The organism is Caproicibacterium amylolyticum (assembly GCF_014467055.1).
Classification (GTDB): Bacteria; Bacillota; Clostridia; order Oscillospirales; family Acutalibacteraceae; genus Caproicibacterium; species Caproicibacterium amylolyticum.
Genome location: NZ_CP060696.1, coordinates 115,343 through 230,685 on the forward strand (window position 1 = coordinate 115,343; position 115,343 = coordinate 230,685).

A 115,343-nucleotide genomic window follows, 5' to 3' on the forward strand; every position below is an offset into this window, starting at 1 on the left:
TTGCCACCTGCGACTTTGTTTCCAAAAACGACGGCATGAAAGAAATGAAGCAGATGGTCGGCGAGCAGAATGCCGGCCTGCTGGACGGCTTGGAGGGCGATAACAACTGGCTGCCCGATGCTTTCCGTATTTCTATGAAGGACCTTTCCAAGTACAAGGAAACCGCCTCAAAAATCACATCTATTGAAGGTGTGGACAAGATTTATGATTATCAGGAACTGGCGGACAAGCTGACGCACATTGACAGTATCGTCACCAATGTGGGTCTGGTTGTGGTGGTTGCGCTCAGTTTGGTTTCGCTGTTCATTATAGCGAACACCATTCGTGTTGCTATGTACTCCCGCCGCCTGGAAATCAGCATTATGAAGTCGGTTGGTGCTACTAACGGATTTATCCGCGTGCCGTTTTTGGTGGAAGGCATGGTAATTGGTCTTGCGGCGGGCGGCATTGCGGCAGGGCTGCTGCATCTGCTGTATTACCGCATTGTCAGTTCCATGGGTATCAGTGCACTGTTTAATGTCGTGGATCTGAACCGCATGATGGGGCCGCTTGTGGCGGTGTTTATGCTGATGGGTGCGCTGTTCGGCGCAGTCGGCGGTATTATATCCATTGGACGCTACCTGAAAAAAGAAGGAGGTTCTATCGTTGGCTGGTAAAGAGCACAAAGCAAAAAAAATCCTTAGCAGCATTGCTTCGCTGTGTATTGCGGCGGCAGTGGTGCTGTCCCCTGCCGTATCTACCGTATATGCGGCGGATGATGTAGCAACCTTAAAGCAGAAACAGGCTGAATACGCACAGCAGAAAAAGGATAATGATGCAAAGCTCAGCCAGCTGCGGCAGGACAAAAGTCAGAAAGAGGCCTATAAGGAAACACTGGTCAGTCAGATTTCGACACTGCAGAACCAGATTGATACATACAACACGCAGATTCAGGAATTGGATGCCAATATTCTGAAGACCCAGCAGGAAATAGCAGGCAAGCAAAAAGATATTGCTGCTAATACGGAAAAGCTGAAACAGCGTTTGTGTGCGTTATATATGTCCGGCGGTGCCAGCAATCTGGAAATTCTGCTTTCTGCGGAAAGTGTGATGGATTTGGCGGACAAAACAGAAGCTCTGCAGATGGTGACTGAACATGACACTGCGCTGATTGACACCTTGAAAGCGGACATGGCGGCTGTCAAAAAGCAGAAAGATGCCATCGAGCAGAACCGGCAGGATGCTTCCACAGCAAAGACCGCGGTTTCCGAAAAGCAGAACGAGCTTTCCGGCCTTGTCAGCGAAGCTCAGAGTGTGATTGATGACATGGCCTCTACAGAAAGCAATCTGCAGTCCGTCAGCGATTCCTTGGCGCAGAAAGAGGAAGAAGCCGGCAAGGCAGTTGACCAGTGGTACAAAGAATACGAAGCAAGCGAACAGAAAAAGAAAGTGGAAGCAGCCCAGCAGGCCGCACAGAATCAGTCCGGCAGCAACGATGGAGGAAGTGGCGGTGGATCCGCCTCTACAGGCGGCGGCAGCGCCATTGGCAGCGGTTCCATGATGTGGCCGGTGCCAAGCTGCACCACCATTACCTCTCCATTCGGTTATCGTGACAGTCCTGGCGGCATTGGAAGCACAAACCATAAGGGCGTGGATATCGGTGCAAGCTACGGTGCACAGATCGTCGCCGCCGACAGCGGCGTAGTTGTGCAGGCAGGCGACAACGGTTGGGGCTACGGCAATCTGGTCATTATTGACCATGGAAATGGTTTGACTACCTACTATGGCCACATGAGCAGCGTCGCGGTCAGCAGCGGTCAGACAGTCGCAAAGGGCCAGCTGATTGGTTACGTTGGCAGTACCGGCAACAGTACCGGCCCGCACTGTCACTTTGAAGTGCGTAGCAACGGCACAGCGGTAGACCCAATGGGATACGTTTAAAAGTAAAAGAAGATTTATAAAGGCAGCAACCACATGGCTTAATTGTGGTTGCTGCCTGTTTTACAAGCCATAATCAGCATACAGGAAAGGCATGACAATGCATAAGATTTTTGAGTCAGGAACGCAGCCCTTCACGATTTTTAATGAATATCGGCAGGATTTTCCGATTGTGGTCAGCCTGCCGCACAGTGGCGTCTGCATTACCAGAGAAATGAATGAACAATTAATTGATGGTGTGGTGTTGCCCAACACCGATTGGTACTTGCCCGAGTTGTATACATTCCTCAAAGAAATGGGCATTACAGGTATTGTCAATCACATGAGCCGCTATGTCATTGACCCCAATCGTGCTCTGGATGCAAGCGAGGCAAAGTCTTATAAAACGAACCTGATTTACAAGCGAACCACACAAGGATATGCCATGTACCGGTCAAAACTGCAAAAACAGGAGGTTCAGAGCCGCATCCGTGATTTCTATGAGCCGTACCATCAGGCAGTGCGGTGCTTATTGGAGGAAAAGGAAAAACGCTTTGGCCGGGTGTATTTATTTGACTTGCACAGTTTTGGCTTGGATATGGGTGCAGATATCGTTTTGGGCAACCGAAACGGTGGAACCACCTCGACGGAGCTTATGCAGTTTGTCAGGGCGTCTTTGGAACAGCAGGGCCTTACTGTGCAGGAGAATCAACCGTTTTCCGGCGGCTATATTACCCGATGGTACGGCGCAGCGGAAGACTGTGAAGCGCTGCAAATGGAGCTTTGGTATCAGACATACATTGACCGCCGTGACTTCGGCAATGAGGAATTGCCAGCCATTGACCGCACACTTTATAGCGGCACGCAGCAGAAACTACAGGCTGTCTTTCAGTCACTGTGCCAGCGACTGGGCTGATGCTTGGTTGGTTTCAAAAGGTAATACTGGAATCAAAAAATCCGGTGAAAGTGAGGAATCGAAATGACACAGAAAAATGTCATTATGGACTTTTCACGCGTTTATGAGCAGGAGAATTTTTACCGCCACACACACTTTGACTGGATTGACTGTACCGATATTGCGGGAACCAGCTGCTACTGTACTGCGCAGGCCGCCGCGGAGATTCGGCGGCGCATACAGGCGTATCCGGTGCAGGGCATTCATTTTCTGGATTCTGGGGATTATCATTATGTCAGTGAATTTTGGATGGAAAAAGTACAGGAGCCGTTCAATTTGCTGCTGTTTGATTATCACAGCGATATGCAGCCGCCGAAATTTCCGGAACTTTTGTCCTGCGGCTGTTGGGTAAAAAACGCAATGGAGCAAAATCCGCAGCTGCAGCAGGTGTGCATTGTAGGGCCGGACGAGAGCGCCTTTGCTGGTCTTGCGCAGCAGTACCGCGGGCGGCTGCTGTGTGTCAGTCTGCAGGCGCTGCAGGAGCAGGAAACGTGGAAGCAGCTGGCGAAGCTGCAGAGCAGCCTGCCGGTGTACATATCCATTGACAAGGATGTGCTGAACACCTACTTTGCCCGTACCGACTGGAGCCAGGGAGGCCTTTCTCTGCCGGTGCTGGAAAGGCTGCTTTCGCTGTTTGAATCCCACTGCCGGGTAATTGGCATTGATATTTGTGGGGAAAGCAAGGCGGACGTCCGTTTTTTGCTTGATAACCGGGAAGAAGAAATCAATAATGCCTCCAACCTGGAACTGCTGCGGTTTCTGTTAAAAAGTGCATAAAAAACGGACCCGCGGCGGTGGCGGGTCCGTTTTTGTGTTGTGTATCAGGGGGAAAGTCCTGCACACAAGGGAATAAAGTATATGAAAAAGATGTCTTATAAACTGAGAAGATAGAAAACAGAAATCGTGAATTTATCGCCGGTTAGCCCACAGTGCCGCGGAATACACAGTAGAGTTTGTCATCCAGCATGATGTAAATGCCGGTCTGCTGGCCTTTGCTGCCAATTGCGCGGATGCCGTACAGATAAGTCACGGAGCCATCTGCGTTGGATTTGCTGCCCTTTGCCAGTGTCTGCAGGGCAGAACCGCTGCCGACAGTGAAAGCAGGCTTGGTGCCGCCCTTTGGTACAGTAACGGCGAAGGTGTACTGCTGGCCTTTCTTTACAGCCAGGTCTTTGTTGGTGTCGCTGGAGAAAGGACGCGCATTGGTGGAAGCTGTGAACTGTTTTGTGCCGTTTACATAGATGCCGACTTCCTTATTGTTGTGCAGGCCGTAAACTGCGTAGGTTGCGGTTTTTGTGGAAGCATTCCATGCTTTCAGTGTGTTAATGGTTGCATCCTTGCTGCCGGCATTGACGGAAGCAGGAGCCTTGTCTGTCTTTACAGTGAAGGCAGTGTTGTAGCCGAGCGGTGTTTTTACAGTGCCGCTCTGGCTGCACTTTACGGTGGCGGTATCTGCGGCGCCGTTCTTGATAATCGTAAAGGTCTGGTCAATCTTTTCAGTGCTGCCGGCATCGGTGATTTGGTATGTATCAATCTTGAAAGTGTCATTGGTCAGGTCAATGACGGAGTAGCTGGGCAGCCAGTTTTGGCTGCGCTTTGCGACGTAATCCTGCTGTGTGGAAAGAAGTTCATAATACTTGGAACCGGAAGCGGAGTTTGCAGTCATGTAAAGCGTGCCGCTCGGATTTGTTACCGTGCCGGAGGGTGCGTCCTGCATCACATAGCACTTGTTGTCTGCCATGAATTTGTTGTGGGCGCTCTGTGCTTTACTGTTGCCGGCGGCGGGGCTGAACGGAATGGTTTCGCCGGTAACGTTGTTTTTTACGTTGTCCCAGTCGTAGTCATTGGAAGCAGTGTCAAACGGCATTTCATATTCGCCGTGGGACTGTGCGTCACCCTCCAGAAGCTTGGTGCGGCTGTAGGTGTGGTCATGGCCCTGCAGTACAACGTCCACATCATATTTGTCAAAAATCGGTGTCAGCTGTGTGCGGAGAATCATGCCGTCTGTTTCAGAATGGTCAAGGCCGGAGCCGTAAATATCCTGATGGATTGTAACGATGCGCCACTTTGCGGAGGGGTATGCGGCAGTCGCTTTTTTCAAGGTATCTTCATGTTCCGCACAGTTGTAGTTGTTGGTGTTCAGTACAACAAACAGCGCACTGCCGTAAGAATAATAATAGTCACTGCCGGCGGTCGTTTTGCCGTTGCCGGTGGGGTTTGGATCGTTGAAATGATAGCTGTAGTCTTCATTCAAAGAGTCATGGTTGCCAATCGTGGTAGCAACTGGCAGGCTCTGCAGAACGTTGGCATTCAAAAAGCCGGCGTATTCTTCTTCTTTTGCTTTGCCGGTTTTGTTGACCTGGTCGCCCGCGGAAATGATGAAGTTTAGGTCAGGATTCTGCTGTGCGGCAATGTCAAGGGTACGGTCCCAGCCGTAAGCATCGTTGCGGGCGGCAGTGTTGGCCTCACCGTCTTTTTCCTCCAGTTTGGCGGCGTTTTGTGTCTGTCCTTTGGAAGCGCCAATCTGCGGATCACCGACGTACAGCATCTTCATATGGGAAAAGCTTCCGGTTTTGTACTGTACAGGTTCGGACTTTTCACCATTGCGTTCTACGCTGTAGTAGTAGGTGGTGTTTTCGGTCAGGCCGGTTACTGTGACGTGGTTGTACTGATAGCCGCTGACGAGTTTTTCATTTACTGTGCCAAAGGTGCCCGTGAATTCTTTCAGATTGTTTTTGTCAGTGCCGAACAGGACAACCGGTGTGGCATCTTTGCCAGAAACTGTTTTGCTGTACCAGGCAAAGTTCATCTGGGTATCGTCTGCACCGGGTGTCATGGAAACCTTGGTATAGTCTGTAGAAACGGTTTTCCAAGTTTCTGTCCAGTCATTCCACTTGGTGTCGGTAGAGGAAACGGAGGAAGATGCACCGTTGCAGAATTTCCCCTCGGTTGCTGCAAATACCGCAGAACCTGTGGAAACAACAACTGCGCAGGCCAGCACGCCTGCCAGAACTTTTTTATTGCGTGGATTCATAATCTGTATACCCCTTTTGCTTCTCAAATTTTGCCCGGTGGGAACCAGACTGAAGCCGGTTTTCGGCGTGTCCCTTGCCGTGCCAAAAGGAGTATAGCACCTAGTAAAAGCGGGTACAATCCAGATTACAAAAGCTTTAGAAGAAGTTAAATTTGATTTTACACAGTTAACCGTTTTCTAATAAAAAAAGAAAAAGCCGCAGGTTTCCTGCGGCGGCGAAGAATTAATGGAAAGTAACTATGTGCGAAAACTTTACCCCAAGTCAGGTTTACTGCGGAAAGCAACCGTACTTCCCGTTTTGCCCTCGGTTTCAAACAAAATCAGTTCGTTTTCTCCCAGTTTTAAAATTGGAGCGGGAACATACAGCCGCTTTTGCGGCCCAATTTCCCAAAAACGTCCAAGCTGGAAGCCGTTAAGTACGGCACAGCCTTTTCCCCAGCCGGTCAGGTCAAGGAAAGTGTCGCCTGCTTTTTCTACGGTGAAGGGTATGCGGTAAAATGCAGGTGTGCCCTCGCAGTGTGGTTTGCTGAAATCAATTTTCTGTACTGCTTCCGCATCCATCGGCAGGGTGTACATTTTCCAGCCAGCATGGCCGTGGCCGTTCAGCAGAACCGCGCCGTCGATGCCTTTGCGCTGGTGCTCCATGCGTGGGCCGTAGTTGACTCGTCCCATGTTTTCCGTCAGAATTTCAAGCTGGGAGCGGGTACCGAGTGCCGGTGCAACAGGGTATTCTTTGAGCAGTTCCCGGTCGTAAAGTGTCAGGTATGGTTTATGATTGAAGAAAATTTGTGCGCGGTCATTGGCACCGGTCAGCTCCAGCTTTTCTATCGAAACATTGGGGTTCAAGTCAGACACATATAGGGTGTACCCAAAGTTCTGTCCCAGTTTTTCCATGCACAGCGGCCACGGATTTTCCGTACAGTCCGCGATTTCTTCCACAACAGAAAACAGCGAAACAGAATCCTGCACGGCGGCAGTGCCGTAGTCCATCTTTGCAGCGGGCGCGGAAAATTTCATTTCCGGTATCGGCGCGTATTTTGCGATTACGTTCTGAAATGCTTTATATTTTGGTGTAAGTTCCCCATTTTCGGTCAGCAGGGCATCATAATCATAAGAGGTGACATCCGGCTGCAAGTGTCCGTAGTAATTGGCACCGTTGGTGAAGCCAAAGTTTGTGCCGCCGTGGAACATATAAATGTTTACACTGCCGCGCTGGAGAATGGCATCCAGTTCCTGTGCGCAGGTCTGTGCGTCCGTGGTATGATGTGCTTTGTCGCCCCAGGCATCAAACCAGCCAACCCAAAATTCTGTACACATCAGCGGTGCGCTGCCAATACGTTTTTGCAGGCGGGGAAATTGCGCCGGAGCCTTGCTGCCGAAGTTGGCAGTCGGCAGAGCGTCAGGCAGACTGCCGCCGTCCAGATAATCTCCCCAGGGACCGTCTGAAGTGATGAATGGAACAGTAGCGCCGTTTTCGCGCATACAGTCCCGCAGTGCAGCAAGGTAAGCGGTTTCGTCGCCGTAGGCGCCGTATTCATTTTCTACCTGCATCATAAGAATCGGGCCGCCTTGGTCAATCTGCAGCGGGGTAAGGATGGAAAACAGCTTCTTATAATAGCTGCGCACATGGTTCAGGTACGGCGGATAGGTGCAGCGCAGTTTCATGCCGTCCTCTGCCAGAAGCCAGCCCGGCAAACCACCGAATTCCCATTCCCCGCAGATGTAGGGAGAGGGGCGCACGATGGCAAACAGCCCAACTTCTTTGGCGATGTGCAGGAACTGTGCAAGGTCAAGCATGCCGGAAAAACAGAATTCGCCGGGGTGCGGTTCGTGCAGGTTCCATGGCACATAAGTTTCCACGGTGTTGCAGCCCAGTGCGCGCAGCTTTTCCAGTCGGTCACGCCAGTACTGCGGCACAACCCGAAAGTAGTGGAGGGCACCGGAGATAATTTTAAAGGGTTCATTATCCAGATAAAACTGGTCTTTGATTTCAAATGTGTGATCGCAGGCTGTCATGGTAATTCCTTTCTGCTGAAAGTGCGGATACGAGGCAAGAATGGCTGCACTTTGAAACCGGTTTCTTGCTCTTGCAAATTTACTATAGCACTTTCACGTATACGAGTCAATACGGAAGAAAGCACAAAAAAAGCCGGCATCGTTTGTAAGCGGTGCCGGCACGATTTATAATTGTAAAAACCGATGAGCAAACGCGCCCTGTATCAGCAACGCCATGAGAATGCCCAGCAGGCCGCCGCAGATCACCTCTATTGGGCGGTGACCAAGGCTGGTTTCCAGCGGGACATACGGTTTGTCTGGTTCCAGTTTTTCAGTTATATGGTTAATGGCAGCCGCGTGGCGGCCAGCTTCCCACCGAACACCCAGTGCGTCATAAATGACCACGGCGGAAAGCGCCACGCCAAGTGCAAATTCAACAGATGCAAAACCGCGCACTATGCCGCAGCCAAATGCGGTTGCGCAGACAAAGGCAGAGTGGGAGCTTGGCATGCCGCCGGTGCCGACGGCCACACGAACCGTTACCCTTCTGCCGCGTATCCAGCAGGTCAGAACCTTAATGAGCTGCGCAGTCAGCCAGGCCATTGCCGCGGATACGATGATCCAGTTCATACAGTATCCTCCTTTTTGGGCCGGCCGCAGTTTGCTCCGGTCAAAATCAGCAGACCCGCTGCAGAAACAGACGGGTCTGCTTTTGGGCAAAAACACCATTCTATCAGAATAGTCTTTCTCAAATTATACCCTGCCGGACAGGTAAAGTAAAGAAAGAAATTTGCCGCGGAGTGGTTTTGTACCTAAGTATGAGCAGGTTTTCAGATATTCATACAAAACGGGGCACACACCGAAGCCGGTGTATGCCCCGTTTTAGGTACTTATGCATTTTTCAAAGAAAAACCGAAAGAGGGATGGTTCCTTCTGCTGGCCGTGAAATTGTGCGGCAGGTCTGCTTTCAGTTCCTTTACCGAGGAGTAACAGCACGGTGACTGCAAAAGGTAGCAAAGTGCGTACTGCCATTCATCCAGTGTGTACTGCCCGTCCGGAATGCGCAGCAGGCGCTCTTCCAAACAGGGGTCGTCGCGTAGAGCGGAAAACATGCCGTTTGTGCGTGCAGCCAGGTTTTCAAGTAATGCCGCATTCTTTTGCATAAGCCTCACCTTCTGAATTAGTCTTTATAATTGCAAGCAAAGCAGACAGGATAAAGATGAATTGTAAAATAATTCAATAAAGTTATATCAATTAAAATTATTCTACATATGCACTTAAATACTAACACAAAAGCAGAAAATGTCAATACAATTTTAGGCGCTTTTTCTAAAACATAAATTATGAAAAATTGAGCACTTGTAAAATCAAATTTAAATTCACATGAGGATTTCGTTAAAAGTCCCGTCTGCAGTTTTTGCAGTGTTATACTTCTGTTCAGAATCAAGTGAAAAGAGGATAAACAGGTGCAAAAACCAAAAATTCAGCTTAAAAACAAGCACACTGCAGTACGCCGGGGGATTCTGGTGCTGCTGGCAGTTGGTTTTCTAATCTTTACAGTTTTGATCAATCAGGTTGAAAAGGTCCCCATCATTTCCACACAGGGGCAGACTTTTGAAAAAGCAGTTGTTACGCAGATTGTAAAAGACAATGTGCAGGAAGACGGAAGCCGCACCGGGGAGCAGAAAATATTGGTTCGGATGCTGACCGGTGAGCGCAAGGGTGAAATACTGCAGACTACCAGCAGTTCCGGTTTTTTGTTTGGCGCGGCGTGTAAGGTGGGCATGCAGGTCATCGTTATGCAGAGCGTTTCGGGGCAGAGCACCGTTACCAGCGTTTACGCACAGGACCGCGAGTGGGTCATCTATTTGTTTGCAGGGCTGTATATTGCGGCGCTGCTGTTGGTTGGCGGCAAGCAGGGTCTGAAAGGCTCCGTTGGGCTGATTTTTACCTTCCTTTGTATTCTATTCGTATATCTGCCGTTGGTGTACCGAGGATTTTCGCCTTTTTGGGTGGCGGTCTTTGTTTGCGTAATCACAACAGTGGTGACCATGTACTTAATCGGCGGGCCGACCCGTAAAACGGCAGCGGCAGTCGGCGGAACGGTTGCGGGCGTTGTTATTGCCGGTATTGCGGCATGCTTTTTCAGCCTTGCCTCCGGTATTACAGGCTACAACGTGTCAGATATTGAAAGTCTGCTTTCTGTGTGGGAGATCAGCGGTGTACAGGTGGGCGGTCTGCTGTTTTCCGGTCTGCTGATTTCCAGCCTCGGCGCGGTGATGGACGTGGCTATGTCGATTTCCAGTGCGATGAGTGAGCTGTGCCTGCACAATCCGAGCATCAGCCGCCGGGAACTGCTGCACTCCGGCATGCATGTCGGCCGGGATATGATGGGAACTGACAGCAATACACTGATTTTGGCCTTTGCGGGAGGAAGTGTCAGCATGCTGGTGCTGGACTATGCGTATAACCTGCCTTATCAGCAGATTATCAATTCCAACAATATCGGCATCGCGGTGCTGCAGGGGCTGGCAGGCAGCTTCGGCATTGTGCTGAGCGTTCCAATCACTGTGGTACTGGCGGCGGTTTTGATGACGCACAAGCACGGCGCGCAAGCACCTTTTACGCAGGAAGAATTGAGCGCCCAGAGCGCGCAACTGTAATATTTGTAAAAAATGCACAAATTTGTTTTGCAAAAACGTTGCGAATGCTGATTTAAAATTTTTTCATTAAATGGTAATATATTATTACAACAATTTATAAAGGAGAATGTTAAAAATGAAAAAAAGAAAGATAATAGGCTTATCGGTATTATTGACTATATCAATTATTATTGGGGCAATGATGCCCTTGTGTAGCATCAGAAAGTAAAATTGCTCCTTATTTAAGCAGCAGAGTTTTTGAAAAACAAGATGCGCAAAAAACGGCAGAAAATTGGATTATGATGTCACAAAAAAATGATGAGCATTGTACATGGAATATGCAGACATCTGTGAAAGAAATAATTCCGTTCTATGACTTTCAGAATTCGATTAACTCCTATCTTTGTAAGTTAACACAAGGATACATTTTTATTGGAAAATCAGGAATCAAATTTACTGTTTTGGCATATGCATACGATGGGAACTTTATAGCTGATAATATGTTTAGACAAAGGGAAGGCCGGGAATTAAAGGAAAGTGACTATATTGTTCACGGTAGCCCATTCACGTTTTTAACAATGCAATCAGGGAAATACAGGTTTTTGGAAAGTAATGATATTTTATCAGATGAAGAAATTGACCGAATAAAAAAGAGATATAATGAGTTTTATAGTATTCTTGCAAGATATTTATTGAGGAATTATCAAGTAACAAAGCAATTAAGCAGAACTGATAATGGCAGGCAGCAACTGCGAACACAAACAATTACAGATGAATATACGATTCCTCATTTATTGGACAGTGATTATCAAGTATTTACAACAAGCGACTTTCCCGGATATCAGAATCATTGTGCTCCGACCGCAGGAACAAATCTTATGTATTATTGGGGAAAGAAAGCAAATAGAAAAAAAGCTAATTTGTGGAGTGGCTCTGTTTTTGCTGATTTGTATAAATACATGAAAACCAATAATGGTCATTCGGGAACAAATTTTGAAGATAAGTTACCGGGTTTAATTTCATATTCTAATTCAAGAAATGTTACAGTTGCAGGTTCAGATGTTATTGGAGCTGCAACGAATTTCAATATTTATAAAAAAACGTTAAAGGATGTCGGACCGTTTTTGCTCGATTTAGTTTATAATGATACTAGTAAAAATCACACCATTTTTGTAACAGGATATCAGTGCGTGCTGTATGACAAAGATTACCTTCGGGTTTTGGATGGTTGGTCTGATAATAGGTCAAATTTCTTCAGTGATTTATATGCATGCGGAAATATTACCTACACCCGTTATTAAAGCCGAGGTGATTACATGAAAGCCCTGAAAAAACGAATCGCAGTGATTGCTCTGATTTGCATTGCGACGGTGCTTATGGTCGGTGTTGTGCTGAATCAGACGAGTCCTGAATTCTCTCTAAATTTTAAAAGCAGCTTTAATTTAGGAGAAGAATATGCTCAAAAAGGTATTCCTTATACCAAAATGACGATTACAGACAGTAACCACAATGGACAAAAGAAGACAACTGCAGATTCTGCACAGATTGCAAAACTTCTCGCAGAATTGAAAACTGTGCAGGTAATTAGCCGCAGAAAACCGTCTACAGGGTGGAGTTATGGTGTTGAACTTTCCACAAGCAGTGGTTGGTACAGTTGGATTGATGATTCCGGTTTTCAATACAGTCAGGTTGGAGAGCGTCATTTCTTAATGCCTAATGGGTACTATCAGGCAGAAAGTGAAAAACTGAATAAAATCCTTGGAAACGCATATCAGGCAATTCCATAAAACCAAATTAATCCTGTGCCAGCCGGCTGAAAAGAAAGCCGCGGGTACAGGATTTGTTTTTTCTGTGCACAGATGGTATAGTTAAGGAAAACGCACAGGGAAAGGTACAGCATATTGTGAACAAAGCAGAAGTCTTAAAAGAATATTTTGGGTATGACAGTTTCCGTACCGGGCAGGAACAAGTGGTGGATGCACTGCTTGCCGGGCGGGACGCACTGGCGGTCATGCCGACCGGTGCGGGCAAGTCCCTCTGCTTTCAGGTGCCGGCGCTGCTGCTGCCGGGAATCACGCTTGTGGTGTCACCGCTGATTTCTCTGATGCAGGACCAGGTGCGTGAGCTGGTGGAGTCCGGCGTGCCGGCGGCGTACCTGAACAGCGCCCTGACGGACAGCCAGTACGCGCACGCTTTGCGCAATGCCGCGGCAGGAAAGTATAAAATCATTTACGCCGCACCGGAGCGGCTGCTGACCGACCGCTTTCAGGCGTTTGTGCAGCAGGTACAGATTTCGCTGGTGGCGGTGGATGAAGCCCACTGCGTTTCGCAGTGGGGACAAGATTTCCGCCCCGGTTATTTGCAGATTATCGAATTTGTGGCGGGACTGGCAGAGCGTCCTGCGGTGGCGGCTTTTACAGCGACGGCAACGGAAGTGGTCAAAAAGGACATTGTCCGTCTGCTGCAGCTGAAAGACCCCTGCGAGGTGGTGACCGGTTTTGACCGCGAAAATCTGTTTTATGAGGTACGCCGTCCGCACAACAAAAAGAATGAACTGCTGGCGGTTTTAAGCCGTTTTCGGGATGAATCCGGAATTGTGTACTGTTCCACCCGCAAAAATGTAGAGGATGTATGTGATTTCTTAAATGAACAGGGTTACCCTGCAGCACGGTACCACGCGGGACTTTCGCAGGTGGAGCGCCAGAAAAATCAGGAGGATTTTCTGTATGACCGGGTGGCAGTCATGGTGGCGACCAATGCGTTTGGCATGGGAATCGACAAATCCAATGTGCGGTTTGTCATTCATTTTAATATGCCAAAGGATTTGGAAAGCTACTATCAGGAAGCGGGCCGCGCGGGGCGTGACGGCGCACCGGCACAGTGTATTCTGCTGTACAGCGGGCAGGATGTGCGCACGAATCAATTCCTGATTGAGCACGGCAATGAAGACGACACGCTGGACGAAGCCGCGCGGGAGGAAGTGCACAAAAAAGACCGTGAACGGCTGCGCCAGATGACCTTTTACAGCACCACACAGCACTGCCTGCGGCACTTCATTTTAAAGTATTTCGGCGAAAAAAGCCCCATGTTTTGCAATGCCTGCGGTAACTGCACAGCGGCCGCGGAGGAAGTGGACATGACGGTGGACGCACAAAAAATCCTTTGCTGTGTCAGGCGTACGGGGGAACGCTTTGGTGCCGGCATAATTACCGATATTTTGTTGGGCGCGGAGAGTGAACGCATCCAAAGCCTTGGACTGAATCATCAGTCCACTTACGGTTCGCTGTCCAATTTGAAAGCGGACGCGGTGCGCACGCGTATCCAGTGGCTGTTGGAAAACGGCTGTCTGCAGCGCACTGACGGCGATTATCCGGTGCTGCAGCTTGGTTCTGAAGCATCTGATGTGCTGTTCCGTGGGCAAAAGGTGATGCTGCGTACTGTGAAAGAGGAGAAAAAGCCGGAGCGCAGACGGGCGCAGCCGGGGACGGAAATCGTCAATCCGGAGCTCTTCGAGCGCCTGCGTACCCTCCGCAAGAAAATCGCTGCAAAGCAAAGCGTTCCCGCTTTTGTCATTTTTACAGATGCGACCCTGCGTGCGATGTCCACTTTTATGCCGGTGACTGAGCAAGACATGATTGGCAAGGTGAACGGTGTCGGCGAAAAAAAGCTGCGGCGCTACGGTAAGGCATTTTTAGACTGCATTCGTGCGTATCGAAAAGAAAAATGAATAAATTATAAATAAATCATGCAATAAATTGTGAATGACATGTGATAAACGCGTGAACGAAAATAATTTTGCAGGATTTATTAAAAATTATTTCAAAAATGACTTGCAATTTCAAAAGAGTGTGCTATACTATAGCCATACTAACAGATAGGAGCGAGTCCAATGGAATAAGAAAAAACACGCCGCCCGGCGTCCGGGTAAATTAAATGAAAGGGTGAGTCCAATGGCACAGGAAAGTGAACCGACACAGCAGCACATTTTTGGCGAAAGGACAGATGCCCATGACTTAGCAATCCTCTAAAAGCACTACTCTCTATAACCGAATGAAAAGTATTTCCCGAAAGCTCATTTGGGAAACGATAGATAAATATATATATATACAAAGAGGCACCTGCAAAGCGAAATGTTTTGCAGGTGCCTCTTTGTGATAGCAGGTTTACATGCGGCGCAGCAGTTCCCAAATTGCAATCATTACGCAGTGTGGAATGAACTTTGCCGCAATGCGGTGTACAAAGCTGACGGGGCTGGGTGTGGAAACCGCAAGGTTCAGCCTGCTGTCCCACAAAGCCAGCCGCACAACGCTGTGTGCATGGCTGGCAAGCGGAAAGTGCTGTACTGCCCTGCCGTTTTTGGTTTCGCGTGCGGTTGGAATGAATTCCGTGTCTTTAATCCAGTAAGGACAAACTGCGGTTGTGTGGATGCCGCGGGGAAACAGCTCCCAGCGCAGGGCACGGCTGTAGCGCAGCAAAAACGCCTTGCTGGCGGCGTAAAGACCAAGTCCCGGCAGCGGCTGAAAGCCCGCGGTAGAGCAGATTTCCAGGATTCGCGCACCCTCCCGCATATACGGCAGAGAAATAACCGTGATGTCCACTGCTGCGCGGCAGTTCAGGTCAATCATGCCGTCACAGTCTTTCGGGGAAATGTCCGCATAAGTGCCGATTTTGCCGAACCCAGCGGCATTTACCAGAATCCGCACATCTGGTTTTTCCTTTTCGAGCAGTTCTCTGAAAATCTGAATGTCATCTTTCACGGTTAAATCCAGTGGAATGGGGCGCACGTGTACGCCGACAATTTCGGCGGCCAGCTCCTGCAGCCGGTTTTTCCGGCGGGCAATAACCCAGATTTCCTGCACGGCTTCGTTTTCGCTAATTTGGCGTACAAATTCGCGGCCAAGGCCGCTGGAAGCGCCGGTTACAACTGCAATCCGCATGGCATTTCCCTCCTACAGAATGACTTCCCAGTGTGGCGCTAAGAGCTCACCGTCCGGAAAGTCAAGTGTCAGTTCCTGCTTTTGTTCCAATGCCTTGGCTGTGTTTAAAATTATTGTCTGCGCTTCTTCAACATCTTTCGTGCGGATGTTCAGTGCGGAGCTCATATCCTCCAGCAGCTTTTCACAGCGGTCTTTTGGCATGGCAGACCAGAAAAGCGAAAACAAAGGCTTATCAACGCCTTTCAGCGCGGCGGCCAGCGTGCGGTCATCCACATCTTTCAGCAGACGTTCTATCGCGGTAATGCGGCAGGAACCAAGTTGATGGAATTCCATTACACTGGAAACAGCGGCATGCGGTTTGGCGGCAGTGGCTTGTGGGACAGGGGCATCCGTGGCGGTCGGAACTGCTGCAGGGGCCTTTACTGGCGGAGCAAGTGACGCAGTTGTTGCAGCCGCTGGCGAGGATGTAGGCGCGGTGGACGCGTCCTGCTGCACCAACACTTCATCCTGTGCGGCAAGCTGTGCGCGGGCAATTTGGGTGGCTTCTGCCTCTCGTTTCGCCCGCGCCTGCAGGGCACGTTGCTTTTCCTCTGCGTCTAACTGTGCCAGTGCTGTTATAAACCGTTCCCGGTACGTGTCGCCAAACCACTCTCCAAGGCGGCTGAGAAGGGCGTGTGGGTGCATTCCCTTTTGCAGCTGATACACACCGTCCGCAATGACCATCATTTCTAAAAAGCGGTTTCCGCTTGCGTTTGCGGCCAGTATGTGAATCTGCAGTGCTTCCCGCAGAGTTTCCGGGTTTTCTGCATCTACCACGCGGCGCAGACCATCCTGCAGAAAAGGGTCCGGTTCCGCAGGAAGCAGCGGTTCCAGAGAAAGCGGACCCTCGGCATGTGCTTTGGCGGCGTAGGTGCAAAGACGCATCACCGTGGCAAAGGCATTTTCCTTTTCTGCATCCGCACACTGCAGGCGGCTGCTGATGTATTCAAAGTTATCCATGTTTCCCTCCCGCTGGGTTATACTAAAATCAGTATAACGCAAAAGTGGGGGTGTAAACAAGACTTTTCAAGTGTTCCAAAAGAGAAATGTCAAAAAAACGCTGCCGCAGGTTAGAAAGCTTGTGCACTTCCCTGTTTTGGATTACAATATAATGGGTGAAGGAAGCGGGAGCCTTTATTCAAAGTAGAACAGTTCCTCAAATTTTTTATCCAGAGCAATGCACAGCAGCAGTGCCAGCTTGGCTGTAGGGTTAAACTGTCCGGTTTCAATGGAACTTATGGTTTGGCGGGAAACGCCGACCAGTTTTGCAAGCTCACCCTGCGAAAGATTTTTTTCGGCACGTGCAACCTTGAGCCGGTTGCGAAAAAGCAATTCGTTTTCCATGTTTTACCCCATGATATCCCAGCAGTAGGCAATGACCATTACAACGGCAAGAATTGTGAAAAATACGCCCAGCACCAGCTCATGTTTTTGATGCAGTTTAATGCCTTTGTAAAGGTGCTGTACGCCCATGCTGATGAAAAGCAGGCTGTAAACATCACACCACGGCTGTTTGACCGCCATTTTAATCAGCATGAAAATAAAGCAGACCACCACAACAGCGAACAGAGCGATACTTCCCCCTTTGTGTACCACCTGCAGTTCCATTTCATCCGGTGTGTTGGACTTTTTGCTTTGCGCTTTCCTTAAAATTTCATCTTTGTTCATGAAAATCACCTCGGCAAGTTATGTTGTCATAATGACAAGTTTTATTTACAATCCTACAATAACACAATGCAGCCTATATGTCAAGTTTTCTTTGCAACAATGTTTGTAAAAACCTGATTTCATGTTGAGTAAAATGCCAGTTTAGCAGGTTAAATATCGGCTCTTAGAGCGCGCGCAAAAGAAAGACCGTGGGCTTTGCCCACACCTACCGCCTTTAAAAGGTGGGCGAAACTTTTGCTGAAAAGGCAGCTAAACTCTAATTTATAAGTAAGTAATAGGAGAAAATTAAATGGAAACAATACAATGTCCGCTGTACCGCAAGTGCGGCGGCTGTCAGCTGCAAAACATGGAATATCCGCACCAACTGGAGTGGAAGCAGAAACGGGTGCAGAAGCTGCTCGGAAAGTTTGGCACGGCAGAGCCGATTCTGGGAATGCAGCATCCTTACCATTACCGGAACAAGGTGCAGGCGGCGTTTACGGCGGACCGCTGCGGAAACATTCTGTCAGGCGTTTATCAGTCCAGTACCCATCATGTTGTGGCGGTGGAGTCCTGCCTGACAGAGGATGAAACAGCAGATAAAATCATGGCGACTGTCCGCAAATTGATGAAAAGCTTTAAACTGAAACCCTACGATGAAATAACGGGGCGCGGTTTTTTGCGCCATGTGCTCGTGAAGCGCGGCTTTTGCAGCGGGGAAGTCATGGTGGTGCTGGTGGCTGCAACACCGATTTTTCCAGCCAAAAAATTTGTTGCGGCACTGCGCCGGGAACACCCGGAAATTACAACAGTGCTGCTGAATTTGAATGACCGCCGCACGAGCATGGTGCTCGGAGAACGAGAAAAGGTACTTTATGGTCCGGGTTTTATTGAAGACACGCTGTGCGGCTGCAAATTCCGTATTTCTGCTAAAAGTTTCTATCAAATCAATCCGGTGCAGTGTGAAAAGCTGTATGGCAAAGCAATGGAGCTTGCCCGGCTTTCCGGGAAAGAGACTGTTATTGATGCATACTGTGGTATCGGTACGATTGGGCTGGTGGCATCCAAACAGGCTGGCTGTGTGCTGGGTGTGGAACTAAACCGCGACGCGGTGCATGACGCAGTTGCAAACGCAAAGCTAAATCACATTAAAAACGCCCGTTTCCTCTGTGGGGATGCAACAGAGTGCTTGACGAAGATGGCAGAGGAAGGCGACCACGCGGATGTCGTTTTTATGGACCCGCCGCGCGCAGGCAGCAACGAACGTTTTTTGCTGTCGCTGTCCGAACTGGCACCAAAGCGTGTGGTGTATATTTCCTGCAATCCGGAAACGCAGGCGCGGGATTTAGAATATCTCTGCGAGCGCGGTTACACGGTAAAAACAATTCAGCCGGTGGATATGTTTCCGCATACAAACCACATCGAAACGGTTGTGCTGCTTGAAAAAAATGTGTCGAATGATAAATAATAATAGAACAAATAAAATATAACGGACTTTGTCTGAATAACTTCTCACTTTAATTGTTCTTTTATGCGGCGGAGCCGAATGTTTGTATTTAATTATATATAGCAGGAAAGAAGATTCAGCATTATGGGAAACAGAATGTATCAATGTACAACCCTGTCCAGCGAAGAATGGAAAGACGTCCTTTCAACCATGGAGAAAGGGAGCCTGGTGTATAGTGTTGTCGGAACTGTCTATCAATCCAATGATCATCGTTTAAATGCGAGCGCGATTGCAGAAATACTTGGTGTTTCCCACTTTATTATTTTAAATAAGCAGGTTGGTTTGTTTGGTCGGTATATCTATGACCATTACACATTCCTGAATTGCCCGCTGCGTGACAATGGTGAAATCCGATGGTGGAATATTGTGTTTGACGGCGAGGATGTTTTTACAGAAGACAACAAAGCATGTCAGCCGAGATGCGATTGGATTTTGAAGCCGGAGATGCTTGAAGCAATCAATGTGCTGAAGCTGTTCCCCAAACAGGGAAGAAAAACCGCAGGAACTCCCAAGAACCTTTATAAAGTCACAAGAATGTATCAGGATATCCAGCACCTGAAGGGAAAAGAAAGAGAATGTATTATTAAGGCCAGATGCAATCAGGGGCAGATCCGAAAAAACGCGCTGGCGAAATACCATGCTTGTGAACTATGCGGGATGAAAGTACAGCCGCTGTTGGTGGCAAGCCACATTAAGCCGTGGTGCGATTCCAATCCGGATGAAAAAGGCGATATTGATAATATTATGCTTTTGTGTCCGCAGCACGATGCTTTGTTTGACAGAAAACTCATCTCCTTTGATGAGGACGGAACAATCCTGATCAATTCCAATATTGACGACGAAGACAAAAAACTGCTGGGAATTCATGAGGGACAAAAGGTTACCTTAACAGAACGGCGCGAGGCATACATGGAATACCACAGAGGAAAATTCTACGAAAATAACATCTCTGAAAAATGATTTTTATAGGAGAAAATACATATGCCATATATTACACTGGAAAGCGGAAAGCTTACAAAAGAACAGAAAGAGGAACTGATTGCGCAGATGACCCGCATCGCCTCGGAAATTACACACATTCCCCGCAGTTTTTTGTGATGACAATTAAAGAACTGCCCGATGACAGCATTGGTGTGGGTGGCGAAACCATTGAAAAAACCAAGGCGGCGTACCAGAAACAGAAAAATGATGCATGATGCCGGTAAGCGGAGTGGAGCAGTCGGAGCAGCTTTTTGGAAGCATGGGTTTTGTAAAGCTCGCAAAAACAGAACATGGATACAGCTATCAGCTGCAATTAAATTGAAAGGAGCAGGAAATGGCACAAACAGATGAAATTCAGCATTTTTTGACTGCAAAGTTCGGGGAAGAAAAAGGAAATAACCTTTATTCCATGCAGCAGGGGCGCCTGCGCAGACTGCTGCAAAAAGCCCAGAAAAATCATTCACCCGCACAAATGAAAACACTGGAAAAAACGATTTTGCCGCGGGTCGCGCTTTATCAAATTTTGCAGGAAACGCCGGAAAAAGCGGATGCATACCGCATTGTAAAAGAATATATGGTAGACGTAGTATGCGAAAAATCAAAAAAGCAGTATTCCGAAATGGAACAAATGCCGTTTTTCTACGATATTTTCCGAAAAGTATTTACTTTTGTTACATTGAAAAGTGACAACTGGTCTGCCGAGCTGTTCTGCAGGGAAAAGGACAAGTTTACGATACATATTCACCGCTGTCTGTGGTATTCTGCCTGTAAGGACAATGGCTGTCCGGAACTGTGCCGGCTGCTTTGTGATTGCGATGAAATCAATTACGGCGGACTCCACAAAATGAAATTCGCGCGGGAGGGCTCTATTGGAAAAGGACAGAATTTTTGTGACTTTACATTCTTGCGCCAAACCAAAAAGGAGAAAGTATGAAAGGCACCGCATTGGTCATCATTGACGTACAAGAAGCGCTGGTAAATGCACACCCGGCCGGGGAAAAACAATTCCTAGCAAATTTAAAGCAGCTGCTTTACGCTGCACGTGAAAACAACGTTCCGGTTCTTTATGTGCAGCACTGCGACGAAGAACTGGTTCCCGGTTCCGCCGGCTGGCAGGTGTACCACGAAATTGCACCGCTGCCTGGTGAAAAGACTTTTCGTAAGCATTTTACAAGTGCCTTTCGACAGACAGATTTTGGCGGTTATCTGCAGCAGCACGGCATCCGCAGCCTTGTCTTTGCCGGGATGCAGACGGAATACTGCGTGGACACTACCTGCCGTGTAGCGTTTGAATACGGTTACTCCATTGTCATTCCGGAGGGGGCAACGGCGACCTTTGACAGCCGCAAATTTATCTCTGCTGCACAGCTGCAGGAATACTACGAGCAGGATATTTGGAACGGCCGCTTTGCAAAAGTGCTGCCAATGGCGCAGGTGCTGAACTGCCTGTGGGAAAAGGAGTAACAATGGCTAGTACACCGGAATATGTACAGTACGTCTGTGAGCAGATTGCGGGAGTGGGTGCCGTACGTTCCCGTAAAATGTTTGGCGATTACATGGTTTACGTCAATGACAAACCAATTCTGCTGCTTTGCGACAACGCTGTGTATGTAAAAAAGCTGGACTGCATCCGTGAGAAAATGGCCGGCGCGCAGACAGGCGTTCCTTACGAGGGAGCCAAAGAACATTACCTGCTCGATATTGACGACGCCGCGTTCAGCTGTGAAATTGTGCATGAACTGGAGCAAACTGTGCCGCTGTCAAAACCGCGTAAAAGAAAAACAAAACTTTCATAATTTGCGCATATCTGCTGTCCTGCAGGACATACAATGCCTGCGGGGGTGACAGAGTTGATTATTGCGTTTAATATTGTTGGAGCGGTTTTTACCGTGATAGCAGGGACACTGCTGCACTTTACATATGACTGGTGTGGCAGAAAAAAGCTGGCCGGCGCTTTCAGCGCGGTCAATGAAAGCACGTGGGAACACCTAAAACTGCTGTTTACGCCGATGTTTGCGTTTTCCATTCTGGAATTTCTGGTGTATGGCAGGACTCTGCAGAATTTTTTTGCAGTTCGGTTTTTGTCTATCCTGTTGGGGATGGCGGTGATTGTCATTGCGTTTTACACCTATGTTGGAATTATTGGAAAGCACTTTTTGGCGGCGGACATCGGCACCCTTTTACTGGGTGTAATTGTTGCTTACTGGTTCAGCGCCAGCTTGCTGCCGACCAGCCGGTTTACCGCTGCCGGTATTAATCAGCTTGGAGTGTTCGGCATGCTTCTGCTGCTGGCATGTGTTGTTTTCTTTACATTTGCGCCGCCGCACATCCCACTTTTTAAGGACCCGGTTACCGGCCGGTACGGAAGAACAGCATAAGAAAAAAGCTTTCGGGCAGATTCCCCGAAAGCTTTTTTTAATTGTCTTTTCCGGCACCCCGCAGGTCAAGTCCTGCGCCAAAAGGGCGATAAAGCACGCCAGTAACCGAAGATTGTGCGGCATAAGCGTGTTTTGTATAGTACAGTGGGTAAAACACCGCATTGTCATTGAGATGCTTTTCTGCCTGTGCCAAAGCGCCGCTGCTGACGGTGGAACCGCTGAGCAGCTGGTCATAGGAAGAATCTTTTAACTGTGTAAAATTTCCGCTTTGGCCACTCTGGAAACAGGCCAATGCAGTGTAGGCATCTGCAGAAACCGGTGTGTATGGGTAAATTGCAATGTCGTAGCTGCCGCTGCTGACGCTGGAAAGGAGGGTTCTCTCATCCACCGCATTCAAGCTGAAGTAAGTTTGGAATGCCTGGTTCCAGTTTGCCAGCATTTCACTTGCCAGCGGTTTGGTTTCCTCTGTACACAGCAGGGTGACTTTTGTTCCTTTTTTCAGCAGGGAACTGCCCTGCGCCGCTGCGGAAGCAGACTGCTTTAAAAACAGTCCGCTGGTCACCTGGTCGCGGTAGGGTTTTCCGCCAAACTGGATGGCGGGCGGCAGAATGTCATCTGCCTGCTGGGTACCACTGGGCAGCAGATGCAACAGCGTGCCACGCTTTAGTACCTGCACAAAAGCGCGGCGCAGAGCTGCGGACTGAAACACGCCTTTTGTGTTAAAGCACAGACCGCCGGTCGTGTCCTGAAAAGAAGTGACGGTCAGGTCGGCTTTCTGCGCGGAACTGACAGAGGAGATATCCAGCGGAGCTATATCCATTTTACCGGAAACAATGGATTGGACAACATCTGTTCCGGTGCTGGTGCTGGTGCTGTCCGAGGAGGAAACCGTCACAGCGGCGGAAGCGGTGCTGTTGGAAGCTGAGGCGTCACCAATGGTGAACACAAGGGATGACGGTAGTGCGGCAGTTCCCCCAACATAGGTACTGGAACGTTTTGCGGTCAGATTTTGGTTGTGGTTCCAGCCGTAGTTTGGGATGCTGAACGGTCCGTTTCCAAAAATCGTTGCACGCTCCATGCCGTAACGTCCGGCGGCATAGGTAAAGAATTCCTCATTGCAGGGCATGAAAACACTTTGTGCGGTCAGCTGCGGGAATTCGGGGCAGGTGTAACGCAGCTTTACAACAAGGGTATGACTGTCTTTGGCGGTTACGCCCAGTTTGTCGCTGGAAAGGGTACCTGCGTGTACCTGCACAGCGTTTTCAATGCACATCATGGCAGTGCACACTGGAGATGCGGTAGAGGCGTCCAGCGCCCGCCGCCAGGCAAAGACGAAGTCCTGTGCAGTAACAGGTGTGGAGGTTGTTTCATTTTCCGATTTTCCGGTTACTTCTTTTATATTGCCATTCCAAACCGCATTGCTGCGCAGATTAAAAGTAAATTCTGTGCTGTCACTGTTGGCCTTCCAGGACTCCGCAACGCCGGGTACCGCCTTGCCGGACGAATCCAGCCGGCAAAGCCCTTCGTACAGTGCGGAAATGACGGTAGCGGCATCGCTGCCCTGTGCAACCTGCGGGTCAAGGGTGGAAGGCTCCGCTGTAAGTTTTATATTGATTGTCTTGTTGGCGTTTTTGGATTCGCCGCATCCGGACATGGACACAACCAGCAGCACGATGCTGCACAGAACGGCCAGTACGCGCTTCACAAATCTTCCCCCTGCTCATCTTTCATTCTGTTAACATTCTAACATGCTTTTGGAGATGCTTCAATGAGGTTTACATAATTTTTACGAATTATTCAAAACTGTAGCATTTTCGATGGGTACGTTTTCAAATTTGTAATTTATTCTGTGCAGGTTTATACGAAAAGTGCTGCTTACTGCTTTTGTGGTAAAAATTTCGTCTTATGCAGCATTAAATAATCATGCCGCCGTTTACGCCTAGTATCTGACCGGTGATAAATGCAGATTGCTCTCCGGCAAAAAACGAAACTGCGGCGGCGATGTCTTCCGGTGTACCGAGGCGTTCCAGCGGTGTTTCTTCCGCCAATTCCTGCAGAACCGCAGGGCCATGTATGGCGTTCATTTCAGTATCGATTACGCCGGGGGCAATGCAGTTCACACGAATATGGCTTGGTCCCAGTTCCTTTGCCAGTGCCTTTGTCAGACCAATAACGGCAGCTTTGGCGGCGGAATAATGCACTTCACAGGAGCCGCCAACCTGTCCCCACATGGAGGAAATGTTGATGATACTGCCGCGCTTAACGTGAATCATATAGGGCAAAGCAAGCTGGCAGCAGCGAAATATACCGTCCACGTCCACAGCGAACATCCGACGCCAGTCCTCCTCAGTGATGTCTGTAAACAGCTTTTGCTGAGCAATGCCCGCATTGTTGACCAGAACATCCACATTGCCGATTTTTGTGAACATGGCCTCACAGTCCGCACGGGTGGAAATGTCTGCACAGACGGCTTCTCCGTCAATTTGCGCGGCAAGTGCAGCGGCATCTTCCGCGTGGGTATTGTAATTTATAAAAACATGAAATCCATCCGTAGAAAGACGGCGGCAGACAGCGGCGCCGATTCCGCGGCTTCCCCCGGTTACCAGTGCAGTACGCATAAAAAGACTTCCTTTACAGATTGTTGGTGACCAGCATAATTGCGGCCAGTGCAGCCAGCGGCGCAGTTTCTGTGCGCAGAATACGCGGCCCCAATGTAGCGGCAAAGCCGCCCGCGTCCTGAATCAGCTGTACTTCCTCCGCGGCAAAACCGCCCTCCGGACCAATATAAACCGTGATGTCCGTGTCCAGTTCTGTGATTACTACAGGAATACGCTCGCCGCCGCCTTCATAGAACAGTACACGTTTTCCGGAGGCGTCCTTACAGGCCTGCTTCAAAGCTGTGAATTCTGTGACCTGCGGAATAATACCGCGGCCGCTTTGCTTGGCAGCTTCCTGTGCAATCTTCTGCCAGCGCTGTACTTTTTTGTGTGCGGATTTTTCATCGGGGCGCGAAATACAGCGGGAGGTGACGGTGGGAACAATGCGCCAAACGCCAAGCTCCACGGCTTTTTGCACAATGAGATCCATTTTATCGCTTTTGGGGACACCTTGACAAAGGGTGACTTTTATGCTGGGTTCACTTTTGCTTGCCTGCATTTCCGTAATGTGTACGCCGACGGTTTCACCGGAAATCTCCGTAATTTCACCAAAGTAATCGTGCCCCTGCCCGTCACACAGGGTAATGACTTCTCCCGGCTGCATACGCAGGCTTTTGGCAATGTGACGGCCATCCTCACCGGAAATAACGGTATCTTCGCCGGGAATTGTATTAATAAAAAAACGAGGCATTGCTTTGCCCTCCTGTGCTTTCTCTTTAAAAATTCAGTATAACATGAATTGCAAAGGAAGCAAAGTACGAATACCGCGGTTACTTTCTTATAGCAATCCAGTAAAATAATTCCTTACAATTCTGAGGATTTCTCTAGCAGGAGAAATGTCTGCGCAGCAGACAAAAGGAGGCCTGCCTCCGGAAAAGGTGGGCTGTAAGCCCAGGGTTTTGACCTTGATGCAACAATTTTTTGAATTGCTATAGAAAGCGGCACCAGGGCAGCGCGGCTTTCCCATTATTGTAGCAAGCTCTGTTGAATTGGAAGAGAATAGATGGTATAATTTTCATAATATTTAGAAAGTTGCTGAAATGAGGAGAATCATAGTGAATTCGATTGCAGTGTTAATTCCTTGCTACAATGAAGCCAAAACCATTCAAAAGGTAATCAAAGATTACCGCGCGGTTTTACCGGAAGCAAGCATTTACGTTTATGACAATAATTCTACGGACGGCACCGCGCAGCTCGCAGCAGAGGCGGGTGCGGTGGTTCGGCACGAGTACCGGCAGGGCAAAGGCAACGTCATTCGCAGTATGTTTCGGGAGGTGGAGGCGGACTGCTACTTGATGACAGACGGTGACGATACTTACCCGGCAGAAAACGCCGCGGAGATGGTGAAGCTTATCTTGGAAAAAAAGGCGGATATTGTGAATGGAGACCGCCTTTCTTCTACATATTTTGAAGAAAACAAGCGTCCGTTTCACAATGTGGGAAATGTGATGGTACGCGATTTGATTAATCGCATTTTTTCAACAAAGGTGCGGGATATTATGACCGGTTACCGGGCGTTTAGCCGCAGCTTTGTAAAAAATTTTCCTGTGCTTTCGCGGGGCTTTGAAATCGAAACCGAAATGACCATCTATGCGGTGGAACACAATTTTATTATCCGTGAAATTCCGGTCGCTTACCGTGACAGACCCAGCGGCAGTGTTTCCAAACTGAATACCTGCTCGGATGGGTGCCGTGTGTTGCGCACGATTTTCCGCCTGTTTCGGGAGTACAAGCCGTTTGCTTTCTTTGGCTCACTGGCACTGGCCTTTCTGCTCTTTGCCGTTCTGTGCATGATTCCGGTTATGCATGAATTTTTTGCAACCGGGATGGTGCCGCGCTTTCCAACGCTTATAGTTGGTGTGTCCCTGGGTGTGTGCGCGCTGCTTTCTTTCTTTTCCGGGCTGATTCTGGAGGTTTCCGTGAAGCAGAGAATTCAGATGACGGAACTGTTGATGAATTTATATTCGGAGGTTAAGGAAGATGAAGTGGAGAAATAAAGCGGCAGCGGCTTACCAGGGAAACCACGCGTATGCGGCTGCCGGCAAAACACCGGCGCAGAGGCTTGCGGCTGTGGCAGAGGGTGCCGCCGCATTGGTGCTGGCGGGGGTGAGCGTGGCGTACTTTCAGCAGCCGGCGTATTGGACAGCGCCGGCAGGGCTGGTACTTTTTCTGCTGCTGCGGTATTTGCAAAAGGTGTGGACACAGCGGCTGCTGCTGTACAACGGCATTTTTTCTGTGTTGCTGGCGGGTTCCTTTGTTTTGGGCGGAAAGGTGAACACCTCCGGAAAAGTGCCCAGTACACAGGTGTTTCAGCCCATGTACCGCTCGGATGGGGTGTATTTTCTGGCACTGGCAGTTACATTTTGCATTGTGTTTTCCTGCCTGTCTGATTTTCTGGGCAAGCATCCGCTTTCGGCAAAGCAAAAGTACCTCTGTTCCTCTCGGACAATTTGGCTCGGGAGCAGCATTTTCCTGTTTTTGTGCTGGATTCCGGCGCTGCTGGTGTTTTTCCCGGGCGGCATTACATGGGATTCAACAGCGTGCGCTGTGCGCGCGCTTGGTAAGGCGCCTCTTTCCAACCAGCAGCCGGTGCTGTACATCCTGCTGATGCGCCCGTTCTTGCTGGGAGCAAACGCGTTGGGCTTCAGCACCGGCACCGGGGTGGGTGTGTTTCTTGCGGTGCAGACTTTGGCTATGGCGGTGATGGTGGGGTACTTTCCTGCGTGGCTTGCAAAAAAGCAGTTTTCGTTTTGGGTGGCAGTGCCGGTGCTCGCGTACTTTGCACTCAACCCAATTTTTGCCGTGTATGCCGGCACCATGTGGAAGGACGTTCTGTTTGGTGCGCTGATTCTGCTGTACACCCTGCAGGTGTATGACATTTTGGAAAGTAAAGGGGAAGCGCTGAAGCACGCGGGGGCACTGGCGGGCTTCCTGACGCTGAATCTGCTGGTTTGTTTTATGCGAAACAACGGTTATTACATTGTTCTGGTAACGCTTGTGGTGCTGGCGGTACTGTACCGAAAGCAGTGGAAACGTCTGCTGCCGGCTTTTTTGGCGGTGCTCATTTTGGTGCCCGCTGTGCAGGGGCCGGGTTACAAAGCAATGAAAATTCTTCCAAGCCCTTTTGCGGAGTCTGTGGGTGTGCCGCTGCAGCAAATGAGCTACACAGTGGTGTGCGGCGGAAAAATGACCGCCCGGCAGAAGGCGTATATGGAGAATCTGCTGCCGCAGCAGACGATAAAACAGGCCTACCGTCCCTTTACCGCAGACGGCATTAAATTTCACAAGCAATTTAATGGCATATATCTGGAAGAACACAAAGCGGAGTTCTTTAAAACATGGCTTGGGATGCTGGTGCCCAATTTTTCGCTGTATGTAAAGGCATACGCTATGGAAACATTGGGCTACTGGCACATGGGAACCACCAACTGGGTTGCGGCATTTGGTGTGGCAAAGGGCTGCGGCGCTGAACAGATGGATATTGTGCCGCGGAATATTGCGGGACTGGCTGCCAATCAGCAGGCGATTAAAAATCACATTTCGTATACACAGAGGTGCATTCCGTTTGTTTCGTGGATTTTGAACATCGGCTTTTTGGTGTGGGCGGCGGTTTTTGCACTGTTTCAGCTGCTGCAGCGCAGGGACAGAAGGCGCGCCTTGACCCTGCTACCGGGGGCATTGCTGTGGCTGACGCTGATGGTGGCTTCACCAACCTACTGTGAGTTCCGCTATCTGTTTTTCTTTGCATTGCAGCTGCCACTGGCGGTGTTTCTGTCTTTTCCGGTGCGCAGCGCACCGCTGCCGGAAAAGACTGCGTGCAGCGGTCAGCAGGAGCTTGCCGCCGAGACGGCGGATGCAGACCTGCCGGATGAGATCAAAATTTGAGGCAGCAAAAAAGCTCGTTTGTCCGCAGCCGAACTGCGCAGACAAACGAGCTTTTATAATGCTTGCATCAGATAATTGCCAGAACAATAAAGTTCAGCACAAACAAACCGGAAACAACCCAGATAATGGGGCTGACTTTCTTAGCCTTGCCGCGGACAGTTTCTACAATGCAGTAGAAAATGAAGCCGAACGCAATACCATAGGAAATGCTGTAGCAGAGTGCCATGAAGATGCCACCGAAGAACGCTGGAACTGCTTCTGCAAAGTCGTCCCATTTGATTTCGCTGAAAGAGGAAATCATCATAATGCCGACGGCAATCAATGCCGGTGCGGTAGCCGCAGAGGGAACACCGCTGAGGATAGGTGCCGCAAACGCACTGAGGACAAACAAAGCCGCAACAAATACGCTGGTCAGGCCAGTACGTCCGCCCGCGCCGATGCCAGCTGCGGATTCCACATAGGTGGTTGTGTTGGAAGTACCGAAGATGGAACCGATGGAGGTAGCAGTGGCATCGGCAAACAGCGCACGATCCATTTTGCTTCTAAAGCCGTTGCTGTTCTCCATCGCCCACTCGTCCTGCTCGGAGAAAATTCCGCTTTTGCGGCCCGTGCCGATAAAAGTACCGATGGTGTCAAAGGTATCAGACAGGCAGAAAGCAAAAATTGTCATGATGACCAACGGAATCTTTGACGGGTCTGAAAACAGACTGCCCATGCCCTGACTGCCGAATGCCGCACCGAAAGTGGTGGGCAGCTGACTGACAGCTTCCGGGAAGCTGATAGTTGAAGTGCTGCTGAAGTTACTGATGCCCGCCGGAATGCCGAGAATCGTAATGGCAGCGATGCTGATAAGAATTGCGCCGGGAACTTTTTTAACCAGCAGAATAATTGTAAGCACAACACCCAGCAGCGCCAGCAGTACACCCGCAGTGTTGAACTTTACCAGTTCCGGCACAGCGCCGGAGTTTGCGGTAATTGCGGTTTTTGCAATGTTTGCAATTGCACTTTTGCCGTCGGCAGAGGTGTAGTTGCCCCCATCGACTGCAAACTGCAGAATGCCAGCATTTTTAAGACCAATATAGGCGATGAAAATGCCAATGCCGCCGCCGATGGCGTGTTGCAGTGATTCCGGAATGGACTGAATAATCATTTTACGTACTTTTGTAACTGTGATCAGGATATTTACAAGGCCGCAGATAAAGACCATTGCAAGTGCCTGCTGCCAAGTAAAGTGCAGGCCGAAACACACGGTGTAGGTAAAAAATGCGTTTAGCCCCATGCCGGGCGCCTGTGCATACGGTACATTTGCAAAAAGGCCCATGACAAGTGTGCCAATTACGGATGAAATGATGGTTGCAAGGAATACAGCGCCCCAGGGCATACCGGTTTGCGAAAGAACGCCGGGGTTTACCATGATGATGTACGCCATTGCAAAGAATGTGGTAAGGCCTGCAATGAACTCCTTGCCCACACTGCTGTTGTTCCCCTTCAGGTTGAAAAAGTCACCCTTTAGGTGGACAGGCTGAAATGAATGTTCCTCCATAGCTCAATAAATCCTCCTGTGAACTTATGATAATGAATAATTTAATTATAGATTATTCGTAAAAGATTTGCAACATTTTGTTTAAATATGGGCTTTTATTTTTTTACAAATTATTCACAAACTTTCGGACGAATTTTGGCGAACAAAAAGCCGCAGCAATTCAGCTGCGGCTTTTTGTGGATTTTTATGAAAACTTAGGAAGTGAAAAAGGATTGACAAAAATTATTGAAGACGAGCCTTCAAGCCGTCCAGTTCTGTGGAAAGTTCCTTTGGCAGCTTGTCACCGAATTTCTTGTAGAATTCTTCGATGCCCTGTGCTTCTTTCTGCCACTGTGCTTTGTCGATGGTCAGAATGTCTTTCAATGTATCTTTACTGACTTCATCCTCAAGGCCTTCCATGTTGAGGTCCTCCGGTTTCGGCACATAGCCAATCGGCGTTTCAACAGCGTCTGCCTTGCCCTCGCAGCGGTCAAGAATCCAGTCGAGCACACGGAGGTTGTCACCAAAGCCCGGCCATTCAAAGTTGCCGTCTTTGTCCAGACGGAACCAGTTGACGTTGAAAATCTTCGGAGCCTTGTCGCCCAGCTTTTCGCCCATCTCAATCCAATGCTTGAAGTAGTCGCCCATGTGGTAACCGCAGAACGGCAGCATAGCCATCGGGTCGCGGCGAACAACGCCGACTGCGCCGGTTGCGGCAGCAGTTGTTTCAGAAGCCATGATGGAGCCTACGAACACACCGTTGTTCCAACTGCGGGACTGATACACCAGAGGAGTGGTCTGCGCACGGCGGCCACCGAAGATGATAGCGGAAATCGGCACACCGGCGCCTTTGTCAAACTCAGGGCTGATGCAGGGGCAGTTTTTGGCAGGTGCGGTAAAGCGGCTGTTCGGATGCGCGCCCTTTTCGCTGCTGGTCTTGCCGTTCCAGGGGTTGCCCTTCCAGTCGATTGCGTTTTCCGGCGGATTTTTGTCCAGACCTTCCCACCAAACGGTGTTGTCGTCAAGGTTCAGCGCAACGTTTGTAAAGATTGTGCCCTTCTTGGTGGAAGCAAGTGCATTCGGATTGGATTTATTGTTTGTGCCGGGAGCTACACCGAAGAAGCCGTTTTCCGGGTTAATTGCCCACAGGCGGCCGTCAGGTCCGATACGCATCCATGCAATATCGTCGCCGACAGTAAAGATTTTGTAGCCCTTCTTTTTGTAGCCTTCCGGCGGAATGAGCATAGCCAGATTGGTCTTGCCGCAGGCAGACGGGAATGCAGCGGTCACATATTTAATTTCACCCTGCGGATTCTGAATGCCAAGGATGAGCATATGTTCTGCCATCCAGCCCTCGGTTTTGCCCTGATAGGAAGCGATGCGCAGAGCAAAGCATTTTTTGCCCAGCAGCACGTTGCCGCCGTAAGCGGAGTTGACGGAAATAATGGTGTTGTCCTCCGGGAACTGGCAGATGTAGCGTTTCTCAGGGTCAACGTTGCACTTGCAGTGCAGGCCGCGCACCCAGTCGTTGCTGTCGCCCAGTGCATCCCACACCTTATTGCCGACGCGGGTCATAATGGACATATTCAGTACAACATAGATGGAATCAGTAACTTCCACGCCGATTTTTGCAAATGGAGAACCAACCGGACCCATGGAGAATGGAATAACATACATGGTGCGGCCCTTGTAGCTGCCGCGGGCAATATCATACAGCATTTTATAGCACTGCTGCGGATCCATCCAGTGGTTGGTTGGGCCTGCATCTTCTTCTTTTCTGGAGCAGATGAACGTACGGCCCTCTACACGGGCAACATCATTTTCCGCGGTGCGGTGCAGGAAACAGCCGGGCAGCTTTTCTTCGTTCAGCTTAATCATTTCACCGGTCTGAACGGCTTCCTTGCGCAGGGTTTCCAACTGCGCCTCAGAACCGTCAATCCACATAACGGTATCCGGTGTTACCAGGGCCTTCATTTCTTCGACCCAGTTCAACACAGATTTATTCGTAGTCATACGACGCTCTCCTTCCGGCCCAATGGCCATTGACAATGTTGATAGTTTGCCCATCGTGTACAATTATAGTACAAAAGGGAGTCGGAAGCAAGGAGGTAATTTTGAATTTTAAGAAAATATTTCCTTCATTAATTTGCTTCCATTGGCATTTCAGGGCGCGCATTTAAATCATTTCCGGCAGTGTGGCCTGCTAAAAATTCATAGTAAGCCTGCGCGCCCACCATGGCAGCGTTGTCCCCGCAAAGAGAAATATCAGGTCGGGAAAACTGCCAGCCGCGCTCACTGCAGACCACTTCCAGCCGGCGGCGGAGCAGGCGGTTGGCACTCACGCCGCCCGCAATGACCAGTTTGGTGGCACCGGTGTCCTCGGCAGCTTTCACAAAGTTGCGTTCCAGACAATCCACCACTGCCCGGCGGTAGGAAGCGGCAAGGTCTTTTACCGGTAGCTCAATACCGCGTTGCTGGGCGTTGTGAATCAGATTGATTACAGCGGTTTTCAGCCCTGAGAAACTGAAATCATAAGGAGAGCCGTCCACACGGGGATGCGGCAGGTCAAAGGCGCAGTCATTGCCGCCTTCCGCGGTTTTATCCAGTTCAATGCCGCCGGGGTAAGGCATGCCCATCGTGCGGGCAGCTTTGTCAAAGGCTTCGCCCGCGGCATCGTCGCGCGTTTGCCCGAGCACGGTGATTTTAGTGTAGTCTTCTACATTTACAATGTGCGTATGCCCGCCGGAAACCACCAAGCACAGAAACGGCGGTTTTAGCTCCGGGCTGGTAATATAGTTCGCCGCAACGTGGCTGCGCAGGTGGTGTACCGGAATCAGCGGCTTGCCGGAGGCCATGGAAAGTCCTTTGGCAAAGTTGACACCCACCAGCAGTGCGCCAATCAATCCCGGTGCATAGGTCACGGCCAGTGCGTCTACATCGGAAAGCTGCATCCCGGCATCCTCCAGTGCCTTTTTCGTAACGGGCACCACAGCTTCGCAGTGGCGGCGGCTTGCAATTTCCGGTACCACACCGCCGTACAGTTTGTGTTCTTCTACTTGTGAAGCGACCACGCTGGACAGGACCTTCCGCCCGTCCTCTACAACTGCGGCGGCAGTTTCGTCGCAGGAACTTTCCAATGCAAGTATTTTCATATGCTGACTCCTAACTTAAAAATAGCGAACAGAATTTATCAATGAAAGTGGCCGGCAATCATATAGAAAAAGGGAATGGTGATGTACAGCATCCAGGCCGGGTGCCATTTGTCAAACAAAAAGCCTGCCAGCAGGAACAGAATCGTCATAATAATCGGATAGCCGCCGTACAGCCCGGCGTAAAAGACCGGTATCATTAAAAAGATAAGCCAACCGGGGTGCCATTGCCTGAAGCAGAAGCCGAGCACCAGATAAAGCAGGGCCGTCAGGGGAGCAAACATTCCGGAAACAAGGAAATGCAGTGCCGGAATGACCGTGAAAATCAGCTGCAGCACCATAATGGACAGAACCGGCGCAATTTCAGAAATGGCATGCGCAGGATCAATCGGTTCACGCGGAGGTCTTGCGGGATTGGCATACATGGGATTTCCCCACAGCGGCGGCTGATTTCCTGTGGTATAAGTATAATTTGTGCTGTTTCCTGCGGGATTGGCGTAGGCATTGTTTGTGTTGGAGTAGTTGGAGCCGCCAAACGGATTGGCGCTGTTTTCAGTAGGATTTGTGTAAGTATTGTCTGCGCCGGAGTAGGTGGAACCGCCGAATGGGGTTGCGTTGTTTCCGGCAGGATTCGCGTAAGTATTGTTTGTGCTGGAGTAGTTGGAGCCGCCGAACGGGTTGGTACTGTTTTCGGCAGGATTCGCGTAAGTATTGTTTGCGCCGGAGTAGTTGGAGCTGCCGAACGGGTTGGTACTGTTTTCGGCAGGATTTGTGTAAGTATTGTCTGCGTCGGTGTCACCAGTGGATGTGTGATTCTCCGGCTCAACAGGTTCCTCTGTTTTCAGAAGGTCATCCAGAGAAACGTTGTACAGCCGTGCCAGCATAATCAGGTTGTCAGTATCCGGAGACGATTCAGCGCGTTCCCATTTGGAAACAGCCTGCCGACTGATGCCCAGTTTTGCGGCAAGTTCCTCTTGTGAAAGGTTATTCTTTTTACGCATTTGTACCAAGCGGTTTGCAATTTCAATATTCATAAATCTATCTCCTTTATCTGGTTTCTGGTAAAATCATATCAGAAGCAACTGGTTGCGAACCACCATTTCTGCTTTTCATCCGGGCAACTATCGGTTGCGGGCAGTGAAAAAGCCTGCGGATGAAGTACTGCAGGGCATAAGGTGTTACTTTGAAAAAGACTTTGTTAAAATCAGGGCATCCTCCGGTGGCTTTGTGTAAAAACCGCGCCGCCGCCCGGTTTCCTGAAAGTTCAGCTTGGTATACAGCGCAATAGCCGGTGCGTTGCTTTCCCGTACTTCCAATGATACGAATACGCCATTGTGCCTTTCAGCAAAGTTTATCAGGGACTCCACAATTGTTTTGCCGATTCCGCACCGCCGCATTGCAGGGAGAACTGCAATGTTGTCAATGTATCCTTCCCCGCAGACGAAATGCATCCCGCCGTAACCGGCAGGTACGCCATCCAGCAGCGCAACTCGGAATACGGCAGTGTCGCTGGTGAGTTCCGCACGCAGGCCATCTTCGGTCCAGGGTGTGGGAAAACATGCCTGCTCCATTTCTTCGACCGCTTTAATATGTTTTTCTGCCATGGGAACGACTATGAGATTCATGTTGTTTCCCTCTTATAAACCAGAAAATCAAACCCGATTTCCGTGGTCAGTTCCGACACTGCTTCCAACTTTTTGCTGCCCTCTTTCGGCGTTTTCCAGAAGTACGGCGTCATGGAAAATAAATCCTGCACATCCCGACCGGTAAGATGCAGTGCGCCGCGTACCGGTACGCGTTCTGTAAATTGAAAGCCAGTGTAATCGGTGTCCTTTTCCTCATTTTCATAAGGCGCATCATACAAAATTTCTTTTAGCCCAAAAAGATGCTTTGCACTGGGCACCGCCAAAATGAAATATCCGCCGGGCTTGACAATGCGGCAAAATTCCTCCGGCACCACTGGCGCGAATACGTCCACCAGTAAATCTGCACAGGCATCCGGCAGCGGCAGGGAAAAGCTGCTTGCAACAGCAAAGGAAACATCCGGCGCGGCTTTTGCAGCCATGCGAACAGCGGATTTGGAAATATCACAACCGAAAAATGACATCGCTTTTCCGGCCGACTGCAGTGATTGCGCCAGCCTCTCGGTATAGTATCCCTCGCCGCAGCCTGCATCCACAAGAATGGGAGATTGGATGTTTAACAGTTTCGCAGCGAGTGTGTTCAGTGCGTCACTGAACAGCTGATAGTGTCCGCCAGCAAGGAACCGCCGCCGTGCCGCCACCATTTCCTTGTCATCACCGGGGTCTTTGCTGTGTTTCTTGTTTGGCGGCAGCAGGTATAAATAGCCCTCTTTGGCGAAGTCAAAGCAGTGACCGTTTTCGCATGCCACAGAGCAATTACTATTCGTATAATATAAATTTTTATTACAGATTGGACAAGTGAAATACATATTTAAAATACTCCAAACATTGCTTCCAGTGCCTGCATTACAGGTTCGGCTTTTGGCTGTACGTTTTAAATTTACATTTATTTTTCAATGAAGTTGTGGGGCATTCTGCCCCGCGCCCTGAGTGACTTTCTGTTTCAGCAGAAAGTCACCAAAGACAGACAAAGGCTGCGCCTTTGCTGCCAAGCCGCGCGGGGTACAGTTTGTTTGCGCAAAAACAATTCTTTTGCAATGCTGGTTTGCCACTGCAGGCTTGGGTGCTAAAATGCCTCAGTTTGCATAAAACGGCGGCTTTGCGCCCCTGCAGCAATTTACGCTTTCGCTTCGTACCAAGTTTTTCCGGATTTTGCGTCCGCGGTGAGCGGAACTGCCAGGGAAACGGCATTTTCCATTTCTTCCTGCAACAATTTTGCGGCGGTTTCCGCTTCTGCCTCTGGTGCTTCCACAATCAGTTCATCGTGCACCTGTAAAATCAACTGGGCGGAAAGGCCCTCCCTTTTCAGGCGCTCCTCCACATGAATCATGGCGATTTTAATAATATCGGCGGCGGCTCCCTGAATCGGCATATTCCGCGCCACGCGTTCGCCAAAGGAACGCAGATTAAAGTTGCTGCTGGAAAGTTCCGGCAGGTACCGCCGCCGGCCAAACATGGTTTCGGCGTAGCCTTTTTCTTTTGCCTCGGCAACCACCCGTTCCATGTAATCGTTGATGCCGTTGTAATGCTGCAGATAATCCTTTATATAGGTATCCGCCTCCTGCCGGGAGATGCGCAGCTGCTTGGAAAGGGAAAAAGCACCGATGCCGTACACAATGCCGAAATTGACCGCTTTGGCACGGCTGCGCATGAGCGGACTGACCATTTCTTCCGGCATATGAAACACCTGCGCCGCGGTCGCGCGGTGAATGTCTGCTCCGCTTTTAAAGGCGTCAATCATGTTCTGGTCATTAGCAACGTGTGCCAACACACGCAGTTCAATTTGGGAATAGTCGGCGTCAATCAGCACGCAGCCGGGTTTTGCAACAAAGAAACGGCGCAGTTCGCGGCCAAGGTCGGTACGTACCGGAATGTTCTGCAAGTTCGGTTCTGTGGAGCTGATGCGGCCGGTGCGGGTTTCTGTCTGATTAAAGCTGGAGTGAATGCGTCCGTCCGGTGCAATGACTTTCAGCAGACCGTCACAGTAGGTGGATTTCAACTTGCTGACGGTGCGGTACTGCAAAATCAATTCCACAGCCGGATGCTCATAGCGCAGATTTTCCAGCACGGCAGCACTGGTGGACCACCCGCTTTTCGTCTTTTTCCCGTGCGGCAGTCCCAGTTTGTCAAACAGTGCTTCACCGAGTTGTTTGGGGCTGTTCAGGTTAAATTCGTATCCGACCTGTTCCCAAATATCCTTTTGATAGGACTGAACCTGCTCCTCCAGCACCTTTCCGTATTTTGCGATACCGGAACGGTCCACAGCAAAGCCGGTCTGTTCCATGTGCGCCAGCACGTGGGCGAGCGGCTGCTCAATGTCACGCAGCAGCGGGGTTTCACCGGAATCTTCGATTTTTTCCGCCAGTGCTTTGCACAGCTGCGGCAGGGCGCAGACGCTCGCACAGGAGGTCAGTGTGTCGGTACGCATTAAATCCTGCGGCTGCATATGCTTCATCGTTACATCAGCGGGCAAAGGGGCACCGTATTCCTGACAGAGACGCTCAAAATTGTAGCCGCTTGCGGTTGCATTCAGAAGGTACGCTGCCAGCAAAGCGTCCTGCACCAAGTTGAGTTGTGCGCCTGCCGACTCTGCGGCGGTAAAAAGCGGTTTGCTGTCATAGGTGCAGCACGGCAGCTGCAGGGCGAAAATGCGCTTCCAGTCGTCGGGGTCTTCCAGAAGAAAGGCACCGTCCCCCTGTGCAACAGACAAGCGCTGCAGATTTCTGCCGTCAAAGTCGCCGAGTACATAGATTTGTCCGTCCTTTTGCAGGTTGCTGCACAGTTGATCCATGTCCGGATGCACATCAAGCGGAATGGCGGCAGGAGCGGCTGCGGCTTCTTCTGCAGAAGTGTCAGTTGGAGCGGGAACGCTGCCCCAGTCCATCTTTTCCAGCAGCTTAAAGAATTCCAGACGGCGCATCAGTACGGCTGCTTCCGATTGTTTGGCAGGCGACTTCACATAAGATTTCGGGTTTGTATCGACCGGTGCACTGGTGCAGATGGTGCCAAGTTCATGAGAAAGGTAGGCACTTTCCTTGCCGTCACGCAGTTTTTGACGCAGGTTTTCGCGGATTTCCAGTTCATCCAGATGTGCATAAATATAATCAATGGAATGATACTTCTGAATCAAATCCCCTGCGCCTTTGGGGCCGATTCCCTTTACGCCGGGGATACAGTCGGAGGAGTCCCCCTGCAGAGCCTTGATTTCAATCATTTCCGGCGGCTTTACGCCATAGTCCTCCATGACGCGCTGTTCATCATAAAGCGTGACCTGCGGCTGACCGTATTTGGTGCTTGCCAGACGCACGGAAACGTAAGGCCCAACCAGCTGAAGGCTGTCGCGGTCTCCGGTGGCAATGACACAGGTGTCTTTCCGTTCTGTGCAGGAACGCCCCAGTGTACCCAGAATATCGTCTGCTTCGTAACCCTCGCAGGTAACTAAACAGTAGCCGAGCAGGGTCAGCAGCTCTTTCAGGTTTGGCAGCTGCTGCGCCAGTTCTTCGGGCATACCGTGGCGGTTTGCCTTGTAACCGGAGTACCGCTTGTGGCGAAAAGTCGGTGCTTTTAGGTCAAATGCGATTGCCACCGCATCCGGCTGCACTTCGCTTTCCAGTTTTTGCAGCATGGTCAGGAAACCGTAAATTCCGTTTGTGTACAGCCCTTCCTTTGTTGTAAGGAGCTTGATGCCGTAAAAGGCGCGGTTCAGGATGCTGTTGCCGTCCAGAACGAGTAATTTCATGGGGACCTCCCGCAGTTTTTTAAATAAGCGTACAAAGTAAAAGATAATTAAAGCCGGACTTTTACACCCAGCAGGCCAGCCAGTCCGGCAGCCTGCGTCAGGCTGACTGTGCAGCCTTTCAGTTCCACAGGCGGCGAGGAAACAATGGGCGAGGAAAAGGTGTTGTTGGAAAAATCAATACCGGTGAGCATCGTTTTGAAAAAGCTGCAGCGAACAAAGCGGCAGTCAGCTGCCGAAAAGCGTTTGAGTGTGGTATCAGCCAGCGAGACCTCTGTGAAATCACACTCCCGAAATTCAGCATCGGTCATTTTCACACGGTCAAAACAGGCATATTGCAGGTTTGCCTGCTTTACGCTGAACTGCCGAAAAACGGAGCCGCCGAAGTTAGTGCCCAGGCAGCGGCAGTTCTGAAAACTGCATCGTTCAAAAAAGGCATCCGTAAAAACGCTGTTGGAAAAATCGCAGCCGCGGAAAACGACATCGGTGAAAGAAGCACCGTCAAAAGGACATTCTGAAAATGTGCAGTTTTCAAACAGGCTGTTTCGCACATCCAAACGCGAAAAGTCCTGTTGTTTGGCAGAGCTGCTGTGAACCTGCAAAGCGCTCAGCGGCATTTCCTCCTGCAGAAAGGACTGTACATACTGCACGAAATCCTGTGGTTCAAAAAGGGATTCAGCTGCTGTCACGGCGGGCTGCTGCATAAAATGGTTCCTCCAGTGTTGTGATATAAACCTTATTATACCACGATTCTGTGGCGCGGAAAAGCCGCAAACTGCCGCCTGCCGTAAAATGTGCGCAATACTTTTGTTTATGCACAAAAGTGTGTATAATAAATACGGAAAATGTTCAGCAGCCGCAAGACTAAAAACAGGCGGCCGGGAAGGAATTTATGTTGAAAATCGGAAATGTGGAATTGACAGGACAGGCATTGCTGGCACCGATGGCGGGGGTGACCGACCGCGCTTTTCGGGAGCTTTGCGTGCGCTTTGGCGCGGGCTACTGCGTAACGGAAATGGTGAGCGCAAAGGCGCTGGAATATGAAGATAAAAAGACAGCGGGATTGATGGATATCGGCCCAAAGGAACACCCGTGCGGCATTCAGATTTTTGGCAGTGAGCCGAAAACAATGGCGTTGGCAGCCAAACGTGCGCTTGCGTTTGGGCCGGATATTATAGATATCAACATGGGCTGCCCTGTGCCGAAAATCAATGCTTCCGGCAGCGGTGCGGCGCTTATGAAGACGCCGCAGCTGTGCCGGGAAATCGTGGCGGCAGTCAAGGATGCGGTGAACATTCCGGTGACCGTAAAAATCCGTACCGGGTGGGACAGCGGCAGCATTAATGCGGTGGAGGTGGCGAAAATCTGTGCAGAAGCGGGTGCGGACGCAGTTGCGGTACATGCGCGTACAAAAACGCAAATGTACAAGCCGGGTGTGGACTGGCGCATGATCCGCGCCGTAAAAGAGGCAGTTTCCATTCCGGTCATTGGAAACGGGGATGTTACGGGGCCGAATGCCGCGGCACATATGCTGGAACAGACCGGCTGCGACGCGGTTATGATTGGACGCAGTGCGATGGGAAATCCGTGGATCTTCCAGCAGATCAATGCGGCCTTGCAGGAGCAGGTGGAGATTGTTCCGCAGCCGGGGCTTTACCAGCGGATGACCGTCATGCTGCAGCATATTGCCAAAATGGTGGAGTATAAAGGGGAGCACCGCGCCATGCACGAAGCGCGCAAGCACGTTGCGTGGTATCTGCATGGGCTGCGGGGAGCGGCAGAGTTTCGCCGCCGCTCCGGCGAACTGGAAACATATCGTGATCTGGAACTGCTGGCGCGGGATATCCTGAACGAAAATCAAGAAGAAACGGAAGAAAACAGTCGGTAAAAATAGGTGTGGTTTTGCCGTAATTCCGGCAGATTTCTGTCCCAAAAGGTTTATGCACAACGGAAGCGGTTCTGTCATGGCAGAAAATACGGATTTTTCACCGAATTGCGTCACACGATAACTCTTGTATTCGTGTACTTGTTTGTGTTAAAATAGAAAACACTGATAAATGGAAAACATGTCTGGCGGGCGCTTTGCCCGCTTTGTACTGGAGGTACAATAAAAGTGAAAAAAAAGACAGTTCGTACACTGCTTTTGCTCTTCACACTCGTTTTTACAGTGTCCTCTTTCAGCATTTCTGCATGGGCAGAAAGCGGCACAGGCGATATTACACCCACTCCACCCACTTCGGAAGTACCGGATACACCTGCCAGCAGTGAGCCGGCATCTCAGGAACCGGCACCGGAATCCAAACCGGCAGAATCCGAAACACCTTCTCAGCCGGCTTCCAAGGAACCGGAAAGGCCGGCACAGTCTAACGCTGAGAAACCCTCCTATTCCAAACCTTCCGGCGGCAACACGGATGAAACTCCCAGCAAGGCAACAAGCCGGCAGGAGTATGTAGATCCGGACAACGTGGTAAGTGACAGCGGAGCTGCCTCTGTTACACAGCGGCCAAACACCTATGAAAGCCATATCAACCAAAACGCTTCGGCAGTTGCAAGTACATCTCCAAATGCAAATTCCGAGGACTGGAGCAACCTGATGTCCGGCCTGTCCAGCGCATCTTCAGCGGTTTCATCCACTACTGTCAGCATGGCAGCGGGCGGAGCAGGCACAGTTACAGCCGGCAAAAACGGCGGCACTTCCTCACTGTTTATGCTGGGTGTGGGCCTGATTATTGCGGCAGTCTGCGGAATTGGTGCGTTCATTTATCTGCAGTTTTTCTCACATAAGCGCCGCGGCGGTGGCCAAGCCGGACATAAAGAAGACGATTATGAGGACAGTGACGACTTTGAGTATGCAACCAGCGAATTAGAGCGTATTACTGAGGACACACATCCGGCGGCTGCACAAAACAGCGGTGCCACACGTGCGACTGCAACGGTTATTCCGCGCCATATTCCGGAAACGATGGAAGATACCATTGACAATTTTACAGACATTAATTCCAGCAGTGATGGAATTCAGCACCGCGAGGAATATGAAGAATTTGTAGAACGTACAAAACCGCCGATTGTGCCAAAACCGGCAACCCGTACGGCACCGCCGATTTACACACCGCCGAAGAAAGATGAAGAAACGTTAGTGCTGCCTGTGCTTTCCGAGAAGGAAGCAGCAAAACGTGCACAGCGTGCGCAGGCCGCCAGAGCGCAGTCCCACCATCGGCAGCCGCCGATTACTTCCAATGCGGTTCCCCGCAACCTGCGCGGCCGTCCGACCGTTGCTGCACAAACTGCCTCACCTGTTGCTCACCCAACAACACAGCGGCCCGTTGCCGCGCCAAAGTCCACGCCAACACCGCCCTCTGCTGCTACTCAGCAGGCTGCGGCACGTCCGGTAGCGGTGCCAAAGAAAGACACAAACGCCAGCAGTGATTTTGACTGGGATAAATTTTTGAACGATAACCGCCGCGGCTAAAGCAACAGCTGCAGCTTGCAAAACAGGATTTGGATCTTGGCCTTTTCTGCCACGGCATGGCAGAAAGACGCTGATCCAAATCCTGTTTTTGCGTTTTTTTAAAGAAAAAAATCAACCGATGAGCAAATGAAAAGCGGGTTCGGCAATAACACTATATTTAAATAGAAAGTATCATGAAAATTGTATGAAACCAGTTCCAAACTAAAATTCACCTTGCTATCTTCGTCTTTTTCGCGTATCATAGAATCAAGTTTTTATAAGTAACGGGTGGCTGACGGGCTAAAAAGCAAACTCGGCTTTAGCAGTGTTGAAACCCATTTCATGATGTGTGCTGTGTTTGAACAGGGAGGTCTTTGCATGGACAAAAAAGAAATTACGATTTATGACATTGCAGAGGAAGCGGGAGTATCTCCGGCGACCGTTTCACGCGTAATTACCAAGAGAGCCAGTGTCAGTACGGCAAAGCGGGAAGCGGTAGAGGGGCTCATCCGCAAGTACAAGTTTCGGCCAAATGCAATGGCAAGAAGTTTAAGTGACACTAAAACAAAGATATTGGGCCTGTTGGTTGCAGATATCCGAAATCCTTACTATGCCGCGTTGGCAGTGGAATGTGAAGAAGCCGCAAATAAATGCGGCTATACGGTAATGCTTTGCAATACGCTGAATGACGATGAGTTGGAGGACAGTAATCTGGAAAAAATGTATGAGCAGCGAGTGGATGCTGTGATACAAATAGGCTGCCGTGTGGATGATCTGGTTTCAGATTCTGCCTATGCGGCGCACGTGAATCGGATTACCCGCACCATACCGTTTATTACAACCGGAAAATTGGATGGCACGGACTGCTACCGGCTGAATATTGATGATGTGGAGAGTATGAAAATTATTTTTCAGTATCTTACTTCACTGGGACACCGCAGGATTGCGCTGATTGGCGGCGAAAAACGCAAAAAATCGACTTATGACAAATGGCAGCAGTACATTTATCTGATGGGTAAAAACGACTTGACTTTCCGCGAGGATTACCTGCAGGAGGGGGACTATTCTGAAAAGGCGGGCTACAGCTGTATGACGCGCCTGTTGGAATTGCAGGAGATCCCGACTGCGGTGATTGCAGTCAATGACTTTACGGCCGTGGGGGCGTTAAAGGCAGCTGCAGAAAGAGGAATCCGTGTGCCGCAGGATATGTCCTTGATTAGTTTTGATAATACGTTTCTGTCAGAAATTTCGACCCCGAAACTGACAAGCGTGGATTATGACTACCCAGCCTTTGGTGAAAAGCTGGTGGAGATTGCGGTAAAAGCAATCGAAAAAAAAGAAATTTCGCGGGAACAGTTAATTACGCCGAAGCTGGTGATTCGGGAGTCATGTACAAAACGGCAGCAAACACATGGCTGAACTAGTAGGTACCAGTTCAAAGCAAAGGAACCGGGTACTTTGTTTTTGATGTAAAATATTGGTCCAAGTAGGGATAGAATATATGTGCCAGAGATAAAGAAACCGGTTTCTAATACAAAAAAGCCTGCTTCCGTGAGGCAAAAAGAAATAGGAAGACACTTTCACAAAGTGTACGAAAATAATATTCATATAATTACATCTTATCATTGGAAAAAAATAATCAAAATGTCCAAAAAGCACTTGACATCATATGTGGGGAGTCATATAATAGTGGCATGAAAGCGGTTGCGATACATTATGACTACAGAAAATGTGTGGGAGCAATAGCAGACAGCAGCTTTTCTTTGCACATTTATGAAATCGGTTGCAAATGGTGAACGAGCTTTTCCACAAAGTGAAAGCATATTGCTGCAAAACAAGGCTCTAAAGAACAAAAATTTTAATGTATTCGCTTTATTCCGAATAAAACCGATTTCGATACTTCAAAATACTTATGGGGAGGATTTTGAATGATGAACAAACTGAACAAAGGAGGCGCTCAGCACACGCTGGCGCTGAAATCACCCACAAGGAAAAAGTGGGAAAACAGCCGGACACTTATCTTGATGAGTTTGCCGGCAATCGTGTTCTTTCTGGTGTTCGCGTATTTGCCGATGCCGGGTGCCTACATTGCATTTACCAACTTTAACTACCGCGACGGCATCTTTGGCAGCCCGTTTGTTGGAATGGACAACTTTAAGTTCCTGTGGAATTCCGGCAAGCTGCTAATGCTGACACGCAACACCGTGCTTTACAACCTTGCGTTTATCATTATTGGCAACGTGCTGCAGATATTCATTGCGGTGCTGCTCAATGAGATACGAAAAAAGTGGTTTAAAAAGGTAGCACAGTCGCTGATGTTCCTGCCTTACTTTATCTCAGCCGTTTTGGTTGGCGTACTTGCTTACTACACCTTGAATTACGATTACGGCTTGATTCCGGCGTTGGTTCGTTCCGTAGGCGGCACAGCCCCGAAATTTTACTCTGACCCGAATGCATGGCCGGGCATCATCATTCTGGTAAACCTCTGGCAGCAGACCGGTTACGGCTCGATTGTTTACTTTGCAACTATCTGCGGCATCGACACCAGTATTATGGAGGCAGCACAGATTGACGGCGCAAACGAGTTTCAGTGCATCCGCTACATCCTGCTGCCAAGCTTGAAGCCAACCGCTATTATTCTGGTTTTGTTTGCAATCGGCGGTATTATCCGCGGCAACTTCGGCCTGTTCTACAATCTGGTTGGTTCCGCTAATGCAGCGCTGCTGCCAATGACGGATATTATTGAAACGTATGTTTACCGTACACTTATCAATCAGTTCAACTTCCCGTATTCTTCTGCGGCGGGTCTGTTCCAGTCGGTAGTTGGCTTAATCATTGTAATGATTGCCAACGGTGCCGTGCGGAAGATTGAACCGGACTACGCGCTGTTCTAAAGGAGGGGAAAGTTATGAATGATACGAAAACAGTGAAAGCTGTTAAAATTAAAAAAGACAATGTTTCACGCGTGGTTTCCATTGTTTCATATATCGTTGTTTCAATTTTTGCGATACTTTGCTTGCTGCCGTTTATTATGATGGTTTCCGCCTCGTTCAGCGATGAAAACACCATTATGAGCGAAGGTGTGGGCTTCCTGCCAAAGAACTTTTCAGTGGCGGCTTACAAAATTGCCTTTTTGGCGCCGGAACAGCTTGGGGGTGCGTACCTTGTCACCATCGGTATGACCGCGATTGGTACATCCATTGGTTTGTTCCTGATTGCAATGACCGGCTATGTACTGCAGCGCAAAGATTTCTTCCTGCGAAATAAGATTTCTTTTTACATTTATTTCACCACCTTGTTTTCCGCCGGCCTGGCACCGACTTACCTGTGGATGGTTCGTTACTTAAACCTGAAAAACAATTATCTGGCGGTTTTGCTGCCGGCTATGATGACACCGTGGCTCATCTTCCTAATGAAGAACTTTATGAAGTCGATTCCTTTTGAAGTGACCGAATCCGGCAAGATTGACGGCGCGGGTGACTTCCGAATTTTCGTTTCCCTGATTCTTCCCATGCTGAAACCGGCTCTTGCTACAGTTGGTCTGTTCCTGGCGCTGAGTTACTGGAATGAATGGTACAACGCAATGCTGTACCTGCCAAATGCGAAATACACAACACTGCAGTATTATCTTTATAAAATTGTAAATACTGCTTCCGCTTTGAAGCAGTCTGTGGCGGGCGCAAATGTCAGCATCGGCATGCTGCCGACGCAGACACTGAAAATGGCAACTGCCGTGCTGGCCACCGGTCCAATTATTTTCCTTTATCCGTTTGTACAAAAATACTTCATTTCCGGCATTACCGTGGGTGCCGTAAAGGGTTGATTCGTGCAGTTTCTGCACTGTCATTTAAACGTGGAATTTCAATCTGAAGAAATTCCGAATAAAGGGAGGATTATATATGAACAACGCATTTAAAAAAGCAGCGTCCTTTGTACTTGCAGCCGCAATGAGCATGAGCCTTGCAGCTTGTGGCGGGGGTTCAAGTCCTACAGGTTCTGCGGCTGACTCCGCCGGGTCTGCCACAGACAGTACTGCCGCCAAAAAGGTGGACACCTCTGAGCACGTTAAGCTGAATATGCTGGTGCTGGGCAACAAACCTACCAACGGCCGTATGGAAGCGGCTATCGCAGAGGAAAACAAGCTGCTCACTAAAAAGGTGAACGCCGAAATTTCCCTGCAGTACATTGAGTGGGCAGACTGGCAGAGCAAGTACCAGCTGGCACTGTCCAGCGGCGACGGTTCCGTGGATTTGATTGTTACCGCAACCGACTGGCTGTACGCATGGCAGAGCGCAAAGAAAGGCGCGTTCCTGCCGCTGGATGAAAATATGCTTTCCACTTATGCACCGCAGACCTATGCTTCTGTACCGAAAGAGGATTGGAAGGACTGCACGAAGGACGGAAAGATTTGGTTTATCCCGGAGGATCAGTACACCCAGTACACCAACCACGGCTTCTACTACCGCGGCGACTGGGCAAAGCAGGCGGGTATTGACAAAGTCACAAAGTTTGAAGACATTGAAAAGTACCTTGCCGCTGTAAAGAAGAACCATCCTGATGCTGTGCCGTGGGATGTAGGCGCTCCAAACAACCTTTCCGGCCTCTATCCCGGCTATATTCAGTCCCACACCAAAGACACCGTTATGCTGGGTACAGATGTAGGCAACTACCAGATTTTCTACTATGACAATTCCAACCCGTACAAGGCTATTTGCCCGATTATGGACTCCAATGAGTTCGTCGATTTTGCAAAACTGATGAAGAAGTGGGGCGACGCCGGCTACTGGCGTTCCGACGTTCTGAATTATCAGGGCGACACCACCAACCTGATGTATGCCGGCAAGAGCGGCGCTGACCAGCACCATACCCAAAGCTATATTACCGACCGCCGTCCGAACATGGACGCAAAACAGCCCGGTTCTAACCTGCAGTTCTATTACTGGGGCATGGAGAACAAGAACGTGAATAAGGACCTTGATACCCACGGTGCAATGGCAGTCAGTGCAACCTCTAAGAATCCGGAGCGTGCACTGATGGTTTATGACCTGATTCGCAACGACAAAGATATTTACTATCTGCACAACCATGGCATTGAGGGCAAGGACTACGTTATGAAGGATGGCAAGCTTGACCATCCCACAGGCTGGGATGCAACGAAAGACGCGCTTGACACCAACTTCTGGGCAGGCCGTATGGATAAGTACGAGCCGGACGCGACTAACTGGTACTCCGGCAAGAATGAAATCTACAAAGAGCTGAGCAGTTTTGCCGGCAAGTACGCACTGGGCAAGTTCGCATTCACCCCGGATAACGTTTCTTCCGAAATTGCCGCCGTTGCTGATGTGTGCAACACCTACATCCCGTCCATTGCCTATGGCAAGGCGGGCGACCCAACAGAAGCCGTCAATAAGTTCCGCCAGGCACTGAAAGATGCCGGATATGACAAGGTATTGGCAGAAATTCAGACCCAGCTTGATGCAGAAAAAACAGCAGACGCAAAATAAGCAAACAGCATCTCTCTAATGAAGCTGGCATCGGTTTTTCGGTGCCAGCTTCCGTTTTATAAACCTTTTTTCTTGGTCTGTGCACAAAGGCAGTTTATGCCGGTATGGATGTAAATAAAGGAACTACCTGCAAAGGAATGATAACTTTGAATCCTATAATTCTTAACAGGAGCGGCATTACCGTTCAAGGCAAAAAGACAGTCCTGCTCTGTGCCTCCCTTTTTTATTTCAGAATCCCGCGCGCGGAATGGGAGGATCGAATTGTAAAATTGAAAGAGTGCGGCTACAACTGCGTAGATGTATATTTTCCATGGAACTACCATGAAACCGCGCCGGGCGAATGGGACTTTTCGGGTGAAAAGGACGCGGCAGTGTACCTTGACCTGCTGGCAAAACATCAAATGTATGTGATTGCCCGTCCCGGTCCGTACATTTGCTCAGAGTGGGACGGCGGTGCGCTGCCAGCATGGGTATTGACCGACCCGGAACTAAAGATTCGCGAGAATGACCCGAAATATCTTGCCGCAGTGCAGCAGTGGTATGACCATATTCTGCCCATCCTTGCATCACACCAAATCGAGCAGGGTGGCACTGTGATTTTGATGCAGATCGAAAATGAGCTGGACTTCTTTGACTGCCGCAATCCACGCGCCTACATGGAAGCACTGCAGGATATGGCCCGCGCGGCGGGCATAACGGTGCCGCTGTTTGGCTGTGCTGGGCAAGCAAATGTAGAGGGTGCCACCGGTTGGGCGGATGACGTAGACATCAGTTTTAACTTTTACGGCGATGTCTGCGACCCACACTTCGGCGAAAAATTCCACTACTATGCAAAGCGGCTGGAAGCGCTTGACCGCCCATTGCTGGTCAGCGAAACCAGCTGTGACCACTTGCTGCTTCGGCGGGAGCTGGCTGCCGGGGTAAAACTGCTGGGGCCGTACAATCAGGTGGGCGGCACCAATTTCGGCTTTACCGGAAGCACCAACAACTGGGGTACGCGTGAAAATCCGGCGTCTTTTATTACCACTTACTACAGCGGCGACAGCATGATTGGTCCGGCAGGCGAACTGCGTACCCAGTACTTTGAGGGCCGCAGTCTGGCGGGGCTGCTGCATACGTTTGGCGAGTCTTTGGCAGACGCGGAATCTGTTGCAGATGAAGCATTGCGGGTGCACTGTGATTTTCCCACCAATGCAGTTTTCTACCGGCTTGCGCTTGCAGGCGGCGGCAGCCTTGTCTGCGTGCCAAACCTTGGTGAACAGGACGGTACAGCACACATTCAATATAACGGAATTGATGCGGAAGTGTTTGTCTGCAAACACGATGCGCTGTTCTATCCAGTGCAGGTTCCGTTGTCTTTGTTTGGCGGATGTGGAACACTCCGTTTCGCGAACGGCGAACTGGAAAATACCGAACTGCAAAACGGTGAATTGGTTTTGACTTTTTGGTCGGAAAGCAGTACACCATATGCCGAACTGGAAATAGAGGGCAAAGTTTTTCAGCTTACGCAGGAAACGCCGTGCGCAAACGGTGTGCGTGCTGTCTTTGCAAAAAAACGTGCAATGCGCTCCCTGCCGCTAGCTTGTGTGCAGATACCGAAACAGCTAGAAGAAACACAAATAACATCAGCGGGCGACTTTACTGAAATTCGTACCGGCGAAAATCTCCTGAAAAATCTGCCGTATCAAACCGCACCGGTTCGGCCGCTGGAGCACCTTGGTGTGTACCGCGGCATGGGCAGCTACAAGCTTTCTGTGAGTGGGCAAGGACTTTTGCTGCTGGGCGGAAGTGATCTTGTCAGTGTTCGCCGCGGCGGTTTTTTAAAAACTTATGCGGGTGCAGGCGCCGCACGCTGGTTCCCCGGCAGCGGGTACTGCGAGGTGCTGACTGCCATTTGGGGGCACAGCAACTTTGCGGATGCACGTTTGCCTGCACTGATGCTGGACTCTGGCCGCGGTATTACAGGTGCAGTGGATGTCTGTGAAGTGCAGGAACTGGAGAGCAACTGGTTTTTCAGCTACTATGAGGGTTCCCTGCCGGATTCTCTGCGTGTGCCGCAGCGTGCGGTGGAAACAATGGTTTCTGTCAACGCATGGAACACCACCCGCACCCCTCTGCGCGCGGTTTACCGCAAAACGGTGACTTTGCCGCCGGATTGCAACAGCTTTATTCTGCAAATAAAAGATTCATCTGCGCAGACCGTCATTTACGTAGACGGACAGCGGGCGGAACTCGTGAATCCGCTGAATCCGTTTGTGGATTTGAGCGCGTTCCTGCAGGGTAAGAAAACAGCAGAGTTGGAGCTGTGCGTTACAAAACGGGATTGGAATGAGCCTGTGGGCAGTCCGGCACTGTACTGCGGCAAACAAATTGAAACCTGCGGTTTTGTACCGATGCCGGAGGAAACGCTTACTGAAATTGTACAGAACAGTGCCGCAAAAACGAATGGCCAGCTGCCGCTGCGGTTGGAACCGGGCAGTATGACATTGGTACAGCTGCAGATGCCGGCAATGCCGGCGCAAAGTATGTATCTCCGCATTAGTGGAAAGAACATTTTGGCGGCTGTGTGGGCAGGAAACCGGCTGCTGGGACGCATTCTGAATTGGGAAGAGTCCCCCATGATGTGTGGCGACCCGCATTTAATTTATATGCCGGCATCTTACTGTGAAGGTGCCGAATCTGTAAACCTGCTGGTTACTGCATTGGGTTCGGATGCAGAATTGACTTGTGTAAAGGCAGAAATACCGGTATTATAAAAAGAATCAATAATACCGTCAGAAAAGGGAGAATTAACAATGCTGTACCCCAAAGTCAGTACATCACGCGGGATTCAGGAACTTTCCGGTGTTTGGAATTTTCATTTGTGTGAGGAGGGTGAAAGCGAGGAAAGTTGGAAAGATACGCCATTACAGCAGGCGGAGCCGATTGCGGTTCCGGCTTCCTACAATGACCAGAAAGATGTGCGTGCTTACCGGAATCACTGCGGCTGGGCGGTGTATCAGCGCAAAATCTGTGTGCCGCAGTTTTGGCAGGGCCAGCGCGTTGTCCTTCGCTTTGGCGCGGCGACACACACTGCCAAGGTTTGGCTGGATGGTAAGCTGCTGTGCGAGCACAGAGGCGGCTTTTTGCCCTTTGAAACAGAAGTGACAGAGATGCTTCTCTGCGGGAAAACAGCACTGCTGACGGTTGCAGTGGATAACCGTGTTGATTTTTCCACTCTGCCGGTCGGCAACGAAAAAGGGACTTCTTTCATGGGCAGTGATAACCCTGGCATTCCCAGCGTGGAAGCTGCGAAAGCGAACCGCGCAAAACAAAATTTGCCGAACTTTGATTTCTTTAACTATGCCGGTTTAAACCGCCCGGTACTGCTGTATACAACGCCAAAAGACTACATTGCCGATGTTTCTATTGTTCCGGAAATCGATGACCAGACCGCGCAGGTTTCCTATTCCGTCCGCACTGTTGGCAGCGGTGCGGTCAGTGTGTCGATTCTTGATGCACAGGGCAAGGAGGTTGCCGGAGCAGAGGGCGCGGTGGGCATCGTTCAGATTGCGCACCCGGAGCTTTGGTGGCCGGGCAAGGCTTACCTGTACACAGCACGTTTTACCTTTGGCACGGATGTCTATGAGCAGACTTTTGGCCTGCGCGCTGTAAAAGTAGAGGGTACCAAATTTCTGATTAATGGCAAGCCTCTTTACTTTAAAGGTTTTGGCAAACATGAAGACTCCGCTTTTCACGGCCGTGGGACGGATGTGTGTCTGAATGTAAAGGATGTCAATCTGATGCACTGGCTTGGTGCAAACTCTTTCCGTACCAGTCATTATCCCTATGCAGAGGAAATGTACGATCTCTGCGACCGGGAGGGCATTGTCATTATCGATGAGGTTCCCGCCGTGGGAATCGGCATGGGTCCGGCGTGTGACCCCTATGAAACCATGCACATCCGCGCGCATCATGAGGATGTCCTGCGGGAAATCGTTGCACGTGACAAAAATCACCCTTGTGTGGTAATGTGGTCGCTGGGCAACGAGCCGGATCTGGACAATTTTCCGGAATCTGCTTATCGCTACTGGCATTCACTTTATGAACTGGTACATCAGATTGACCCGCAGAACCGGCCGGTTACGGTGGTCTGCTGTCAGAACAGCTATGAAAAAGACATTACTACCCGCACCATGGATGTGGTGTGTCTGAACCGTTACTATGGCTGGTACAACCTTTCCGGCGATTTGGACGCGGCCTGCAGCGGCTTGAAAATGGAGATGCAGTTTTGGGCAAAACAGGGCAAACCGGTTATGTTTACAGAGTATGGTGCGGATGCGGTCGCCGGGATTCACGAGGTCGTACCGGAAATGTTCAGCGAAGAATTTCAGGCGGAGTATTATCAGCGCGAAAATGAAGTGCTGGACCAATTCCCATTCTTTATCGGGGAGCAGGTATGGAATTTCGCCGACTTTGCCACTGTGCAGGGCATTATGCGTGTGGACGGCAACAAAAAGGGCTTGTTTACGCGTGAACGCCGCCCCAAAACGGCTGCATTTTACTTCAAAAAACGATGGCATGGAATTCCCGACTTTGGGTATAAGGAGTAAAGATGCTTTTGCTCTTATAGCAATGCTCACAAATGTCAAGAAACTACTTTCTGTGGCTTCTTTAGAATACCCTTCGGGGCACGCGAGGCTGGCGAAAACTTTAAAGAAAGAATCTATGCGTGTGTTTTACGTCCCCGTGGCAGAAGCAAGGCCTGTTTCAAATGTAATGGTTTTGCCGTCGGTATGTGCGCAGATGGTTTTCTGTTCATCAGTGCGGTAAATTTTTGCACCAATGCTTGTCAAATGCGAAAGCGTCTGCTGTGTTGGGAAGCCGTAGTCGTTTCCACGTCCACAGGAAATCACTGCCGCCGTGGGGGAAACAGCTTTTAAGAAAGCCACGGTGCTGCTGGTTTTGCTGCCGTGGTGACCGCACTTCAAAACGTCTGCGTGCAAATCCGTGCCGCTTTTCAGCATTTCCTGTTCACTTTCTTTTTCTGCATCACCGGTGAGAAGGAACTTCTTTTCACCAATCGTTGCCATAGCCACAGCGGAATAGTTGTTCAATTCCTTATACTTTGCAAACTTTGGCGCCAGCAGCTCAATTTTACAGCTGCTGTCATTCATTAAGGACAGGCCGGCTTTGGCCTGGGTTGCTTTGATATTTTTCTGTTTCATGGTAGTCAGCAGATTGGTATACAATTTGGTGGTCGGTACATCTTTATCTGCCACACGCGGCATAACGTACTGCCCGATTTCAAAGTTTTCCAACACCTTCTGCATACCGCCGATGTGGTCGGCATGCGGGTGGGTGGCGATGACAACATCCAGTTTGGAAACACCGAGATCTTTCAGCAGCTTCACCAGCCCTTTCGCACTTTCCGAAGTGCCGGCGTCAATCAGCACATTTTTTCCGTTTGGCAGCTGCAGCAGTTCGCTGTCACCCTGCCCAACGTCAAAGTACCAGATGCTTGCCTTTTGTCCAGCTGCCTGCGAAGAGGCGGCTGCAGCTTTGCTGCTTTTTGGTGCGGAAACAATGTTGGATGCTGTACTGCCCGAAAGGGAAATCTGGCAGCCGCACAAAAGAAAAACAGGTGCCAGTACAGCCGCCAGAATACGGGAAATCTTTTTCATAGGTCCTCCTTTATCAAAAAAAGACCGCCCTTTTGGGCGGCCTTTTTGTTAACCAGATTAATTGGGCGAACTATCGCCTTTGCTGCCGAACAGATTGAAACGGAAAAGCATGGACTCATCCTCCGGATTGTCGCAGGAAATGTAGCAGGAGGCAATCTTTCCGCCCTCAATCAGGCTGGTAAGCCCCACCAACTGGCACAGTTTGCTTTTCAGATTCAGTTTGTCACCCTCATTAGAAACCAGATAAACATTGCCCTGGCACTGATCCAGCAGCTCTAAAAATTTTGGAACATTTACATCATGTATCTCCAGTAAAGAATCTGCCATATCCGCATCCCCCTTAATGTGTTAAGAAATTTCTTCAAAAGAAACCCCTGCAAGTATGACCAATTTAATTATAACAGCCGTTTCCCTTTTGTCAACCAATATTCAGGTAAAATTAAGCACTAAAATTCGACTTTTGTACCAAAAATGATGATTTGCATAAATACATTTTATTTATTTTGTGTGTTCCGACGAAAGCTCTTGTTTTACAAATTATAAGTGCTGCTGTATAATAAAAATAAAAGCCGCTCTGCCGCGGAAATTCAGGGAGGAAAGAAAAGATGCTTGATAAATACTGGAAACACTTCAAAAGCGGAACCGATATCCGCGGCGTTGCCAGCTCTGGTGCGCCGGATGAACAGGCAATCGACCTGACCGATGAAAATATAGAAAAAATGACAGCAGGGTTTGTTTTGTGGCTTGCCGCAAAAACCGGTACTGCACCGGAGAAAATGACAATTTCCGTGGGGCATGATTCCCGCATTTCTGCGGATCGGATTCAGGCGGCGGTTTTGCACGCACTTATAAATGCGGGCTGCCGTGTGCTTTGCTGCGGGCTTGCCTCCACCCCCAGCATGTTTATGACAACGGTTGAGCTTGCATGCACCGGTGCGGTGCAGATCACCGCAAGCCATCACCCGTTTTTCCGCAATGGTTTGAAGTTTTTCACCCGTGACGGCGGGTTGGAGGGCAGTGACATTGAGCAGATTCTGGAGCACGCGCAGAATGGCGATACACCGCCTGCTTTGCAGGGAACAACCGAGGAAGTCAATTATATGGCGCAGTACAGTGCTCGTCTGCGCAAAATGATACAGGACGGCGTTAAGGCCGAGGACTATGACCATCCGCTTGCAGGATTCCATATTGTTGTGGATGCCGGAAACGGTGCAGGCGGCTTTTACGCCAAGGATGTTTTGGAGCCGCTTGGCGCGGATATTTCCGGCAGTCAGTTTTTGGAGCCGGACGGCATGTTCCCCAACCACATTCCCAATCCCGAAAATGAGGAAGCAATGAAATCTGTCTGTGCGGCGGTAAGAAAAAATCACGCCGATTTGGGCGTGATTTTTGATACCGACGTTGACCGCGGCGGCGCGGTTGACCACAGCGGAAATGAAATCAACCGCAACCGGCTTGTTGCCATCGCCAGCGCAATCGCACTGGAAAATGCGCCGGGCGGTACGGTGGTAACGGATTCTGTAACCAGTGACGGACTGAAAACTTATATTGAAGAAACACTGGGCGGCAAACAGCGCCGCTTTAAGCGCGGCTACAAAAACGTCATTGACGAAGCGCTGCGCCTGAACAAAGAGGGCGTGGACTGCCCGCTTGCTATTGAAACCAGCGGACACGCTGCCATGCGGGAAAACTATTTTCTGGATGACGGCGCATATCTGGTAACAAAAATCATTATGAAAACCGCTGTTCTGCGGGGGCAGGGCAAAGATTTGGAAGACTTGCTGGCACCGCTGCCGGAACCTGCGGAAGCAGCGGAAATCCGCCTGCCAATCATGGTGGAAGACTTTCGCACAGAGGGAGAAGCGGTACTGGCAAGTTTGAGCACCTGCGCAGGACATCAGCCGCACTGGCACATTGACCCGGAAGGCTGCGAAGGTGTTCGCATTGCTTTTGATGAGCAGGCCGGTGACGGCTGGGCGCTGCTTCGTCTGAGCGTACATGACCCGATTCTGCCGCTGAACATTGAAAGCAATATTGCCGGCGGAACCACGCTGATTGCAAGCCAGCTGTATGTGAACCTGCGGACACACAAAAATATTGATACCTCTCCGCTGGAAACGTTCATTTCCAATGATTAAAAAGTAAGGGCACTGCGTTTTTACGTTTCCAGATGCAGATGCACTGCATGAGCAATGCCGACAATACTTTCTCCCTGCTGCAAAGCGGTGGGCGACATCAGCGCACCGGTCGCGGTAAACAGTACATCTTTTAAAATGCCCTGTGCCATTTGTTTTAAAATGTAGCCGCAAACCACCGAGCCGCTGCAGCCGCAGCCGGAGCCGCCTGCGTGTACATCCTGTTCTTTGCGGTTATAGATCATCAGGCCGCAGTCGTTATGGTTGGTTTCAATGTCCCACCCTGCTTTTCGCATGATTTCCCGCAGCAGGCTGCTGCCGACGTAGCCGAGGTCACCGGTTAAGATCAGGTCAAAGTCCTGCGGGGTGGCACCTGTGTCTGTGAAGTAGTCAGTCAGTGTGCGCACTGCGGCCGGAGCCATGGCGGCACCCATGTTGTTGGCGTCGGACACACCGAGGTCGGTCATGCGGCCAAAGGTGACTTCCCGTACAGAAATGGCACCCGGCTGCTTTCCCATGACAACCGCGCCCGCGGCAGTCGCTGTCCACTGCGCGGTTGGTGTGCGCTGTCCGCCATATTCCAGCGGAAAGCGAAACTGCCGCTCCGCGGAGCAGAAATGGCTGCTGGTGACAGCAACTGCGTTTTCAGCGGCCCCACCGCTGACAAATACGGAGGCCATGCCCATGCCCTGTGCCATCGTGGAGCAGGCACCGTATTGCCCCAGAAACGGAATGTCAAGGTCACGCAGGCCGTAGGTGGAAGAAATGCATTGGTTGAGTAGGTCGCCCGCAAAAATGTACTGGATGTCGGCGGGTTTTAGGTGCGCTTTCTGTATGGCGGTCTTGACGGCTTCTGTCTGCAGCTTGCTTTCTGCTTTTTCCCAGCTTTCCTCACCGAGAGTGGTGTCGTCATGTGTGGCATCAAAGTAATCTTTCAGCGGGCCTTCACCCTCTTTTTTGCCTGCAAAGGACCCACTGCCGCGAATATAGGCCGGCGGGTCTAGCTGTAATGTATACTTTCCAATGCGCTGCATTGCAGATTGCTCCTTCCTTGAAACGGCTGTTTAGTAAAGATGGAAAAAATACAGAATCAGGCCGTAAATAACACTGGCGGTGGTGCCGTAAACCAGCACCGGGCCGGCAACGGTGAACATTTTTGCACCCAGCCCCAGCACCAGTCCTTCGCTTTTAAACTCCATGGCGGGTGAAACAATGCTGTTGGCAAAGCCGGTGATTGGGACGATTGTGCCGGCTCCGGCGTACTTTGCAATGTTGTCATAGATCTTGCATGCGGTCAGGATGGCTGCCAGTGCCACCAGTGTTACGGAAACCCATGTGCGCGCAACTTGCAAATCCTGTACTACCATCATGTACAGATTGCCGAGAGCCTGCCCCAGTGCGCAGATGGCACCGCCCACGCAGAAAGCCCACAGGCAGTCTACGAACAGATTGCTGTTTGGCGAAGTCTTTTCATACATTTTTTTGTATTGCTGCTGTGATACTTGCATAATGAAAAATCCCCCTTTGGAAGTAGCATTTCCAAAGGGGGATTTGTTATGCAGAGGTTTCCTGCTCATGCCGCGGGTGCTGGCGAACCAGTACAGCGGCCTTTGAAAGTTCAGCGGCAATGTCCATTTCGTGCTGCTTTTCCAGCAGAAAGGTTTTTGCATACAGTGCACCGGCGGCGCTGACCACGTAATGGGGCGGCAACCGGTTCAGCGCATAAGCAATTATGTCATTGTGGCAGCGTTCGCATTGGCAGCAATCCAGGTCATTTTTGAGTTTCAAGTACATTTCTTCGACCATGTCTTCCATAATGTTTCTGTAACTTTCCATTTTACAGTATACCTTTCTGTTAGAAAGCAGATGCAACGGCGTGAACTGTGTTGTTTTTACAAATTATAGCATATAAGTCGCAAAAGCGCAAATAATAAATGTTAAAGCTGGGAATCTTTTTATAGGAAAAATTACTTTTCAGAATTCAGCTGCTCCAGTTCATCCATCCAAATGCGTGCACTGGCATCACTTGGCATGCGCCAGTCACCGCGTGGAGAAAGGGTAACACTGCCCACTTTGGGGCTGTCCGGTAGGCAGCTGCGCTTAAACTGCTGACGGAAGAAACGGTGATAGAAGTTTTTCAGCCAGTGGAAAATTTCGGCAGGAGAATAACTGCCCTCAAATGTGTCAACCGCCATGCGGAAAATTTTTGCCGGTGTAAAGCCAAAGCGCAGAACATAATACAAAAAGTAATCGTGCAGCTCATACGGCCCGACCACTTCTTCGGTTTTTTGTGCGATTTTTCCGTCTTTCGGCGGCAGCAGCTCCGGGCTGACTGGGGTATCCAGCACGTCCAGCAGGATCCGGCCGATTTCTCCACCAAAAGACCGGGCGGCGTAACGCACCAGATGGCGCACCAGCGTTTTTGGGATGGAAGCATTTACACCGTACATACTCATGTGGTCGCCGTTGTAGGTTGCCCAGCCCAGCGCAAGTTCAGAAAGGTCGCCTGTACCAATCACCAGACCGCTTTCCTGATTGGCAATATCCATCAGAATTTGTGTGCGTTCGCGTGCCTGACTGTTTTCATAAGTTACATCCTGAACGGTTTCATCGTGGTCAATGTCAGCAAAATGCTGATGCACAGCGGCACCAATGGATATTTCCCGAAAAGTAACGCCAAGTGCGCGGGAAAGCCCTTCCGCGTTGCTTTTGGTTCGGCCGGTTGTGCCAAAGCCCGGCATGGAAACAGCAGTAATGCCGCTGCGGGGCAGACCGAGCAAATCAAACGCGCGCGCCATTACCAAAAGCGCGAGGGTAGAGTCCAATCCACCGGAAATCCCAACGACTGCCGCATGGATGCCGGTATGCTTCAAGCGCGTTTTCAGGCCGTTTGCCTGCAGGGAAAGAATACGTTCGCAGCGTTCAGCAAGGTCGCCGGTATCCTGCGGAACAAAGGGTGTGCGTGCAAACCGGCGTTCCAGATGGCTGCGGTCAAAGGAGTAGGAGAAAGAGAATGGAACCTCAGGCGCAGGCTTCGGGCTGTCCAGCCAAGTAGTTGCGCGGCGGCGCTCCTGCAGCAGGCGCTCCAAATCTGTGTCTGCAGTTATGATTCCGGACTCAAACAGCTTGGAAGCAGCAAGCTGGGTGCCGTTTTCCGCAATCAAATTGTGGCCGGCAAAGACCATGTCAGTAGTGGATTCGCCCTCACCCGCGTCCGCGTAAACGTAAGTGCAGTACAGCCGCGCACTCTGACTGCAAACCAGACTGCGGCGATATTCTACCTTGCCGATTACTTCATCACTTGCGGAGGCGTTCAGCAGCAGTGTGGCACCTGCCTGTGCCATAGCAATGCTTGGCGGTGCCGGAACCCATAAATCTTCGCAGATTTCTACACCAATTTTCAGCTCCGGAAGCTCGGCACAGCTGTAAATAATCCCGCTGCCCAAAAGAGTCTGTTGTCCGGAAAAGGTCACGGTAAGCGGTATTTCCGGTGCAGGCGTAAACCAGCGGCGTTCGTAAAATTCACTGTAATTTGGCAGAAAGCGTTTTGCAGTCAGTCCCAGCAGACGGCCGCCGCAGCAAACCGCCGCGCAGTTGTACAGCGAAGCACCGCAGGGTACCGGCACGCCGATAACGGCAACAATCGGAAGGCTGCGTGTTTCTTCCAGAATTTGTGCCAGTGCGGCTTCTGCCGCTTGCTGCAGGGTACGGTCGTGAAAGAGGTCGCCGCAGGTGTAACCGGTTAGGCAAAGCTCCGGAAATACAACGGCACCTACATTCTGCGCGGCGCAGTTCTTGATTTGCTGCAGCACAGCCTGCCCATTTGTTTTGCAGTCAGCTACACGGATAATCGGAGTAGCTGCGGCGGTGCGAAAAAACCCGTCCGATGGGACAGTATGTTTGGTCTGCGGTTCTGTCATAATCGTCCTCCTTAGTAAAAACAAAAAAGGCGCTGCAGCCTGCGGAAATCCGCGCGGCGGCAGCTGCCTTTGCTTTTTTGTGGGTATTTTTAGTGGGCCAGTCCTTTGCTGCGGCCATGCCTGCCAATAATGTTGGACAGACTTTCCCGCACGGTAGCGCTGCTGAAGTGGTCTGCACAGCAGTACGCAATGGCCTGCTTCACGTGCTGCAGGTCAGAAACCAGACCGCGTGGGTCTTTGTGGCTGGAGTGCAGCTTCAAAACGAAGTAAAAGCAGTTGCTGCGGGTCTTTTTGGCCAGTGCGTGGTAGCTGTCCCGAAAGCGGCTGTACTCGCCACTCTTTTCCAGCGCCATGCGAACCATTGCGATGGCACGGATGTAGTCGTTGACTTTGCTGGAATTAATCGTGCCAAGGGTGCTGTCACTGTGCATGTTGTAGTAGTAAAGTGGCTCGTCAATGACAGCGACACGCTTTGCCTTTGCAAAGATTTCGTGCAGAATGGCAAGGTCCTCAAAGCACATATGCGGGAAGCGTACACCGGACTTCTCAAAAAGTTCCCTACGGTACATTTTGCACCAAAGAAACGATTGTATGAGGACATCGCGCAAAAGAATATTTAAAGCTTGCTCGGTGTCATAAACACCGCGGCAGCGGAAAGGATATTCAAAAAGAATATCGTTTGAAACCATGTGCCAGTAATAATAGCAGCAGGAGATATCCGCGTCGTTCAGCGTGCAGGCACGGTAAAGCAGCTCCAAGTAGTTTGACGCGACATAATCGTCGCCGTCAATGAAGCACAGGTATTCTCCGCGGGCAGCATCCATGCCGGCGGTACGGGCCGCCGAAACACCGGCGTTTGGCTGGTCAATAATGTGTACGCGGCTGTCGGCGGCGGCGTATTTTTGCAGCACCTCCAGGGAATGGTCACTGGAACCGTCATTAACAGCAATAATTTCGTAGGGGACATGAATGGTTTGATGTGTCAGCGAGTTCATGCACTGGCCTACATATTTCTCAACATTATAAACAGGGATGATAACGCTGATTTGGGGATTCTCTATCAGATCCGACACGGCTATCCGCCCTTCCTTTCACGCACACTGGTACATTTTAATAAGCATATATTTAATATCTTACTGATTTTAAAGAAAAAGTCAAGCTGTTCGCAGAAAATCGGACTGGAAAAAAATCCAGCCCGATTTTGCACATAATTGTGAAATTTAGACAATTTATTTGAACTATTTCGCTTTTTGTTCCACTATCAGGCGGCAGGCTTGCTGCTGACAGCCGAAGATGCAGCAGAGGAGGATGCTACTGAGGAAGAAGATGCGGCGGGCTTTTTGCTGGCCGCAGGTGCGCTGGAAGCAGGAGCAGAGGCACCGACCACATAGACCGCCGCGCGCGGCGGATAATAGGAATTGGACATTGTTTCTGTTTTTACGACTTTGCCGTTTTTGTAAAACACTCGGCTGCTGGAAGCATAGTGGCCGGTCAGGGCGGTTACGGTCTGCTCACGGTAACCCGCAGACTTGGATTTATCCACTTTAATGACATCTGCCGGAGGCGGCACGGAGCCGGTTTCTTCGGATGCTGCTTCTATTTTATCCCAGCTGCCGTCATTGTAACCGTAAATATTGCAGTACATGGTTGTGCCGTCTGCGCCGCTTTGTATGTACATGGGGTATTGGGTTGGGTTTTGAAATTTAAAATCCAGGTCCGGATAGGAAACGGTAGCGTCCAGCCCAATCGGTACATAAGAGGAAGGACTGGAATGCGGGCTGCGCTCCACAATCTTGCAGTTGGAGCGCAGGGCTGCGCCGTAGATGGTAGTGCTGCCCTGACAAATGCCGCCGCCGTAGGACTGCACGGAAACGCCGTTTTCCAGTGCGCCGGCCAGTTTGTAGCCGCTGTCTTTGTCCGCGCTGCCAACGATACCGAGGTAGGAGAACACACCGCCCGGCTCCAGCACGGTGCCATTGACGGTTTCCAGTGCTTTAGCCATGTTAAAGGTGCCGTTTTCGGTATTGTGGGATTCCGTAGTAAAGCTGCCAAGCTTCACGATTTTTCCCTGCAGGTCTGCCGCCGTGCGTTTGCAGGCAGTTTCGGTCGTTTGAATCGGAATAGAGGCCGAGTCGGACGCAGTAACAGCCTTGACGGTGTCGGTTAGCAGAGCAGACAGGTTGACTGTAGTGCCGGGAGTACCATTTGTAAAGGTAAAATTACTGCCGTCAAATGATTGAATGGTCGGTTCCTTGGCAGCTTTGTTAACTGGCGCGGTCAGCTCACTTAGGCGGGTTTTCAGCGTGCTTTGGTCTACCGCTGGAGTCAGAGTGTATTTCTTTGTCTGCTCCGCAGAGGAAACGGCGCTTTCACTGAGCGCTTTCTGCAGGGTAGCGTTGATGTTGTAGGAAATATGTAGGTCCTTGCCGCCCAGCTTGTAGGAGTCTTTCCCGTGAGTTAGGGTGTAGCTGCGCCCGGCGTCTTTCTTTTCCACATAGGAAACGACCGCACTGCGCGCTTTGGAAAGCGTCAGGCCTTTGAGTGAGACGCTGTCTATTTCTACATTGCCGAAGACTTGATTCTTTACAGAACCGCTGGCAGAGGATGAAGCAGCCGGTGAACTGGAATTGCGGCTGAACAGAAGAATGCCGGTGCCCACGGCAGCTGCAGCTACGGCAGCTATCAGCACAGTTGCAAGTACAACTGTGCGGTGTTTGAATTTATTCGGTTTTTTGTGGCTGTAATGGGCATTGCGCATGTCTTTGTTCCTCCATGATTTTGCCGGTGCTTGATGGCAGCAGTAAAACACTTAATATATTTATTATATAATCTGTGGACCGCTATGTAAAGTTACAGCTTTGCATCCGTTTGCTGCAGAACCGCTGATTTGGCTTTTAAAACGTTATATTTCGCACAAATTGTGCATAGCAAAAACGGCGGCAGTATGGTATACTGGTTTTTGGCGAAAGACACGCCCCCACATCATGCAAAAAGGAGCGATTGGGTGAAGATACTGATTTTGACCGCGGCTACGGGCGGCGGTCATATGCGTGCGGCGCACGCATTGGAGTCGTATATTTTAAATCATTCTGTTGGAAATCAGGTCGTGGTTCTGGATGCGCTCAAGTGCGTTGGGCCGCTGCTGAACCATACCTGTTGTGATGGATATCGTTTTTTATGTAAACGCGCGCCAAAGGCGTTTGGTACACTGTACCGTGCTACCAATAAGGAGTCCAACATGCGGGGGATGATGTTCCGCATTAATTATCAGCAGAGCGGCAAGCTGGCCCCGACGATTGAAAGCGAGCACCCGGATGTGATTTTAAGTACCCATCCGTTTGCAACGGAAATGGTTTCGGAGATGAAAGAGCGGGGTTACAAAGTGCCGCTGGTCTGCCTTATGACAGATTACGGCCCGCATCAGGCGTGGATTGCCCCGCATGTGGACGGCTATGTTGTCAGCAATGAGGACATGGTGCCGCAGATGGAGAAAATGGGTGTGCCGCCGGAGATTGTGCATCCCTACGGGATTCCGGTGACTGGTAAATTTTTTGAAAAGAAGGACAAAGCTGCCCTGCGGGAAAGAATCGGGCTTGATCCAGAAAAGATCACAGTGCTGTTCATGGCCGGTTCTTTTGGTGTTACCAACATCATCAGCATTTACGAGGATTTGTGCGCGCTTAGCCTTGATTTTCAGGTGATCGTTATTACCGGCAAGAACGAGCGGCTGTACCATGAATTTGAAAATGCGGTGCAGGACAGCGGCAAAAAAACGCGGCTGATTTACTTTACGCATGAGGTGGAAAACTTTATGCATGCAAGTGACTTGCTTATCACAAAACCAGGCGGCCTGACGGTCAGCGAGGCGCTGGCAAGCGACCTGCCGCTTGCTGTTTTTGATGCCATCCCCGGTCAGGAAGAGGACAATGCCGCTTTTCTGCAGAATCACCATATGGCGGTGAAGTTAGACGAGCACGCGGACGTAGCGCAGGTGATTGCCGAAGTGCTTGAAAGTCCGGAAAAACTGCAGTCCATGCGCCGCGCCTGTGAAGCGTTTGACAAGAGCAAGGCGGCTCAGAACATTTTTACACTTATGCAAAATCTGTATGACCGGTGCCATCCGGAAAGAACGGAAAAATAGCCGGACACAAAAAACGCCCCTGCCTTTTGCTGTACTTTGTGCGGCTTTGGCGGGGCGCTGTTTCTACCAAAGACCTGCTGCGGCAGGCCGCAAAAAAAGTGAGGTTTTCTTTTTTGCAGCAGATATATCTTGATAATTCTTCCACAACACGCGTTTGCCAGGAAGCAGCGGACGCGGTGCTGAAAACAATGACGGAAAATTTTGGGAACCCATCCTCCCTGCACGCACTGGGTTTTGCAGCGGAACGTGCGCTGATAAATTCGCGTGAGCAGGTGGCGGCGGCACTTTCTGCAAAACCGGAGGAAATCACTTTTACTTCCGGCGGTACGGAAAGCAACAATCTGGCGGTGTTCGGCGCGGCAGAGGCACGCCGCAAGCGCGGAAACCGCATTGTAACCACCGCGATTGAACACCCCAGCGTGCTGGAACCCATGCATCAGCTGGAAAAACAAGGCTTTGAGGTTGTATATCTGCAGCCGGACAGCACCGGACACATTGCACCGCAGCAGCTTTTTGATGCAGTGAACAAAGAAACGATTCTGGTCAGTATGATGGCGGTGAACAATGAAGTCGGCAGCATTCTGCCCATTGACGACGCACGCGCCGCAATTGACCGTGCAAAAGCACCTGCCCTGCTGCACGTGGACGCGGTACAGGCTTTTGGCAAACTAAATTTGCGCCCCGGCCGCCGCAGCGTTGACCTGATGACAGTCAGTTCCCACAAAATTCACGGACCCAAGGGCGTAGGGGTACTGTTTGTACGAAAAGGTGTACACATTGCGGCACATACCTTTGGCGGCGGACAGGAAAAAGATCTGCGCCCGGGCACCGAAGCAATGCCGGCAATCTGCGGCTTTGGCGCAGCCTGCGCGGCACTGCCGAATGTTGAGGAAGAACGGGCGGCGATTGCCGAATTGAACACATATCTGCGCGCGCAGCTGTCAAAGCTACCGGAAGTGACTGTTAACAGCAGCGAGGATGCACTGCCTTATGTTCTGAACCTTTCCGCAGGGCAGGTTAAGGCGCAGACAATGCTGAACTTCCTTTCCGAACACGGTGTTTACGTTTCCTCCGGCTCTGCCTGCGCCAAGGGAGCAAGGAGCCATGTACTGACCGCACTGAACCTGCCGCGGGAACGGATTGATTCCGCACTGCGCGTTAGTTTCTGCCGGTACAACACAAAGGCTGACTGTGACGCATTTTTGGAAGTGCTGTGCGAGGGACTCAAGACTCTGCAGCAGGCAGGGTGAGATTAACAGTTGTGAGGATAAGATGGGCGGATTCGTCAGAAAATAACAAATGAGATGGAATAGAATATGAAAGAAATTATTTTAATTAAATTAGGGGAACTGGTGCTCAAGGGCTTAAACCGCCGTGTGTTTGAGGACACGCTTCTGCGAAATCTTCGCCGCCGGCTGGCACCGCTCGGTGCGTTTGACATCAAATCACGCCAGTCCACTATTACGGTAACGCCGCAGGAAGAAGTGGATTTGGACGAAGCTGCTGACCGTGTTGGCCGTGTATTTGGTATCGCTACCTACACCCGCGCGGGGGTTGCACCAAAAGATATGGAAGCCATCAAGCTGGCTGCGGCGGAATACCTGCGCCGGCAGCTGCTTGCGGCGAAGACCTTTAAAGTAGAGGCGAAACGCTCCGACAAAAAATTTCCGCTCAATTCCCCCGCAATCTGCGCGGAAATGGGTGAATACCTGCTGGAGCAGTTCCCGAACCTTACCGTTGACGTGCATGAGCCGGACGTGATTGTGTACGTGGAGGTGCGTGATTTCGGCACCTATATCCACAGCAACCCAGTGCGCGGCGCCGGCGGTATTCCGGTCGGCACCGGCGGCAAAGCGGCAATCCTTATCAGCGGAGGCATCGACAGTCCGGTCGCCGCGTGGCAGATGGCGCGCCGCGGCTTGGAACTGACGGCAGTGCACTTTGCCAGTCCGCCCTACACCAGTGAACGCGCCGAGCAGAAGGTGGTGGACCTGCTGACACAGGTGAGTGCTTATGCCGGACGTATCCCCATGTTTACCATACAGTTTGCGCACGTGCAGGAGGAAATCCGCGACAAATGCCCGGAGGACCTTTTCACACTGCTGATGCGGCGTTTTATGATGCGTGTTTCACAGCGCATTGCTGAAAAAGAGGAGTGCCTTGCACTGGTTACCGGCGAAAGCCTTGGGCAGGTAGCAAGTCAGACGCTGCCGGCCATTTGCTGTACGGATGCCTGCGTTTCCATGCCGGTTTTCCGCCCGCTGATTGGTTCGGACAAAATTGACATTGTGGAAACCGCCCGCAAAATTGGTACTTTCGACATTTCGATTGAGCCGTATGAAGACTGCTGCACGGTCTTTACGCCGAAGCATCCCCGCACCCGTCCGCAGGTAGATGCACTGATTAAAGCGGAGCAGCTGCTGGATGTGGATGCATTGGTGGAAGAATGTGTGCAGACTGCTTCTGTGCGGATTATTCATGCAAAATAAAGGGAAGTAGAAGCAAAAATGGTGATTACCTATCAGGAAACAAAAGAATTTTCTGCAGAAGATTTGCAGGAGCTTTTTCGTTCCGTTCACTGGGAATCCGCAAACTATCCGGAACGGCTTGTAAAAGCCATGCACAACTCCACTGCAGTTATTTCAGCGTGGGATGGCGAAAAGCTGGTTGGTTTAGTGCGCGGGTTGGACGATGGTGCAACAGTGGCGTTTATTCATTACCTATTGGTACGGCCGGAATATCAGAAATTCCACATTGGAACGGAATTGATGAACCGGCTGCTGATGCGTTATCAAAATTTGCTTTACGTTAAAATCGTGCCGTCAGACCCGAACACCATTCCGTTTTACAAAAGATTCGGTTTTCGGCAATATGACAATTATTCCGCAATGATTATTAAGCACTTTGCGTAGGACAGTCATTTTCTAAAAAATCAACTTATTGAGTTTTCTCTCTCAATTCATCATTTAAAGCAAAAAGAAGGGCAGCACATGAAAGCGGAAATTATCAGCGTGGGTACAGAACTTCTGCTGGGGCAGGTCATCAATTCCGACACCGCCTATGTGGCACGTGAGCTGGCGGCACTGGGATTCGACATCCGGTATACCTGCACAGTCGGCGACAATTCCCGGCGGCTGGCAGAAACCCTGCAAAATGCTTTTGCGCACAGTGATATTGTGGTGACCACCGGCGGTCTCGGCCCAACGGACGACGACCTGACCAAGCAGACCTGTGCAGCTGCGGCAGGACGAAAGCTGGTCTGCCACGAAGGAACAAAACAGCGTTTGGAGACGTACTTCAAAGGCCGCGAGTTTGGGCAGAGCCAAATGAATCAGGCAATGCTGCCGCAAGGCTGCACGGTGTTTCAAAATGACCACGGCACTGCTCCCGGCTGCGGCTTTACCACAGAGGATGGCAAAGTGCTGGTCATGCTGCCGGGGCCACCGCGGGAGCTGCTGCCCATGCTGCAGAACTACGCGGTGCCGTATCTTTCTCAGTGGGCAGACGGGGCGATTTCGAGTACCAACATTCATGCATTCGGCATCGGTGAGGGCAGTGCTGCGGAAAAAATTTCTGACTTGATGCAGGGAGCCAATCCCACAGCAGCCACCTATGCACTGGAAGATGAAATGTATGTGCGGGTCACCGCAAAGGCAAAAACAAAAGAGGAAGCGCAGGCACTCTGCAAGCCGCTTGCCGCACAGGTGCAGCAGCGGTTGGGTGACTTTGTGTACGGTACGGATGTTGCAAGTCTGGAAGTAGTGGTCGTGCGTGAACTGCAGAAGCAGGGAAAAATGCTGGCAACTGCGGAAAGCTGCACCGGCGGTATGCTGGCAGAACGCATTACAGACATTGCAGGGGCTTCACAGGTGTTCCACATGGGGCTGGTCACCTACGCGAATGAAATTAAAAATATGCTGCTTGGTGTGCCGCAGGAGATTCTGAACACCAAAGGTGCGGTTTGCCCGGAAACTGCTTTTGCCATGGCACAGGGTGTGCGGCAGAAAGCGGGCGCGGATTTTGGCATCGGCATTACCGGTGTGGCAGGCCCAAAAACCAGTGAGGGCAAGCCGGTGGGCTACATCCTGATTGCGCTGGCGGACGGCGAGCACACCTACCTGCGCACCATGACCGGGCAGGGCGGCCGCAAAGACCGCGATTATCTGCGGCATCTGGCGGCAAGCAACGCACTGGATATGCTTCGCCGCCGACTGTTTGGCCTGCCGGACATTGAGTGCACTGCTTTTGAAAAACACTGATGGAAATGGAGGACTGACAAATGGAAACAGCGGTTCTTTACTGCGGTGCCCGCCGCACAGCATACTGCCAGGAGCTGCTGCGAAACAGCGGCTTTCAGATGGCACAGATTCACGCGGTGGGTGCTAACCCGGTTGGGCAGCTTGGCGGTCTGCTGGCGAAAAACAGACTGGTACTACTGCTGGGGCCGGAACGCAGCGGAGAACCAACTTTTGGCGGCCCATTTTTTCAGGCACTGCATGTTCCAATGCTGGAGGGCAGCCCACAGGGCGTACTGGTGCTGCACGGGCCAGACTGTATCGGATGGCTGATTGAAAGCCGGGAGCAGGCGGTTGCGCTGCTGCCGGACAGGCCGGAGCACCTCAGTTCCCTGTTGCCGGAGCTGTGGCTGCGGCTGCGGGAAAAATTTGAGCTGCCGCAGCCCGCGGTGTCCAGCCCCGCACTGAATTATGACAAGCTTGTAGAGCGGGCATTTGCCCAAAAGGAGCAGCCATGATGGTTGATTTTGTTTCCCAGATGAAAACTGTGAACCTGATGATGAGCCTGGTGCAGGGCAATCTGGAACGCTGCACACCGTATCCCTTTATCCCCTGCACAGAAAAGCCAATGCCTGACCGTTCCCTATACGGACTGGAAACCAGCACACCGGAGGCACAGGGAGTGGAAAGCGCGTGGCTGAATGGCTTTTTCTGTGCTTTGTACGATTGCAAAACCATTCATGTGCACAGTGTGGCGGTGCTGCGCCACGGCAAGCTGATTGCCGAGGGAAGCTTTAAACCCTACACGGCTGCCTACCCGCACATGCAGTTTTCGCTTTCCAAAAGTGTGGTTGGCATGGCGGTTGGCCTTGCTGTGCAGGAGGGACTGCTTTCCATTGAGGACAAGCTTGTTGATTTTTTTGCAGATGACCGTACGCTTTTTCGCAGCCAGAAGCTGGGGACTGTTACAATTAAGCATTTGCTCCAGATGACTGCCGGCGTAAAATATAATGAGATTTTCAGCGAAACTGACCGCGACTGGGTGCACGGCTATCTTTCCTCTGACTGTGCTTTTGAGCCGGGAACAGATTTTTATTACAACAGCATGAATTCCTATATGCTTTCTGCTGTTCTGGAAAAAGTGACGGGAATGCCACTGGTAGAGTACCTAATGCCGCGTTTGTTTGAGCCGCTGCAGATTCCCCGTCCGCGCTGGGACGTATGTCCTATGGGTATTACAAAAGGCGGCTGGGGGCTTTACCTGCGCACAATCGACATGGCAAAATTGGGACAGCTTTATCTGCAGAACGGACGCTGGCAGTGTGCGGACGGGCCGCGGCAAATCATACCGGAGCAGTGGGTCAGTGACAGCATTAACGGTATGGTGCAGACCAGCCCGAACAACCGTGACAGCGGCTACGGCTATCAGCTGTGGCGTTTTCCGGTGGAAAAGGCGTTTCAGTACAGCGGCGTGTATGGTCAGCATGTAATTGTGCTTCCGCATTTGGATGCGGTTGTGGCTATGACCAGCGGAAGCCAGACCTTTGTATCGGATGAAGCAAGCGAAATTACGAAAAAGTATTTTGCACGCGATGCAGAAGGTTTCCATGATGCACCGCTTCCGTCCAACATCCGCGCCCTGCGCAAGCTGAAAGAAACACTGGCACATTTGTATGCAGTCAAGGAAACAATTCCGCCCCAGCCGCCGCGCAGTGCGCTTCCATTTTTCCGCAGGGATAATCAGGAAGAACTGGCGCCGCGCCCGGTGCCGGAGTTTGCGAAACCGCTGGACGGCAGGATATACCGGTTGGAAAACGGTTACGGCTCTGTGATGCCGCTGGCACTTCAGATCTTCACCAATAATTTTCCGCCGGCCATGAATGAAGTGACTTTTGGCTTTACACCGGGGTTGTGCCATATTTGCCTGCGCTGCGGAGAAGAAAACAGTACCCTGACTGCCGGTTTGGAAAATGAGCCGTTTCGCAGCAACGTTACCTACAACGGTGAAACTTATCCGGTTGGTTCCTCTGCGCGGTTGACTACAGACGAAGACGACCGTCCGGTGTTAAAACTGTACATTTCCTTTTTGCAGTCACCGTTTACCCGCGTAATGAAATTTATTTTTTATGAGGATGCCGAAAAACTGCTGGTTCGCTTTGATGAGCAGCCGAGCATTTCCGAATCCACAGAAATGCTGCTCAGTTTGATGGGCGGCGGCAGTGGAATGCAGAAGCTCTTCAATGATGAAATGGCACAGAAAAAACTGCGCGGCCGCCTGACGGAAATATCGCTGCCCAAGCTGCACGGTGTTCGGGCTGACCTGCGGAAAGAGCAGGCAGAAATGAAAGCGGAAGTACCTGCTGTAGATACAGATAAAAGCAAAGCAGATTTATCCGAATAAATTGATTTTAAACAGAGCTGCGTTTTACGTGGCTCTGTTTTTTCTGCGCAAAAAGTAGAAAGGCAGCCCGGGTTGCCCCGAACTGCCTTTCAAGAGAGAGGAGAAATTTATGAAAAAAAGACTTGTAAGCAAATGAATTATGCGCTCTTGCCTGTCTGCGCTGTTAACTTGACCGAAACGGTGGTAGTTTTGCCGGTCTGCAGGCTGAGCAGGGTAAGCTTTACGGTATCTCCGGCTTTCTTCTTGGAAACAATGGAAGTAATTGTTCCGCTGGAAGCCACAGTCGTATCATCTATCTTGGTAATCATATCACCAACAGTAACGCCGGCCTTGGTAAGTTCGGTGCTTGTAATCTTTTGAATGACGAAGCCAGTGCTGGAAAGGCCGTAGATTCGTGCAGTCACGGAGTCAATCATACGGCCGCTGATGCCTAGAACCGCGCGGTCCTTTACATAACCGTACTGCTTTAGGCTGGAGATAATCGGCTGTGCATCATTGATGGGAATTGCAAAGCCCAAACCCTCAGCAGAAGTGCCGCCAACCTGTGTCAGTTTGCTGGAATTGATGCCGACAACCTGGCCGTACATGTTCACCAGTGCGCCGCCGGAGTTGCCGGGGTTGATGGCGGCATCGGTCTGGATGCATTCACGGCTGTAGCCGTTTTCATCGGTGATGGTGCGGTTCAAAGCGGAAACATTGCCGAAAGTAGCGCTCGAAACCAATTCGCTGCCGCCGGGGTTTCCGATTGCAACAACTTCATCGCCGATTTTCAGGTTACTGCTGTCACCAAATTCAGCGGCAGTCAATCCGGTTGCATTAATTTTGATTAGTGCAAGGTCGGTAACCGTGTCGCTGCCAATCAACTTTGCTTCGTAGCTTTTGCCATTGTTGAGTACGACTTTCAGTGCGGAGGCACTCTCTACGACATGGGCATTTGTCATGATGTAGCCATCGCTGCTGGTGATAACACCGGAACCTTCCCCTGCAGGGGAAAGGCTGCCGGACTCTTCAGAAGTGGAACCGGAGCTGGTGCCGCCGCTCTGACGGCCGTTCTGCTGGGTACCGCCATCCTGCCCGTAGCCGCCGAAATAGCTTGTATCATCATAGGCAGAGCCGTTCTGCTGGGTACTGGTGCCGGAAAAGTCAAGTCCGCTGGAGGTGTTCTGATAGTTCTGAACCAGTACAACACTGGGAATCACCTTTTCGGAGACTTGCTGCTTTGTTAGCACTTTCCCGCTGCCGGAAGCGGTAGAGGCGGCAGCACTGCTGGAACTGCCAATCATTTTTGTAATGGCAAATGCAGAATTTCCGGAGCCGTTTGAACCAAATTGCACAACGCCATTGTTCACCAGAGCCACAAAAACGCCGATGGAGCAGGCGGAAATCATGAACCCGCCGACGATGCCGGCTACTATGCGGACCCAGGCAGGTGAGCCTTTTTTGTCACGCGGCTTTTTCTTTTTGCTGCGGGGCTGTGCGCTGCTTGGATTCTGATACTGCGGCGGCTGCCAGGTGTTTTGGTGCCACACTGGCTCCTGCTGGGAACTGTCCGGCTGGCCGCTGGTTGTGTAGTCACTGTACGGCGGCTGCGACTGTGTGGTGCCGTAAGGCGGGGTGTAACTGCTGCCGTTCTGCCACTTCGTAGAAGGACTGGTGTATCCCTCCGGTGTGTAATCGTCGGAGTGGATGCGTCCGGAGTGGTAGCTTTCACCGCTCCAAACAGCGCTGCTTCCAGTGTTAGAATTGGCATTTTTTTCTTCGCTATTCACATCGCTGTGATTATTTGTATTTTCGTTGTCAATCGGTGTGTTGTTGTTGGGATCATACATAGTGCTCATTCCTTTCACTAAGTGGTTAAGATCCTGATTTCTCCTTGACTGTGATATTATTATGCCCAGACAATGTGAATACTGCGTGACGAATATCATAAAAGTTGATGATAAAAAGAATTTTTCGCCGCAGTGCTTTTGGAAAAAACAAAAAGGACCTTGCACATTGCTGCACAAAGCCCTTTTTATATATAGGATTCTGGAAAATCTTATTGTTTAGACAGTTCCTCGAGATGCTCGTAATCCTTCTTAGCATCATCTTCAGCAGCTGCAAACAGCTTTTCAGCGCGATCCGGGAATGCACGGGTCAGGCTGTTGTAACGAACTTCACCCATGATGAAGTCACGATAATTTGCTGTCGGAGCCTTGCTGTCGAGGTGGAACGGATTCTCACCGTTGTCAGTCAGACGCGGGTCAAAGCGGAACAGCTTCCAGTAACCAGCCTGAACAGCTTTCTTTTCCTCGGTCTGTGCAATGCTCATGCCGCCCTTAATGCCATGGTTGATGCAGGGAGCGTAAGCAATGATGATGGACGGGCCGTGGTAGCTCTCAGCCTCATGGAAGGCCTTGATGCACTGGTTCATGTCAGCGCCCATAGCAACATGAGCAACATAAACGTAGCCGTAAGTCATCGCGATGCCGGGCAGATCCTTCTTTTTGGTAGCCTTACCGGTTGCGGCAAACTGTGCAACAGCGCCAGCCGGTGTGGACTTGGAAGCCTGTCCGCCGGTGTTGGAATAAACCTCAGTGTCGAAGACAAGGATGTTGACATCTTCACCGGAAGCGAGAACATGGTCAACGCCGCCGAAGCCGATATCGTAGCACCAGCCGTCGCCGCCGAAGATCCACATGGACTTCTTAGCAAGGTAATCCTTGTCAGCCAGAGTCTTCTTGGAAAGCTCGCAGCCAGCTGCGGCAGCCTTCTCCAGCTCAGGAATGAGGGCATCGGTCGCTGCACGGTTGTCGGTGCTGCTGTCCTTGGTGTCAAGGTAGTTCTTGCAGGCAGCTTTCAGTTCGGCGGAGGTCTTGTCGCCGTTCATGATCTGCTCTACATAGCTCTGCAGACGGCCGCGGATAGCGTTCTGAGCCAGAGTCATGCCCAGGCCAAACTCTGCGTTGTCCTCAAACAGGGAGTTGTCCCATGCCGGGCCAAAGCCGCGCTTGTTGCGGGTGTAAGGAGTGGAAGGTGCGGAAGCGCCCCAAATGGAGGAGCAGCCTGTAGCATTGGCGATATACATACGGTCGCCGAACAGCTGGGTTGCCAGCTTTGCATAAGGAGTTTCGCCGCAGCCTGCGCATGCACCAGAGTACTCGAGCAGCGGCTGCTTGAACTGGCTGCCCTTAACGGTGGTTTCCTTAAACTTAGCGAGGACTTCGGGCTTTTCGTCAATCTTCAGACCGGCGTTAAAGCCTTCCTGTGCGAACAGCTCGGTATCCATAGGCTTCATGGTCAGAGCTTTTTCGCCCTTCATGCCCGGGCAGACGTTGACACAGCTGCCGCAGCCCTGGCAGTCATAAGCGGAAACAGTGACTGCGAACTTCAGGCCGGGCATACCAGTCATATCTTTTGTCTTCTGGCTTGCAGGCATCTTTGCGGCTTCGTCAGCAGTCAGAGCGACCGGACGAATAGCAGCATGCGGGCAAACGTAAGAGCAGAAGTTACACTGGATGCAGTTGTCAGGGTTCCATTCCGGTACATCAATAGCAATGCCGCGCTTTTCAAATGCAGCAGTGCCGGCGGCAACAGTACCGTCAGCCATGTCTACAAATGTGGAAACCGGCAGCTCATTGCCCTTGTACTTGTTGGAAGGAAGCAGAACTTCGTTTGCGTACTTCTCGGCATCCTTGTATTCGCAGGAAACCTTTGCAACCTTGGAGTTATCAGCAGCACTCTTCCAGCTTTCCGGCACGTTTACCTTGTGGTATTCCTTGGCGCCGCGCTCGATAGCTGCATGGTTCATGTCAACAATCTTCTGGCCCTTCTTGCTGTAGGACTTTGTAGCGGCATCCTTCATGTACTGGATAGCCTGGTCAGCAGGAATGACGTTTGCAATGGAGAAGAAAGCGGACTGCAGGATAGTGTTGATACGCTTGCCCAGACCGATTTCCTTACCAAGTTTTACACCGTCGATGGTGTAAAAGTTGATGTTGTGGTCAGCAATGTATTTCTTCATCTTGCCGGGGAGCTTTGCATCCAGCTCTTCATCGCTCCACTCGCAGTTCAGCAGGAAGCTGCCGCCGTCCTTAATGTCCTGAACCATGTCGTATTCATCGACATAGGAAGCCTTGTGGCAGGCAACAAAATCAGCCTTGCTGATGTAGTAGGTGGATTTAATCGGCTTGCTGCCAAAACGCAGATGGGAAACGGTCAGACCGCCGGACTTCTTGGAGTCATAGGCAAAGTAGCCCTGTGCATACATATCGGTGTGGTCGCCGATAATCTTAATGGAGTTCTTGTTTGCACCGACAGTACCGTCAGCGCCCAAGCCCCAGAATTTGCAGGAGTGGGTGCCTGCCGGGGTGGTGTCGGGATTCTCTTTGACTTCCAGGGACAGATGGGTTACATCATCGTTGATGCCGATGGTGAAGCGCTTCTTCGGCTCCTTGGCTTCCATATTGCGGTAAACAGCAACAATATCGCCAGGAGTTGTGTCCTTGGAACCGAGGCCGTAGCGGCCGGTGAACACCGGAGTGCCCTGGAACTGGGTGCCGGCAAGAGCAGCCAGAATGTCCAGATACAGAGGCTCGCCGATGGAGCCGGGCTCACGGGTGCGGTCCAGTACGGAGATCTTCTTGACAGTGCTGGGCATTACATCAAGCAGATACTTCGGTACGAACGGGCGATACAGATGAACCTTTACCAGGCCGACCTTTTCGCCTGCAGCGCACAGGTAGTCAACAACTTCTTCAGCAGCTTCGCAGACAGAACCCATTGCAATAATGACTTCTTCTGCATCAGGAGCACCGTAGTAGTTGAAAGGCTTGTAGTCAGTGTCAATCTTTGCGTTGACCTGATTCATATAGTCAACCACGATCTCCGGCAGATCATCGTAGTATTTGTTGGAAGCTTCGCTTGCCTGGAAGAAAATATCATCGTTCTGGGCAGTGCCGCGGGTAAACGGATGCTCAGGATTCAGAGAACGGCGGCGGAAAGCGTCAACTGCGTCGTGGTCGAGCATGTCGTCCAAGTCCTTGTAATCCCAGATGTGAATCTTCTGTACTTCGTGGGAAGTACGGAAGCCATCGAAGAAGTGCAGGAACGGCACGCGGCCCTTAATAGCAGCCAGATGCGCAACAGCACCCAGATCCATGGCTTCCTGCGGGCTGTTGGAGCACAGCATTGCAAAACCGGTCTGGCGGCATGCATAAATGTCGGAATGGTCGCCGAAGATGCACAGTGCATGGGTAGCCAGAGAACGGGCAGCGCAGTGGATAACGCCCGGCAGCAGTTCGCCAGCAATTTTGTACATGTTCGGGATCATCAGCAGCAGGCCCTGAGAAGCCGTGTAGGTTGTTGTCAGAGCACCGGCAGCCAGCGCACCGTGAACAGCACCCGCAGCACCGGCTTCGGACTGCATCTCTGTTACTTTGACCTTCTGGCCAAAGAGGTTCTCGCGGTCGGCAGCCGCATACTTGTCGGTCTCATCTGCCATCGGGGAAGATGGTGTGATGGGGTAGATGGCAGCGACATCCGTAAACGCATAAGATACATGCGCGGCAGCGGTGTTGCCATCCATGGTTTTCATTTTCCTAGAATCCATGAAATATTTTCCTCCTTTAGGAATGGTTGTATAGCCTAATGGTGTGCGGGCTTTCAAGCAGCACGCATTCCACCGTAAATTCTAACACCATTTTGACTTTGTGTAAAGTGGATTTGGCGGGCAGTGTGAAAAATTTGACGAAATTCTTCTTCTGTGAAATCCACAGTGCCCAAAGTAAGGGCGCACACCGGCACACGTTCTCCCGCGGCAGCGCGCTTTGGTTGACAGCAGCCCCGGCCATGCTGTAAAATAAACGCAATATGTTGGCTGCGCACGGATAGTATCCGCTGAAAATGCAAAAATATTGCAGCCTGTTTTGAAAGGGGATATCTTTTTTATGGCACCCGACCCTGACGGTACCGCATTTCCATGGGGCAGCCTGTTTCTGCTGGCTGTCCTGATTCTGATCAACGGCTTCTTTTCCGCAGCAGAAATCGCTGTTATTACGCTGAATGACAACAAAGTCAAAAGAATGGCGGAAAACGGCAATCGAAAAGCACAGACCATCATGAAGCTGACGGGAAACTCCAATCGATTTCTGGCAACGATACAGGTTGGAGTAACGCTTTCCGGCTTCCTTTCCAGTGCCGCTGCGTCGCAGAGCTTTTCTGCTATGCTGGCGGATGCACTGCAGGTCACGGGGCTTTCCCGTGATGTTCTGCAGGGGATTGCTTCAATCATCATTACGCTGATCATTTCCTACTTCTCGCTGGTACTCGGTGAACTGGTGCCAAAGCAGCTTGCCATCCGCCGTGCGGAAACGATCGCGTTTCGCTTTGCGGGTTTCCTGAACGGCTTGGCGACATTTTTTACGCCGCTTGTAAAATTGCTGACAGTTAGCACGACCGCTGTTCTGCGGCTGTTTGGCATTCGTCCCGGTCAGGATGACGAGGAAACCGTGACGGAGGAGGAGATTCGCCTGATGGTGGATGAGGGCGAGGAACGCGGTGTGATTGAGGAAACCGAAAAGGATATGATTTCCAATGTACTGGACTTTGACGACAACCCTGTTTCGGAAATGATGACGCACCGCACTGAAATCGCCGCCGTGGAGGATACCGATACGCTGCAGGAAGTGGTGCAGCTCTCCATGGAAAAAGGTTTTTCCCGCATCCCGGTTTACCATGAGGATTTGGATAATATTCTTGGCTTTATATATGTTAAGGATTTATTAAAATTTATTGGACATACACCGCAGGATGTGAAGCTGACGGACTTGATGCGCCCGGCAGCCTTTGTACCGGAAACGCAGTCCTGCAGCAAGCTGTTTCAGGAAATGACCGAGCAGCACCGCCAGATCGCCGTTATTGTGGATGAGTACGGCGGCACCGAGGGACTGGTTACGCTGGAGGATCTGCTGGAATCCATTGTGGGCAATATTCAGGATGAATATGACCATGAGGAGGAAGAGATACTGGAGGACGGCCCGAACCGCTGGTCGGTGGATGGTGCTCTTTATATCGACGAAGTGGAGGATTTGACTGGTGCGGTTTTGCCCGAAGGCGATTATGATACACTTGCCGGCTTGATGGTGGAACGGCTGGGCCGCATTCCGCAGGAGGGAGAGCACCCAACCGTGACCTGCGGCCAGCTGACGCTGACCGCCCTGCATGTACAGGACAGGCGCATTGAACGTATACAAATAAAAAAAGCAATTCCTGCGCAGCAGCAGGAAAGTGAAACGAAATAAATTTGAAAGCCGAACCGCGTTTTGAGGTTCGGCTTTCATTTGCATTTTTGTAAAGTTTCGTGTACAATGATATGCGCTGCCGAAAGGTTTCGGCGGGCGGTCCGTCGTGAGTTCCGGACCTAAAATATTTACTAGGGCAGCGCCTTTGCAGGGCACTGCCTACTGGAGGAATTAAATATGCAGAATAAGAAGATGCCTGTGCTGTATTTGGCACAGGCCGGGGTCATTGCGGCCATTTATGTGGTACTTACGTTTTTGGCAAACGCACTCGGTATTGGCTCCATGGCCATTCAGTTTCGTTTCAGTGAGATTCTCACAATCCTGCCGGTGCTGACACCGGCGGCAATTCCCGGTTTGGCTGTTGGCTGTTTCCTTGGCAACCTTGCCACCAGCCCGCTGGGACCGGTGGACTGGGTCTTTGGTACAGCCGCGACCTTGCTGGGGGCGCTGCTGTGCTACGCACTGCGGAACTTCAAGTGGAAAGGGCTGCCGATTGCCTCGTCACTCATGGCGGTGGTGTCCAACATGGTAATTGTGTCTTTTGAAATTACCTGTCTTGGCAACGGCACAACGCTTTCCTTCGCGAACTTCGGCATGAAAGCGTTCCTGCTGACCGCGCTTTCCGTCGGCATTGGGGAACTGGTGATGTGTTCAGCAGCCGGTTTGGTGCTGTATCACGCGTTGGAGCGTTCCCATGCGGCACAGCGGCTGTTTGCCGCGCACTGAAAAATTTTCAGGCACAGCCAACAATGAACTCATGAGAAAAAGCTGCCCTTTTGGGCGGTGCGTAATAGGGAAGCTTGGGCGGACGGCGATTGCTGTCCGCTTTCCTTTTCGGCGGCATCCTTGCAAGCAATAGGTTGCTTGACTCGACTTGTTCAAGGCAGGGTTACACTTTGTATTTTACACAGGAGGAGTTATGATCATTCAAACAGAACGACTGTATTTAAGGGAAATGGGACAGAAAGATTATCCGGCACTGAAAAAAATCCTGCAGGATCCGGATGTTATGTATGCATATGAAGGCGCTTTTAACGACCAGGAAACACAAGCGTGGTTAGATAAACAAATAAGCCGCTATCAGAAATTTGGGTTTGGACTGTGGGCGGTCGTGCTGCAGGAAACAGGTGAAATGATTGGCCAGTGCGGTCTTACAATGCAGCCCTGCAAGGGGAGAGAAGTCCTTGAAGTAGGCTATTTATTTCAAAAGAAGTTCTGGCACAAAGGTTATGCGTCTGAAGCGGCAATCGCTTGCAAAGAATACGCTTTTCATACATTAAATGCTGACGAAGTCTTTTCAATTATCAGAGATACCAATACTGCGTCCCAAAATGTAGCAATACGAAACGGGATGAAAGTTGTGGACAGATTTATAAAACACTATCGCAGTGTTGATATACCCCATTTTCTTTTTTCTGTTTCACGGACATAAGCATTGAAACACATGTGAACCTAAAAAATTGATTTGTGTATTTATTGTTTCACATATGTTAAAAAAGACTCCCAAACACTTTTTCGGTGATTGGGAGTCTTTTTCATTACTGAGTTTCCAGGAATTCAATCTGTGAAGCCACCAGTTTTGTGCGGCTTTCTTATTTTGCAGCTTCCGTAAAAACACGCAGGGCATTTTTCCAGCAGATTTTTTCAACTTCTTCAGATGGGAAGTACATGGCGAGCGCGTCCGCAAGACGCGGCAGACCTGCACAGTCGCCAAATTCCAATGTGGAGTCAATTCCGTCAAAGTCAGAACCGAGTGCCAGCGCATCAATTCCGGCTTTGTCGCGGATATAACGCGCGCACTGCACAATATCGTCAATTTTCGTATAGTTGCTGCTGAGTCCGTTTAAAAAATAGGCGTTAAAATTAATGCCGCAGACGGAGCCGGTTTCTCCGATAATGCGAAGCATATCGTCTGTCAAGTTGCGCGGGTGCTGACAGAGTGAACGCGCACAGGAGTGTGTTGCAGCAAACGGAATATGCGCTTCCCGCGAAAGTTCGGCGACGTCGTAAAAACCGCCGTCCGAAAGGTGGGAAACGTCCACCAGAATTCCAAGCTCCTGCATTTTCTGTACAGCGGCTTTGCCAAATGGTTTTAAGCCGCGTTCCATATCTGCAGGAATAGGACTGGCAGGGTAGCCAAGGCTGTTTTCATAGTTCCAGGTAAGCGTCATGACACGTACGCCTTTTTTGTACAGTGCGGCGATTTTGTGCAGGTCACCGTCCAGCAGGACGCAGTCTTCAATACTCAGAATTGCGGAAATGTGCCCGGCTTTGTCATTTTTTAAAATATCCCTGCCGGAAAGCGCCGGTGCAAGCAGTTCCTTGTTTGTTCGCAGTTCTTTCTGATAGCAGGTGTAAATCTGATCAAACAATTCCTGCGGTTTTGCCGTAATGCCGACTTCTGACGCTGCATCATAAGTTGGCAGGAAAGCAGCAAAGACTTGTGCCAGTGAACCGCTTTTCTGCAGACGCTTCAAATCCAGATGTCCCTGGTTGCTGTTGAGCCGAACTTTTCCGCCGGAGCGTGCAACCTGTGTGCTGACGGTGTCACAGTGTAAATCAAAAAAACGCATAGCGGAGTTTTCCCCCTTTTCAGAAACCTAATTTTCAGTGGACGCACAGCGGTTCCAGTAATCTGCCATGGTCCAGCCGGGTTCTTCTGTTACTTCCCGCCCAAGGCAGGCGGGCGGGTCAAAAGTATGGGCAGCATCCACACTGTCAAATTCTACTTCCGCATAGGCAAAAGCACCGGGTTTGCCGGTATCTACTTCGCTGTACTCCAAACGCAGTCCCTGCGGCAGTGCAAAAACAGTGTAGTCCTTGCGAATCAGGGGTTTGGTCAGCAAGCGGGAAAGCGCTTCAAACTTTTCCTGCGGAAGTTCCAGTTCGATTTCCTCGCGCACCAACGTGCCTTTTCCTTTGATGCACAAGCGCCAGCTGCTCTTTTCCCCGCAAAGCTTGCTGCGGATTCGTACCGTGGGGTGCGTGCTGAGGTAGCCTTGATAAAGAGTCGCTTCTTCCAGAACCGGAAGCCCCTGCGGTTTTTGTTTCATCAGCCATTTTCGTTCAATTTCCATTTGTGTGCCCTCCCTGCTTTTATTATGGCACAGGATTTTGCAGGTTGCAATCGCTTTCCACATTTTCACGCAGTGAAATCTAAGTAACGGTGTGCATTCCCTGACCAGGGATGGATTATCAGAAATCTGTTTGTCTTGTTTTGTTGTAATTGCATAAAATCCACCCTGAATTTTCAGAGTTTAAAATGCAAATACTATCTTGTAAATACATTAAGGAAGCAATATACTAAACTCATACGGACAAATACACATGCCTTTTTAGGGAGGCACCGTATTTGTCAGTAACATTTTGAGAAAACCGAAGGAGTGTGTCGAATATGAGCAGTATCACCATTGATGCAGCCCGCAAAGAGAGCAAAATCAACCGCAATATTTACGGCCATTTTTCCGAGCACCTGGGCCGGTGCATTTACAACGGCATTTTTGTTGGAGAGAACTCCAAAATTCCGAATGAGAACGGTATGCGCAAAGATGTTGTTGAGGCACTGCGCAATATTCAGATTCCGGTTCTTCGCTGGCCGGGCGGATGCTTTGCGGATGAGTATCACTGGAAGGACGGAATCGGCCCGAAGGAAACCCGCAAAAAGATGGTCAACACCAACTGGGGCGGTGTTACTGAGGATAACTCCTTTGGTACGCATGAGTTTATGGAGCTGTGCCGCCAGCTGGGCTGCCAGCCGTATGTCAACGGCAACGTTGGTTCCGGCACCGTGCAGGAAATGAGCGAGTGGATTGAGTACATGAACTTTGACGGCCTTTCTCCGATGACGGAGCTGCGCAAGGCAAACGGCCATGCAGAGGCATGGGGTGTCAAGTACTTTGGCGTTGGCAATGAAAACTGGGGCTGCGGCGGCAATATGCGTCCGGAATACTACGCTGATTTGTTCCGCCGCTACCAGACCTTTGCGCGCAACTACGGTGAAAACAAGCTGTTCCGCATTGCCTGCGGCCCAAATGTGGACGACTACAACTGGATGGATAAGGTCATGGCAAGCGCCGCACCGTTTATGGATGCCATTACCCTACACTACTATACGGTTCCCGGTAAGTGGGAAGATAAGGGCGCTGCAACCGGCTTTACTGAAAAAGAATATTATGCAACCCTGAAAAAAGCACTGTTTATGGAGGAACTGGTTTCCAACCATACACAGATTATGAACAAATACGACCCGAAGCACCGCATTGGCCTGATCGTGGATGAATGGGGCACCTGGTACAATGTAGAACCAGGTACAAACCCCGGATTCCTGTACCAGCAGAACACCATGCGTGACGCACTGGTCGCTGCACTGACCCTGAACATTTTCAACTGCCACAGTGACCGTGTGGTAATGGCCAATATTGCACAGATGGTGAATGTACTGCAGTCTGTTATCCTTACCGAGGGCGACAAGATGCTGCTGACCCCGACTTATCATGTGTTTGACCTGTACAAAGCACATCAGGACGCAACTCTGGTTGACAGCTATGTGGAAACCGGAAAAGTCGGCAACGAAAACGAAGAGTTCCCGCAGATGAGCGTTTCCGCTTCCGTTGACGAAAAAGGTGTACTGCACATCACAGCGGCAAATGCTGCACTGACAGGTTCTGAACCGGTCGAGTGCCGTATCCTGAACAAGGCCGCCGCCAAAGTCAGTGGCCGCATTCTGACCGGCGCGATGGATGCATGCAACACCTTTGATGCACCGAATGCTGTGAATATTGTGCCGTTTGAGGATATTGCAGTAAAGGGCGATACACTGACCTTTACCATGCCTGCCTGCAGCGTTGTGGAAATTACAGTAGAGTGAACTTGAATTTTTAACAGAAATATAAAAGGAAGCATCTCTTTACTTGTCTGTAAGGAGATGCTTCCTTTTTGTTCTTTGAATTGATTAAAAAATGCTGTTGCTTTTAGAAAATCAAGCTCTTGCCGGTCATTTCCTTCGGTTGCTTTAAGCCCATAATCTGCAGCATGGTGGGAGCAATGTCTGCTAGGCAGCCGCCCTCGCGCAGTTTGCAGGGGTAACCGACAACACAGAACGGAACCGGATTGGTGGTGTGTGCGGTAAAGGGCTTGCCGTCCTTTTCCATCATCTTGTCCGCGTTGCCGTGGTCAGCAGTGATGAGCGCTACGCCGCCCATGTCGGCGATTGCGTCTGTAACTTTGCCGACGCAGGTGTCAACGGTTTCCACAGCCTTGACAGCGGCTTCAAATATGCCGGTGTGGCCAACCATGTCGCAGTTCGCAAAGTTCAGAATAATCATATCGTACTTGCCGGAGTGAATGGCATCCACCAGTTTCTCGGTGACTTCCGGTGCGCTCATTTCCGGCTGGAGGTCATAGGTTGCAACTTTCGGGGACTTTACCAGAATGCGGTCTTCACCCGCGTATGGTTCTTCGACACCGCCGTTAAAGAAAAATGTCACATGGGCATACTTCTCGGTTTCGGCAATGCGCAGCTGCTTCATGCCCTGATTGGAAATGTACTCGCCAAGGGTGTTGGTCAGCTTTTCCGGCGGGAAGGCGACCGTTACATTCGGCATTTCCGCGTCATATTGGGTCATTGTAACGTAAGTGACCGGGAAGAAGCCGTTTTTACGCTCGAAGCCGTCAAATGCACTGTCCACAAAGGAACGGGTGATCTGGCGGGCGCGGTCAGGACGGAAGTTTGCAAAGATGATGGAATCGTTTGCCTTAATCGTACCTTCTTTATCGATTACGGTCGGCAGGACAAATTCATCAGTGGTGTCTTTGTCGTAGGAGTTCTGAATTGCTTCTTCCACAGTAGCGGCTGTTTCACCAACGCCGTACACCATTGCGGAGTAAGCTTTGTTCAGACGGTCCCAGTTCTTGTCACGGTCCATCGCGTAATAGCGGCCGGAAACCGTGGCAATTTTGCCGATGCCGATTTCTTTCAGCTTTGCATCGCACTGTGCGGCGAAATCCTTGCCGGACTTCGGCGGTACGTCACGGCCGTCCAGGAATGCATGCAGATACACCTTGGTCAGACCGGCCTTTTTCGCCAGTTCGACCAGCGCCAGAATATGAGTCAGATGGCTGTGTACGCCGCCGTTGGAAAGCAGGCCGAAGATGTGCAGGGCACTGCCGTTCTTTTTGCAGTTTTCGACAGCTTTGGCGAAGGCGGTGTTTGTAAAGAAATCACCGTCCTGAATGGATTTGGTGATGCGGGTCAGTTCCTGATACACAACGCGGCCTGCGCCCATATTGGTGTGGCCGACTTCACTGTTGCCCATCTGACCGTCCGGTAGACCGACGTTCAGGCCGGAAGCACCAATTTGTGTGTGCGGGTTTGCAGCGAACAGACGGTCAAGGTTTGGTTTGTTTGCGGCAGCAATGGCGTTGCCCTCTTTCGGGGCGATGCCGAAGCCGTCCATGATCATAAGGATAACCGGTTTTTTTGCCATGTTTTTTATCCTTTCTGAGAATAAAATTAAAATTAGAAGTAACTGCTTTTCTGTGCTGCCCTTGCAGTAAAAGTTCCGCCCGCCCTTTCAAGGGCGGTGAGTGTGGGCGAAGCCCACGGCCTTAGCCCTTGACCGTAAAGCCCTTTTGTGTAAAAGGGAAAACAGGCGGCATTCCCTGCGGCGGCGAAGCCACGCCGCAAAAAAGCAACCTTAAAACAGCTTCAGAATTGCCGAAGTATAAGGGCAAGACCTAGGGAGCCTGACTTGCAGGCTCCCTAGCCTGCGAGCGCTTCTAAGGATGCTAAGGGCAAAGATCAAGAAATAAGGTCGTGGCGGGCGTTGCCCCCACATCCCTAGTCGCTTTCTCAGAAAGCGACGGAAAGTAATGTAAAGGCGGGTACTGTTTTTTAGCCCTCTGTTGCAGCTTTCACGATAGCGGCGAAGTCTTCCGGTTTCAGGGATGCACCGCCGATGAGGCCGCCGTCTACGTCCGGCTTTGCCAGCAGTTCTGCAGCGTTGCCAGGCTTCATGGAACCGCCGTACTGGATGGTCATGGCATCGGCAGCAGCTTTGTCATAAACAGCGGCAACGGTATCACGGATGGTCTTGCAGACTTCGTTGGCCTGCTCGTTGGTTGCAGTCTTGCCTGTGCCGATTGCCCAGATGGGTTCGTAAGCAATAATAATGCGGGACAGCTCTTCTTTGGAAACGCCGCCGAGTGCAATCTTGGTCTGCAGTGCAACCAGCTCGCTGGTAACGCCCTGTTCGCGCTGCTCAAGGCTTTCACCAACGCAGAGGATAACAGTCAGACCGGCGTCCAGTGCGGCGCGGATGCGCTTGTTGACGGTTTCGTTGGTTTCACCAAAGTACTGACGGCGTTCACTGTGGCCGATAATAACGTACTTTACACCCATGGAAGCGAGCATTTCAGCGGAAACTTCGCCGGTGAAAGCGCCGCTCTTTTCCCAGTGGCAGTTTTCGGCACCGACACCAATGTTGGTGCCTTTTGCGGCTTCCAGCACAACGGAGAGGTCAACGTAAGGTACGCAGCATACAACGTCGCAGCCTGCGCTCTTGACCAGCGGCTTAATGCTTTCAATCAGTGTTTTTGCTTCAGCGGGGGTCTTGTTCATTTTCCAGTTTCCGGCGATAACAGCTTTACGGATTGCTTTGTTCATGGGAATCGCTCCTTTTTCATGTATCGCAGGCAAAACGCCTGCATGATTTTAGATGGTATAAAAACACAAAAGGGACGGGGCACAGCCCCGCCCCTTGCGGCAGAAATCAGTCTTTTTCGTTCAGGCAGGCAATGCCGGGCAGAACTTTGCCCTCGAGGAATTCAAGGGAAGCGCCGCCGCCGGTGGAGATGTGGGTCATCTTGTCAGCAAAGCCGAGGTTTTCAACAGCTGCTGCAGAATCGCCGCCGCCGATGATGGAAATCGCGTTGCTGTTAGCAACTGCCTTTGCAACTGCAATGGTACCGTTTGCAAAGTTCTTCCATTCGGAAACACCCATCGGGCCGTTCCAAACAACGGTGCCTGCGCCTGCGATTGCTTCTGTGAAAGCTTTGCAGGACTTCGGACCGATGTCCAGACCCATCCAGCCTTCCGGAATAGAATCGGAAGGAGTTGTCTGGAATTCGGAATCAGCGGAATATTCCTTGGCAACCACATTGTCAAGCGGAATCAGGAACTTAACGTCCTTTTCTTTTGCTTTTGCCATGATGTCTTTTGCGACATCAATCTTGTCCTGTTCGCACAGGGAGGAACCAATGCTGTAGCCAAGTGCGTTCATGAAAGTGTAAGCCATGGCGCCGCCGACGATGAGGGTGTCAACCTTGTCCAGCAGGTTGGTGATAACACCGATTTTATCGGAGACCTTTGCGCCGCCCAGAATTGCAACAAACGGGCGCTTCGGGTCCTGCAGAGCCTTACCCATAACGGAAATTTCCTTCTGGATCAGGTAGCCGCAAACGGCGGGCAGGTAATCAGCAACACCGGCTGTGGAAGCATGTGCGCGGTGAGCAGTACCGAAAGCATCATTGACATAGATTTCAGCCATGGAAGCCAGCTCTTTTGCAAAAGCCGGGTCATTCTTTTCCTCTTCCTTGTGGAAGCGGACGTTTTCCAGCAGCTCGACCTCGCCGTCTTTCAGGGAAGCGGCAATACTCTTTGCATCTTCGCCAATAACGTCTTTTGCCATCTTCACTTCTTTGCCGAGCTTTTCGGAAAGACACTTGGCAACCGGAGCAAGGGAATACTTCATGTTGAATTCGCCCTTCGGACGACCAAGGTGAGAGCAAAGGATGACTTTCGCGTTATGGTCTACCAGATATTTAATGGTAGGCAGAGCACCGTCAATGCGCTTTGTGTCGCTGATATTGCCTTCACCGTCGAACGGGACGTTGAAGTCGCAGCGGACGAGTACCCGTTTGCCGGCGACATCAATATCTTCGACGGTCTTTTTGTTCAGGTAGTTCATGGGATACACTCCTTTTTGATATTTGGCGTAAAAAATAGAAATACATGTAGAAAGCCTTTTCGTACAGGATAATTATACAACACAGATTGTCCATTTTCAAGGATTTACCGATGTATTGCGCAAAAATTGTTGAAATTTTCACAATCTTTGCGGGAAACAAGGCAACAATTATTTGTTTTACCAATGCAGATGGTGCAGCTGTCCTTCGCAGAGCATGTCCGGATACCCCCACTGACGTAAAACTTCGTAGGCGGCAATGGCGGCGCTGTTGGAAAGATTTAGGCTGCGTGCGTCCGGATGATTGCGCATCGGAATGCGCACACAGCTTTCGGAATTTGCTTTCAGAAGTTCTTCGGGCAGGCCGGCAGTTTCCTTGCCGAATACCAGATATGCACCATCCGGATACTGTACATCAGAATGAATGTGCTGCGCCTTGGTGGAGAAATAATAATACGGGCCTTTGTTTTTTTCAAAAAAATCCTGGAGACTGTCATAATAAGAGATGTCCAGCAGATGCCAGTAATCCAGCCCGGCACGCTTGAGCTTGCGGTCATCGATTTTAAAGCCCATCGGCCCAACCAAATGCAACCGCGCGCCGGTCAGCGCACAAGTGCGTGCAATATTTCCGGTGTTTTGTGGGATTTCCGGTTCAACTAAAACCAGATTCAGTGTATGCATAATGCTTTCTCCGTTTCGCAGTATATAGTATGTGCTGTTTTCGCTTGTTTTTTCAAACAGCATTTAAACAGATTATAATACAAATTTATACAAAAGCAAAATCGGCAGGAACTTCCGCGCATGCACATGTACTGTAAGGGGAAAACTGTTTTGCAGTTGGAAAATAATTTTTGGAAGAGTCAGACAGTCTGCGCAATATTTTCAGCAGATAAAACACATCCGGGAGGGTATGCTTATGATGGGGCTTATCATAATAGGCACCGCAATTTTAACGGGGAGGGTTTTGCGTATGTTCAGAAGTACAGCGAGCATGATGAGAGGCATTGGTCTGGGCGTTGCAGTGGGCGTTGCCGCGGCAGTTTTTGCAGGAAAGGCAATGGAGAATGACCATCGGCTTCGCCGGCGGGCAAACCGGGCAAAAAGTGCAGTGACCGGCCTGATGGATGAAGTGGGACACGCGGTCGGTGCAAGGATGTAAAACCGAAACCGAAACAAAAGGCCGCTGGGCTGTGCAGAACTGCTGCATGGTTCAGCGGCCTTTTCCTGTTTTAAAAGTAAAAATGCTTGCATACGCAGTGCGGATTTCCTATAATAAAAAGGAATAACGACATATGGGAAAGAAGGGTGCCACATTGGGCGACAGAATGTTCTATTCCGTCACCAGCAGACAGCTGCGGGAGGATGACCGTGAACTGCTGGCACAGGTGCGCCGGGCTTATTTTGAGAAAGGCACACCGCAGCACGGCCGTACCGCCGCGGAAACGTTTGGCGCAGATGACACGGCAAAGTACCGCATCACCCGCCACAGCATGAAGTGGGAGCTGACCTCCGGCGGACGTACCCTGCAGCGTGCAGTGCCCGCCAGTGAGGGCGGCTACGCTGTGCTGACGTGGGATGGCGCCGGTGACTTGCGGGAAAAGGCGGGCTTTGACCGCCGCCATATCTGGCTGCGCTCTGCGTTTTACCGCGGAAACCCCAAGCGTCCGGAATTGCTGTTGGAACCGGAGGGCGAGGAGCTGAATTGCCTGCGGTATGATGACCGTATCGGCAAGTACCGGCGTACCCGTCTTTTCCCGTATCCAATGGAGAAAACAGACACCGCGCGGATTTGGATGGACAACGAGGCCGGTACACCGGATATAGAAGCGGATACCAGCGACGGCCGGTTTTACTACTGCACCAAACAGGAACTTGCCGCCCGAAAAGCTGCGGCGGCACGCCGTGATAACGCGGAGGCTGAGGATGTACCCAGTTGGGACACAACGCCTGCCGTACCGATTCAGTTCCAGTTTGTGCGCAACGAGCATGTTTTGGACGAAGCAACCGCACCGCAGCCTAATCTGGAGCTGGAAAGCGAGGACGGTCCGCTGCTGCTGGAAGTGGAGGAGCCGCATTTCCTGCCAGTGCTGGATTTGGAGGACTGCATCGTTGATACCGAACTGCCGGACGAACCGGCTGTAATTGAAGAGGATGTTGCGCCGGTACCGGTGGTTTTTCAGCCCGCAAAGGTGTCCGCCGCGCCTGCACCACAAGAGGAGCTTCCCCGTATTGAGGAAAAGGCGGATGCCCTGCGCCCCGATAAGTACATAAAAGTAAGCGAAACGGAAAACTACCTCTACTTCGGTCCGCTGCAGGATGGCAAACGGCAGGGGCAGGGCCGTACCCAGATGCAGAGCGGCCACACCGCCTACGAGGGCGGCTTCGCCGGCGACAAGCGCGACGGCTTCGGTACCTATTATTATAAGTCCGGCCGGCTCTGCTATGCCGGAAACTGGCAGCAGAATCAGCGCAGCGGCCTTGGTGTCAGTTTCAGCGCGCGGGACGGTTCCCTGTTTGTCGGGCAGTGGGAGAACAATACTCCGACCGGCCTCGGCACAGCTTTTGACAGCGATGGCGTACTTTCCTACTACGGCATGTGGCTGGACGGCCGCAGGGACGGCCACGGCACTGAATATTTTAACGGAAAAGTTTTGTACGAGGGTGCTTTCCGCAATGACTGCTACAGTGGGAAGGGCTGCCTGTACCTTTCCGAGGGCGGTACCTTGACCGGCACGTTCCGCAGCGGTTTCGCGGACGGTTCCTGCGAGGAGCGCGACGCTGCCGGCAAAACCGTGCGTACCGGCGTGTGGCAGCACGGCGAATTTGTCAGCGGCGTGTGCTACCGCGACGGCAAACCCGCCGAAATTGTTGTAAAGAAGGACGAAAACTGATGCACTGGGTTGACCTGCACAATGTGGAGTACGGCGAATGTATCGCGCTGGGCACCGGCCCGCGCAGCATGCTCATGGTGGACTGCGGCAGCTTGAACACTACCATCCGCGAGGGAGAACGCAATTTTAAAGACTTCGCAACCCATAGCCTGACGGCACGCTACAGCGGTGTGCCGCATCGGGCTTTTTTGTTAACGCACTACCACCGCGATCATTCCTGCGGACTGTGGGATATTTTGGACGCCCGGCCGGATTATTTTGAAGAACTGTACCTGCCCTGCTCCCCTTGTGACGAGCGCGGTCTGCCGCTGCTGCTGGAATTTGCGCTGTTTGCCTATGTGTTTCTGCCGCGGCAGGGCTTCTGCGGGCAGGTGAGCACCGGGGCGCTCAAGGCCTTTTCCCGCGTGCTGCGCCAGACCCGGCAGGGGACTGCCTATGCGCTCGGGCAGGGGGATACTTTTGTTTCCGGCGATGTTACCTATGAATGTCTGTGGCCGCCGCGGCAGGACTTTCCCTTTGAGGATCGTTTTGTAGATGCCGTGGAACGTCTGCATCTATGCGTGGAGTCGCCGTATCAGCCGGGTGCGTATTTGCTGCGGCAGTTCCTTGATTTGCTGTATGAATTTTGTAATTTATATGTCGAGTTCTGCACAAAATTTCCGGTCAGCAGCGCGGATGCTTCCCGCACGCTTGCCGTACTGAACCGCATTGATGACCTTGCGCCCTCGCTGTGGCGCCTGCCTGCTGCCGTGGATGTGCGTGCGATACTCGAAAACCAGTCGGTACGCGAGGCCTACAGCAATCAGGTGAATGCCGCTTCCATTGTGTTTCAAAACTGCCGCGATACAGAGGACGCCACCGACGACATTCTCATGACCGGCGACGCAACCCCCGAAACCATCGCTGCGGTGGAACCATTGCTGTACCATGATTATTACATATTAAAAGCGCCGCATCACGGCACCGCCAGCGCCGTTTCTCTTGTGCTGACGGGGCTTTCTGCCGCGCATGTGCTCATTTCCTGCGGCGAAGACCCCGGCGGCACCCGCCAGATTGCCGCCGACTGGGCCGCCATGCCCGCCATGAAGCACTGCACCGGCGGCAGCTGCGCCTTTCTGGAGGAAAGCGGCTGCTGCTGCACCCGCACCGCAGTCTGCTGGGACAGCGGCGGCGGGGGACTCGCCGGCGGCTTGGCGCTGCGCTGCCCGGGCAACCGCAGCGGCGAAATTCCCTGCGGCATCCGTGTGGTAGGCACTGCAGAGTACGGCTGCATCTGCGACACAGGCGCTCAGGAATAAAAATTGTGGTAAATATGCTGATATTTATAAAATTTCTGTGAGAAAATTTTAAATAAATCTTTGCAATTCTCGGCACATCCACTTGACTTTACCAATTCGTTATCATATAATCAACATAAACGAATTGGCAGCACCCGTGGAAAAAGCAGCTTCCGGCGGCTTTGCGCCGGGCTTTCCCACACTGGGGTGCCGTTATGCTGTTTAACTCTCATAGCACGCGCAAATGCACACAACTATTTTAAGGAGGACAAAAAGGATGAACAAAAAATTGAGCAGAATCGCTGCTATCGCACTTTCTGCTGCGATGGTTACCAGCGCTTTTGCAATGAGTACCAGCGCTTCATTTGCTGCCATCGCAAATGCGAAAGCTACAGCATCTCTGGCAACAGGTGCGTCTACAGTCTATCTGGCAAAGGGTACAGATAAGAACACGGTTCAGCTTGCAGCTGGCACTATTGATGATACATTCTTGGCAGACGCCACTTACAAGGATGCAAATGGTACCACTTTACCAACACCTACTGCAACAAGTGACACAGGTGTCAAAATTGACAGTGTCAGCGGTTCTGCTGCTATTGTTACGTTGGCTGGCGCCAAGAATGATCAGTTGACTGTAGCACCAACTGCCAACACTGGTGACACAAAGGTCACTATCAGCGGCTTGACAGTTACTGCAGGTAGTGCAACTTATGATGTTAATCCGATTACTGTTGACATTAAAAGTGTAGATGCAACTACTTTCTCTGAAGCAGAGTGGATGAGTACATATGCTGCAAGTGAAGCAAAAGTTGTCACAAGTGTTAGTGTCGGTGGGGATGCTTATCTTGCAAGCGTGACTGTTACACCGCAGACTGTCGATGCTTTTGCGACGAAGAATTATGCGCCGGTTACATATGCAACTGATCTTGCTCCTAACAAGTTTGTTGCTCCGACTGCGCAGACTTTTGCAACCGTCACAACTGACAGCAGCAAGTTTACAGGCATTGCAGCGGGTACACAATATGTTACCTATGAAGATGGCCTCAGTCAGGTTAAAACAGCTGCTTTGACTGTTGATGCTAAGTATACAGGCGTTACAGCCATTGTCAAGAATGCAAATGGTACATATAAGGTGACCAATGCAGCAGGCTCTTATGACCTGACAGCTGCCCAGTTGAATGGTGCAGATTTGGCACTGGATTCTTCTGTTACGGCTCTGGATCTCAGCACAATTGACACTAAAATTGGTAAACTACTGACAACAGGTGCAAGTACCACTATTTCTGGTGGGTCTATCGGTACTTTGACTGCAACAACTGCTACTACTGTTAAGGCTGGCGCAGCTGTTGACGCTATTGATACTACAGGCGCTACAGCGGCAGCTGGCAATGTTACTATTGGTGATGCGGCTGATATTCTTGACACAACTGTGGGTACTGTAACTACATGCACAGGTGCCACTGTTACAGCTACTTCCGGTTCTGACAAAACTGCAGTTGGCAACACAAAGATTAAATCCATTAAAGCTGATACAGTTGTTGTTTCCAACAAAAAGACTGTTATTGGTGCTATTGCAAAAACTAGCAGTAGTGCAACAGGCAGTTTGACTGTCGATGCAGTTGCAAATTATGATGGTATCTCTCTGCCGGCACTTGATGGTTATGGTGTGACTGTAAACGCTGATGCAACCGTTGCTTCCATTGCAAATGGCACAACAGCCGCAATTGCTGATACAAAGACCTTGACTGTTTCTGGCAAGGCTGCTTTTTCTGGCGCAGTGACAAGTACAACGGGCAGTGCAGGTATTCTCGCAATTGCACCTGCTAGTCTGACACTCGGTGATGCGACAGCAACAGCTGCTAGCAAGTTCACATTGAAGCTTAATGCTGTTACAGCTGGTGCAACTGCTTTCACAACTACAGCTGCTGTAACTGGTATTTCTGACAACTCTGCGGATTCCTCCAGTTCCAAATCTGGAACTTTCCAGTATATTGTAACTCCCGGCTACTATGCAACTGCTGCTTCTTCCACTACTGCTGTGATTGATTCTGCAATCTCTGCAGCAGACATTAAGAATGCAACTGCAGGTGCAACTGCAACTTCTTCAACAACTTATTCTGTTGATTTGGTAAGCGGTCAGGCTACTACTTTGGCAGTGCAGCCATTCCCAGCTAGTGTTTTGGCTACTGGCGATTATGTTAAGTGGGAAGGTACTCTGCCAAGCAACATTACCTTGTCTTCTGCCTATGGCTTAAGCACAACTGTTACTGGCACATATTCTAAGTTTGTACCGGGTAACAACACTGCTACTTTGAAAGCTACTCTGTATGATAATACAAATACTGCTGTAGCAGGTACTTCTCCTATTACCTACACACTGAATGTAAAAGATGGTACAAGTACAGCTACTACAGATTTTAACCTTTCTGCTCCTTCATATGTAGCATCGGGTAAGTCTGCTACCGTAACAATTGCTGCCAATGGTTCTACTGCTTTGAGTGGTGTGTTCTCTACCTTTGCACCATCTTCCTCCGATAACACAACTGCTGTTGTAACAGCTGCTGGTGTTTCTGGTAATAACTATACATTCTCTGTATATGGCGCAAAACAAGGTAAGGCTACTTTGACAGTTGTTGGCACAAAGCTTGATGGCACAAAGGTAACAAAGACTGTTGATGTTTATGTTTCCGATACTCCTGTCGTTGCTTATGTCGATGGTAAGGCTGTAACTGCTTCCGACACAATTGAAGTTGTTCAGTCCACAACTAAGAAGATTACTTTTGTTACAGCAGGTAACACCTTTACTAACTTTAATTATGTTGCTGGTAACGATAAGGTAATGCAGACAAGAGCTTATGCTACTAGCCTGTGGAATGGTACTTCTGGCGAATATGCTATGTACATGAATGGTAAGGTTGGCACAGACACTGGTGTTTATGTCAATGGTCAGCTGATTTGCAAGGTCAAGGTTGTTGACCGCCCGTTCAAGTGCGATACTACTACAGACATTGCTATGAACGCTGGCAAGACCTATTCTTTCAAGATTACTCCTGCGGCTGGTACAGCTATCGATAGCTTCACCTTCAACACAGCGAGAGATGCAGCGCTGTCTACTCAGGGATTTGTGAAGAATGCCGATGGCACTGTTACCTGCAAGATTAAGGCTGTTTCTTCTGGTGCTTATGGTGTCTATGTGACTATCAATGGACAGCAGTACAAGGTTTTTGCAGTTACTGTAAAGTAATCTTAAACTTTTTTCTAAACTAAATTAAAACAAATCTCAACAAAATAAGTGTAGTTGTATTTGCGTGGCGGCGGCACCGGGTTTCCCGGCGCCGCCGCTTGGTGTCCGGAGAAAAGGCCCTGCTTTTTAGAAAGCGGGGCCTTTTTGCTTTTTCGCTTGTCAAATGCGTGTAAAACAGGTAAAATAGAAACACAGCGAAAGGCAGGTGAGCATATGCTTGTTGTGCAGGGAACGCCGGCTTCAAAAGGAATTGCGTTTGGCCCGGCGTGTATTGTTGCTGCGCGTAAACCCGCGCCCATATCCAAGGAGTGTGCCACCGACCCTGCATATGAATTGGTTCGTCTGCAAAAAGCGCGTGCCTGCGCCAAACAGGAGATACAGAAAATTTACCAGCATGCCTGCGCACGTGTTGGGAAAAAAGACTCCATTATTTTTCAAATCCATATCATCATGTTGGAAGATGAGACTTTTCAAAAAGCGATTATTGACAGCATTGTGAAAGACCGAACAACTGCTGAGTATGCGGTATGGTACAACGGCAGCCGCCTGTATGAGCATTTTTCCAGCATGGATGACGAGTATATGCGTGCGCGCAGTGAGGATATGCTGGACATTTGCCACCGCCTGCTCAGCTGCCTGAATCAAGGCTGCTGCTCCATTCCCAATGTGGAGGAGTATCTGGCTCAACCGGCTGTGCTTTGCTTGAAACGCGCGCTTCCCAGTGAGGTTATGCAAAGCAAGCACAAAAACATTTTGGCGATTGTTTCACAGTACGGCAGTGCTACTTCGCACAGCGCAATGCTTGCCCGCAGCATGGGTCTGCCTGCTGTTATTGCACTGGGTGCGGCTTTTCAGGAGTTGAAGCCCGGCGCTGAATTGATCGTGGATGGCACTGCAGGGCAGGTTATTGTCGAGCCCACCCCGGAAGTACGCGAGGAATACAAAGCGCGTGCAAATGAGCAGGCCAGTCCATAATGGGAGCGTAAAGTTCCCTGCACTTGGAGGAACGTATAGATGAAAATAAGAATAACTGCCGCTTTTCTGGCGGCGGCTGTGGCGGCATGTACGCTGACTGCCTGCGGAGAGAAAACTTCCAGCAAGCCGGTGTCATCTGTGCCGCAGTCCTCGTCGGCTGCTTCCAGTAAGGCGGCCAGTTCAGCCGTTTCCAGCCAACCTGCTGACCGCATGATGGCTGTTGGGGCAGCGGTGAATGTCAGTATAGGCCCGGAGCCGGCATCGCTTGACCCGGCACGCAGTACCGGCGCGGACACGGATGCCTACGCTGCTGCAGCGTTTGAAGGCTTGTACAAAGTGGACGCCAATGGAAATGTCGTTTTGGGTCAGGCAGCAAAGGCGGAATGTTCCAGCGATAAAAAGATCTGGACGTTTACTCTGCGGGACGATGCCCAGTGGTCGGACGGAACACCGGTAACGGCGGAAAATTTTGTATACGCATGGCAGCGTGCTGTGGCCTTGGATGATGCACAGCAAAAGTACCTGTTTGCGTACTTGAAAAATGGTACTGCAATTCTGAACGGAACGCAGATAGATGCGAAAACCCTTGGTGTAACCGCTAAAAACAGCAAAACGCTGGTTGTTACCCTGACGGCAGCATGCAATATCCTGCCGCAGCTTCTGGTGCAGCCAATCTTTATGCCATTACGCGAAGATGTTGTCAGCAAAAACAAGGATTGGTCGCGCAGCCCGGATACTTTTATCTGCAATGGCCCCATGAAACTGACACAGTGGAATATTAAGTCAAATATTATGTTTGAGCGCAGCGAAACCTATTATAATAAGGATGCAGTTACGGCATCCGGGCTGAACTGCTCCCTTGCGGAGGACGATGAGGCGCGCCTTTCCGCATATGATAATAATGAATGTGAATTTACCTTTCCGCTGCCGGTAAAATATTTTGCACGTATTCGTGAGCGCGGCGATTTGAATGCAGTGAACACCAATACAACGGCCTGCCTGCAGTTCAATACTAACGTAAATGGACTTTCGGATGCACAGGTGCGCAAGGCACTCTCATTAGCGGTTGACCGCGATGCGCTTGCAGCTGCAGTGACCGGAATGCGGTTTACGGCTGCTTCCGCGTTTGTTCCAGCCGGTTACTCGGATGCCGGCGGAAAAAATGATTTCCGTACAGTCGGCGGTACGTACTATTCCACGGCTGCCGCGGACTATGTGGCAAATGTAACCAGCGCAAAACTGCTGTTAGAGCACGCAGGTTATGCAGATGGGAAAAACTTCCCGGAGCTGACCATCACGGTGCCGATTTCTACACTGGCCAGTACAATCGCAAATGCAGTTGCGGATATGTGGAAGAAAAATCTTGGAATTAACTGCAAGGTCGAGCAGCAGCCATACAGCGCATATCTTGACAGCTGCAAAAACGGGAAAGTACAGGTGGCAGTCAGTGAGTTGACTGCAGAATTTGCGGATCCTGCAGCAGTGCTGGAAAACTTTACGGTTGGCAGCAGCCAAAACATTACCGGTTGGGCAGACAAGACTTTTACCGAGCAGATGGACAAGTCCCGCCAGTGTGCTGCTGGAACCGCTGACCGGTACAAAGCGCTGCACGCGGCCGAAAAACGTCTAGTGGAAGAAGCACCGGCAGCAGCATTGTTTTATATGCCGACAATGAGTTTGCGGGATCCTAAACTAAACGGCGTTTTTACAGCGAAAAACGGCATCAGCTACTTTGCCTATGCCAATAAGTTTAACGGATAGTGCGGCGAAGAAACGCGGCCCTTTCAGTAAAAGTTCCACCAGTTCTTTCAAGGGCTGTGTGGGTTGGGGCGCACTAAGACCTTATCCTGTAAAGCCCTTCATATCGAAAAAGGAAGCATACAGCGCGCTTTCCTGCGGCGGGCGCTGCCCCCCGCACCCCTAGTCGCTTTCTGAGAAAGCGACGGAAAGTAATTATTGGAAGTTCTAAGGTTTAATTTTAGGCTGAAAAGAGGAAGCAGACAGTGGAGCCGCGCAATTTCATACCGCAGTAAGTGAAGAACCGGGATAGTACCACGAAAGAATCCGTGTGTAGGGTTCCCCCTGCTCGGCCATAGACACCGCACCGGTCTGACTCATGCCTACCCCGTGACCGTAGCCTTTGACGGAGAAGGTAAAATTCCCGTTTGCGTAAGTGACGGAGAAATTTGCGGAGCGCAGCCCAAAGGCCGTGCGTGCATCTGTACCTTTGACACTTTTTCCGCCGAGCTGCATGGAAGTTACCATACCGGACTCTGTTCGTTTCATGTCGCCAACCCATGTGGAAGCGTCACCGGAAAGCGTGCAGCCCAGCCCGGCTGCAGCCGATTGGAACTGTGCACTGCTCATTTGTACGGTGGAAAGGTAGCCGGGTGCATAAATATCTGCGGGGCTGGCAACTGGTGAAAGGCAGGGTGACGCCGTGCCCCAAACATTGGCGGCATCTTCCGTGCGCCCGCTGCTGATGGCGTAGTAAGTCGCGTCAATCAGGTCATTCCCGCTGCGCAGTACTTTGCCGTAAACACTTTCTACTGCGGGCGCGAGATTGTTGTAGAATTTTGTGTAGTCCTCTTTCCATTTTGCTTTCATCTGGTCGTTTGTCACGTAAATCAGCCATTTCCCGGTGTCACAGGAAAAGTCGGCACCCTGCAGAGTGCTGTCAGGCTTCTGCTTCTGCTGCTGGCGCAAACGGGAATAGTATGTATATGCGGCAACTGTCTGTGCTTTCAGCGCTTCCTGCGGGCTGTCGGGACTCATTTCTGTTGCAACCGTACCGCGAACAAAATCCAGCTCGTCCACTGTCAGTACTGTGCTGCTCGCTTTGTCCAGAATACGAAAGGTCTTGCCGCTTACTTTTGCTGTGGCTGCTGTGCTTGCTGTACTGGGCTTTGGGGACGAAGCAGATGAAGCAGCACTGGATGATGCAGAAGCGGTTGTATGAGAAGAATTACTGCTGGTGCTGTTGGCACTGCTGCCGCCAAGCCCCAAGCATGGGAGCAGCAGGAGCAGCACAAAAAATACCGCCAGCAGAGAAATGGTTCCTTTCACTTTACAGCACTCCTTTGATTTTATGGGTCCTTTTTGTGGCAGGACGGTTTCTATACATTTTACAGGTCGGCGCAGAAAATTATGCATCCTTTTTTGACAAAACGGCTTAGGATTGCAGAAAAAGCAGAAAAATGCAGGAAATTGTGTGCCAATATGCACACAAAGCGGCTAAACTCTTGACTTTAAGGCGGTGCTGCTGTAAACTTATAGTTTAAGAATACTTAAGTTTCGTAAGTTTGCAGCACGTTTCATACAAGGTTAAGAGGGGGATTACATTGGAACAGAAAGAAGACAGCACGATACGGGTTTCCAAGGAACTGCAGGATCTTTGCAGTGAATTCCGCGAAAACAACCAGATCCCAATGGCAAAGTTTGATTTGTACGGTGTGAAACGGGGACTGCGGAATCCCGACGGCACCGGAGTTCTGGCAGGGCTTACCCAAATCAGTAATGTGCATGGCTACCTAATTAACGACAGTGAGCGCGTACCGGACAAAGGCATTTTGACCTACCGCGGCATTGATGTTGCGGATATTGTGGAGGGCTGCCGCAAGGCAGACCGCTTTGGCTATGAAGAAGTTGTATGGCTGCTGCTGTTTGGCAAACTGCCTGTCAGCGCACAGCTGGAAAAACTGCATGCGGTGCTCAGCTTTTACCGTGAACTGCCGGAAAACTTTGCAGAAGACATGATTTTGAAGGCACCATCGCGCAATATTATGAATAAGCTGGCGCGTTCCGTGCTGGCACTCTATTCTTATGATGAAAATCCGGACGATATTTCACTGGAAAACAGTATGCGGCAGTCTTTCCAGCTGATTGCGCAGCTGCCGGCAATTATGACCTACGCCTATCAGGTGAAGCGCCGGCGCTTTGACAAACAGAGTATGTTCTTCCATCCGGTGAATCCCAGCCAGTCCATTGCAGAATCCATTTTGGACGCGATCCGCCCGGACCGCAAGTTCACACATGACGAAGCTCATCTGCTGGATCTGTGTATGATGCTGCACGCAGAGCACAGCGGCGGCAACAACTCCACTTTTGCAGTGCGTGTGCTTTCCTCCACGGGAACGGATATTTATTCTGCCATTGCAGCGGGTATCGGCTCCCTGAAAGGCCCCAAGCACGGCGGCGCCAACCACCGCGTCATGATGATGATGCGCGACCTGATGCAGCATGTGGACGACTGGGGCAGCGAGAAAAAAGTATATGATTATCTTGTTAAAATTGTAAACAAAGAGGTAGGGGATCATTCCGGCTTGATTTACGGCATGGGTCACGCGGTTTACACCCTGTCCGACCCGCGTGCGGTTATCCTAAAAAGTGAAGCGGAAAAGCTGGCACCTGCACACGACGGCATGAAGGAAAAGTTTGAATTGTTCGAGCTGGTTGAAAAGCTGGCACCGAAGGTCTTTGAAGAAGTTCACGGCGACACCAAAGTGATTAGTGCCAATGTGGACTTTTACTCCGGCTTGGTGTACGAAATGCTGAATATTCCAACGGACCTTTACACACCGCTGTTTGCGGTTTCCCGCATGGCGGGCTGGTGTGCACACCGCATTGAAGAAATTGAAACTGCCAAGCGCATTATGCGCCCGGCATACCGCTCCCTGTCGAAATCCAAGCCCTACATCCCCATTGACGAACGATAGGAGTGTCCTTTCTACATGAAATCAAAACTAGCATGGGCTGTGTTTGGCGTTACGCTGGCTGCATCGCTGGGGCTGCGTCTGGTTGCACTCACTGCGGCAGAAACCTTTGGAACCATGAGCATCCTGCTCTGTGCCGTACTGGCGGTGGGTGTGGCGGTTTGTTTCTTTGCATGCCGCACTGACCACACCATGGTGCGCCTGCCGTTCAGCGGCAGAGTGCTGAGTATTGCTTACATTGCAGCCGGTATCCTGCTGACAGGAATTACAATCGTCTATCAGGCGTGGAATAAAACCGGTCTGTTCCCGTATACTACAGGTATCTGCACCATCCTTGCGGTTGCGGCGGGACTGATGCTGTGCCTGCAGGGCTGCCTTTTTGCGGCGGATGGACAGAATTATTTTGCTGCCCATCCCATGCTGGCGCTGATTCCGGCGCTGTGGTGCTGCGCAGAGCTGGTGCTGCAGTTCCGCATCAATGTTTCGGAAGCGGTGAATCTGGAAAACATTCTGCGTACCGGTTCGCTTATTTTTCTGCTGCTGACGCTGCAGTCGCTGGCGCAGATGGCTGCGCAGGTGCGGCGGGTGTCACGCGGACGGCTGTTTGGACTTGGATTTGGTGCGGTAACGTTCTGCGTGGTGTCAGTTTTGCCGAAGATCGGTTCCGTTTCTGCTGCTGCTTACCCGCCCGGTCTGCTGTGGGTACTGCTGGTGCTTTCTGCATATGTAATGATTTCGCTTTGTACTGTCCGCCCAATGACCCGCGAAGAACTGACCGGTGAAACGGAAGATGAAGAAGAACCGGAGGTGCGTCCGGTTGTCATGAAAGATGCACCGGCGCTGTCGGTGCATCTGCAGCGGGGCAACCGTCCGGTCATCGCTTCCCGTGAAGACCGGCGCCCGCTTTCGCAGAGCGAGATGGAAAAACGGCTGGAACGTGTGCTGGTACAGTATCTTGGTCAGCGATACAATGCAAAATGCTATTTCTATTCGCATAAAAAGCTGTACTGAATTCTGCCTTTTAAAGCCTGCAGCCGCGTAATTCGTGCTTTCTTTCGTTATTTTTTGTTAAAAATGAAACAAGCACTTGTAAATTGACTGCTTAAATAATATAATAGATTTAGCCGCTTGAGGCTGTATTTGAATTCGTTTATTTTTATTTTCAAGGAGGATATTAAAATGTCAGTTAAGGTAGCAATCAATGGTTTTGGTCGTATCGGCCGTCTGGCTTTCCGTCAGATGTTCGAAGCAGAGGGTTATGAAGTCGTCGCAATCAACGATTTGACAAGCCCTGCAATGCTGGCTCACCTGCTGAAGTATGACACTGCCCAGGGTTCTTTCTGCGGCAAGATTGGTGAGAACAAGCATACAGTTGAAGCCGGCGAGGATTACATTGTTGTTGACGGTAAGAAGATTACCATCTATGCAATTAAAGATGCAAAGGATTGCCCGTGGGGCAAGCTTGGCATTGACGTTGTTCTGGAGTGCACAGGCTTCTACACCTCCAAAGAGAAGTCCATGGCTCACATCCAGGCTGGTGCAAAGAAGGTTGTTATCTCCGCTCCTGCCGGCAACGACCTGAAGACCATTGTTTACTCCGTTAACGAGAAGACTCTGGACAAGAACGATCAGGTTATTTCTGCTGCTTCCTGCACAACCAACTGCTTGGCTCCTATGGCCAACACCCTGAACAACACTTATCCGATCGTTTCCGGTATCATGACAACTGTTCATGCTTATACCGGCGACCAGATGATTCTGGACGGCCCGCAGCGTAAGGGCGACCTTCGCCGTGCACGTGCCGGCGCACAGAACATTGTTCCGAACACCACTGGTGCTGCTAAGGCAATCGGCTTGGTTATTCCGGAACTGCTGGGCAAACTGATCGGCTCCGCACAGCGCGTTCCTGTGCCGACAGGTTCCACAACAATTCTGGTTGCTGTTGTTAAGGGTAAGGACGTTACAAAGGAATCCATCAACGCTGCTATGAAGGCTGCTGCTTCCGAGTCCTTTGGCTACAACGAGGACCTGATTGTTTCCTCCGATGTTATCGGCATGAAGTACGGTTCCCTGTTTGATGCTACTCAGACAATGGTTACTAAGATTGACGACGACACCTATCAGGTACAGGTTGTTTCTTGGTACGATAACGAGAATTCCTACACCAGCCAGATGGTTCGTACAATTAAATATTTTGCTGAACTGTAATCTTGTCTGTAACAGATAAGTAAGCATAAAGCAATGGAGCACCCCTGAAAATTTTGGTTCTGCCAAATTTTCGGGGGTGTTTTTCATATTTATATATGCGGAAATTTCATTTGAACTTGAAAAATTTTTATTATTTTTTTGCTTTTTTAATACATTTTACGAAAAATGACCGCATTTTTCATCTCCCTGCGGTATACTAGTAGCTATGCGAAACTTCATTAGGGCTGAAAATGAGTGGATTTTGTAACAAAGTAAACAAAATAACAGCTCTTTATTGGGACAACTTCTGCAATATTTTCATAAAAGTATTGAAATTCCTCGTTTTTGTGGTATTATTACATTATAAAACATTACTAAATTCCCACACCTGAAGGAGCTGATACATATGCAAAAAAGCGAAACACAAAGGGACAGTCTGCCACTATACCTGTTCCATCAGGGAACGAATGTACAGGCTTATGAATATATGGGCGTACACTGTGGGCAAATCAATGGAAAAACACAGACTGTCTTTCGCGTGTGGGCGCCAAATGCAAAGACTGTTTCCGTGGTTGGCGATTTCAACGAATGGGATCCAATGCGATGTCCGATGGAAAAGGTAAGCGCAGGCGTGTGGGAAGCGTGGCTTCCTTTCCCACTGAAGGAGTACGAGCGCTATCAGTTCTGTGTGACAGCTGCTGACGGCAGCCAAGTCCAGAAAAGTGACCCATATGCCTACTTTTACGATACCCGCCCCGGTACTTCCAGTAAATATTATGATATTACCGGATTTCACTGGAGTGATACAGCTTGGCAGAAACACAAGGAACAGCAGGAGCATTATGACCATCCGGTCAATATTTATGAAATGCATCTTGGTTCTTGGCGTCGGTATCAGGACGGCAACGTATTCAGTTATGACAAGCTGGCGGAGGAACTGGTGCCGTATGTAAAGGAAATGGGTTACACGCACATTGAAATTATGCCGGTAACCGAATATCCGTTTGATGGTTCCTGGGGTTATCAGGTGACCGGCTACTTTGCTCCCACTTCGCGCTACGGAACACCAAAACAATTCATGCATTTTGTAGATGTGTGCCATGAAGCCGGCATTGGTGTCATTATGGACTGGGTGCCTGCACATTTTCCCAAAGATGCTTTTGGGCTTGCCAGGTTTGACGGGACACCCTGTTATGAATATGCAGACCCGCGCAAGGGGGAACATAAAGACTGGGGTACGCTTGTGTTTGACTACGGCAGGCCGGAGGTCATGTGTTTCCTGATTTCAAGTGCAGTCTTTTGGCTTAAAAAGTACCATATTGATGGTATTCGCGTGGACGCGGTTGCTTCTATGCTGTACTTGGATTACAGCCGGAAAGCCGGCGAGTGGGTGCCGAACAAGGACGGCGGCCGTGAAAATCTGGAGGCCATCACGTTTCTGCAGAAGCTGAATGAAGCAGTCTTTGCCCGCTTCCCAACGGCCATGATGATTGCGGAGGAATCCACCAGCTGGCCGATGGTCAGTAAGCCGACCTATATGGGCGGCTTAGGGTTCAACTACAAGTGGAACATGGGCTGGATGAACGACATGATGCATTACATGGCGCTGGACCCGCTTGGCAGAAAGTATAATCAGAATGACATCACGTTTTCATTTTTTTATGCTTTTGCGGAAAATTTTGTTTTACCGATTTCCCATGATGAAGTTGTGCACGGCAAGTGTTCCTTGATGAATAAAATGCCCGGAACCGCAGAGCAAAAGTTTGCCGGCGTACGTGCGTTTCTGGGTTATATGATGGCACATCCCGGAAAGAAGCTGCTGTTTATGGGAACGGAGCTGGGGCAGTTTATTGAGTGGAACTATGAGCAGGAGCTGGACTGGCTGCTGCTGCAGTATCCGCAGCATGCTGCACAGCATCGCTTTTTTAAGGAAATCAACCATTTCTATTTGGAAAATTCGCCATTGTGGGAAATTGATTTTAACTGGGATGGCTTTTCGTGGATCAGCAGCGATGACTGCGAACAGAGTGTGATTGTTTTCCGTCGTTTCAACAAAGAAAAGGATGAGATCATTATAGTCTGCAACTTCGTTCCGGTCGAGCGCGAACAGTACCGAATCGGTGTGCCGTATGACGGCGCTTATGAGGAAGTTTTCTCGACAGACTGGAGCCGCTTTGGCGGCAGCGGCATTGAAAATGGCAGCAATATTATCAGCGAGAAAGAGTTTCCCATGCATGGTATGGAGCAGTCCATAAACCTGCGTCTGCCGCCGCTTTCTACAATTTATCTGAAACACAAAGCAGAAAAGCTGCTCCCAAAGGGCGGCGCAAAAACCAGATTTGCCAAAAGAAGCAGCAAGAGCGCCGGTAAAACAAGTACCGGTGTCATTACAATAAAAAGTGCAAAAAATTTGCCAAAGCAGAAGAGTATATTCTAAGGAGGAACTAAACCATGTTGCCTAAACAAGAAGTTGTGGCGATGATCCTGGCAGGAGGCCAGGGAAGTCGGCTTGGGGTGCTGACAAAAAAGCTGGCAAAGCCGGCAGTCCCATACGGCGGCAAATACCGCATCATTGATTTCCCACTTTCAAACTGTGTCAATTCAGGTATTGAAACAGTTGGTGTGCTCACACAGTACCAGCCACTGGAACTGAACGAATATATTGGTTCCGGCCAGCCATGGGATTTGGACAGCATGAACGCGGGTGTGCGTGTGCTTCCGCCGTATCAGCGCAGCCGCAAGTCTGACTGGTACAAGGGAACCGCTAATGCTATTTACCAAAATATTCCATACATAGAGCGCTACAGCCCGGAGTATGTTGTCATCCTTTCCGGTGATCATATTTACAAAATGGATTACTCCAAGATGGTTGCGTACCACAAGGAGAAAAATGCGGATTGCACGATTGCGGTGATAGAAGTCCCAATGGCGGAAGCGCCGCGCTTTGGTATCCTGAACACCAACGAGGACGATTCGATTTACGAATTTGATGAGAAGCCCAAAAAGCCAAAGAGCAACAAGGCAAGCATGGGCATCTACGTCTTTACCTGGAGCAAGCTGAAAAAGTATCTGGAGGAGGATGAGGCTACGCCGAAGAGCAGCAATGACTTTGGCCATGACGTTTTGCCCGCCATGCTGGAGTCCGGCGAGCGCATGTTTGCTTATCCCTTTGAGGGCTACTGGAAGGACGTTGGCACAGTGGAAAGCCTGTGGGAATCCAATATGGATCTGCTCAACCCCAACGTGCCGCTGGATTTGTCTGAGGATACTTGGAAAATCTACTGCCGCAACCCGGTAATGCCTCCGCACTACATTTCCAAGGATGCAAAAGTGCAGAATTCACTGGTGGCAGAGGGTGCAAATGTATATGGAGAAATTGACTTTGCTGTTCTCTTCTCCGGCGTGTACATTGCGCCGGGTGCCGTGGTACGTGACTCTATTATTATGCCCGGCACACGCATTGAGGAGGGCGCGGTGGTGCAGTACGCAATCGTTGCAGAAAACTCCGTTATCGGCAAAAACGCGGTGGTCGGCCAGCGCCCGGAGGACATGGAAAACAAGGACGACTGGGGCGTTGCCGTGGTTGGCAGCGACTGTGTAATCAAGCCGGGAATGATTGTGCCGCCAAAAGCAATGGTGGACGCAGAAACAATGGCAGAGGAGGCACAGAAGCAATGAACGCAAATAATGTGCTTGGCATTATTTTTTCGAATATGCACGACGAGAAGATTCGGGAACTGACAGAAACACGTACCATGGGCAGCGTGCCGTTCGGCGGCCGCTACCGTTTGATTGACTTTGCACTTTCCAATATGGTAAACTCCGGTATCAACAAAGTCGGTGTGATTACAAAAAGCAACTATCAGTCCCTGATGGACCACCTTGGTTCCGGAAAAGCGTGGGATCTTTCACGCAAGCGTGAAGGTTTGTTCATTCTTCCGCCGTTTTCTAACGGCAATGCGGAAAATAACAGCCGCATTGAGTCCCTTGCGTCCATTATGCGTTTTCTTTCCCACTCAAATGAGGAGTATGTGTTTCTGACGGACAGCGACTATGTGTGCAATATTGACTGCAAAAAGATTTTGGCCTCTCACATTGAGAGCGGCGCGGATATTACAGTTGCATACCAATACGGACACATTCCGGAAAAGTACGCCGCACCGGTTGCCTATGAGGTTGACCCTGACGGTATGGTGCGGGATGCTCTGATTCAGCCGAATGAGGATGGTGCCTGCAACTACGGTCTGCCCATGATGATAATCGGCAGAGAACTGCTGATGAAACTGGTTTCCGACTGTGTCAGCCGCAACCTTTACCACTTTGAACGGGACTTTATTCAGCGCAACATTCCCAATTACCGGTTTAACGGTTATGAATTTAAGGGCTTTATCCGCTCAATTTGCAGCATGAACGATTACTTTGAATCCAATATGGCACTGATGCAGCCCAAGGTGCGCAGTGAACTGTTCACATCGGACCGCCCAATTTACACGAAGGTGCGTGATGATATGCCTACCCGCTACGGCCTTGGCAGCGAAGTAGCCAACAGCCTGATTGCAGACGGCTGCATTATTGAAGGCACCGTGGAAAACTGTGTGCTGTTCCGCGGCGTGCATATTGGCAAGAACTCTAAAGTCAGCAACTGTGTGATTATGCAGGACAGCAAGGTTGGCCAGGATTGCAAGCTGGACTATGTCATTATGGATAAGGATATCATTATTAAAGATGAGCGCTCGTTGATGGGCTTTCAGTCCTATCCGGTGTTCATCAACAAGGGCAGCGTGGTTTGACCACCAGAAGAAACCGGCACAGCCGGCAGATAAAAATGGAAGGGATGATTTTTCATGAAGATCTTATATTGCACAAGTGAAGCGCGGCCGTTTGCCGCGACCGGCGGACTGGCAGATGTGGCTGGTTCTCTGCCGCAGGCACTGCGTCAGCGTTTAATCGGCTGCCGCGTAGTCATGCCGCTGTATGAGGAAATCCCCCAGGAATTGCGGGATACCATGAAGTTCGTCACCAGTCTGTCCGTGCCGGTGGCATGGCGGCGCCAGTACTGCGGCGTGTTTGAAGCGCGCTGGGGCGGCGTGATTTATTACTTGATCGACAATCAGTATTACTTTAAGCGCAAGGGGCTGTACGGCCACTATGACGATGCGGAGCGCTTTGCGTTCCTTTCCCGCGCAGCGTTGGAAATGCTGCCCTACCTCGACTTTAAGCCGGATATCATTCACTGCAACGACTGGCAGACCGCCATGGTGCCAATTTACTACAGCATCTTTTATGCAAACAACGACTGGTACCGCGGCATTAAGACCGTGATGACCATTCACAATATTCAGTATCAGGGAAAATACGGCAAAGAACTGGTGGAGGATGTTCTGGGAATTCCCAAGAGCGACCTGCCGATTCTGGAGTATGATGACTGTGTCAATATGCTCAAGGGCGCAGTCGAAACTGCGAACCGTGTAACAACGGTCAGCCCGACTTATGCCAAAGAAATTCTTGACCCGTGGTATTCGCACGGTCTGGACGGTATCCTGAAACAGCGCGAGTGGAAGCTTTCCGGCATCCTGAACGGCATCGATACGGAAGCTTACAACCCGGAAACCGATAAGGATATTTTTGCAAACTACACAGCGGAGGACCTTTCCGGCAAGGCAGAAAACAAACGCGCTCTGCAGGAGCGCCTTGGCCTTGCGCAGGATGCGGAAGTGCCGCTGGTAGGCATGGTGACTCGCTTGGTTTCCCATAAGGGGCTGGACTTGGTAAAAGAGGACCTGGACCACCTGATGCAGGAAACCAACATGCAGTTTGTGGTTTTGGGCAGCGGCGACTGGGAATATGAAAAGTTCTTTCAGGATATGCAGAACCGCTACCCGGGACGGCTGTGCGCGTGCCATGGCTTTGTGCCGGAGCTTTCCAGAAAGATTTACGCTGGTGCGGACATCTTCCTGATGCCGAGTAAGAGCGAACCGTGCGGCCTTTCGCAGATGATAGCACTGCGCTACGGCACCATTCCCATTGTGCGCGAAACCGGCGGTTTGAAAGATTCAATTCAGGACAGCGGCGATGGTGTGGGCAATGGTTTTACATTCCATACTTATGACAGCGGCGATATGGACAATGCAGTTCGCCGTGCGCTGGCGGGTTACAGTGACAAGGAAGGCTGGAATATTCTGGTGGAGCGAGCCATGCACTGCGACATGAGCTGGGGCAAATCCGCAAATGAATATATTCGGATGTACCGAGATATGCTGAAAGAATAATTGTAAAGAGCATAGTAAAACAGGACAGCGAGTTCCGCCGGATGGACGGAACGCTGTCCTGTTTTTTGATTCCTGCATTGCAAGAACTGCAAAATTCGTTTATACTGGAATCATTCAAATGACAAGGAGAATTTTCATGACATATACATCTGCCCAAAAAGAAGTCCTCTGCAGCATGACCCAAAGCCGCCGTTTTCCCATTGTGCGTTTTGAACTGCATCGGGAAGGCCAGCCGGACTTGTGCAGTATTGCTTTAAATTATGTCCGCATTGAGGCCCTCGCGGACAGCATGGAACTGGTGAAAGAACGCGGGGAAGCGCTGCGTACCCTGATGGAGCAGGGTGTCGTTTATATCGACTACACGACACGTGCGTGGGTACAGGGAGATTATGATGTTTATTACCGCAGCAAGCTTTATGAAGAACTGTGCCATATGGTCATGGAAAGCTCCAAGGACCCGGCAGCGGTGTTCAACCTGCCGTATATGAGAAAAGGCTATGCTTCCTTTACCCCTTCTTTTTTGGCTTCTCTGCCGCGCCCGTAGGAACACCCATGCGCAGTTCTGCCTGCTGAATCAGGGTGAACAGGGAGGAAACCAGTGTGGGGTAAGAAGTTGTCAGCTTTTCCGGACTTAAAGACGGCGCGGCATTTTTTAGCAGCCCTTTCAAATTATCGATATCTTCACCGGTGAGCAGGCAGTGTACGTTGGAAAGCGCGACTTCCGAGCTTGCGACTGCGCGGCTGCCGGCAAGCTTTTCCCGCACGGAGAACATTCCCTGCGGATTTTTGGAATTTGCAGAGTACAAAATACGGAACACACGGTATACTTCACAGAACAGATACGCGGAGGTTTCGTTGGTAATGTCCTCATTTCCACAGTTGCCCAAAATAGAGTACAAAACAGAAAGTGAATTGATGAGCAGAGTCTGCCCCAGAGTTTCCTGCGCAGAACGCGAGATGGCAGCGGGCTGCGAAATCTTCACTGTTGCACCGGAAGGGTGCGGTGTGCGCCCAAGCAGATAATCACAGGAAACATCATAAAAATCGGCTATCTTGACAACAAAATCAAGGCCGCATTCCCGAATGCCCTTTTCATAGTGGGAAAGCAGTGCCTGCGAAACCCCGAGGCTCTCTGCAACAGCCTTCTGGCTAAGTCCGCGTTCCTTGCGCAGCAGCGTGATGATGCGCGGAAAATGGCTGTTCAATCCTGTCCCTCCCGGTTACAATTCTATGATTCGAGCAAATTCGAGCAAATTAACGTAATGTAAAGTATAAACCAAAATTAACAAGTTGTAAACTACTAGATATTGTGTTGCACCATTACAAAAGGAGCTATATCATGCAGTCATATCTCATTCATCTCATCCGGCACGGCCTTACAGACGGAAATTTGGAGGGCCGCTACATTGGAAGTACAGATATTTCCCTCTGTGAGCAGGGCAAAGAACTGCTGAAAGAGCAGAAAAAACAACACCCGTACCCTGCCGCGCAGGTGTGCTACTCCAGCCCCATGCACCGCTGCCTGCAGACGGCGAAAATCCTTTATCCGGAGCTGACACCGCAGGTGATTACAGACTTTCGCGAAACAGACTTCGGCGAATGGGAAAACAAAACCGCGGCACAGCTTGCCAAGGAAGACCCGGACTTTGCCGCGTGGATGGAGGGCGGCAAGCAGGTGACACCGCCCGGCGGCGAAAACGGCGGCTGGTTCATGCAGCGCACTTGTGCGGCATTTGAGCACATGGTGGACGGTATGCTGCGGCAGGACATTCACAGCGCGGCGGCCATTCTGCACGGCGGTTCCATGATGGCAATTCTGGCGGCATACGGCCTGCCGCGCGCGCAGTTTTACGACTGGATGACCCAACCAGGCTGCGGCTATTCTCTGCGCATCACGCCCGGCCTGTGGATGCGCTCCATGGTGGCGGAGGTGTACGAAACCATTCCCCCGCGCGAGGAGCAGACACAGCAGGAGCAGACTGAGCGTGTGGTGCTGGACGTTGCACGCGAAGCCGCCAGCCGGGCGTACAGCAAAGAGGAAAAAGAACACGCGGGAGAAAACAAAGTACAAAGTTCATACAAAGAATAAATACCAATTATTATATTAATATGAAAAATATAGTTGAACCCTTTTGGGGTATATGTTATGATGTAAAGTGTTGTAAAAGGAACAGAGTGAACAGTTCAAATTGGCAGGAAACGATGCCCCTTAGAGGTGCTGCTTGTGAAACAGAATGCAAAGAAGAAAAAAGCAATAGTGGCAGTGTGCGGTGTGATTCTTGCGCTGCTGGTGATAATTCTTGCGTTTTTTCACTTTACGCGGTACAACAATGAGTTGGTACGGGTGTTTTACGGGCAGTGGAAAATTGCAACTTTTCAGGGGCAGGACGACCGCCCGCTTCGCACGTTTCTGGAGCGCCAGTGTTTTGACCGCGAGCAGGATGGGCTGATTGCCGATGTCAATGCAAAGGACTACGAAATTTCGGGAGAGCATCAGGGGCAGGCACTGCGGGACTTTACCTGCTATGTTTACAAACAAGACAGCCGGTGGGTGCTGTTCAATCCCACAAAGAACCGCTGCGCAGTTTTGAGCACCGAGGACACAGCAGCCCTGCAGACGATGCTGACACCTGAAAATCTGGACAAAAGGGCGATTGGCTAAAAAGAGCCTTGACATAGCGGCCGCGCTTGTGCTATCATGAATAAAAATCAATCGTTGACAAGGCAATGACGGGAATAAGGCAGATGTGTGCTGTTACAGAGAGCCGGCGGGTGGTGCGAGCCGGTGCGGCAGTGTCTGCGCATAGCTCATCCCTGAGCCGCCGTCCCTGAAATCAAAGTAAGGGCGGACGTTTCGGCAGCGTTACTTGCCGGTGCCTTCTCCGTTTTGGACGAGGCCGCTGAGGGCTTCCTTTGAGGAAGCCGAACACTGGGTGGTACCGCGAATATGAAATTTCGCCCCAGACACAGATTAGTCTGTGTCTGGGGCTTTTTTTATTATATTTTGGTAAAGTCCCCTGTGTGAACGCCCTGCGAATACGCCGACGATGCAACTGTAGAAAAGGAGAGCTTGATGACAATGAACAATGGCTGCAAAAAGTACATTCCCTTTCAGCAGATTACTCTGCCGGACCGAACCTGGCCGCAAAAAACCATAACTGCACCGCCTGTGTGGTGCAGTGTGGACTTGCGCGACGGCAACCAGGCGCTGATCGACCCAATGAATCTGGAAGAAAAACTGGATTTCTTCAAGCTGCTGGTCGACGTTGGTTTTAAAGAAATTGAAATCGGTTTTCCCTCGGCTTCCGAAACCGAGTACGAAATCTGCCGCGCACTGATTGAGCGCGACCTGATTCCGGAGGATGTGACCATTCAGGTGCTGGTGCAGGCGCGCGAACACCTGATTCGCAAGACGTTTGACGCGATCCACGGCGCGAAAAACGTAATCGTGCATTTTTACAATTCCACTTCCACACTGCAGCGCAAAGTCGTTTTCAAAAAGGAAATGGACGGCATTGTGGACATTGCGGTGGAGGCTGCAAAGCTGATTCGTGAACTGACGGAAAAGGAAATCGCCGAGACCGGCATGAACATTCGCTACGAATATTCACCGGAAAGCTTCAGCGGCACCGAAATGGAAAACGCTGTGCTGATTTGTGACAAGGTGCTGGACGCGCTGGGCGCAACGCCTGAAAACAAGGTGATCCTCAACCTGCCGGACACGGTGGAAATGTGTACGCCGAACACCTTTGCCGACCAGATTGAGTACTGCATTCGCAACATTAAGGGACGCAAAAACGCAATTATCAGTGTGCATCCGCACAATGACCGCGGTACCGGTGTGGCGGCAACAGAACTTTCCCTGCTGGCAGGTGCGGAACGTGTGGAGGGAACACTTTTCGGCAATGGCGAGCGCACCGGCAACGTGGATATTGTTACACTTGCAATGAATATGTATTCACAGGGCGTTGATCCGCAGCTCGATTTTTCCAATATCCATCATGTGCGGGATGTTTATGAGCGCTGCACCAGCATGAAAGTTCCGCCGCGCCAGCCTTATGCGGGCGACCTTGTGTTTACGGCATTTTCCGGTTCTCATCAGGACGCGATTAAAAAAGGTGTGGACTACATGAAGACCCACGAAAGCCCATTCTGGGAGGTTCCGTATCTGCCGATTGACCCAGCAGATGTTGGCCGCGAGTACGAGCCGATTATTCGCATCAACAGCCAGTCCGGCAAGGGCGGCGCGGCTTTTGTGATGCAGCAGGCTTTCGGTTTCCAGCTGCCGAAAGCAATGCATCCGGAATTCGGCACGGTGGTCAAGGCTGCCTGCGACGAAGCGGGCCGCGAATTGATGCCGCAGGAAGTTTACAACCTGTTCAGCAAAGAATACCTAGAAGTAAACTTTCCGTACAATCTGAAAGCCTATAAGCTTTATGAAGAAAATGAGGACGAGGAAGCGGAAAATGCTGAGGGCGGCACAGCGGTGCATTTTGAGGGAAACCTGCGCTTCCGTCACGAAGATCACAAGGTCAGCGCGGTGGGCAACGGCCCGATTGACGCGTTCTTCCGTGCACTGGAGCAGGTCAATATCAAAGATTATACATTTGTGGCGTATCAGGAACATGCCATCTCCCGTGGTGCGGACAGCAAGGCGGTTTCCTATATTCACCTGAAAGACCCGCAGGGGAAGGACGCCTTTGGCGTGGGAATTGACAGCAACATCAGCATGGCATCAATTAAGGGAATCATCTGCGCAATTAATCGTGCAGCAAAATAAGCACTTCTTTGCAATACGAAAAAGGAATTGAGCGGTTTCACGTATTATTTAGGAGGGACAAAAATGCAGACATACAAAATTGCAGTTTTAAAGGGCGACGGCATTGGACCGGAAATCGTAGAACAGGCCATGAAAGTTCTGACCAAGGCCGGGGAAAAATTCGGCTTCGAATTTGATTTTCAAAACGAACTGCTGGGCGGCGCGGCGATTGACGCCACAGGCGTTCCGCTGCCGCAGAAAACAGTTGACACCTGCAAAGCGGCTGACAGCACACTGCTGGGCGCGGTGGGCGGCCCGAAGTGGGACAGTCAGCCCGGTGCAAACCGTCCGGAAAAAGGTCTGCTCGGTATCCGCGCGGCGCTCGGTCTGTTTGCAAATTTGCGTCCGGCAGTCATTTTCCCGGAACTGCGCAGCGCATCCCCACTAAAAGATGAGATTATCGGCGACAATCTGAATATCCTGATTGTCCGTGAATTGACCGGCGGCATTTACTTTGGCGAGCGCGGCCGCTACACCGAAAATGGTGTGGAAGCAGCCTATGATACTGAAAAATATTCTGTAACGGAAATTGAGCGCATTGTGCGTGTCGCATTTGACATGGCAATGAAGCGCAGCAAAAAGCTGTGCAGTGTGGATAAGGCAAATGTGCTGGAATCCTCCCGCCTGTGGCGCGCGACAGTTGAGCGCATAAGCAAAGACTTCCCCGAAGTTGAAGTGTCCTATATGTATGTGGACAACTGCGCCATGCAGCTGGTGCGCAATCCGCGCCAGTTCGATGTCATTGTGACTTCCAATATGTTCGGCGATATTCTTTCTGATGAAGCAAGCATGATTTCCGGTTCCATCGGAATGCTGGCATCCGCGAGCCTGAGTGCAGGCAAATCCGGTCTTTACGAGCCGATTCACGGTTCCGCACCGGACATTGCAGGAACCGGAAAAGCAAATCCGCTGGCAACCATCCTTTCCGGCGCAATGCTGCTGCGGTATTCCCTTGACCAGCCAAAGGCGGCGGACGCAATCGAAGCGGCAGTTTCCGCGGCGCTGAAAAAAGGCCGTACCTGTGACATTGCGGCGGAAAACCTGCCGACTCTGTCCTGCACGGAAATGGGCGACTTGGTTTGCGAATCTTTGCAGTAAAAGTTCCGCCCGCCCTTTCAAGGGCGGTAGGTGCGGGCGAAGCCTGCGGCCTTGTTGCTTGACCGAAAAGCCCTTAAATAGGGTAAACACAGTTTACAACGGCGTTGCCTGCGGCGGGCGAAGCCACGCCGCAAGTGACTGCTCTTACAGGAAAGTGTAAATTTCATACAAAAAGGAGCCCCACAGGTGCGTTGGCCTGCGGGGCTCCTTTTCCTATATGCTTATTTTATTCTTTAGCTGAAGTATCCTCGGCGGCATGTGCTTCTGCCGCAGGCGGAGCCGGCGGCTCGTCCTCCGGCAACGGTTCTTTCCACGCCTGAAATGCAAGGTAGATGCCGCCCAGCGCGGTGACAACCGCGACCGCCGCTGCGGCGATTGACCAGTTGTCCTGATTCAGCGGGCTGAACACCATTGCAATCAATGTACACGCAAAGGAAATACAGAAAAAGATTTCGGACATTTTGCCATCTGAAAATTCTAACACAGGGATGCACCTCCAGTCAAATTTCGGGTTGTTCAGGCAGAATACAGCGCATTGCTGAGCTCTGCGAATTGTTCGAGTGTGAACTGCTCCGCACGAAGCTTTTCCGGCAGGGACAGCGACTGCAAAGCTGCCTGCACACTGCTTTTTGGTACGGACAGTCCGGCGGAAATGGAATTGGCGGCGGCTTTGCGGCGCTGTCCGAATGCTGCCTTTACCACACGGAAGAAAAAAGCTTCGTTGGCTACTTCGACGGGCGGTTTCTGCCGCACCCGCAGCTGAATCACCGCGGAATCCACATTGGGGCTTGGCAGAAAGCTGCCGCGGCCCACCGGAAACAGAAGTTCCGGCTCAGCGTAATACCACACGGCGGCGCTGACCGCGCCGCACGCACGGGTGCCGGGTTCAGCACAGAGCCGTTCAGCGGCTTCTTTCTGTACCATAACCGTAAGCGAATCCACAGGAAGCCTGTCCTGCAGCAGCTTCATGATGACCGGCGAAGTGATGTAGTACGGCAAATTGGCGCAGACCGCAATTTTCAGACCGCCGAATTCCTGCTCCAGCAGCGTGTGCAGGTCAAGTTCCATTACATCTCCCTGCACAACATGCACATTATGGTGCTCTGCAAGCGTTTCTGACAGCACCGGAAGCAGGCGGCTGTCCAATTCCACTGCGCAGACTTTTTCGGCTCTTGCGGCAAGCTCTGTGGTTAAAACGCCAATGCCGGGGCCAACCTCTAAAACGCCGGTACCTGCCCCCGCCCCGCAGGCCTCTGCCATGCGCGGACAGACAGTGGGGTTAATCAGAAAATTCTGCCCCAGCTTTTTGCTGAACGTAAACCCGTGTCGGGAAAGAATTGCCCGTATCGTATTGATATTCGATAAATCCATAATTACTCCAAACGGTCAGTACAGAATTGCACCGTATTTTTTCGCCAAAGGTTCCAGCACTTCCGGTTCGATTTCGCAGCTGCTGTCAATAATCAGCCTGCCCTGAAAATACCGCAGGGCTGCATCCAAAATCGGTTTGCTGTCTGCGTGCACCGCAATCGGCTGGCGGGTCAAGTGTGCGGCGGCGGCAAGAATGTCGGCATCCGC

Annotated in this window: 96 protein-coding genes and 1 other annotated feature (2 of these 97 running past the window's edge); of the genes, 55 read left to right on the top strand and 41 right to left on the bottom strand. The window is 50.7% G+C overall.

From position 1 onward, the window contains the following. The 4 genes from ftsX to H6X83_RS00530 form a co-directional block, all read left to right on the top strand. A protein-coding gene (ftsX, locus tag H6X83_RS00515; RefSeq protein WP_212507254.1) for a permease-like cell division protein FtsX crosses the window boundary here: on the top strand, positions 1 to 656 show its 3' portion. 253 nt of this gene lie to the left of the window's left edge; 656 of the gene's 909 nt are visible here — the last part of the coding sequence; the start codon falls outside the window, past its left edge; its stop codon occupies positions 654 to 656. Next, the gene (locus H6X83_RS00520; RefSeq protein ID WP_212507255.1) at positions 646 to 1,920 is read left to right on the top strand and encodes a murein hydrolase activator EnvC family protein; all 1,275 of its coding nucleotides are present in this window, start codon (positions 646 to 648) and stop codon (positions 1,918 to 1,920) included. Before ftsX ends, H6X83_RS00520 begins: the two co-directional genes overlap by 11 nt. Positions 1,921 to 2,017: 97 nt before the next feature. Next, the gene (locus H6X83_RS00525; protein WP_212507256.1) at positions 2,018 to 2,812 is read left to right on the top strand and encodes an N-formylglutamate amidohydrolase; all 795 of its coding nucleotides are present in this window, start codon (positions 2,018 to 2,020) and stop codon (positions 2,810 to 2,812) included. A 63-nt stretch (positions 2,813 to 2,875) separates the two neighbouring features. Continuing rightward, positions 2,876 to 3,628 (top strand): arginase family protein, encoded by a 753-nt coding sequence (locus H6X83_RS00530; RefSeq protein ID WP_212507257.1) that lies wholly within the window; start codon positions 2,876 to 2,878, stop codon positions 3,626 to 3,628. Between the two features lie 142 nt (positions 3,629 to 3,770). On the opposite strand, the gene H6X83_RS00535 is transcribed toward H6X83_RS00530, so the two are convergent. The 5 genes from H6X83_RS00535 to H6X83_RS00550 form a co-directional block, all read right to left on the bottom strand. After that, on the bottom strand, positions 3,771 to 5,885 hold the full coding sequence (locus tag H6X83_RS00535; RefSeq protein ID WP_212507258.1) for a purple acid phosphatase family protein: 2,115 nt from the start codon (positions 5,883 to 5,885) through the stop codon (positions 3,771 to 3,773). 252 nt (positions 5,886 to 6,137) lie between these two features. Beyond that, positions 6,138 to 7,901, bottom strand: a complete 1,764-nt coding sequence (locus H6X83_RS00540; protein WP_212507259.1) for a glycoside hydrolase family 35 protein — start codon at positions 7,899 to 7,901, stop codon at positions 6,138 to 6,140. A 165-nt stretch (positions 7,902 to 8,066) separates the two neighbouring features. Continuing rightward, positions 8,067 to 8,510, bottom strand: a complete 444-nt coding sequence (locus H6X83_RS00545) for a divergent PAP2 family protein (RefSeq protein WP_212507260.1) — start codon at positions 8,508 to 8,510, stop codon at positions 8,067 to 8,069. Beyond that, positions 8,507 to 8,632 carry a hypothetical protein gene (locus H6X83_RS14645; RefSeq protein WP_281391028.1) on the bottom strand — a complete coding sequence of 42 codons (126 nt, stop codon included), beginning with the start codon at positions 8,630 to 8,632 and terminating at the stop codon, positions 8,507 to 8,509. The genes H6X83_RS00545 and H6X83_RS14645 overlap by 4 nt, the downstream gene beginning before the upstream one ends. Positions 8,633 to 8,770: 138 nt before the next feature. Beyond that, the gene (locus H6X83_RS00550) at positions 8,771 to 9,043 is read right to left on the bottom strand and encodes a hypothetical protein (RefSeq protein ID WP_212507261.1); all 273 of its coding nucleotides are present in this window, start codon (positions 9,041 to 9,043) and stop codon (positions 8,771 to 8,773) included. Between the two features lie 303 nt (positions 9,044 to 9,346). On the opposite strand from H6X83_RS00550, the gene H6X83_RS00555 reads away from it, so the two are divergent. From H6X83_RS00555 to recQ, 4 genes are all read left to right on the top strand, one after another. Then, positions 9,347 to 10,543, top strand: a complete 1,197-nt coding sequence (locus H6X83_RS00555; protein ID WP_246419364.1) for a YibE/F family protein — start codon at positions 9,347 to 9,349, stop codon at positions 10,541 to 10,543. A gap of 278 nt (positions 10,544 to 10,821) precedes the next feature. Beyond that, the gene (locus tag H6X83_RS00560; RefSeq protein ID WP_212507262.1) at positions 10,822 to 11,823 is read left to right on the top strand and encodes a hypothetical protein; all 1,002 of its coding nucleotides are present in this window, start codon (positions 10,822 to 10,824) and stop codon (positions 11,821 to 11,823) included. A gap of 15 nt (positions 11,824 to 11,838) precedes the next feature. Then, on the top strand, positions 11,839 to 12,309 hold the full coding sequence (locus H6X83_RS00565; RefSeq protein WP_212507263.1) for a hypothetical protein: 471 nt from the start codon (positions 11,839 to 11,841) through the stop codon (positions 12,307 to 12,309). Positions 12,310 to 12,425: 116 nt separating this feature from the next. Continuing rightward, positions 12,426 to 14,249 carry a DNA helicase RecQ gene (gene recQ / locus H6X83_RS00570; protein ID WP_246419367.1) on the top strand — a complete coding sequence of 608 codons (1,824 nt, stop codon included), beginning with the start codon at positions 12,426 to 12,428 and terminating at the stop codon, positions 14,247 to 14,249. Between the two features lie 436 nt (positions 14,250 to 14,685). Here the strand turns inward: recQ and H6X83_RS00575 are convergent, their stop codons facing one another. From H6X83_RS00575 to H6X83_RS00590, 4 genes are all read right to left on the bottom strand, one after another. Next, positions 14,686 to 15,459, bottom strand: coding sequence for an SDR family NAD(P)-dependent oxidoreductase (locus tag H6X83_RS00575; protein ID WP_212507264.1), 774 nt, complete (start codon positions 15,457 to 15,459; stop codon positions 14,686 to 14,688). A gap of 12 nt (positions 15,460 to 15,471) precedes the next feature. Continuing rightward, the gene (locus H6X83_RS00580; RefSeq protein WP_212507265.1) at positions 15,472 to 16,458 is read right to left on the bottom strand and encodes a FliG C-terminal domain-containing protein; all 987 of its coding nucleotides are present in this window, start codon (positions 16,456 to 16,458) and stop codon (positions 15,472 to 15,474) included. Positions 16,459 to 16,632: 174 nt separating this feature from the next. Next, the gene (locus H6X83_RS00585; protein ID WP_212507266.1) at positions 16,633 to 16,842 is read right to left on the bottom strand and encodes a helix-turn-helix transcriptional regulator; all 210 of its coding nucleotides are present in this window, start codon (positions 16,840 to 16,842) and stop codon (positions 16,633 to 16,635) included. Positions 16,843 to 16,845: 3 nt separating this feature from the next. Continuing rightward, complete coding sequence (locus tag H6X83_RS00590) at positions 16,846 to 17,166, bottom strand: DUF6442 family protein (RefSeq protein WP_212507267.1); 321 nt, start codon at positions 17,164 to 17,166, stop codon at positions 16,846 to 16,848. A gap of 289 nt (positions 17,167 to 17,455) precedes the next feature. Here H6X83_RS00590 and rlmD point away from each other — a divergent pair, with 289 nt between their 5' ends. The 7 genes from rlmD (at position 17,456) to H6X83_RS00625 (ending at position 22,011) form a co-directional block, all read left to right on the top strand. Further along, positions 17,456 to 18,613: a 23S rRNA (uracil(1939)-C(5))-methyltransferase RlmD gene (rlmD, locus tag H6X83_RS00595; RefSeq protein WP_212507268.1), complete on the top strand. Its 1,158-nt coding sequence runs from the start codon at positions 17,456 to 17,458 to the stop codon at positions 18,611 to 18,613. 123 nt (positions 18,614 to 18,736) lie between these two features. After that, positions 18,737 to 19,612 (top strand): HNH endonuclease, encoded by an 876-nt coding sequence (locus H6X83_RS00600; RefSeq protein ID WP_212507269.1) that lies wholly within the window; start codon positions 18,737 to 18,739, stop codon positions 19,610 to 19,612. A gap of 21 nt (positions 19,613 to 19,633) precedes the next feature. After that, a complete protein-coding gene (locus tag H6X83_RS14740; RefSeq protein ID WP_425489197.1) occupies positions 19,634 to 19,750 on the top strand; it encodes a tautomerase family protein in 117 nt (38 codons plus the stop codon). 217 nt (positions 19,751 to 19,967) lie between these two features. Further along, entirely contained in the window at positions 19,968 to 20,567 is a 600-nt protein-coding gene (locus tag H6X83_RS00610; protein WP_212507270.1) for an L-2-amino-thiazoline-4-carboxylic acid hydrolase, read from the top strand. Continuing rightward, positions 20,564 to 21,097 carry a cysteine hydrolase family protein gene (locus H6X83_RS00615; RefSeq protein WP_212507271.1) on the top strand — a complete coding sequence of 178 codons (534 nt, stop codon included), beginning with the start codon at positions 20,564 to 20,566 and terminating at the stop codon, positions 21,095 to 21,097. Before H6X83_RS00610 ends, H6X83_RS00615 begins: the two co-directional genes overlap by 4 nt. A gap of 2 nt (positions 21,098 to 21,099) precedes the next feature. Next, positions 21,100 to 21,429, top strand: coding sequence for a TfoX/Sxy family protein (locus H6X83_RS00620; protein WP_212507272.1), 330 nt, complete (start codon positions 21,100 to 21,102; stop codon positions 21,427 to 21,429). 33 nt (positions 21,430 to 21,462) lie between these two features. Continuing rightward, on the top strand, positions 21,463 to 22,011 hold the full coding sequence (locus H6X83_RS00625; protein ID WP_212507273.1) for a DUF6512 family protein: 549 nt from the start codon (positions 21,463 to 21,465) through the stop codon (positions 22,009 to 22,011). Between the two features lie 37 nt (positions 22,012 to 22,048). On the opposite strand, the gene H6X83_RS00630 is transcribed toward H6X83_RS00625, so the two are convergent. The 3 genes from H6X83_RS00630 to H6X83_RS00640 form a co-directional block, all read right to left on the bottom strand. Next, the gene (locus H6X83_RS00630; protein WP_212507274.1) at positions 22,049 to 23,716 is read right to left on the bottom strand and encodes a peptide ABC transporter substrate-binding protein; all 1,668 of its coding nucleotides are present in this window, start codon (positions 23,714 to 23,716) and stop codon (positions 22,049 to 22,051) included. A 208-nt stretch (positions 23,717 to 23,924) separates the two neighbouring features. Continuing rightward, positions 23,925 to 24,629, bottom strand: a complete 705-nt coding sequence (gene ymfI / locus H6X83_RS00635) for an elongation factor P 5-aminopentanone reductase (RefSeq protein ID WP_212507275.1) — start codon at positions 24,627 to 24,629, stop codon at positions 23,925 to 23,927. 13 nt (positions 24,630 to 24,642) lie between these two features. Then, complete coding sequence (locus H6X83_RS00640; RefSeq protein WP_212507276.1) at positions 24,643 to 25,359, bottom strand: 16S rRNA (uracil(1498)-N(3))-methyltransferase; 717 nt, start codon at positions 25,357 to 25,359, stop codon at positions 24,643 to 24,645. Positions 25,360 to 25,723: 364 nt separating this feature from the next. Here H6X83_RS00640 and H6X83_RS00645 point away from each other — a divergent pair, with 364 nt between their 5' ends. Both H6X83_RS00645 and H6X83_RS00650 read left to right on the top strand, forming a co-directional pair. Continuing rightward, positions 25,724 to 26,665 carry a glycosyltransferase family 2 protein gene (locus tag H6X83_RS00645; RefSeq protein WP_212507277.1) on the top strand — a complete coding sequence of 314 codons (942 nt, stop codon included), beginning with the start codon at positions 25,724 to 25,726 and terminating at the stop codon, positions 26,663 to 26,665. Then, the gene (locus tag H6X83_RS00650; RefSeq protein WP_212507278.1) at positions 26,649 to 28,553 is read left to right on the top strand and encodes a DUF6020 family protein; all 1,905 of its coding nucleotides are present in this window, start codon (positions 26,649 to 26,651) and stop codon (positions 28,551 to 28,553) included. Before H6X83_RS00645 ends, H6X83_RS00650 begins: the two co-directional genes overlap by 17 nt. 67 nt (positions 28,554 to 28,620) lie before the next feature. Here H6X83_RS00650 and H6X83_RS00655 read toward each other — a convergent pair whose 3' ends face one another. The 8 genes from H6X83_RS00655 to H6X83_RS00690 form a co-directional block, all read right to left on the bottom strand. Further along, on the bottom strand, positions 28,621 to 30,096 hold the full coding sequence (locus tag H6X83_RS00655) for an NCS2 family permease (RefSeq protein WP_212507279.1): 1,476 nt from the start codon (positions 30,094 to 30,096) through the stop codon (positions 28,621 to 28,623). A gap of 222 nt (positions 30,097 to 30,318) precedes the next feature. Further along, complete coding sequence (locus H6X83_RS00660; RefSeq protein WP_212507280.1) at positions 30,319 to 32,088, bottom strand: phosphoenolpyruvate carboxykinase (GTP); 1,770 nt, start codon at positions 32,086 to 32,088, stop codon at positions 30,319 to 30,321. A 128-nt stretch (positions 32,089 to 32,216) separates the two neighbouring features. Further along, positions 32,217 to 33,227, bottom strand: coding sequence for a tRNA (adenosine(37)-N6)-threonylcarbamoyltransferase complex transferase subunit TsaD (gene tsaD / locus H6X83_RS00665; protein WP_212507281.1), 1,011 nt, complete (start codon positions 33,225 to 33,227; stop codon positions 32,217 to 32,219). Between the two features lie 38 nt (positions 33,228 to 33,265). Further along, positions 33,266 to 34,258 carry a helix-turn-helix transcriptional regulator gene (locus H6X83_RS14510; protein ID WP_246419379.1) on the bottom strand — a complete coding sequence of 331 codons (993 nt, stop codon included), beginning with the start codon at positions 34,256 to 34,258 and terminating at the stop codon, positions 33,266 to 33,268. Between the two features lie 144 nt (positions 34,259 to 34,402). Continuing rightward, on the bottom strand, positions 34,403 to 34,849 hold the full coding sequence (gene rimI / locus H6X83_RS00675) for a ribosomal protein S18-alanine N-acetyltransferase (protein ID WP_212507282.1): 447 nt from the start codon (positions 34,847 to 34,849) through the stop codon (positions 34,403 to 34,405). Next, entirely contained in the window at positions 34,846 to 35,676 is an 831-nt protein-coding gene (locus tag H6X83_RS00680; RefSeq protein ID WP_212507283.1) for a putative RNA methyltransferase, read from the bottom strand. Before H6X83_RS00680 ends, rimI begins: the two co-directional genes overlap by 4 nt. Positions 35,677 to 35,984: 308 nt before the next feature. Further along, positions 35,985 to 38,606, bottom strand: coding sequence for a DNA polymerase I (gene polA / locus H6X83_RS00685; protein WP_212507284.1), 2,622 nt, complete (start codon positions 38,604 to 38,606; stop codon positions 35,985 to 35,987). A gap of 47 nt (positions 38,607 to 38,653) precedes the next feature. Continuing rightward, positions 38,654 to 39,307 (bottom strand): pentapeptide repeat-containing protein, encoded by a 654-nt coding sequence (locus H6X83_RS00690; protein ID WP_212507285.1) that lies wholly within the window; start codon positions 39,305 to 39,307, stop codon positions 38,654 to 38,656. A 188-nt stretch (positions 39,308 to 39,495) separates the two neighbouring features. Between H6X83_RS00690 and dusB the strand changes: the two genes are divergently transcribed. From dusB to uidA, 8 genes are all read left to right on the top strand, one after another. Next, a complete protein-coding gene (gene dusB, locus H6X83_RS00695) occupies positions 39,496 to 40,491 on the top strand; it encodes a tRNA dihydrouridine synthase DusB (protein ID WP_212507286.1) in 996 nt (331 codons plus the stop codon). A gap of 225 nt (positions 40,492 to 40,716) precedes the next feature. Further along, positions 40,717 to 42,072, top strand: coding sequence for a hypothetical protein (locus tag H6X83_RS00700; protein ID WP_212507287.1), 1,356 nt, complete (start codon positions 40,717 to 40,719; stop codon positions 42,070 to 42,072). A gap of 357 nt (positions 42,073 to 42,429) precedes the next feature. Beyond that, positions 42,430 to 43,470 (top strand): LacI family DNA-binding transcriptional regulator, encoded by a 1,041-nt coding sequence (locus H6X83_RS00705; RefSeq protein WP_212507288.1) that lies wholly within the window; start codon positions 42,430 to 42,432, stop codon positions 43,468 to 43,470. Positions 43,471 to 43,979: 509 nt separating this feature from the next. After that, positions 43,980 to 44,945: an ABC transporter permease gene (locus H6X83_RS00710; RefSeq protein WP_246419381.1), complete on the top strand. Its 966-nt coding sequence runs from the start codon at positions 43,980 to 43,982 to the stop codon at positions 44,943 to 44,945. A 14-nt stretch (positions 44,946 to 44,959) separates the two neighbouring features. Further along, positions 44,960 to 45,874, top strand: coding sequence for a carbohydrate ABC transporter permease (locus tag H6X83_RS00715; RefSeq protein ID WP_212507289.1), 915 nt, complete (start codon positions 44,960 to 44,962; stop codon positions 45,872 to 45,874). Between the two features lie 76 nt (positions 45,875 to 45,950). After that, positions 45,951 to 47,555, top strand: a complete 1,605-nt coding sequence (locus tag H6X83_RS00720) for an ABC transporter substrate-binding protein (RefSeq protein WP_212507290.1) — start codon at positions 45,951 to 45,953, stop codon at positions 47,553 to 47,555. A 137-nt stretch (positions 47,556 to 47,692) separates the two neighbouring features. Next, positions 47,693 to 50,311: a beta-galactosidase gene (locus H6X83_RS00725; RefSeq protein ID WP_246419687.1), complete on the top strand. Its 2,619-nt coding sequence runs from the start codon at positions 47,693 to 47,695 to the stop codon at positions 50,309 to 50,311. Between the two features lie 39 nt (positions 50,312 to 50,350). Continuing rightward, positions 50,351 to 52,147 (top strand): beta-glucuronidase, encoded by a 1,797-nt coding sequence (uidA, locus tag H6X83_RS00730; protein WP_212507292.1) that lies wholly within the window; start codon positions 50,351 to 50,353, stop codon positions 52,145 to 52,147. 126 nt (positions 52,148 to 52,273) lie between these two features. Here the strand turns inward: uidA and H6X83_RS00735 are convergent, their stop codons facing one another. Continuing rightward, the gene (locus tag H6X83_RS00735; RefSeq protein ID WP_212507293.1) at positions 52,274 to 53,218 is read right to left on the bottom strand and encodes a ComEC/Rec2 family competence protein; all 945 of its coding nucleotides are present in this window, start codon (positions 53,216 to 53,218) and stop codon (positions 52,274 to 52,276) included. A gap of 57 nt (positions 53,219 to 53,275) precedes the next feature. Beyond that, positions 53,276 to 53,545, bottom strand: coding sequence for a hypothetical protein (locus H6X83_RS00740; protein ID WP_212507294.1), 270 nt, complete (start codon positions 53,543 to 53,545; stop codon positions 53,276 to 53,278). 278 nt (positions 53,546 to 53,823) lie between these two features. Between H6X83_RS00740 and H6X83_RS00745 the strand changes: the two genes are divergently transcribed. After that, on the top strand, positions 53,824 to 55,356 hold the full coding sequence (locus tag H6X83_RS00745) for a phosphohexomutase domain-containing protein (protein WP_212507295.1): 1,533 nt from the start codon (positions 53,824 to 53,826) through the stop codon (positions 55,354 to 55,356). 20 nt (positions 55,357 to 55,376) lie between these two features. On the opposite strand, the gene spoVAD is transcribed toward H6X83_RS00745, so the two are convergent. From spoVAD to H6X83_RS00775, 6 genes are all read right to left on the bottom strand, one after another. Beyond that, on the bottom strand, positions 55,377 to 56,387 hold the full coding sequence (gene spoVAD, locus H6X83_RS00750) for a stage V sporulation protein AD (RefSeq protein WP_212507296.1): 1,011 nt from the start codon (positions 56,385 to 56,387) through the stop codon (positions 55,377 to 55,379). 30 nt (positions 56,388 to 56,417) lie between these two features. Further along, positions 56,418 to 56,861 (bottom strand): stage V sporulation protein AC, encoded by a 444-nt coding sequence (gene spoVAC, locus H6X83_RS00755; protein ID WP_212507297.1) that lies wholly within the window; start codon positions 56,859 to 56,861, stop codon positions 56,418 to 56,420. Positions 56,862 to 56,907: 46 nt separating this feature from the next. Then, on the bottom strand, positions 56,908 to 57,189 hold the full coding sequence (locus H6X83_RS00760; RefSeq protein WP_212507298.1) for a late competence development ComFB family protein: 282 nt from the start codon (positions 57,187 to 57,189) through the stop codon (positions 56,908 to 56,910). Positions 57,190 to 57,320: 131 nt separating this feature from the next. Beyond that, positions 57,321 to 59,273 carry an NAD(+) synthase gene (locus H6X83_RS00765; RefSeq protein ID WP_212507299.1) on the bottom strand — a complete coding sequence of 651 codons (1,953 nt, stop codon included), beginning with the start codon at positions 59,271 to 59,273 and terminating at the stop codon, positions 57,321 to 57,323. A gap of 89 nt (positions 59,274 to 59,362) precedes the next feature. Continuing rightward, positions 59,363 to 60,346, bottom strand: a complete 984-nt coding sequence (locus tag H6X83_RS00770) for a glycosyltransferase (RefSeq protein ID WP_212507300.1) — start codon at positions 60,344 to 60,346, stop codon at positions 59,363 to 59,365. Between the two features lie 188 nt (positions 60,347 to 60,534). Next, the gene (locus tag H6X83_RS00775; RefSeq protein ID WP_212507301.1) at positions 60,535 to 62,031 is read right to left on the bottom strand and encodes a VanW family protein; all 1,497 of its coding nucleotides are present in this window, start codon (positions 62,029 to 62,031) and stop codon (positions 60,535 to 60,537) included. Between the two features lie 246 nt (positions 62,032 to 62,277). On the opposite strand from H6X83_RS00775, the gene H6X83_RS00780 reads away from it, so the two are divergent. The 7 genes from H6X83_RS00780 to H6X83_RS00810 all read left to right on the top strand — a co-directional run bounded on the left by H6X83_RS00780 (position 62,278) and on the right by H6X83_RS00810 (position 70,050). Further along, on the top strand, positions 62,278 to 63,414 hold the full coding sequence (locus H6X83_RS00780; RefSeq protein WP_212507302.1) for an MGDG synthase family glycosyltransferase: 1,137 nt from the start codon (positions 62,278 to 62,280) through the stop codon (positions 63,412 to 63,414). 113 nt (positions 63,415 to 63,527) lie between these two features. Beyond that, the gene (locus tag H6X83_RS00785) at positions 63,528 to 64,664 is read left to right on the top strand and encodes a cysteine desulfurase family protein (RefSeq protein ID WP_246419384.1); all 1,137 of its coding nucleotides are present in this window, start codon (positions 63,528 to 63,530) and stop codon (positions 64,662 to 64,664) included. 66 nt (positions 64,665 to 64,730) lie between these two features. Then, complete coding sequence (gene thiI, locus H6X83_RS00790; protein WP_212507303.1) at positions 64,731 to 65,903, top strand: tRNA uracil 4-sulfurtransferase ThiI; 1,173 nt, start codon at positions 64,731 to 64,733, stop codon at positions 65,901 to 65,903. A gap of 18 nt (positions 65,904 to 65,921) precedes the next feature. Further along, on the top strand, positions 65,922 to 66,326 hold the full coding sequence (locus H6X83_RS00795; RefSeq protein WP_212507304.1) for a GNAT family N-acetyltransferase: 405 nt from the start codon (positions 65,922 to 65,924) through the stop codon (positions 66,324 to 66,326). A gap of 78 nt (positions 66,327 to 66,404) precedes the next feature. Next, the gene (locus H6X83_RS00800) at positions 66,405 to 67,673 is read left to right on the top strand and encodes a competence/damage-inducible protein A (protein ID WP_212507305.1); all 1,269 of its coding nucleotides are present in this window, start codon (positions 66,405 to 66,407) and stop codon (positions 67,671 to 67,673) included. 20 nt (positions 67,674 to 67,693) lie between these two features. Further along, positions 67,694 to 68,167, top strand: a complete 474-nt coding sequence (locus tag H6X83_RS00805; protein ID WP_212507306.1) for a hypothetical protein — start codon at positions 67,694 to 67,696, stop codon at positions 68,165 to 68,167. Next, entirely contained in the window at positions 68,164 to 70,050 is a 1,887-nt protein-coding gene (locus H6X83_RS00810) for a serine hydrolase domain-containing protein (protein ID WP_212507307.1), read from the top strand. The genes H6X83_RS00805 and H6X83_RS00810 overlap by 4 nt, the downstream gene beginning before the upstream one ends. A gap of 137 nt (positions 70,051 to 70,187) precedes the next feature. Here H6X83_RS00810 and H6X83_RS00815 read toward each other — a convergent pair whose 3' ends face one another. After that, a complete protein-coding gene (locus H6X83_RS00815; protein ID WP_246419401.1) occupies positions 70,188 to 71,879 on the bottom strand; it encodes a S1C family serine protease in 1,692 nt (563 codons plus the stop codon). A 209-nt stretch (positions 71,880 to 72,088) separates the two neighbouring features. Beyond that, complete coding sequence (gene nifJ, locus H6X83_RS00820) at positions 72,089 to 75,640, bottom strand: pyruvate:ferredoxin (flavodoxin) oxidoreductase (protein ID WP_212507308.1); 3,552 nt, start codon at positions 75,638 to 75,640, stop codon at positions 72,089 to 72,091. A 337-nt stretch (positions 75,641 to 75,977) separates the two neighbouring features. On the opposite strand from nifJ, the gene H6X83_RS00825 reads away from it, so the two are divergent. The 3 genes from H6X83_RS00825 (at position 75,978) to H6X83_RS00835 (ending at position 78,762) form a co-directional block, all read left to right on the top strand. After that, a complete protein-coding gene (locus H6X83_RS00825; RefSeq protein ID WP_212507309.1) occupies positions 75,978 to 77,330 on the top strand; it encodes a hemolysin family protein in 1,353 nt (450 codons plus the stop codon). Positions 77,331 to 77,507: 177 nt separating this feature from the next. Next, positions 77,508 to 78,056 (top strand): QueT transporter family protein, encoded by a 549-nt coding sequence (locus H6X83_RS00830; RefSeq protein ID WP_212507310.1) that lies wholly within the window; start codon positions 77,508 to 77,510, stop codon positions 78,054 to 78,056. 193 nt (positions 78,057 to 78,249) lie between these two features. Beyond that, positions 78,250 to 78,762 (top strand): GNAT family N-acetyltransferase, encoded by a 513-nt coding sequence (locus tag H6X83_RS00835; protein WP_212507311.1) that lies wholly within the window; start codon positions 78,250 to 78,252, stop codon positions 78,760 to 78,762. A gap of 160 nt (positions 78,763 to 78,922) precedes the next feature. Here H6X83_RS00835 and H6X83_RS00840 read toward each other — a convergent pair whose 3' ends face one another. Both H6X83_RS00840 and H6X83_RS00845 read right to left on the bottom strand, forming a co-directional pair. Next, on the bottom strand, positions 78,923 to 79,903 hold the full coding sequence (locus H6X83_RS00840; protein ID WP_212507312.1) for a dipeptidase: 981 nt from the start codon (positions 79,901 to 79,903) through the stop codon (positions 78,923 to 78,925). 27 nt (positions 79,904 to 79,930) lie between these two features. Further along, entirely contained in the window at positions 79,931 to 80,407 is a 477-nt protein-coding gene (locus tag H6X83_RS00845; RefSeq protein WP_212507313.1) for a CYTH domain-containing protein, read from the bottom strand. A gap of 317 nt (positions 80,408 to 80,724) precedes the next feature. Here H6X83_RS00845 and H6X83_RS00850 point away from each other — a divergent pair, with 317 nt between their 5' ends. Beyond that, positions 80,725 to 82,197 (top strand): alpha-N-arabinofuranosidase, encoded by a 1,473-nt coding sequence (locus tag H6X83_RS00850; RefSeq protein ID WP_212507314.1) that lies wholly within the window; start codon positions 80,725 to 80,727, stop codon positions 82,195 to 82,197. A gap of 103 nt (positions 82,198 to 82,300) precedes the next feature. On the opposite strand, the gene gpmI is transcribed toward H6X83_RS00850, so the two are convergent. The 4 genes from gpmI to H6X83_RS00870 form a co-directional block, all read right to left on the bottom strand. Further along, a complete protein-coding gene (gpmI, locus tag H6X83_RS00855; protein WP_212507315.1) occupies positions 82,301 to 83,815 on the bottom strand; it encodes a 2,3-bisphosphoglycerate-independent phosphoglycerate mutase in 1,515 nt (504 codons plus the stop codon). 407 nt (positions 83,816 to 84,222) lie between these two features. Then, positions 84,223 to 84,993, bottom strand: coding sequence for a triose-phosphate isomerase (gene tpiA / locus H6X83_RS00860; protein WP_212507316.1), 771 nt, complete (start codon positions 84,991 to 84,993; stop codon positions 84,223 to 84,225). Between the two features lie 106 nt (positions 84,994 to 85,099). Further along, positions 85,100 to 86,296, bottom strand: coding sequence for a phosphoglycerate kinase (locus H6X83_RS00865; RefSeq protein ID WP_281391034.1), 1,197 nt, complete (start codon positions 86,294 to 86,296; stop codon positions 85,100 to 85,102). A 177-nt stretch (positions 86,297 to 86,473) separates the two neighbouring features. Then, positions 86,474 to 86,974 carry a tRNA (cytidine(34)-2'-O)-methyltransferase gene (locus H6X83_RS00870; RefSeq protein ID WP_212507317.1) on the bottom strand — a complete coding sequence of 167 codons (501 nt, stop codon included), beginning with the start codon at positions 86,972 to 86,974 and terminating at the stop codon, positions 86,474 to 86,476. Between the two features lie 289 nt (positions 86,975 to 87,263). Here H6X83_RS00870 and H6X83_RS00875 point away from each other — a divergent pair, with 289 nt between their 5' ends. The 6 genes from H6X83_RS00875 (at position 87,264) to H6X83_RS00900 (ending at position 96,441) form a co-directional block, all read left to right on the top strand. Continuing rightward, positions 87,264 to 87,452 carry a hypothetical protein gene (locus H6X83_RS00875; protein ID WP_212507318.1) on the top strand — a complete coding sequence of 63 codons (189 nt, stop codon included), beginning with the start codon at positions 87,264 to 87,266 and terminating at the stop codon, positions 87,450 to 87,452. 133 nt (positions 87,453 to 87,585) lie between these two features. After that, positions 87,586 to 89,184, top strand: a complete 1,599-nt coding sequence (locus H6X83_RS00880) for an MORN repeat-containing protein (RefSeq protein WP_212507319.1) — start codon at positions 87,586 to 87,588, stop codon at positions 89,182 to 89,184. Next, positions 89,184 to 90,482 carry a ComEC/Rec2 family competence protein gene (locus tag H6X83_RS00885; protein WP_212507320.1) on the top strand — a complete coding sequence of 433 codons (1,299 nt, stop codon included), beginning with the start codon at positions 89,184 to 89,186 and terminating at the stop codon, positions 90,480 to 90,482. Before H6X83_RS00880 ends, H6X83_RS00885 begins: the two co-directional genes overlap by 1 nt. 256 nt (positions 90,483 to 90,738) lie before the next feature. Beyond that, positions 90,739 to 93,705, top strand: a complete 2,967-nt coding sequence (locus H6X83_RS00890) for a beta strand repeat-containing protein (RefSeq protein ID WP_212507321.1) — start codon at positions 90,739 to 90,741, stop codon at positions 93,703 to 93,705. A gap of 213 nt (positions 93,706 to 93,918) precedes the next feature. Continuing rightward, positions 93,919 to 94,680, top strand: coding sequence for a phosphoenolpyruvate-utilizing N-terminal domain-containing protein (locus H6X83_RS00895; protein WP_212507322.1), 762 nt, complete (start codon positions 93,919 to 93,921; stop codon positions 94,678 to 94,680). A gap of 39 nt (positions 94,681 to 94,719) precedes the next feature. Beyond that, positions 94,720 to 96,441 carry a peptide ABC transporter substrate-binding protein gene (locus H6X83_RS00900; protein ID WP_212507323.1) on the top strand — a complete coding sequence of 574 codons (1,722 nt, stop codon included), beginning with the start codon at positions 94,720 to 94,722 and terminating at the stop codon, positions 96,439 to 96,441. Positions 96,442 to 96,699: 258 nt separating this feature from the next. Here the strand turns inward: H6X83_RS00900 and spoIID are convergent, their stop codons facing one another. Continuing rightward, positions 96,700 to 97,746: a stage II sporulation protein D gene (gene spoIID / locus H6X83_RS00905; RefSeq protein WP_246419404.1), complete on the bottom strand. Its 1,047-nt coding sequence runs from the start codon at positions 97,744 to 97,746 to the stop codon at positions 96,700 to 96,702. 275 nt (positions 97,747 to 98,021) lie between these two features. Here spoIID and H6X83_RS00910 point away from each other — a divergent pair, with 275 nt between their 5' ends. From H6X83_RS00910 to H6X83_RS00945, 8 genes are all read left to right on the top strand, one after another. Next, positions 98,022 to 99,395: a citrate synthase gene (locus H6X83_RS00910; RefSeq protein WP_246419406.1), complete on the top strand. Its 1,374-nt coding sequence runs from the start codon at positions 98,022 to 98,024 to the stop codon at positions 99,393 to 99,395. Positions 99,396 to 99,410: 15 nt separating this feature from the next. After that, the gene (locus tag H6X83_RS00915) at positions 99,411 to 100,403 is read left to right on the top strand and encodes a hypothetical protein (protein WP_212507325.1); all 993 of its coding nucleotides are present in this window, start codon (positions 99,411 to 99,413) and stop codon (positions 100,401 to 100,403) included. Positions 100,404 to 100,571: 168 nt separating this feature from the next. Continuing rightward, on the top strand, positions 100,572 to 101,600 hold the full coding sequence (gene gap, locus H6X83_RS00920) for a type I glyceraldehyde-3-phosphate dehydrogenase (RefSeq protein WP_212507326.1): 1,029 nt from the start codon (positions 100,572 to 100,574) through the stop codon (positions 101,598 to 101,600). A 385-nt stretch (positions 101,601 to 101,985) separates the two neighbouring features. Then, complete coding sequence (gene glgB / locus H6X83_RS00925) at positions 101,986 to 104,016, top strand: 1,4-alpha-glucan branching protein GlgB (protein WP_212507327.1); 2,031 nt, start codon at positions 101,986 to 101,988, stop codon at positions 104,014 to 104,016. A 14-nt stretch (positions 104,017 to 104,030) separates the two neighbouring features. Continuing rightward, positions 104,031 to 105,257 carry a glucose-1-phosphate adenylyltransferase gene (locus H6X83_RS00930; protein ID WP_212507328.1) on the top strand — a complete coding sequence of 409 codons (1,227 nt, stop codon included), beginning with the start codon at positions 104,031 to 104,033 and terminating at the stop codon, positions 105,255 to 105,257. Beyond that, positions 105,254 to 106,369, top strand: coding sequence for a glucose-1-phosphate adenylyltransferase subunit GlgD (gene glgD / locus H6X83_RS00935; protein WP_212507329.1), 1,116 nt, complete (start codon positions 105,254 to 105,256; stop codon positions 106,367 to 106,369). The genes H6X83_RS00930 and glgD overlap by 4 nt, the downstream gene beginning before the upstream one ends. A gap of 54 nt (positions 106,370 to 106,423) precedes the next feature. Continuing rightward, positions 106,424 to 107,848: a glycogen synthase GlgA gene (gene glgA / locus H6X83_RS00940; RefSeq protein WP_212507330.1), complete on the top strand. Its 1,425-nt coding sequence runs from the start codon at positions 106,424 to 106,426 to the stop codon at positions 107,846 to 107,848. A gap of 136 nt (positions 107,849 to 107,984) precedes the next feature. Beyond that, complete coding sequence (locus H6X83_RS00945; protein ID WP_212507331.1) at positions 107,985 to 108,392, top strand: hypothetical protein; 408 nt, start codon at positions 107,985 to 107,987, stop codon at positions 108,390 to 108,392. On the opposite strand, the gene H6X83_RS00950 is transcribed toward H6X83_RS00945, so the two are convergent. After that, positions 108,355 to 109,053: a helix-turn-helix domain-containing protein gene (locus H6X83_RS00950; protein WP_212507332.1), complete on the bottom strand. Its 699-nt coding sequence runs from the start codon at positions 109,051 to 109,053 to the stop codon at positions 108,355 to 108,357. The two genes, H6X83_RS00945 and H6X83_RS00950, sit on opposite strands and share 38 nt — an antisense overlap. A 134-nt stretch (positions 109,054 to 109,187) precedes the next feature. On the opposite strand from H6X83_RS00950, the gene H6X83_RS00955 reads away from it, so the two are divergent. From H6X83_RS00955 to leuB, 4 genes are all read left to right on the top strand, one after another. Beyond that, a complete protein-coding gene (locus tag H6X83_RS00955; RefSeq protein WP_212507333.1) occupies positions 109,188 to 109,937 on the top strand; it encodes a histidine phosphatase family protein in 750 nt (249 codons plus the stop codon). A 135-nt stretch (positions 109,938 to 110,072) separates the two neighbouring features. After that, positions 110,073 to 110,510: a hypothetical protein gene (locus H6X83_RS00960; RefSeq protein ID WP_212507334.1), complete on the top strand. Its 438-nt coding sequence runs from the start codon at positions 110,073 to 110,075 to the stop codon at positions 110,508 to 110,510. Between the two features lie 56 nt (positions 110,511 to 110,566). Next, positions 110,567 to 110,814 (top strand) — a binding site (T-box leader). Positions 110,815 to 110,927: 113 nt separating this feature from the next. Next, complete coding sequence (leuA, locus tag H6X83_RS00965; RefSeq protein ID WP_212508447.1) at positions 110,928 to 112,628, top strand: 2-isopropylmalate synthase; 1,701 nt, start codon at positions 110,928 to 110,930, stop codon at positions 112,626 to 112,628. A 63-nt stretch (positions 112,629 to 112,691) separates the two neighbouring features. Further along, complete coding sequence (leuB, locus tag H6X83_RS00970) at positions 112,692 to 113,765, top strand: 3-isopropylmalate dehydrogenase (protein ID WP_212507335.1); 1,074 nt, start codon at positions 112,692 to 112,694, stop codon at positions 113,763 to 113,765. A gap of 226 nt (positions 113,766 to 113,991) precedes the next feature. On the opposite strand, the gene H6X83_RS00975 is transcribed toward leuB, so the two are convergent. The 3 genes in view from H6X83_RS00975 to H6X83_RS00985 are tightly spaced (at most 32 nt apart) and all read right to left on the bottom strand, a layout consistent with a single transcriptional unit that may run on beyond the window. After that, positions 113,992 to 114,249 (bottom strand): hypothetical protein, encoded by a 258-nt coding sequence (locus H6X83_RS00975; protein ID WP_212507336.1) that lies wholly within the window; start codon positions 114,247 to 114,249, stop codon positions 113,992 to 113,994. A 32-nt stretch (positions 114,250 to 114,281) separates the two neighbouring features. Then, entirely contained in the window at positions 114,282 to 115,139 is an 858-nt protein-coding gene (gene rsmA / locus H6X83_RS00980; protein ID WP_212508448.1) for a 16S rRNA (adenine(1518)-N(6)/adenine(1519)-N(6))-dimethyltransferase RsmA, read from the bottom strand. A 12-nt stretch (positions 115,140 to 115,151) separates the two neighbouring features. Next, positions 115,152 to 115,343: the final stretch of a homocysteine S-methyltransferase family protein gene (locus tag H6X83_RS00985; protein WP_212507337.1), read on the bottom strand. It continues 1,002 nt past the right edge of the window; only the last 192 of its 1,194 coding nucleotides appear in the window; the start codon falls outside the window, past its right edge — the gene reads right to left on this strand; it ends in the stop codon at positions 115,152 to 115,154.

What these genes read in the sequence shown, in the direction of transcription:
- H6X83_RS00525 (WP_212507256.1), top strand. Translation starts at nt 2,018, where the DNA reads ATGCATAAGATTTTTGAGTCAGGAACGCAGCCCTTCACGATTTTTAAT.
- H6X83_RS00530 (WP_212507257.1), top strand. Translation starts at nt 2,876, where the DNA reads ATGACACAGAAAAATGTCATTATGGACTTTTCACGCGTTTATGAGCAG.
- H6X83_RS00535 (WP_212507258.1), bottom strand. Translation starts at nt 5,885, where the DNA reads ATGAATCCACGCAATAAAAAAGTTCTGGCAGGCGTGCTGGCCTGCGCA.
- H6X83_RS00540 (WP_212507259.1), bottom strand. Translation starts at nt 7,901, where the DNA reads ATGACAGCCTGCGATCACACATTTGAAATCAAAGACCAGTTTTATCTG.
- H6X83_RS00545 (WP_212507260.1), bottom strand. Translation starts at nt 8,510, where the DNA reads ATGAACTGGATCATCGTATCCGCGGCAATGGCCTGGCTGACTGCGCAG.
- H6X83_RS00550 (WP_212507261.1), bottom strand. Translation starts at nt 9,043, where the DNA reads ATGCAAAAGAATGCGGCATTACTTGAAAACCTGGCTGCACGCACAAAC.
- H6X83_RS00560 (WP_212507262.1), top strand. Translation starts at nt 10,822, where the DNA reads ATGATGTCACAAAAAAATGATGAGCATTGTACATGGAATATGCAGACA.
- H6X83_RS00565 (WP_212507263.1), top strand. Translation starts at nt 11,839, where the DNA reads ATGAAAGCCCTGAAAAAACGAATCGCAGTGATTGCTCTGATTTGCATT.
- H6X83_RS00575 (WP_212507264.1), bottom strand. Translation starts at nt 15,459, where the DNA reads ATGCGGATTGCAGTTGTAACCGGCGCTTCCAGCGGCCTTGGCCGCGAA.
- H6X83_RS00580 (WP_212507265.1), bottom strand. Translation starts at nt 16,458, where the DNA reads ATGGATAACTTTGAATACATCAGCAGCCGCCTGCAGTGTGCGGATGCA.
- H6X83_RS00585 (WP_212507266.1), bottom strand. Translation starts at nt 16,842, where the DNA reads ATGGAAAACGAATTGCTTTTTCGCAACCGGCTCAAGGTTGCACGTGCC.
- H6X83_RS00590 (WP_212507267.1), bottom strand. Translation starts at nt 17,166, where the DNA reads ATGAACAAAGATGAAATTTTAAGGAAAGCGCAAAGCAAAAAGTCCAAC.
- rlmD (WP_212507268.1), top strand. Translation starts at nt 17,456, where the DNA reads ATGGAAACAATACAATGTCCGCTGTACCGCAAGTGCGGCGGCTGTCAG.
- H6X83_RS00600 (WP_212507269.1), top strand. Translation starts at nt 18,737, where the DNA reads ATGGGAAACAGAATGTATCAATGTACAACCCTGTCCAGCGAAGAATGG.
- H6X83_RS14740 (WP_425489197.1), top strand. Translation starts at nt 19,634, where the DNA reads ATGCCATATATTACACTGGAAAGCGGAAAGCTTACAAAAGAACAGAAA.
- H6X83_RS00610 (WP_212507270.1), top strand. Translation starts at nt 19,968, where the DNA reads ATGGCACAAACAGATGAAATTCAGCATTTTTTGACTGCAAAGTTCGGG.
- H6X83_RS00615 (WP_212507271.1), top strand. Translation starts at nt 20,564, where the DNA reads ATGAAAGGCACCGCATTGGTCATCATTGACGTACAAGAAGCGCTGGTA.
- H6X83_RS00620 (WP_212507272.1), top strand. Translation starts at nt 21,100, where the DNA reads ATGGCTAGTACACCGGAATATGTACAGTACGTCTGTGAGCAGATTGCG.
- H6X83_RS00625 (WP_212507273.1), top strand. Translation starts at nt 21,463, where the DNA reads ATGCCTGCGGGGGTGACAGAGTTGATTATTGCGTTTAATATTGTTGGA.
- ymfI (WP_212507275.1), bottom strand. Translation starts at nt 24,629, where the DNA reads ATGCGTACTGCACTGGTAACCGGGGGAAGCCGCGGAATCGGCGCCGCT.
- H6X83_RS00640 (WP_212507276.1), bottom strand. Translation starts at nt 25,359, where the DNA reads ATGCCTCGTTTTTTTATTAATACAATTCCCGGCGAAGATACCGTTATT.
- H6X83_RS00650 (WP_212507278.1), top strand. Translation starts at nt 26,649, where the DNA reads ATGAAGTGGAGAAATAAAGCGGCAGCGGCTTACCAGGGAAACCACGCG.
- H6X83_RS00655 (WP_212507279.1), bottom strand. Translation starts at nt 30,096, where the DNA reads ATGGAGGAACATTCATTTCAGCCTGTCCACCTAAAGGGTGACTTTTTC.
- H6X83_RS00660 (WP_212507280.1), bottom strand. Translation starts at nt 32,088, where the DNA reads ATGACTACGAATAAATCTGTGTTGAACTGGGTCGAAGAAATGAAGGCC.
- tsaD (WP_212507281.1), bottom strand. Translation starts at nt 33,227, where the DNA reads ATGAAAATACTTGCATTGGAAAGTTCCTGCGACGAAACTGCCGCCGCA.
- H6X83_RS14510 (WP_246419379.1), bottom strand. Translation starts at nt 34,258, where the DNA reads ATGAATATTGAAATTGCAAACCGCTTGGTACAAATGCGTAAAAAGAAT.
- rimI (WP_212507282.1), bottom strand. Translation starts at nt 34,849, where the DNA reads ATGAATCTCATAGTCGTTCCCATGGCAGAAAAACATATTAAAGCGGTC.
- H6X83_RS00680 (WP_212507283.1), bottom strand. Translation starts at nt 35,676, where the DNA reads ATGTATTTCACTTGTCCAATCTGTAATAAAAATTTATATTATACGAAT.
- polA (WP_212507284.1), bottom strand. Translation starts at nt 38,606, where the DNA reads ATGAAATTACTCGTTCTGGACGGCAACAGCATCCTGAACCGCGCCTTT.
- H6X83_RS00690 (WP_212507285.1), bottom strand. Translation starts at nt 39,307, where the DNA reads ATGCAGCAGCCCGCCGTGACAGCAGCTGAATCCCTTTTTGAACCACAG.
- dusB (WP_212507286.1), top strand. Translation starts at nt 39,496, where the DNA reads ATGTTGAAAATCGGAAATGTGGAATTGACAGGACAGGCATTGCTGGCA.
- H6X83_RS00705 (WP_212507288.1), top strand. Translation starts at nt 42,430, where the DNA reads ATGGACAAAAAAGAAATTACGATTTATGACATTGCAGAGGAAGCGGGA.
- H6X83_RS00710 (WP_246419381.1), top strand. Translation starts at nt 43,980, where the DNA reads ATGATGAACAAACTGAACAAAGGAGGCGCTCAGCACACGCTGGCGCTG.
- H6X83_RS00715 (WP_212507289.1), top strand. Translation starts at nt 44,960, where the DNA reads ATGAATGATACGAAAACAGTGAAAGCTGTTAAAATTAAAAAAGACAAT.
- H6X83_RS00720 (WP_212507290.1), top strand. Translation starts at nt 45,951, where the DNA reads ATGAACAACGCATTTAAAAAAGCAGCGTCCTTTGTACTTGCAGCCGCA.
- H6X83_RS00725 (WP_246419687.1), top strand. Translation starts at nt 47,693, where the DNA reads ATGATAACTTTGAATCCTATAATTCTTAACAGGAGCGGCATTACCGTT.
- uidA (WP_212507292.1), top strand. Translation starts at nt 50,351, where the DNA reads ATGCTGTACCCCAAAGTCAGTACATCACGCGGGATTCAGGAACTTTCC.
- H6X83_RS00735 (WP_212507293.1), bottom strand. Translation starts at nt 53,218, where the DNA reads ATGAAAAAGATTTCCCGTATTCTGGCGGCTGTACTGGCACCTGTTTTT.
- H6X83_RS00740 (WP_212507294.1), bottom strand. Translation starts at nt 53,545, where the DNA reads ATGGCAGATTCTTTACTGGAGATACATGATGTAAATGTTCCAAAATTT.
- H6X83_RS00745 (WP_212507295.1), top strand. Translation starts at nt 53,824, where the DNA reads ATGCTTGATAAATACTGGAAACACTTCAAAAGCGGAACCGATATCCGC.
- spoVAD (WP_212507296.1), bottom strand. Translation starts at nt 56,387, where the DNA reads ATGCAGCGCATTGGAAAGTATACATTACAGCTAGACCCGCCGGCCTAT.
- spoVAC (WP_212507297.1), bottom strand. Translation starts at nt 56,861, where the DNA reads ATGCAAGTATCACAGCAGCAATACAAAAAAATGTATGAAAAGACTTCG.
- H6X83_RS00760 (WP_212507298.1), bottom strand. Translation starts at nt 57,189, where the DNA reads ATGGAAAGTTACAGAAACATTATGGAAGACATGGTCGAAGAAATGTAC.
- H6X83_RS00765 (WP_212507299.1), bottom strand. Translation starts at nt 59,273, where the DNA reads ATGACAGAACCGCAGACCAAACATACTGTCCCATCGGACGGGTTTTTT.
- H6X83_RS00775 (WP_212507301.1), bottom strand. Translation starts at nt 62,031, where the DNA reads ATGCGCAATGCCCATTACAGCCACAAAAAACCGAATAAATTCAAACAC.
- thiI (WP_212507303.1), top strand. Translation starts at nt 64,731, where the DNA reads ATGAAAGAAATTATTTTAATTAAATTAGGGGAACTGGTGCTCAAGGGC.
- H6X83_RS00795 (WP_212507304.1), top strand. Translation starts at nt 65,922, where the DNA reads ATGGTGATTACCTATCAGGAAACAAAAGAATTTTCTGCAGAAGATTTG.
- H6X83_RS00800 (WP_212507305.1), top strand. Translation starts at nt 66,405, where the DNA reads ATGAAAGCGGAAATTATCAGCGTGGGTACAGAACTTCTGCTGGGGCAG.
- H6X83_RS00805 (WP_212507306.1), top strand. Translation starts at nt 67,694, where the DNA reads ATGGAAACAGCGGTTCTTTACTGCGGTGCCCGCCGCACAGCATACTGC.
- H6X83_RS00810 (WP_212507307.1), top strand. Translation starts at nt 68,164, where the DNA reads ATGATGGTTGATTTTGTTTCCCAGATGAAAACTGTGAACCTGATGATG.
- H6X83_RS00815 (WP_246419401.1), bottom strand. Translation starts at nt 71,879, where the DNA reads ATGTATGATCCCAACAACAACACACCGATTGACAACGAAAATACAAAT.
- nifJ (WP_212507308.1), bottom strand. Translation starts at nt 75,640, where the DNA reads ATGGATTCTAGGAAAATGAAAACCATGGATGGCAACACCGCTGCCGCG.
- H6X83_RS00825 (WP_212507309.1), top strand. Translation starts at nt 75,978, where the DNA reads ATGGCACCCGACCCTGACGGTACCGCATTTCCATGGGGCAGCCTGTTT.
- H6X83_RS00830 (WP_212507310.1), top strand. Translation starts at nt 77,508, where the DNA reads ATGCAGAATAAGAAGATGCCTGTGCTGTATTTGGCACAGGCCGGGGTC.
- H6X83_RS00835 (WP_212507311.1), top strand. Translation starts at nt 78,250, where the DNA reads ATGATCATTCAAACAGAACGACTGTATTTAAGGGAAATGGGACAGAAA.
- H6X83_RS00840 (WP_212507312.1), bottom strand. Translation starts at nt 79,903, where the DNA reads ATGCGTTTTTTTGATTTACACTGTGACACCGTCAGCACACAGGTTGCA.
- H6X83_RS00845 (WP_212507313.1), bottom strand. Translation starts at nt 80,407, where the DNA reads ATGGAAATTGAACGAAAATGGCTGATGAAACAAAAACCGCAGGGGCTT.
- H6X83_RS00850 (WP_212507314.1), top strand. Translation starts at nt 80,725, where the DNA reads ATGAGCAGTATCACCATTGATGCAGCCCGCAAAGAGAGCAAAATCAAC.
- gpmI (WP_212507315.1), bottom strand. Translation starts at nt 83,815, where the DNA reads ATGGCAAAAAAACCGGTTATCCTTATGATCATGGACGGCTTCGGCATC.
- tpiA (WP_212507316.1), bottom strand. Translation starts at nt 84,993, where the DNA reads ATGAACAAAGCAATCCGTAAAGCTGTTATCGCCGGAAACTGGAAAATG.
- H6X83_RS00865 (WP_281391034.1), bottom strand. Translation starts at nt 86,296, where the DNA reads ATGAACTACCTGAACAAAAAGACCGTCGAAGATATTGATGTCGCCGGC.
- H6X83_RS00870 (WP_212507317.1), bottom strand. Translation starts at nt 86,974, where the DNA reads ATGCATACACTGAATCTGGTTTTAGTTGAACCGGAAATCCCACAAAAC.
- H6X83_RS00875 (WP_212507318.1), top strand. Translation starts at nt 87,264, where the DNA reads ATGTTCAGAAGTACAGCGAGCATGATGAGAGGCATTGGTCTGGGCGTT.
- H6X83_RS00880 (WP_212507319.1), top strand. Translation starts at nt 87,586, where the DNA reads ATGGGAAAGAAGGGTGCCACATTGGGCGACAGAATGTTCTATTCCGTC.
- H6X83_RS00885 (WP_212507320.1), top strand. Translation starts at nt 89,184, where the DNA reads ATGCACTGGGTTGACCTGCACAATGTGGAGTACGGCGAATGTATCGCG.
- H6X83_RS00890 (WP_212507321.1), top strand. Translation starts at nt 90,739, where the DNA reads ATGAACAAAAAATTGAGCAGAATCGCTGCTATCGCACTTTCTGCTGCG.
- H6X83_RS00895 (WP_212507322.1), top strand. Translation starts at nt 93,919, where the DNA reads ATGCTTGTTGTGCAGGGAACGCCGGCTTCAAAAGGAATTGCGTTTGGC.
- H6X83_RS00900 (WP_212507323.1), top strand. Translation starts at nt 94,720, where the DNA reads ATGAAAATAAGAATAACTGCCGCTTTTCTGGCGGCGGCTGTGGCGGCA.
- H6X83_RS00915 (WP_212507325.1), top strand. Translation starts at nt 99,411, where the DNA reads ATGAAATCAAAACTAGCATGGGCTGTGTTTGGCGTTACGCTGGCTGCA.
- gap (WP_212507326.1), top strand. Translation starts at nt 100,572, where the DNA reads ATGTCAGTTAAGGTAGCAATCAATGGTTTTGGTCGTATCGGCCGTCTG.
- glgB (WP_212507327.1), top strand. Translation starts at nt 101,986, where the DNA reads ATGCAAAAAAGCGAAACACAAAGGGACAGTCTGCCACTATACCTGTTC.
- H6X83_RS00930 (WP_212507328.1), top strand. Translation starts at nt 104,031, where the DNA reads ATGTTGCCTAAACAAGAAGTTGTGGCGATGATCCTGGCAGGAGGCCAG.
- glgD (WP_212507329.1), top strand. Translation starts at nt 105,254, where the DNA reads ATGAACGCAAATAATGTGCTTGGCATTATTTTTTCGAATATGCACGAC.
- glgA (WP_212507330.1), top strand. Translation starts at nt 106,424, where the DNA reads ATGAAGATCTTATATTGCACAAGTGAAGCGCGGCCGTTTGCCGCGACC.
- H6X83_RS00945 (WP_212507331.1), top strand. Translation starts at nt 107,985, where the DNA reads ATGACATATACATCTGCCCAAAAAGAAGTCCTCTGCAGCATGACCCAA.
- H6X83_RS00955 (WP_212507333.1), top strand. Translation starts at nt 109,188, where the DNA reads ATGCAGTCATATCTCATTCATCTCATCCGGCACGGCCTTACAGACGGA.
- leuA (WP_212508447.1), top strand. Translation starts at nt 110,928, where the DNA reads ATGAACAATGGCTGCAAAAAGTACATTCCCTTTCAGCAGATTACTCTG.
- leuB (WP_212507335.1), top strand. Translation starts at nt 112,692, where the DNA reads ATGCAGACATACAAAATTGCAGTTTTAAAGGGCGACGGCATTGGACCG.